This is a genomic window from Corynebacterium riegelii (assembly GCF_016728505.1).
In the GTDB taxonomy this organism is placed as follows: Bacteria; Actinomycetota; Actinomycetes; order Mycobacteriales; family Mycobacteriaceae; genus Corynebacterium; species Corynebacterium riegelii.
Genome location: NZ_CP068159.1, coordinates 402,962 through 518,304 on the forward strand (window position 1 = coordinate 402,962; position 115,343 = coordinate 518,304).

A 115,343-nucleotide genomic window follows, 5' to 3' on the forward strand; every position below is an offset into this window, starting at 1 on the left:
TTCGGGGGCATCCATGACCTTGTCGACGTGGTTCATCTGCTGGCGGCGTTCTTCCAGCCCGGTCATGCAGCCACCGATGTCTTGGAGCATGGTGGTGAACCGCAGGCACATGCCGATTGTGACCACGGCGTTCAGCGCATTCATTTGCCCGCCGAGGGCGAGTTGGGCGGTCAGCCAGATCATTATCACGACAAGGGCTTGGACGAACATTCCATTAATCAGGTTCGCTAATGTTTCGATCCACAATGCTTTGCGGCTTTTGCGGTCAGCCTGTTTGAATGCCCGATCAAGGGCCGGGTAGTCGTCGGCGACATGGCAGGAGCGCAGCGCGCCTTGGCAGGTGGCGAATTCGACCATGCGAGCCGCCAATTCTGACTCAGCTGGTTCGGAAACCTGCTTACCTTTATCAAGAAGCACGCGGGAGATATGGAGGAAGGCGAGCATGATCGGGAACGCGATCGTCAAGGTCAGTCCCAGCCGCCAATCCCAGAACCAGGTTCCCACAGTGATCACCAGCACGGCTGAGAGTTTTTGGACGAGGGAGAAAATGAAGTGCGCCGCCGACTCGCCCAAGTTCATCATTTCCTGGGTGACCATGCGCGACAGTCGGCCAGAGCTACCCGAATCGAACACTCCCAACGGTAGGCGGGCTACTTTGTTACCTATTGCGTGGTGGACGTCGTGAATGAACCCGAGCGCGCCAATATAGCCGGTGCGCATACCATAAAACTCGGTGCCTACACCCGCTACCGAGATCACCGCCAAGGCGATGAGCCAGCCCCAAAACGATAACCCCCACACCGGCATTCCGGTCGCTAGGGCACTTGCTGCGGGAAGCAGAATCAGCAGGGCAAAGCCGTGACACAGTCCTGAGACCGCACCCCACGCTTGACCGACCGAGAGGTCACGCCACGAGGCGGGTTCCATCAAACGCTTAAAGCGTGGCAGCAATAGTTGATTCATCGTGTCATCTCCTCACATGCACCTTGGGCAAGAAGTGCCTGATAGTGCGCATTACCCAACAGCTCGTCGTGTTTACCGACCACAGCAATGCGCCCGCGTTCCATGACGACAATCTGATCCGCGCCCCTGATCGAGGCCAACCGGTGGGCGATCACAATCACGGTTCTGCCTTTGGCAAGAGTCGAGAGAGCTTGTTGAATTTTCGATTCCGATTCCGGGTCCGCCATCGCCGTCGCCTCGTCCAGCACCAACACTGGGGCATCAACCATGAGCGCCCGGGCGATCGCGATACGGGCTGCCTGCCCGCCCGAAACGTGGGTGTCCTCCCCCAACACGGTGTCGTAACCATCTGGCAGGCTCATGATGAACTCGTCGATCTGCGCGGCTCTCGCCGCCTGTCGCACCTGATCCAAGGTTGCGTCTGGCGCGCCCAGGGCAATGTTGTTGTGGATGGTGTCGCGAATAAGCTGTGCATCTTGCAAGACGAACGCGACCGTCGAATACAACACATCCTGGGAAATGCTCTTTAGATCAACCCCGCCGATAGTGATCGTGCCAGCGTCCGGGTCATCGAAGCGGGCAATTAAACTCGCCAACGTCGACTTCCCCGCACCCGACGGGCCAACCAGCGCGGTCACCGTGCCTGCCGGAATGCTCAGGCTCACCTCGTCTAATGCCTGGGTGTCGTCATAGGCATACGACACACCCCGAATCTCGATATCATGACCGTGTGGTGTCTGTGGCGCATCGGGCTGACTCAACGCTGGTAGCTCCATGACGTTCACCAGCCTCACTGCCGCAGACCCTGCGAGCTGGTACGACCAGGCGATGGTTGCGACTGCCATCAACGCTCCCGGCAGCACCAAGGCGATCAACGTCGTCGTTATCACCTCGTAGATGCTCACCCAACCGGCGTTCATCATCAACGCGCCACCGCCAAGGTTCACGATCAACAACACCGGGATCGACACCCACGAAAATGAGGCGACCGACATCGACACCAGCGGCATACACCACGCCCGGTAGAACTTAGAAAACTCGTTAGCTGCATCTAAATAGGCTTTATGTGCTTGGCCGACCTTGCCGAATGCTTTCACCACTGAGATACCGGCAACGAACTCGGCCATCGTTGCCGAAACCTGAGCGAGCTTGGTGTCCATTTGTGCGGTCTTCTCATTCATCCCACGCATCGACATGCCATACATGCCCACATAAATCGGAATCGTCGCAATCGACAGCAGAGCGAGCCGCCAATCCACCACAAACGCATATATCAACAAGGCGAGCGGGGATACGATCGCGTTCAGTTTCTCGATCGGCCCGTGCGCGATCACTGTATGCACCGTGGCCGTATCATCCTGAATGGTCTTGCGGATCTTCCCCTCACCCTCGCGGGTAAACCACGACAGCGGAGCAGTCGACATTCGGGCGGCAATTTGCCGACGCATCTGATTACGCAACGACAGGTCAATAAAATGCGTCACGCCCAATGCAACAAAATATAAGGTCAACCGGGTCATGTATGCGCTGACGAGAAGCATGACAATCCAGTTCACCCGCGCCGGGTCCATCTGGTCTTGCATAAGTTCTCTGCCAAGCTCCACCAGAGCCACATACGGGGCAATAGCCAACACACCAGAGAGAAAAGCCAAAACCTGCGCGACGAACAGCTTGCCTTTCACCGGCTGCGATAGCTGACGGATTGCGTTCTGGCCAGCGACAGATTTTTCCTTCGCGGACCCATACTCACCGTCAACAACCTGATCCATTGCACTATCGTCCATGCAAACACCATCCTTCTTAGGCAAGGCTAACCTTATCTAAATTCTGGGAGGTGTACCTAACCGTGCACGTCAACCGCTACAACATCATCCTTGCAGGGCCATGCTCACCTGTTCACCGTTACGGAATACGAACCGGATCCCGTCCTCGTCTACGATGGCGTGATCGATGAGTGCGCTCCACTGCGCGGGGCGAAAATCGCTCACAGGTTCGCCCGCCAGATCGCCTAGGGCTGTGGTGACGGCGGCATGCTTGGCAGTGTTCGCTGCAATATCTGCCTCTAGGCTCGCTTTGTATGCGAGCGTCTTACGGTAGATAGTATCGAATTCGGTGTAGCGGGCTTGGTAGGCGTCCTGGTCGAGCGCGCGTTGCTGGTTTTCCGCAATCAGCGCTTCGATCTGCTCGGTGAGTTCCACAAGTTTCGCCTGGCACGCGGCAGCTTGTTCTTCCAAACGGCTCGTACCGAACATGTCGCCAAGCACCTGCGGTAGCTGGCTTTGCTGCGGACGGCGGGCGATCAGTTGATTGAGCGCTTGCACGAAAGAATCCTTGATCTGCTCGTCTTTCACCGTCGCGCTGCTGCAGGGATGTTCGTCTGTGTATTTGTGGTTGCATTGCCAGACTGTGTACTTGTATTTCGTGTTCGACGCCCACGTCTTACGCCCATACCACACCCCACACCGAGCACATTTGAGCCGGGTGGAGAACAAGCCGACTTTCGCTGACGATATGTTGCCATGCCTGGTGGCGAGCTCGTATTGCACTTGATCCCAGATGCGTGGAGCAATAATCGGCTCGTGGTTGCCTGTTACGTAGTATTGGGGTACTTCGTTGGACTGGATCCGTGAAAGGCGTGAGGTGCACCTAATGACCATCAGCATCAAAGCGATCATCCCCTTCTTTATGGGGGCGTTCTTCTCACTCATGCTAACCGAGAGATACGACTCTTTGATTCTTGGAGTTGGTTTCCTCACTGTAGTGACCATCGCTTGCTACGTGTCGAATCGCGTAATCACAAAGTCGGACTCGACCAAATCTTAAGCGCCACCGAACAGGCAACCCTCATACCCACGCAGAGCCCTTCTATTTGAAAGGGCTCTGCGTTTGTTTTGTACCACCCCAACAACCGGCCTCAAACTACTCCGCGACCGTGCAGGGGGTCGGCGGTTCCATCGACACTAAGATCGCCTTGTAGGAGCTGCCGCCACCGGTGGTGTAGCGCAGGACTTTCCAATCCGGGTTGTACTCCGTTGCACGCGCAAGCTCTTCAGGGTTGTGGTTGTAGGCGCAGACCGTTTCGGTCCCGTTCGGGCTAGTAAACGCGAAGGTGATCTTGGTGCCGTCGTGCTCAAGCACCTCGATGGGGAACCACATGTACTTCTGGTTCATGGCGCGTAGCACCGGAATGTAGTGCTGGTTATGGCCGACAGCCACAAGGTCACACTCCTTATACATGCAGGCGCGACGGGCTTTTGGTTGCTTGGGCAGGGGAACCACGGCGCCACCAACACGCACGGCACCGGAGATTCGTGAGTACTCGAACTTCATACCGGTATTAGCAATGAACATCATCGCCTCGGCAGGGTTGTTGAATTCTGCAACGATGGCCTCATCAGTCTCGTCCAACGTGAAGGTGAACGAAGCTCCGGCCAGGTTGGATACGGTTGCGGGGGTCCAGTCTGTAGGAAAGCCAGTAGGCATGAGAAAACACTCCTGAAGAATCGCACTTCCGGCGCGGCGATTGCTCGTGCCGGCGGATCTTCTCCCGGGGGCACCGTGCGCGATGTGCGCGGTTGCCAGCCGACGAGCCGGGAGGCTTTGAAATACGTCGGACTTCGTGATCCACGTGAAACCCTACTAGACAGAGCTGTCTGGTGCAAGTGGGCGTCGAAAAGCAATAAGCTCTTGGGGGTGAAATGGTTTGTAACACTGGCACTTGGGTACGGCGCGGCGCTGGGGTTGCAGGAGCGACCCAGGCTGCCGTTTAACAACCCGGATTTCGTGCCAACGCACCCGACGCCGGTGCTGTATATCCATGGGATTAACTCGCGGACGGCCTCCTTCAAGGAGAACGCGAATTACCTGGCTGCCCAAGGTTTTTGGGTGTGGGGATACGACTATGGCGACATGATCGCCCCCGGGTTTTTCGGCGTGGGCGACCTGGATGCGATTGTGGAGGACGTCGCGCAAAACGTGGACCGTGTGCTGCGCGAAACCGGCGCTACACAGGTGGATATTGTGGCGCACTCCCAAGGCGCGCTGATGACCAAGCTGTTCATCGCTCGCGGTGGGGCGCCCAAAGTGCGGCGCGTGGTGGCCATGGGCGGCAACTTCCACGGCACGGACATGCGGGGCTGGGCTGGCCGCCTAGGGAAGGTGGCCGCTCGCTATCCGCGCCTGACGGCACTGCTTGCTTCCGGCGCGTCGCAGCAACTCGTGGGCTCGGCGTGGCTGAAGCGCTTCGCGGACGTGCCGGATACGGACCCGTCGATCGTGTACACCTCGATCTACTCCCCCAGGGATCATGTGGTGACGCCGAATTCGGCGTCGCAACTGAACGCGGTCGGTGGCGCCGACGTGGTCAACATTGACTCCGGTGCGATTTACGACGGCTACGCGCCCCTCCACTCACTCATGCCACGAAACCCACTCTACGCTGCACTAACCGCGTGGGGGCTCACCCGTAAAGTGGGCGAGCACACGCCGCCGGCGCTGGAGATCCACTGAGCAACTGAGAAGAACTAGCCACACTTCACAATCGGCACCGGGGTGTACACCGTGGTCTGGGTTTCGCGGGAAAGCTCGTTGCCCGCAAGGTCATAGATCACTCGCGTGTCAGAAGTGGTGAAGCCCGGCGCGCCCGAGGACGGGATACAGCTGCCGCCGGTAACGCGCTGCTCCTGCGGCTGCGTTGTCGCCCAACGTCCACCGTTGAAGGATTCCACGGTGGTGGTTTTCACGCCCATGAGACTGACGGTGACGCTGCCACCGCCAACGTTGGTGACAATCTTGACCGGGTGCGGGGAGTCGTTGCGGAACTGCAGGTCAATGGCACCTTCGTACACGGTTGCCTCGCGCCCGGCCGGGTAGCGGGAGATGTAGTAGGAGTGCGGGGTGTGCGCCACATCCGTCATCGCCGCGAAGTATGCGGCGTTGTACAAGGTGGTGGCGAACTGGGAGATACCGCCGCCCACCGCGGTATCCGCGCGGCCGTTCAAAATGATGCCCGATTCCACGTACCCCTGCGCCGTGCCGCGTGGGCCGGTGTAGCCGTTCAAGGAGAACGTCTCACCCGGGTTGACCACAGCACCGGAGACGGTCTGCGCCACCAGGGCGATGTTTTGGCCGGATGCGGCGGAGTATCCGCTGGTGGTGAAGCTGCCAACCACTTGGTCGAACGTAGCGTTGGCGGCGTCCTCAGTAGTAAATGTCGCCGGTTCTGGTTTGTAGGTTGCGTCCCATTCACGTGGGGCGCTATCAAGCAACCTGCCCTCAAAACCGTCTAAGGTTTGCTCCCAATCCACCACCAGTCCGTCGATGGATTCCTGCACGCCGCCGCCGGTGAGTACGCGCGCGTTTTGCGCCTCAACCTCCGTCGGCGCGAGCTGCTCACCCAAAATCCCCTGCGCGGCCTCCACGTTGACCTGCGGCTGGATCTTGCCGTCCACCACCGGGAACTGGATGATCTCACCCAGTCGCTCCTGCGGCACCGTCGCCGCCACCTCCGGATCATTACTGCGCACCGTCAGCGGCCCGTTCAACGCCGCGCGCACCGGCCCTTGCTCCGCTGCACGCACCGCCGCCTCATTCACGACAGGCTCCACGGTCACCGGCTCAACCTCCACCCCTTCCGGTTGCAGCCACTGGGCCTTGACCGCTTCGCTCAGCTTGTTTGCGGCGACGTCCTGCCCCAACACCGGCTCATCCACATTGGCACGCCCACCTTCAATATGGATCGCACCATCAACGGGATCCCGGTGCAGCTCAGCGCTTAAGGTTTCCATGGCGGGGTTGAACTTCGCGTCATCCACCTTCGCCACTGCATCAACCTCACGCTGCGTAAACAAGCCGCGCAGCCTGCTGATCGGGTTGGCGGACTCAACGCCAACGGCGTCAATGGTTGCGTCCCAATCCATCACCAGACCGGCCTCCGCCGGAACGAACTGCGCGGTGGCCTGGTCAGCGCGTACGGAAACGGGGTTCGTTTCAATGTTGCCCAGCTCGTCTTGGAGCTTCCCTTTGGCGCTCTCAGGCTTCATACCCCCAATTGCCACTCCACCAACGGTGGTGCCGCGCGGGACGTTGCCGCGGTTCATCGCCAGGTCCGCCAGATAGATCGCCAGCAAGACAGCCAGCACGCCGACGAAAATGCCAACGGCAATCTTGCCGCCACGGCCTTTGCCACGCGACTCGGATTGTGCTTGCACAGTACTCACCCCGTTAAGCGTAGCCAGATACTCGCCGGCTGGAAAAAGTTGACATAACGCTTATCTGCTAGAGGCGGCTTCGCGTTACTAGCACACAACGCAAAAAGAGCCGAAAGTCTGAACATTCCACCTGGGGTTTTAGAAGGGCATTTTCATTGTCTGCTAGGAGCACGCCGCGCGCCGCTAGCAGACAAATACAAAACCCAGTTACAACCCCCTAATGCAAACGCTCCACGCGCGCGGCTGCCTCGTCCACACGCGCCAGGGGCACTTCGCCGCTTTCCACGGCAGCGACAACCAGATCAATCGTCGCCGGCAGGTCAGCGCCCGTAGACCATAACGCCTGGTCAGCACCCGCGGCAATGGCCATCTTCACGGCCTGCGGGGTCGGTGCGAAGTCTAAAAGCCCACGCATGCCGGAGAGGTCATCAGTAACAATCACGCCGTCAAAGGGCACACCACCCGGGTAGTCGCCTTCGCGCAGGATGCGATACGCCTCCGGGTTCAGCGAACTTGGCACACCTACCGGCCCCATGCCGGGGACGATCATGTGTCCCATCATCACGCTGGCATCAGGAAAACGTGCAAGCAGCGGCCCATACGGAAGCATGTCGAGGGCCTTCAACTCCTCCACGGGTGGGGTCACGGCCAGCTGGTGGTGGGTATCCCCAGAGGCCCGGCCGTGGCCCGGGAAGTGCTTAAACGTCGGCGTCACGCCCGCGTCCACCAACCCCTGGGAGAACAACCCGCCAACGCGCACTACCTCCTCCGGCACGGAGTTGAAGGAGCGGTCCCCCACAATGTCCAGGTCAATCACATCAAGGTCCAAAAGCGGGGCGTAATCCACATTGATGCCGTGGTTGCGCAGGGAAACGCCAATGTCATAGCCGGTTCCCTGGATCACCTCCGGCGGGTTGCCGGCCAGCGCGCGCGGCGGCATGAAGCTACCCAGCACCTGCGTGTGGCGCTGGACGCGGCCGCCTTCAAAATCAATCGCTACGGAAAAGGCCCGCGGGTACTGCTCCCGCAGCGCGTTAATGTTACGGCCCGGCTCCGTCAGCAGCGCCGGATCCGCCCAGCTCGGGATGATCAACCCGCCCACGCCCTGGTCCAGTGCCCACCGCGCCTGGTCGTAATTAGTCACCCCCACCACCATCAAGGAGGCCACCTTCGCCCGCAGGTCTTGCTCGGGCTCTTGCTTATCGACGGGGGCGGGTGCTGGGGTGGGCGTTTGGGCGTCGTCAAGCGAAGGCCCCGAACATGCAGCAAGGCAGCACGCAGTGAGCACAGACGTAAGCCGTGCGCGCATGAAACACCTCCCTGGGAACGAAACGTCATTCACTCTACGCAGCCCGCACACTGGTAGGGTTCAACGCATGCCGCAACCTGCTGAAAACCGCACCATGTCATCCATCTTGGCCAGTGCTGTCATCGGCGTTGTCCTCGGTCTTGTGGGGGTGCTGGGGCTGGCGGGGTTTTCTGGGCAGACGGTGCCAACCGGCCAGGCCGTGCCGGCGGATGACGCGGTGCTCGGCGGCCCGGAGTACGGCTCCCGACAGTAGTGCGCGCCCATATCCTCGGCTGGATCGGGGCGTTTAGCCTCGCATTTTTACAGCCGCCCGGGCAGGTTGCCGCGGACACCAAGCTGGATTTGGTGGTTAACCCGGCGCGTTTCTTGGCGCGCGCCACGCATATATATACAGACGAGTTCCCGCTGGGCCAGCTGCAGAACCAGGCGTACGGGTACCTGTTTCCGCAGGGTGCGTTCTTTCTGCTGGCGGATTTGGCGCAAGTGCCCGCGTGGGTGACGCAGCGTTTGTGGTGGGCGCTGATTATGGGGTTGGCGTTTTCGGGGACGTTGGTGCTGGCGCGCCGAATAGGCTTGCCCGCTGGTCTGCCTTCGGTGTTGGCGGCGGTGTTGTACGCGTTATCCCCGCGCATCCTGACCACGCTGACAGCGATCTCTTCGGAGGCTTGGCCGGTGGCACTCGTGCCGTGGACACTGGTGCCGTTGGTGCAGCGGCGGCCGAACGTGGCGGCGTCTGTAGTCGTGGTGGCGTGCATGGGCGCGGTCAACGCCACCGCCACCATCGCCGCGTGCCTGCCTGCGTTTATTTATCTTCTGTGGCGGGGGCATGTCCGGCGGGCCGCCGGGTTCACGCTCGGGGCGGTGGCGGTGTCTGCATGGTGGCTGGGACCGCTGCTCATCCTGGGGCGCTACGCACCGCCGTTTACAGATTTCATTGAATCGGCCACCGTCACCACCGCGTGGCTCAACCCGGTGGAGATCCTGCGCGGCACCACCTCCTGGGCGCCGTTTGTGGATGCGGAGCGTACCGCCGGCCACCTGCTGGTCACTGAACCAACGTTTGTGCTGGCTACCTGCGCCATCGCCGCCGTCGGGCTGGTGGGGCTGCGCCGACTTCCGCGTGAGTTTGTCGCCATGTTCGCCATCGGTTTCGCGTTGCTTGCCGGTGCGCATTGGGGCATTTCGCTTCTCGACGCCCAACTCGCCCCCTTCCGCAACCTCCACAAATTCGACCCCCTGATCCGTTTGCCGATGGCGCTCGCGGTGGGTGCTGCACTCACAAACAGGCGCACAAGAGTCAACCGCGCGCAGGTGGCGTGCGTGGCGTTGGCGGCGGTGGTGGCCACCTCACCGGCGTGGTCCCTGCGCCTGTTGCCGGTTGGCACGTGGGCCTCTGGTCCTGCGGCCGGGGTGTCGCAGGATTGGGTGGAGGCCTGCGAGTACATCGATAAGCACGCCGCGGGGACGCGGACGTTGGTGGTGCCAGCGGCGTCGTTCGCCCGCCAGGAGTGGGGGTGGACGCGCGATGAACCGATCCAGGCGCTGTGCAACTCCCCGTTCGTCTTCCGCGACGCAATCCCGCTGGTAGAACCGGAAGCCATTCGCGGCCTGGACGGCCAGACTGCGGTGGTGGATGAAGTGGCGCTGCGCGCGATCGGCGTGGGCGCAGTCGTGGTGCGTCGCGACCTTGAGCACCAAACCCCCACCCCGTCTTTGGGCGTGCCCACTGCGAACTTTGGTGATGTGGACGTGTTCCTGCTTGACCCTGCGCGCGACATGATGATCACCGCCGATGCGCCTTTGCCTATTAGCGCCGGCGGGGAAGCCCTCCCCCTTATCTGGCGCGAGCTCGGCTACTTCCCCACCGTGCTGACCCAGGGCGATGTTGATCATCGCCCCGAAATCTCCACGGACACCCCCGCGCTCGCCGTGCGTAACTACGGCAGCTTGGACGGCCAGTCGGCACATCTGACCAGTCTGGATGAGGATGGCTCTGTGTACAACCGCGTGAAGGATTATCCCAGCGCGGGCACGCCAGTCGGTGTGACTATGCAGGGCGGCAGGGTGGAGGCGTCTTCAAGCGCCAGCGCGGCGCGCTCCGTGACCTCGGCGTTTGACGGGCTGGACGATACCGCCTGGTGGCCGGCCCCGGGCGATCCGACCCCACATTTGCGCATTCGCAGCGACGCCACCACCGCGACTATTACTGCCACCGCCAACACCCAGGTGCTTGTAGACGGCCGAACGGTCTCCCTTGTTGGCGGTGAACCCCGCGAGGTAACCAAACACGACACGGTCATGGAGCTCGAACTGACCGAACCGGTGGGCATTACGCAGGTAGACGCCGGTATCACGCGCATTGTGGAGCTCGATGCAACCAAAGCCCGTGCGCTTGTCTTCCAACGCCACTTCCCCGCCGCCAACGTGATCCAGCGCCGCTTCACCACCACCGTGGATGCCACGTGGCAGCTCACCGCGCGCGCCACCATCGACGGCGCCGAGCACGCCCCCGGCCCAGTCCACCTGCCCGCCGGCACACACGAGCTGACCAGCCGCGCGAAGGTGGTCATGCTCACCCAACCCTTGACGCTGCCCACCTGGTCGCCCTTCGACGGCACGATTGATGCGGCCGATACCGAACGCATCATTATCACGACTCGCGGGTTTAACCCGGGCTTGCGCGCAACCGCAGGCAACCATGAGCTCGAGCCCTTGCTTATCGACGCCTCCACGCAAGCCTTTATCGTCCCACCCGGCGCATCCGGCGATTTCCGCATGTGGCACGCGGGGGATGCGGCCTACCGTGCAAGTTTGGGCATCGGCGGAGCGTTGTCCCTGCTGACGGTGGCCGCGTGCCTGTGGGTGCCGTGGCGCCGCTCGGGGCCAGCGCCGCGTGCGCTGGCGCGCCCAATTGCCGGCGCGGCGGTGCTGGCTGCGAACCCGCTAGTCGGTGCGGCGGCGTTGGCAACCGCCTGGGTGGTTGAGCGCTTCACCTTGATCCGCGGCAGCTGGCTAGCGTTTGGCGCGATGTTGGTCGCCGGACTGTGGCTGGCGCGCGCACCGTGGCCTGCGGACAACTACGCGGGCGACAGCCTCTTGCTCACCTTCGCCGGGTGCTTGGCCATCGCGGCCGCCGCGGGACGCTCCACCAGCTCGTACGAGGCGTACGACACCACCAGCGACGCCACGGTAGTAAACACCCACACCGGTACGAAGTGGCCGCTGAACCAGGGCACGCCGAGCGTCGGAAAGGCGAAGTAAAGCACCGCCACGTGCCACAAAAACAACGAGTACGACCAGCGTCCAAGCGTGCGCATGGGGCGGCTGGCGAGCACACTGTTCGCCCCTTTTTCAGCGCCGGTTAGCGCGTACGGGCCGACGACGAACGCCGCGAAGAAAGTCCCCAAGATCACGCGGACGTTGAACTCCGCAGGGGTCGGGTGCGTCAGTCCCGCAGGACCCGCAAGGCCCGCCAGGTACGCAATGGCCGCAGCAGCCAGCAACCAGGGCCAGCGCGGCCCGCGCCAGCGCACGCCGAGGCGCTCCAGCTCCGCCAAGATAAGGCCCACGGCAAACCACGGGGCGTACGAGGGTGGCCACGTCTGCTGGTCCACCAGCCACGGCCACGCCAACCCGAACGGCACGGCGATCAGCAGCGCGAGCTGCCGGCCGCGATCCCCCAGCGCCATGTACGCGGGCAGCACCAGGTAGAACGCCACCTCCACGCACAGGGACCACAGTTGCGTCAGCCCCTCGATAAGCCCGTCGGGCACGTAGACCTGCAGCAAAAAAACATTGGCCAGCACCTGTTGGAGGCTCACGTGGGTCAGCGGCGGCAGGGCGACAAGGACCACGGCCACGCAGGTGAGGTAGGCCGGGGCGAGACGGACGAGCCGTCGATAGTAATAGCCCTTTGCCACCCACTGACCGCGAGAGAGCAGGAAAGCCGAAAGTGCGAAAAACACCGCGACGAAGTAATCAAAGCGCTCCACAAACGTGGACGTCAGCCCGGTCTGGAAGGCCACATGCGTGGTCAAAATGCCAAGGGCAGCGAGGCCGCGCAGGCCATCAAGCTGGGGCAGCACTGGAGATACGTTAGGGTTTGCGATGTGGCCATTGTAGGAAACGCCCGCCACTTCAACCCCGTAGTGGCCTACGGTGCCGCCCTTGTTGTTGCGGTGACGTGGCCGTTTCTCATGCCCGGCCAGGCGTTTGCGCTGCGCGACATGCTGGTCTTCGACGGTATGTATCTCACTCGCGCCTCCCTCGGCTACGGCGATCTGCCGGCGCGCAACGTGCCGCAGGATGCGCTACTAGCCATCGTGCCGTATCCGGTGTTGGCGCTGCGCGTGATCATGGTTGCCGCGGCCTGTTGTGCTGCGGTGAGTGCGTACCGGCTGGGCCGTAGTCCGTTTGGCAAGGCCGCGGCGATGACGGTGCTGCTGTGGAACCCGTTTGTGGTGGAGCGCCTCTTGCAGGGCCAGTGGTCCTTGGTTGTCGCGGCGTGGCTGTTGCCGGCGGTGTTTTGCGCGCCGGTGCCGCTGCGGGTGCTTGCGCATTGGTTGGCGTCGTTAACGCCTACGGGTGCGCTTGCGGCGGCAGCGTTTTCGCGCGGGTGGCGCGGTGTGTTGGTTTCTGTGGTGACATGCGCGCCGTGGGTTGTGGCCAGCGTTGCGGCAGGTAGCGGTGGCACATCTTCGGCTGCGGCGGTGCAGGCCTTCGCCCCGCGTGCAGAGGCGTTTGTGGGCACGCTGGGCTCTGTGGCCGGCCTTGGCGGGATCTGGAACTCTGCGGCGGTGCCGTGGTCGCGCGAGGTTGGCTTTGCGCTGTTTGGCCTGTTGCTTTTGCCGCTGTTGGCGCTCGGCTGGCGTGGCGTGCCGCGCCGCTGGCTATGGCTTGGCGCCCTTGGCCTAGCTATCCCCCTGGCTGCCTGGGCCGGTCTCACCGCACCGCTTGTCCAGCACCTGCCCGGGGGCGGGTTGCTTCGCGACGCCACCAAGTTCCTCCTCCTCACCCTCCCCGCCTGCACCGCCGCCGCAGGCCACCTCACCAGCCGGTGCGCAGCCGCCGCTGTTGGCGTTGCGTTCTTGCAGGTCCCAGACGCCTCGCTCGCCTTGTCCGCACTGACCCCCACCACGGTCGCCGTACCCACGGTGGAGCACCGGGGCCGCGATGTTTTCTTCGAAAACGCCCCAACGCTTCTGCTTCACGACGCCCACACGCCCACCCTCAACCCCACCCCCAAAGCCATGAACGTGGTCGAGTCTGGGGCACTTTCGGTTGACGGCGTGGAAGTGGACCCGCCGTCCGAACGTTGGTTGGCTGCCTCCGGTGCTGTTGGTGCTGGTGCTGTTGGTGCTGGTGCTGCTGGTGCTGGTGCTGGTGCTGCTGGTGCTGTTGGTGCTGTGGATGTGGATTTGCTTCGGAACCTCGGCGTTGGCCTCGTGGTCTTTCAGGATGGATCCGTGCTGGACACGGGGGCTCCTGCGCGTGGTCTCCCACCGTTTGGCACAGCACTTTTCGCGTTGTGGTGTGCCGCTCCATTGCTCGGAATCACAAAACGTGACTAGAATCACATTTCTTGACAGAACCGCCCGTGACCTGTCATTTTGCCAACATTAGTTGAGCTTTACCCATTAATGGCGACCGCCAATCGTGGACATCCTTGCATGACTTGCGCCACACGTTTAATGTGAACGCCAGGTAAACAAATGGTTACGAGAGGAGGCCCCGGGATGCCACATAGGCACCACGCAACATCTGCAATCACAACAGACAACTTTTCCAACTTTTCGGCCTCACAAACACGAGCCCCACACATACGAGCCGCGTAACCACGCAACTCATTTGAAAGGAACCAGAACAATGCGTAGCCCCAAGGACATCAACAACATCGACTTCTCCATCGTTCGCGAGCGCGCCCTGCGCAACATCCGCGAAGACCTGATCGCTGAGTGGTCCGACCGTTTCGACGCCATCGAGATCGGCGACGCCTTCGATGCAGTACTTCGCAGCCGCCGCGCAGGCGCCAAGGTTGAAGACTTCCTGCCGATCCTGGTGGAGAAGGAAATGAAGAACCGCCTGTACGCAGGCGAGCTCTTCCCGGCTTCCGCGTAAGACTGTGCAAGATTGCGCATTACTGTGCAAGATTGCGCATTACTGTGCAAGACTTCATAGCTTGAAATCCATAACTGCATTTGTCTGCTAGTGAGACGCCGCGTCTCACTAGCAGACATTTTTTATCGCCCCCTATTTCTGCAGGTCGGTTGTTGAGACAAATCGTCGAAAATGCGTTGTGTGCTAGTAACCCGCAAGCTCCTCTAGCAGACAAACGTTATGTCAAGTAAAGGCCAAAAACGGGCGCATAGCCGGGTCTGATAACGGGCGCACAGTCGGCAACGAACCAGGGCGGAGCCAGGGCCGGCTCCGCGCAGACCACAATCTGCTAGGCTTTGGACCATGTCGGTAGCCTGCACGGGCTGCCTGCAAAAAACTCAGCGAACGCCAAGAACCCCTCCACTGCCTGGGTTATGGCAGCTCTGTGGCGCCCTGTGGCTACACATTAGGGCCGGGCAGTTCGACTCTGCCCACAGCACAGTTTTGTAGCCTGCATAACGCACACGGGCATTGACCCACACCAGGGTTAGCATTGATTACCAGTTATTACCGCGGCGTTGGGAGTTTGAAGCAGCAGTTACGTGCAGGTGAGGGTTGGGAACGGGGACATAAACACAGAAGGAGAACCAGCATGTTGCTTGCAGAAGCACTCGCCCGCCGCGCTGAGGCACAGGACCGTCTCAACGCTCTGACGCAGCGTCTGACGGAAGGCGCGCTGATCCAGGAAGGCGACACGCCTGCTGAGGACCCGACTGCCTTGCTCAACGAGGCCGCGGAGCTTCTGCAAGAGATTGAGACGCTGGTGCGTCGCATTAACCACACCAACTCGCAGACCTCGTTTGAGGGGGCGACGCTGACGGATGCGATTGCGCGTCGAGATGCACTGCTGCGCGCCCGCCGCCTGTACACGCATGTTGCGGACGCCGGCTCTGCACGCCAGAACCGCTACTCCCGTTCAGAGGTGCGCTTCATCCCTACCGTGGATGTGGCCCAGCTGCGCACCATGGCCGATACCGCATCGGCTGAGTACCGCCAGCTAGACACCAAGATTCAGCAGCTGAACTGGTCCACCCAGCTCATCTAGCCAGCTCATCTAGCCAGCTCATCTAGCCGGTCCCTCGGCATCACAGCCCTCGACAACTTCTTCAAGTATTTGCTCGAACCGGCGCCCCGTCTCCTCCCAGGAGAACTGCGCGGCCCATGCGCGAGCAGCCTGGTCATAATCGCCGCGCATGGTTTCAATGACGGCGTCGGTAAAGGACTCGCCGTCAGCAACAAGGCGGCCGGTCACGCCGTCCACGATGGAGTCGCGCACGCCGCCGGCGGAGGAAAACGCAACCGTTGGCACGCCGTGTTGCGCAGCCTCAATCACCGCAATCCCCCACCCCTCCTTGCGCGAAGGTAGCAGGTGCACCGCGGCACGCTGCAGAAGCGCGTGCTTGTGTTCCTCGGAGACGTGCCCGTGGAACACCACTTTGTCCGGCCCCAGACCACGGTTGTGCGCGTATTCGCGCAGCTTGTCGTCCCACCAGCCGGAGCCGACCACATCCAGCACCGCCCCCTCAATCGCGGCGACGGCATCAATCGCAAGCTCAATACGCTTGTGCGGGACGAGGCGGGAGACGGTGATGAGGTGGACGTGGGCGTCGTCAAGCAAAGAGATGCCCCTCGCCACCGGGTCTACCCCGTTTTCCACAATGTCGATCGGCTCAGTCACACCGAGGGAGAGCAGTTCGCTTTTCGACGCCTCCGACACCGTCACATACCTCGCCCCGCGATATATCCGTGGCGCGATCTTGGACTCCAAAAACCAGCCGAAGCGGCCAATGATCGGACCCGCCACCGGCCATTGTTCACGGTGGCAATGGTGCGTGAGCAGCACTGTTGGACGGAAAAACAGGCGGGCGAAAAACGGGATGCCGTTTTGCGTATCCACCACCACGTCCGGCCGGTTACGCAGAATCGACAGCGGTGCCAGCACGTAGACGCCGTATTTGCCGCCGGCGCGCTCATAACGCACCCCATTTTTAGTGCTGCGCCGCGGCGCATCCGTATGCTTTGCGGTGCGGTAAATCACCTCATGGCCCTGCGCCGCCAGGTACTCGCCGACACGCTCAAGGTAGCGCTCCGAGCCACCGCCTTGCGGGTGGGTTGAATCGCGCCAGCACATCAGCAGTATCTTCATCGGTATGTACCGTACCCGCAGACTAGCCACGCTTCGACGTTCGCTGCGCCTGCTGCGCTCCTTCACTTACGAACAATTCCGCCCGCGGATCTTCTACGAAGGGTTGGCGCGCGATACGCATATGCTTATTAGCGCCCTCACGCACGACCTGACCAACCGCAGTTTGGCCGGCCAACGCGTGCTGGATGTAGGTGGCGGACCGGGGTATTTCGCCGACGTATTTTCGGATACCCAGTACGTAAGCCTTGAGCCGGACGTATCTGAAATGAGCGCCGCTGGCATCAGCGGCTACGGCGCCGTGCGTGGCGACGCGCTTGCACTGCCCTTTGCGGACAACACCTTCGACATCACGTTTTCCTCCAACGTGGCCGAACACATCCCCGACTGGCAGGCCATGGCGCGTGAGATGCAGCGCGTGACCCGCCCCGGCGGCCTTGTCGTTGTGAGCTACACGGTGTGGCTCGGGCCGTTCGGCGGCCACGAGACCGGCGTGTGGCCGCATTACGTGGGCGGGGAGTTTGCGCGGCGCAGGTACACGAGGGTGCATGGGCACGAGCCGAAGAATCGCTTTGGCGAAACCCTCTTCGCCGTCTCCGCCGCTGAGGGCCTGCGCTGGGCCGAGTCCACCGGCCAGCTTGCCTTCGCGTTTCCCCGCTACCACCCGTGGTGGGCGTGGTGGCTCACTCGCGTGCCGCTGCTTCGCGAGTTCGCCGTTTCCAACCTCGTCCTTGTGTTGCAGAAGGGTTAAAGAGACTGACCGAAATATAAAAACCCTCGGATGTTTCCGAGGGATTGTCGACTCAAGGGGCCCCGCGACTAGCGAAAAAACATCAACCAGAGGCGAGTAAAAACTCAAGGTCAGAGCAATTTCATCCATAAGCCATTCCGCCTTTCCTCGTACAACGATCCATAAACAAATACTTAATAAAATCGTGATCGAGACCGAGACAGGGATCAGGTCTATGAAAGTAGCCGCCTGTTTGGACCCACAAGGCACAAGGCCACTTCAACCGACAATGTACATTACATTACATCACAGTAAGATGTTGTGCAACTTTCTGCGTTGTGCGAACTAAACCTAGTCCAAACAAAAGGGTCATGCCCTGAAACATTCCTCACACTTCACAGATAATGACGCTAGACCGGTGCCAGCGCGGTCGTATCAATTAGTCGATCGCCCCACCTTTAGTCCCCGAATAAGACCATAAGGCTAGAAAATAACAAAATGCCCGCCTCACGGCGGGCATCCTGCAAAATTAACAACAGATCTTGTCTGAAGTTTTCCGCTACTAAAGCTACATGACTAAATCTGCTCTAGTCAAGCATTTTCAGCAGCTCCTGACACGAAACCACTACGCCTGGCCGGTGGACTCCAGCCACTCGCGGGTCGCCTTGTTGGCGGCCTTCACGCGGTCGCCCAGGCGGCCGAGCTCGTCGAAGATCTCCTTCGGCACGCGGGCGCCGAGCTCCTCGAAGTACTCGTGAGCCTCCTCGACGTCGTTCTTCCACAGGTCAGGACCTGCGTAGAGGGCCTCCTGCACATCCTCGAACGGGATGTCCAGGCCGGTGAGGTCGATGTCCTCTGCACGAGCGGTCAGGCCAGCGACGGTCTCGTTGCCACCAACGCGGCCCTCGATGCGGTCCACGATCCACTTGAGCACGCGGGAGTTGTCGCCGAAGCCCGGCCAGAGGAAGCGGCCGTCATCACCACGGCGGAACCAGTTGACCAGGAAGACGGCCGGCATGCGGTCGCCGCCCTTGGCACCCATGTCAATCCAGTGCTGCAGGTAGTCGCCCACGTTGTAGCCAATGAACGGCAGCATTGCCATCGGGTCGTGGCGCAGGGAGCCAACCTTGGCCTCAGCAGATGCTGCGGTCTGGCCGGAGGAGAGCATCGCACCGATCAGGGTGCCGTGGTTCCAGTTGTGTGCCTGGGTAACCAGCGGGACGGTGTCTGGGCGGCGGCCGCCGAAGAGGATCGCGTCAATCTTCACACCAGCCGGGTCGTTGTACTCCGGTGCAGCGGTCGGGCACTGCTCAATTGCCACGCAGTAGCGGGAGTTCGGGTGCGCGGCCTTGCGCTCATCGTCCGGCGTCCAGTCGTTGCCGCGCCAGTCAATGAGGTGCTCCGGTACGTCGCCGTCCATGCCTTCCCACCACACGTCACCGTCATCAGTCAGGGCGACGTTGGTGAACAGGGTGTTGCCCGGCTCCATGGTGCGCATGGCGATCGGGTTGGAAGCGTAGTTGGTGCCCGGCGCAACGCCGAAGAAGCCGTTCTCCGGGTTGACGGCGTACAGGCCGTCCTCGCGCAGGTGCAGCCACGCAATATCGTCGCCCACAACCTCGGACTTCCAGCCTTCCAGGGTCGGGGTGATCATGGCCAGGTTGGTCTTGCCACATGCGGACGGGAATGCGCCGGTGACGTGGTAAACCTTGCCCTCTGGGGAGGTCAGCTTCAGGATGAGCATGTGCTCCGCCATCCAGCCTTCTTCCTTGCCCATGACGGATGCGATACGCAGCGCGTAGCACTTCTTGGCCAGGATGGCGTTGCCGCCGTAGCCGGAGCCGTAGGACCAGATTTCCTTGGTCTCCGGGAACTGGGAGATGTACTTCGTCTCGTTGCACGGCCATGCAACGTCTTCCTCGCCCGGCTCCAGCGGTGCGCCCACGGAGTGCAGGCAGGGCACGAAGTTGTCGCCCTGGATCTTGTCCAGTGCCTCGGTGCCCATGCGGGTCATGATGCGCATAGACATCACCACGTAGGCAGAGTCAGTCAGCTGCACGCCCAGCTTCGGGTCCGGGTCCGTGATCGGACCCATGCAGAACGGCACGACGTACATCGTGCGGCCCTTCATGGAGCCCTTGAAGTGCTCAAGCATCTCTTCCTTGAGCGCTTCCGGCTTCATCCAGTTGTTGGTTGGGCCCGCGCCTTCCTGCTTCTCGGTGGAGATGAAGGTGCGGGATTCCACACGTGCCACATCCGACGGGTTGGAGCGAGCGAGGAAGGAATTCGGTCGCTTTTCCTCGTTCAGTTTGATCAGCGTGCCTTTTTCAACCAGCTCGGCGGCGAGGCGGTCCCATTCTTCCTGGGAGCCATCCGCGAACACCACGCGGTCTGGGTTGAACAGTTCTACTGCGTCGTTGATCCAGGCGATCAGTGCCTGGTTGTCCGTAGGTTGCGTGCCTTCCAATCGCTGCACTGCAGTCATGGTTACTCCTTGGCCTTAGTAAGTACAGTCCCTACCTCCCAACACTACAGAGCTTTTGCTTATAGACGCAGACTTTTTCTCTCCCGGCGCGCTTACTTGCACCGATGCACGTCATGTGGACAATTGAGGCAATGAATAAAGAGGCACAAAACATTTCCGAGCTGCCCTCCGGCAGGCCGATGCAAACCCAGTTTGATACCGGGTTGGATTACCCCCGTTTGGGTTCCGTGACGTTTCGCCGCGGCACGCTGACGGATAACCAAGAGGCGTTGTTTGAACAGCACTGGCCGCGGCTGGGCCGCATTTTGGCTGATGAGCTGATTGATGTAGACGCCTGGTTTGGCCGCTCTGGCCACCCCACGGTTGTGGAGATCGGCTCCGGCACCGGCACGTCTACCGCGGCGATGGCACCGCTGGAGGCGGACACCAACGTTATTGCGGTTGAGCTGTACAAGCCGGGTTTGGCCAAGCTCTTGGGCTCGGTTGTGCGTGGTGAGATTGACAACATTCGCATGGTGCGTGGCGACGGCGTTGAGGTCCTTGCCCGCATGATCGCCCCGGAGTCTTTGGACGGCGTGCGTATTTTCTTCCCGGACCCGTGGCCGAAGGCGCGTCACCACAAGCGTCGGATCATCCAGTCGGGGACGTTGAATTTGATAGCTAGCCGTCTTAAAGCAGGAGGCGTGCTGCACGTAGCTACTGACCACGCGGATTACGCGGAGTGGATCGATGAGCTGGTGAACGTGGAGCCGAGCCTGGAGTACAAGGGCTGGCCGTGGGAGGATGCCCCGCTGTTGACGGATCGCCAGGTGATCACCAAATTTGAGGGCAAGGGCCTGGATAAGGATCACGTGATCCGCGAGTACCTCTGGCAAAAGCGCGATGAGCGCGAAGAGAAGACTGGGGAGAAGTAACCCTACATGGACCTGCACGACAAAATCCACCCGTACACCCCAGGCGCAGCACCGGGGCCTGCAAGCTACCTGCTGGTTTGGGACGCGCCGAACCTAGACATGGGCTTGGGCGCAATCCTGGGTGGCCGCCCAACAGCGTCGCACCGCCCGCGTTTTGACGCTGTTGGTCGTTGGCTGGTTGGTGAGGCCACGCGTTACGGCGCAGAGCCAGAGGCGACCTTGTTTACCAACGTCTCCCCGGCAAGTGCGGATTCGGTCCGCCCCTGGGTTGAGGCGCTGCGCAACGTGGGTTTTGCCGTGTTTGCCAAGCCGAAGGACGGCGAGGATTCTGATGTGGACCAGGACATGCTGGATCACATTCAACGCCGTGTAGACGAGGGCGTGCTGCGTGGCCTGGTGGTGGCGTCCGCAGACGGCCAGAACTTCCAAGAAGAGATCGAGCGGCTTGCGCAGACCATCCCGGTGACCGTGATCGGGTTCCACGAACACGCCGCGTGGGCGGTGAACTCCGAGCACCTGAAGTTTGTGGACTTGGAGGACATCCCGGGCGTGTTCCGTGAGCCGCTGCCGCGCGTGAACCTGGACAACCTGCCGGTTGGTGGCGCGTGGCTGCAGCCGTTCAGACCTCTGGCGGCACTGCTTACCGGCCATGGTGCTTCGGGGGCCGGGCAGTGAATGAGGGCATGAGTAACGGTGCATTCGCCCAGTGGGGGCGCGTTGCGTACCGCGGTCGGCGCATCATCCCGGTGATTCTGATCGCGCTGATCGCGTTGGGGCATCTGCTGTTCGGTGTCCATTTGGGCGACCGCCTTTCCCAGGAGGGTTGGGAAGATCCGCGGGCGGATTCCACTACTGCTGCGGTGATTGAGCAGGAGACGTTTGGCCGCGACAATTCCGGCGACGTGATTGTGCTTGTCAGCGCTGCTGATGTGAATGAGCCTGCGGTATTTACTTCAGCAAACGAGCAGATCAGCGCACTGAAGGATCGTCCTGAGGTTGCTGGTATCCGCAGCTACTTTGCCACCCCGAATGCGGCGTTGATGACGCCGGATGGGACGAAAGCGTTTGCCTCAATTGGCTTGAGTGGTGACGGTGAGCAGACGCTGAAGGATTTCCGCTCCCTTTTGCCTGCGCTTGAGGCCATCGAGATCCCAGGCGCAAAGGTGCAGATCGCCGGTGCAACCGCGGTGGCTGACGCCTTGGATAAAGGCATGGCCAACGACATCGCGCGTGCAGAAAAAGTCGGCCTGATTTTTGTGGCGATCATTTTGCTGTTCGTCTTCGGCGGCGTGATCGCGGCGGCGATGCCTTTGATTGTGGGCATTTTGTCCATCATCGGATCCCTGTCCCTGTTGGCCGTGCTTGCACAGTTCCAGCAGGTCAACATCTTCTCCCAGTCCATTATCACGCTGCTGGGCCTGGGCCTGGCCATTGATTACGGCCTGTTTATGGTCTCCCGCTTCCGCGAGGAGCTGGATAAGGGACGCACCACCGAAGAAGCCGTGATTGAAACCACCGCCACGGCTGGCAAGACGGTGTTCTTCTCCGCGCTGATGGTGGGTGTGGCGCTGTCGGGTCTGTTCATGTTCCCGCAGGCCTTTTTGAAGTCGGTGGCATACGGTGCGATCAGCGCGGTGCTGCTCGCCGCGATCATTTCCGTGACGGTGCTTCCGGCCATGTTCGGCATGCTGGGGCCAAAGATTGATAAGTGGGCGGTGCGCCGCAGCAACACCAAGCCGCATCGTTTGTGGACGTCTATGCCGTCCTGGGCCATGCGCCACGCCAAATCCACCACCACCGGTGTCACGGCGTTGCTGCTGCTGGTCACGGTGCCGATTGTCACCATCACGTTCGGTGGCATCAATGAGTCGTATTTGCCGCCGCAGCAGGAGACCCGCCAAGCACAGGACGCGTTCAACGAGGTGTTCCCGGCGTACCGCACCGACCCGGTCAAGCTGGTGATCTCCGGTGCTGACAACCAGCAGCTGGGCGCGATCATGCAGCAGGCTCGCCAGGTTGAGGGCTTTGCCACCCCGCTGGCACCTTCGCGCCCGACGACGGACGGCGTGAACGTACTTTCCGCTCCCCTGGCAGACCGCAACGGCGGCCAAGAGGTCATCGACCAGCTGCGCGCCATTGACACCCCGGAGGGCGTAGACGTCTACATTGCGGGTACCCCGGCCATGGAGGTCGAATCCATCGAGGCGCTGCTGGAACGCCTGCCATGGATGGCGCTCTACATGATCCTGGCCACGTTCCTGTTGATGGCTATCGTGTTCCGTTCAATGATCCTGCCGGCGAAGGCCGTGATCATGAACGTGCTCGGCATCGGCGCAACGCTTGGCTTCCTCACCCTGGTCTTTGTCCAAGGCGTGGGCTCCGGCCTGCTCAACTTCACACCCGGCCCGCTGATGAGCCCGGTGCTGGTGCTGATCATCTCCATCCTGTACGGCCTATCCACGGACTATGAGGTGTTCTTGGTCTCCCGCATGGTGGAGGCACGCCACAAGGGAGCGGATACGGACACGGCGATTAAGGACGGCACCGCCCATACCGGCGGCATCATCACCGCAGCAGCCGCCATCATGATCGTGGTTGCCGCGGCGTTTGCGGCCAGCGACATCGTGATGATGAAGTACATCGCCTACGGCATGATCTTCTCGCTGGCGCTCGACGCCACAATCATCCGACTGTTACTTGTGCCTGCTGTGATGCATTTGCTTGGAGAGGACAATTGGTGGATGTTCGGTAGGGCGTCGGCAAGCAATAGCTCCCGCCCGGAGGGCGAAATCCCGATTGAAGACACGGTGGTGGACACGCAGCCCTACCGCAGCGGGGTGAGCGTGGATGAAGATTCCCAGCTCGTGCCGTTTTCGCAGCTGATGCGTGATCTTAAAGAGCGTGAACGCTAAAGCCTGGCTGCGCTGGCTCGCACCACTTGCGGTGTTGGTGCTGGTCCTGGTGGTGTTCCGGGACCGGATGCCGTTTCTGGGCCAGGCGTGGGAGCTGGCCCGGCACGCGGACACCGGGTTTTTGTTTGGCGCGGCGCTGACCGCGAACCTGGCCATGTTTGCCATGTCAGCGGTCATGCAGATTTTGGTGAACGCGGACCGGCGCGTGACCAACCCGGTAAACACCAACGCGATTGTGTACGCCTCAAACGCCTGGTCCACGTCGGTGCCGGGAGGCCCGGCAATCTCAGCGTGGCTGACGTATCGGGTGCATCGCTCCTGGGGTGCATCCACGGGCGTGTGCGGCTGGTTTTTCGTGGTCTCGGGTGCGCTGAGCACCGTGTGGATGGCGCTGATCGGCGTAGCCGCGGTGGTGTTTCTGGGCGCTGAGCTCTCCCCCGTCACGCTCGCTGTGAGCCTCGGCGGTGCGGTGGCGATCATGGCGGCGGTGTTCTGGGCGATCATGCATCCTGCGGCGTTGAAACGCTGGACGCCGACGCGTGTGCATTCACTGATCGACCAGGTTGCGGCGATTCGCATCTCCCCCGGCTCTTTCGCACTCGCTGCGCTGTTTTCTCTGCTCAATCGGCTTTTGGACGTACTGACGCTCCTCCTGTGCGCCGCCGCCGTCACCGATTCACGCCTCAGCGTCTCCGCGATCTGCCTGGCGTTCATCATGACCAAACTCGCCGGCGCCGCCCAGATCACTCCAGGTGGTGTAGGCACGGTTGAGCCGGTTGCGGTTGCCATGCTGGTTGCCGGGGGCTTTTCGCTTAGCGACGCCACCGCCACCACCCTCATCTACCGCCTCATCTCATTCGCACTGATCACAGCCTTCGGCTGGGTGGTATATGCCACGACCTACGCGCGGATGGGGCTAGGCTTACGGTCATGAAGAACGCCTCCGTCAAGACCCCCACCGCTATTGCTGCTGACTACGTTGCGATTGCCGTTTTCGCGCTCGCCGCGCGTGCCGCGCACCAGTCCGAAACCATGCCGTTTACCTTCACCGGCTGGCTGTCCACCCTCTGGCCCTTCGCGCTTGGCGTGACGCTGGGCTGGCTGATCGTGCGCGACAACAAGGGTGGCGCCATCTGGGGCATCACCGTGATCACCGGCCTGGTCATCTGGGGGATTCGAAACCAGGCGATTCCGCACTGGTCCTTCGTCATTGTGGCCACCATCATGTCAGCGCTGTTGATGCTGGGGTGGCGCTTTGTGGCGTCGAAAGTAAAGTAGGGCTCCCGGGCTTAGAACGAAGAACCCCAGTTGTACAGCGGGTTGCCGGATGCCAAGCCGTTGAAGAACCAAACGAGGCCGTTGATCAGGTCACCGAGGATATCTACAGCGCTGGAGAGCATAGGAAAAACCTTTCTTACTGGGGTTTCTAGAGTTTTACAGTGGCGAAATTGTGTGCTTCTTAGGCAGGTCGAACTCCTGCTTGGTTGCCAGTTGGCGCAGGGCACGCCGCAAAGCAAGGCGAGTCTCAGACGGCTCGATCATTGAATCGATGAAACCACGCTCAGCGGCAACATACGGAGAGGTCATGTTCTCGTCGTAGAAGTCCATGAACATCTTCTTCATTGCCTCGCGCTGCTCCGGGTCCTCAATCGCATTGAGTTGCTTGCCCTGCAATGTAATCGCTGCAGCGGCCGCGCCCATTACAGCGATCTGCGCCGTCGGCCACGCCAGGTTCAAATCGCCCGACAGGTTCTTCGAGCCCATCACCGCATACGCGCCGCCGTAGGCCTTGCGCACAATCAGCGTCACCTTCGGCACGGTTGCCTCCACACCGGCGAACGCGAACTTCGCGCCGCGGTGAATCAGGCCTTGACGCTCCTGCTCCACGCCCGGCATGTAGCCAGGCGTATCAACGACGTAAACGATGGGGATGTTGTAGGCGTCGCACGTACGGATAAAACGCGCGCCCTTATCGGCGGCATCCGCGTCGATACACCCCGCGAGGTACATCGGGTTGTTGGCTACGAAGCCGACGGGTTTGCCGTCAATACGGCCGAAGGCACAAATGAGGTTCTCTGCGTAGTTGGATTGGATTTCAACGAGCTCTTCATCATCACCAAGCTGGACCAGAAGGTCCATCATGTCGTAACCAGCGTTGGTGTCATCCGGCAAAAACTCGTTCAGGTGGGCATCATCCAGCTCATCGTCCGCGGGCGCCGGGAAGGTTGGCACCGCATCAAACGCGGAAGTAGGCAGGTGATCTAGCAGGTCACGCACGAAATCGAAGGCCTCTTCCTCCGAATCCACAACGGCAGAAATGTTGCCGGCCTGCTCCTGCTGGCGCGCGCCACCCAGCTCAGCGGACGTGATGTCCTCGCCCGTGACCTCACGGATCACGTTCGGGCCGGTGACGTACATTTCCGTCTGCCCATCCACCGCAATGACAAAGTCCGTGGTCACCGGCGCATACACCGCGCCACCGGCGGACTTGCCCAGCATGATGGAAATCTGCGGGCACCGGCCAGACAACGGCAGCTGACGGCGCGCAATCTCCGAATACATGGCCAGAGACGTCACCGCGTCCTGAATACGCGCGCCACCAGAATCCTGGATGCCAATCACCGGGCAGCCGATCTTGATGGCAAACTCCATCACTTCGACCACCTTGCGGCCAAAGGTCACGCCAACGGAACCGCCATAGACGGTCTTGTCGTGGGCGTAGATGGCAACGGGGCGGCCGTCGATACGCCCGTAGCCCGTCACAACACCGTCGGAATACACCGCGTTTTCATCGCCTGGGGTGCGGGCCAGGGCGCCGATCTCGACGAAGGAGCCTTCGTCCAAAAGCGCCGCAATGCGTTGGCGCGGCGTGGTAATGCCTGCGTCATCGCGCTTTTTGCGGGAGCGCTCAGAGCCCGGGTCCTGCGCCTTGTCTAGGCGCTCGCGCAAATCGGCGAGTTTTTCAGCGGTTGTCATCGCTTGCCTTCGATCCAATCGTTCATGTGCTTGCCAACGATGCCTACCGCCGGCTCATCCACTACCGCTAGATGGTCACCCGGCAAGTGCACAATGGTCAAATCCTGGACGATTTTGCCCCAGCCGCCGTCCTCATCAATGTGGGCGTAATTGGGCTCCAACCGGATCGCACCGTCATGCATCCGCTGCGCACGGAACAACAGCACCGGCACTGTCACATCCGCCCAGCGGGTGAAGTCGAGGTGGTTCAGGATCTGGTTATCCACAAATGACGCCCGCTGGTGTTCCAACACACCGGAGGCCAGACCGTGCTCGGAAGCGTCCGTGTTGGTGAGGAACTCCCGCAGCATCTCCATCAGCGCCTCTTCGCCTGCGGTTTCCAGCAGCTCATACGGCACCTCGAAGTCCAGGCCGTAGGTCTCCTTTGCAAACTCGGCGTAGCGGCCCCAACGTGCCTTGGTTTCCTCCATCGTGCGCGGGATCGGCACCGACGGTTGCGTGGTGTCCAGCAGCGCAATGAAATCAATACGCTCGTTGCCCAGCTGGTGTGCAACCTCGTACGCCAACGCGCCGCCGAAGGACCAGCCGGCCAGGATCACCTTCCGCTCACCCGCGATGCGCTCGATGTCACGCACGTACTCTGCCGCGCGCTCTTCGAGCGATCCTTCTCTGCGCTCAACGCCATACACCGGCACGTCATCGCCCAAGCGTCGCGCAAGCGGCGCATACACGGAGCTCGAACCACCGGCCGGGTGGAACACAAACACCGGATTCTTATCCGGTGCACCGTCGCGGAACACGCGGATGTTGCCATCCACCGGGGTCTCAAGGCCCTCACGCACCTTGTTGGCCAACGGCTCCAAGGTTTCCGCAGCCAGCACTTCCTCGGCACTGACCTCAATGCCGGAACGCTCCGTCAGATGCGCGGCAATCTCTTCCGCCTGCTCGTTGGTGATCTGCGGCAGCTGGCTGGTCACGCCAGCTGCCGCCGCGCCCGCGTACTTCGCCCAGGTGCCAAACACCATGCGTTCCGACGCATCACGCGGCGCCACACCAACACCAGCAGCGCCAGCACCGCCAGCAGCTGGTTTCTCTGCAGCCGGTTTCTCTGCGGCAGGCTCAGCTGGCGCAGGCTCAGCATCAGCCTCAGGTGCCTCCGCCCTACCAGCAACGGCGTCCTCGACCATGGCAATGACGTCGGCCACGGAAGCGTCGCGAAGCGCCTGCACCTGCAGCGGAGGAATCTGGAAGTCATTCTCAATGCGGTTCTTAATGCGCATGCCCATGAGCGAATCCAGGCCAAGGTCAATCAGCGGCAACTCATCCGGCAGATCCTCTGCCTCAAAGCCCATGGAGTCAGACACGATGGCGCGCAGGCGCTCCTCCACCGTCTCCTCTGCCGGGTTCCAGCGGAACGCCTCGATGCCGTCGGCGTCATCGGAGCCAGCGACGGAGGCGGAAAGGGCGTCTGCGTCAGAAGCCGCGACCTCGGTCACACCGGCCAGCGGTGCCGCGCCCGTGCCCAGGGTGGTGGCAAAACCTTCCGCGATCAGGGTGTCACCGTCGTACACGCGGATGCTCGCACCGCCAAGGGTGGTGGTGACCATGGTGGTCACGTCTCCGTCCGCGGGCAGGTACCCATGCTCCTCGGTGGCAACCACGCGCGAGCCCGGAAGCACCTCCGCCGCAGCGGACTCGATGAGCTGGTACGGGCTGAACACCGAATCCGCAGGTGCGGAGAACGCCGTCACGCCATTCGGCAGCTTCACGGAAGCCGCGCCCGACTGCGGACGCGACGTAGTCCACAGGTGGTTGCGCTGGAAGGTGGTCCGCGGGGCGTCGATACGCTTGCCCTCACCGTAAAAACCGGTGAAGTCGACCTTCTGGCCCTGCACGTACAGCTTGGCGGCGAGATCCAGGAGGGTCTCGGCCTCATCCAGCTTGCGCTTGGTGGTAAACAGCAGCTGCGCATCCGGCTTGCCCGCAGCAAACGCGGTGTTCATCATGCCCATCAACGCAACCGGGTTCGGGGTGATCTCCACCAGCGTGGAATGCCCTGCATCAAACGCCGCCTGGGTGGCGTCCTGGAAGTACACCGGCTGGCGCGTCATGCGCAAGAAGTACTCATCCGTGTGCACCACAGATCCAACCGGGTAGGTCACGCCCTGGTCCACGGAGGAAAACAGCGGCACCGTGATCGGGCGGGCGTGAATGCCAGCAATCTGGCCGGCGAGATCACCCATGATGGAATCCAACATGGAGGTGTGTCCCGCGCCGCGCACGTTGAGCTTGCGGGCGAACTTCTCCTCAGCGGTGAGTTTCTCCACCAGGGCGTCGACGGCCTTGCTCGGGCCACCAACCGTGGTCATGCCCGGGCCCGCGTACACGGCGGGCTCTACGCCCTCGATGTCGACGAGCTGGTCCGCGGCCAGCTCCACCACAGCCATCGCGCCTTCCTGATCAGTGCCGGCGATCAGGGCTTCGCCCTCGCCCATCAGGCGGGCACGCTGGCAGGCAATCATCATCGCATCCGTATCAGTGATGCCACCTGCGGCATAGGCAGCGGCGATCTCGCCCATGGACATGCCCATCACGCCAGCGGGTCGGATCCCCATGCTTGCCAGCAGGTCCGTCTGGGCGATCTGGATGGCGGTGATGGTCACCTGGCCGGTTTGGGTGTCGTACGTCTGTGCGTCGTCCTCAACCAGCTCGACCATGGACCAGCCGGATTCGAACTTCACCACCTCATCCAGCTCACGCATGCGGGTGGCAAACAGCTCGCTGGCCTCCATCAAACGCTTTGCCATCTTGCGGTGCTGCGAGCCAAAACCGGAGTACACAAACACCGGCCCCAGTGCTTCCGGGGAATCCGCAACGGCGATACCTGCGCCCTTGCCCTCAGCAATCAGGCGCAATCGGCTGACCGCCTCATCCACCGTGCTAGCGGTAACCACTGCGGAGGAACGGCCGTGGTTTCGCTTGGCCAACGAGCGCGCGACCGGAATCAGATCACTATCCGGGCGGCCTTCCAAGAAATCAGCCAGCGTTGCTGCTGCAGCCTTCCTGCGGCTCGGCAGCATGCCGGACACCGGCAACGCGGCCACGTCTAGGCCAGCAAAGCCGGTGCTTGCAGTACCGGAAGCACCGGAAGCACCAGAAACAGCCGGATCGTCTTCGTAGTCCGCCGGATCAAAGTCCGTGACCACCACGTGTGCGTTGGTGCCGCCGAAGCCGAAGCCGGACACGCCAGCAATCCTGCGGCCGGAGTAGCAAGGCCACTCGCGCGGATCAGCCACCACCTCAATGTGCTCAGCGTCAAAGTCCACGTAGCGGTTCGGGCCGTTGAAGTTGGCGGTTGCCGGAATCGTGTCGTGCTTGAACGCCTCCAGCACCTTGATCAGCGCCACCACACCCGCGGCGGATTCGGAGTGGCCGATGTTGGACTTCGCAGACCCCAACAGCACCGGGTTAGCAGCCGTGCGGTCGCGTCCCAAAACACGGCCCAAAGCCGTCGCCTCAATCGGGTCACCCAGGATGGTGCCGGTGCCGTGGGCCTCAACCAGGTCCACGTCAGCCGGGTCAATGTCCGCGTCCAGGTAGGCGCGCTCCAGCACGTCCACCTGCGCATCCGGGTTCGGCGCGGTCAGGCCGTTGGAGTGGCCGTCCGAGTTGGTGGCGGAGCCCTTGATCACGGCGATGATATTGTCACCGTCCGCAATCGCGTCCGCCACGCGCTTGAGCACCACAAAACCTGCGGCCTCGGAGCGCACGATACCGTCTGCGTCATCAGAAAACGCCTTGATCGAACCGGTCGGCGAAATCACGCCGAGCTCAGAGAACATCAACGACGCAAACGGGTTGGCCAGCACGTTCACGCCACCAGCCAGCGCCACATCGCACTCGTGCTCACGCAGCGCGCGCACCGCGTGGTGGGTAGACACCAGCGAAGACGAGCACGCGGTGTCCACGTTCATGCTGGGCCCACGGAAGTCGAAAGCATAAGAAATGCGGTTCGGGATAATCGCACTGGACGCACCGGTCAGCGCATAGGGGTGTGCCTGCGCCGGGTCCGCACCCATCAACATCCCGTAATCATTCGCGCTGGAACCCACGAACACACCGACAGGCGTGCCGCGCAGGCTGTCGGCCGGAATGTGCGCATCCTCCAGCGCCTCCCATGCCGTTTCCAGCATGATGCGCTGCTGCGGGTCCATGTGCTGTGCCTCCAGCGGCGACAGCCCGAAGAACTCGTTGTCAAAGCTGGCGATGTCGTCCAAGTACCCGCCGTCGGTGGATTCCTCCGCCATCTTGGTTTTCAGGTACGCATCGCCTGAGTACTCGCTCCAGCGCCCGGGGGGCAGTGGGGAGGTGCTCACGCGACCGTCGATAAGCAACTGCCAAAACTCGCTCGTGTTGGCAGCGCCCGGGAAGCGGCCGGCCGCACCCACAATCGCAATGTCGCGCTCCGCGGGGGAGCTTATGTTTGCTTGCTTGCGGCCACGTGACGCCCTTTCCGGCACCACCGTCAACGCACGCGCAAGCTCCGCGATCGTGGGGTATTGGTACGCAATCGTCGGGTCCAGGCGGCGGCCTAGGAGGGTCTCCAGCTCACCGGACAAGATGACAGCGTCCCGAGACGAAAGTCCGTAGGACTCAAGCGGCTTGACGGGGTCAACGGTATCCTCCCCCGTTGTTTTCTTTACCCACTGCTCGAGCCATTGGATCAATTCGTGTTCAGTCATACACACAGACCTTATTACCGCTCCATGAATTTCTTAGCGTTTACGCGGCGAGCGATCTTGCCAGAAGAGGAACGCGCAATGCCATTCGGGGGATAGAACTCAATAACAGACGGCGCAATACCGTGCTTAGTGGTCACCGCGAGACGGATCGCATCCTCTGCGGCAGCGTCGCCATCCTCGGAAGCCGTGTCAGCGCGCTCCACCAAAAGGACCAGACGCTCCACGTCCTCACCCGGCACGGCGAACGCCGCGACGGAATCCGGACGCACGTGCTCGCTGGCCTCCTGCACGGTGGCCTCAATGTCCTGCGGGTAGTGGTTACGGCCAGCCACAACCACCAGGTCCTTCACGCGGCCAGTGATGTAGAGGTGTCCGTTCAGGAGCACGCCCAGGTCACCGGTGTTGAGCCAGCCGTCCTTCGGCAGGTTCTCCTGCAGCGTCTCACCGATGGTGTTGCCGAAGGTCTCCGCAGTCTCCTCATCACGGTCCTGGTAGCCCTTGGCCACGTTCGCGCCGTGGATCCAGATCTCGCCCACGTTGCCTTCCGTCAGCTCATTGCGGCTCTCCGTGTCCACAATGGCGAACTTCATCAGCGGCACCGGCTGGCCGTTGGACGCGAACGGCACGCCGTCTGCGGACTCCTCCGCACGGCCCTGCGCAAGCGCCTCACGATCGAAGTAGGCGAACTTCGGACGCTCATCCGTCTGCGGGGTAGACACAATCAAGGTGGCCTCCGCCAGACCGTAGGAAGGACGCAGCGCCTTGCGTTCCAGGCCCTTCGGGGTGAAGGTGTCCAAGAAGGCATCAACGCTGGTCTTGGTCACCGGCTCAGAGCCACAGATCACAGCCTCAACCTGGGAGAGGTCATAATCCTTCTCACCCGCGTAGCGGGCCGCAAGTTCAAGGGCGAAGTTCGGTGCCACCGTGTAGATGTGCATGTCTTCCGGATCCTCGGCACGGCGGTCCAGGCGGTCCATCCAACGCTCCGGGCGCTGGATGAAATCGCGCGGGCTGAAGATCTCAAACTCATCACCCAACACCATGGCCAGCGTTGCCAGGATAATGCCCATGTCATGGTGCATTGGCAGCCAGGACACAATGCGCATCGGCTCCTTGATCTGCGCCGCGGTGTAGATCTGGATGACGTTGGTGACAATGGACTCATTGGTCAGCATCACGCCCGCCGGGTTCCTGGTGGAGCCAGAGGTGTACTGCAGAAACGCCGTGTTGTGTGCGGTGTCCATTGCGGTAGCCGGGTCTACTGCCGGCGGTTGGAAGGACTCAGCGAGCGTATCCGGCAACGCATCCACAGTGATCACGCGTGGGCGCTCAGCGGCCGGCAGCACGGAGAAGTACTCACGCACCGCAGGCGCTCCCTGCTTGTTGGTCAGCACCGTCTGCGCGTGCGAGTCATGCAGCACAGCCTTCAGGTGCTGCTCATGGCCCGGCTCATTCGGGTCATACAGCGGGATCGGCACCTGGCCGGCGTAGAGCACGCCCATGAACGCGAAAATATACTCCGGCGAGTTGCTTGCCAGGATGGCCACGCGGTCTCCCGGCTGGCCCACCTGCATCAGACGGGCAGCAACTGCCTTGATGCGCGTGTTTGCCTCGCGGCGAGTGTAGGCAACATCTTCACCATCAGGGTTTTGCGAGTAGTCCCAGAAGCGAACGTTGACGTTATCTTTTTCGCCTGCTTGGTACAGCATTTCGGTCATGGCTGGCAGCGTGAATCCCGGCGGGATGCTCACCTGGCCCTTGTCATCGAGGAAGCGTTGGATGATGCTGCTGATATCCATAGGACTCCTTAAACGCGAGATAGTTTTGTACTACAAAGTATCTATCGTAGACGTCGCCCACGCGAGCGTCCACTGCGGCACGGTTGTACCCGGAATTACATCCGGATTGGACGCATAAAGCGCATGGTTACCGTTTGCAAGCAATAAATCGGCCGCACGGTCAATCGCGTTACCCACAGCGAACGGTGCGTCACACACCGTGTCGTTCGGCGCGCAGATCTCAAACGCCCTGTCCGCAACCTCACCAAACTTGCCCTCACGTGGACCCGTCATGGTTGCACCCGGCGTAGCCAGGTTCACCACAGCCTGCAGCGGCTGCATCGTAATTTCCGCACCCTGACCGGCAAGATCCACGCCAGGGTTCACACCCACGCCATTCTCACGACGCCCATCCGCAATCATCACAGCACCCAGCAGACGCTCCGGCTCAATCGCGCCGGTACGCGTACCAATGGCATCCGCGGCATCGCCCACAATCACCGCGCCCTGCGAGAAGCCCGCGATGATGAACTTGGTGCTCGGGCACTGCTCCGCCACAAAGCTCAGCTCACCGTTTAGCTTGGCCAGGCCTTCCGCGCGGGACTCGTCATAGGTCATCTCCCGGCGCCCATGGTCCGTCTGAATGTTCCTAAACTGCGCCGTGTACGGCACGGTGAACACACGGACATGCCCAATGTCGTAGCGTTCCTGCAGCGGCTGCGTAATAGACAGCATGAAGCTCGCCGGGTTCGCCTGCGGGTTAAACGGATCATCATCCGCCGCCGACTCCCAGGTCCCCGGCACGGAAACAAACTCCACCGCTGGGCACCACTCGGGCTCAGGCGGTGCGGCCTGCGTCGTTTCGCTCGTATCGGTATCGGGGCCTTCGCCTGGCGACGGCACGTCACCCGGCTTCTGCCACTGGAAAATTCCAAGGGCAATCACCGCCAGCACAACAAGGACGGCGGCAACAGTAAACACATTGCGCGATTTGCGCATGGGCGCTCCTAGCAGAGGTTGGCGCGAGCGGCGTCCACAATCAGCTGGCCAAGCGCATCCGGAGCCATATCCGTACGTCGCTGCTCAACCAGCTGGCCGGCCACCGCGTCGCGAGTGATCAAATCATCCGCGCACACATTAAGCCCCGTAGCTGTGAGTTGATCCTCAACTCCCGCAACGTTCAGCCCGTTTTCGCTTAAGTAATCCAGGTAAGCCTGCTCCTCCGCAGAGAAGTGGCTCGCCTGCTCAGGCAAAGTCTCAATAGCGCTTGCAGGCTTATCAACAGGCCCCGCCGACTGCGCCGGCGCCGGATTCACCGTGCTCGTGGCACGTGCAGTTTCCGTCACAGAAGTAGCAGCACTTGATTCGGTGCTGGTCACTGGCGCGGTTGGGGTCACGGTCTCGTCAGTTTTCGACACCGTCGCCGAGCCGCCGCAGGCGGCCAGCGGGAGGGCGAGGATGAGGGTGCACGTGAGCGTCGTTAAGCGAAAAGCTCTCATCGCTTCCTCGCAATCACTACACCATTGACCTGATCCAGCGAACCGTGCTGGAAATCAATGGTCAAGCCGCCAGCAGGGATGTCCTTCATATCCGAAGTCGGCCAGCCCAGCTCACCCTGCTCGTAGCCGCGCTTGCCCCACTCGTTGAAAATATCACCGTAGAAGATGGCATGTGCGCCAGACTCCGGGCTCCAGTAAATGTTGCCCTTCTCAAACTGCTGGAAGAAACCACCCTTGATGGCAATCTCATTGCCAGTTGGGAAACCAAGCGCGCTGGTAGCAGCACCCATCTCGCCGTACTTCTCGCCGATCTTGCCAAAGACCAGGAAGTTCTTGCCATCCGGGTTGCGGGTCAGGAAACCGCCCTGGAACTTCTGCACGTAGCCCTCGCCAACCTTGGTTGCCTCAGCCACTGGGTAGCCCAACGTGGAAGTCTCGTAGCCCTTCTCACCCCAAGCCTTGAACATGTCGCTCGGGATTGCGTACGCGCCAGTCTCAGCCGTCCAGTAGATCGAACCGTTCTGGAAGTGCACGAAGCGGCCCTTGCCGTCCGGCGTCTTCAGCTCACCCGTGGTTGGGAAGCCCAACCAGCCCGTGGCGCCGCCCAGGCCGTTGTACTTCGCCAAAATCGCGCCGAACAACGCATGCGCACCAGTCTCTGGCGACCAGAACGCCGTACCACCACGGAAGTCCTGCGCACGACCATGCTCCGCCACCACGTACTCATCATTCACACAGTTACCGATGACACCGGACTGGGTCGCCTCCGCAATCGCACCAATCGGCGCACACTGCGCACCGCGATCACCCTCCGGCAAGTTCAACGCATTCGCAATGTACGGCCACGCCTGCGCCATCTCGAACTGCCAGTACTCCCACGAGTGCACACCCGACGGACGGAACTTCACGACCGGCTTGACGTTGGTGCGGTTGGCGTAGTCCACAAACGTCTGCGTAGACAGGCGGGAAATAACCTCAAGGCCCTTACCCGCCGGGTTTGCCGCGCCCTTAGCCACTGACTCCGCGGAACCGAAATCATCACGGCCCGAGCCAGCCGAAACGTAGACAACCTTGCCCTCAAGAGCTTCAATGCCCAGCTTCGGATCGTGGTCCACCCACGCCTGCGAGCCCGCCGGGCCCCACATCGCGTCCGTGTTGTAGCCACCAGCATCCATCTGCGCAGCCCTGATCGCGCTCGGCATGCCCGTGGTCGTGGTATCCAAGTAGCCAGAGAAAGATCCAACGAAGTCGAACAAGTGCGGGTTGCGCTCCGCCAAGTTCATCGCAGCAGTGCCGCCCATGGAGATACCCACAACAGCGCGCTTGTGGTTGGAGCGGAACTCATTGTTCAAAATCGGGACGAGCTCCTTGGTCAGGAACGACTCCCACTTGTAGTTCTTGCCGTTATCCGGACGCAGCCAGTCTGCATAGAAGGAAGACTCACCGCCCACCGGCAGGATCACGTTGACGTTCTTGTCAGCGTAAAACTGCTCGATGTTGGTCTCAATGGTCCAACCGTTTTCATCATCACGCGCGCGCAGACCATCGAGCGCCCACACCTCAGGGAACTTCGCGCCCGGGTTGGAGTGCCAATCACGCGCCAGCAGGATCTGCACCTGCATCAGCTGCTCCGGCATAGCAGCGGACTTGATGAACACTGCTACACGACGCTGCGTCAACCACTCAATACGATCCACCGACACACCCTCCGGCAGATTCGGGATCTGCGGGTTCTTGTCAACCTCAATCGGTGTGCGCTTTGGCGGGTCCGACGGACGCAGTCCGTCACTGATGCCGTTGGAAGAACCAATGGCGCTGGACAGGTCCGAAGACTGCGCCGCCGCATTCGGCGCCATCATCAGCGGGGTAACTACGGCCGTTGCAGCAAGGGCTGCGAAGATACGGCGGGGGCGGAAGTCGCGCATGGGAATCAGCCTCTCGTCAGGGGTCAGTCCCTCAAAGGTTAAGTTTCACTTGAGACTTGAGGAGGGTGACACGCCGGAGACTGGTGATATTTCTTGTTATTTTGTGTTGCGTTTGTGAATTTTGGTACCTCGGCCTGACCCCACCGGGCTTTGACCCCACCGGGTTCTGACCAGTGGGGGACCTTTTTTCAATTGCGGCAGCATGTTGCCAAACCGGGGATAGTTGCATTGCTTGACAGGCAATTGCCAGGTTTGAGGCTTGGCAAGGTGCCCCCTCGCCCCCCCTACCCAACAGATTGGGTGACGTAACAAATGTCGTCTAGCAGGGAAAGTTTCCTGCTAGACGACTTTAAATTTCAAGCCCCAAATGCCCATGTCGAATATGGAGACATTTGGCGAGATTCTCGTTATCGTCTAGCAGCGGACGAGGAGCGCTAGACGATAACGAAAAAGCGCAGGTCACTGAAAACACAGCTCACTGAAGAACGCAGCTCACGATTCCGGCGGGACAGCTGGCAATTGCGGCAGATATCCCCGGTTTGGCAACATGCTGCCGCAATACAAAAAAGGACCCTCAGCACCCGGGCGGGGTGGGGAGGGCCACGAAGCCGGCAGGCGTGCGGAGGGCCACGAAGAAAGCCGGCTGTCGGCCAGGCGGGCAAGCCAACCAGGCGGGGGTTACCAGGCGTTCATCACGTTGAGGATGCGCGACTTGTTTGCCTCAAGCTGCGAGCCAAACTGATCCCAGTTGTGCAGGCCAGTCGGCGTGAACACTACAGTGTGCTGGACACCGGTGGCGGTTGCCTTCGCGCTCCACATGCGGGTGGTGAAGTTCGCCACCGTCTCAAGTGCGATACCTGCGGCCTGGTGCTCAGGCTTGTACTTCGCGTCCGCCGGGCCAGGGGCCGCAGAACCAGCGGAGACGTAGACATCCTTGCCGCGCAGGTTGCCCATGTTGAGGAACGGGTCATTCTCGTAACGACGCGGGTTCAGCACGGAGCCCCACATGGCGTTGAGGTTGTAGAGGCCGCCGTCGAGAAGCGCAATGCGAAGACCAGTCTGCGCACCCGGGATGGTGGTGGTGAGGTAGCCGGAGAAGCTCAGCACCTGGCGGAACATGTCTGGGTGCAGCGCCGCAAGGTTCACCGCGGCGGTACCGCCCATGGACAGACCCAGGATGGAGTTGTTGGTCGGCGACACACCGAAGTGCTGCTGCAGGTACGGCGGGAGCTCCTTAGTCAGGAACGTGTCCCACTTGTACGTCACCGGGTTGTTGAAGTCATAGGTGGCCGGCGCGTTCCAGTCCGTGTAGAAGGAGGACTGCCCACCAACCGGCATGACCAGCGTGATGTTGCTGTCCACGAAGGTGCGGGCCGCGTTGACGTCCACAACCCACGCGTTCGAGGTTTCCTGAGCGCGCAGACCGTCAAGCATGTACAGGCCCGCGTTGCCGCCACGCGTTGCCGGCTGGATCTGCACCGTGATGTGGCGGTTCATCGCCGGCGACCAGACCGTGCAACGCTGCACCCAAAAACCAACGCCGTCCCACTCACAGTGGCCCGTGGAATCCGGGCGCAACCAATCACGGTTCGCGGCCGACGCCTGCGGCGGCGCAGCGACGGTGACAACAAACGTCAACAGGACAGTAAGCAGAGCAGTGAGAAGCGCCAGCGGTCCGCGGCGGGTCTGAGATCGCAGCATTCTCGGGAGATTACCAAAAAATAGGTCACCAGGCGATCTGATTGCCGTTTGTCTTCAATCCCATATCGGCACCACGGCGTAGTTGCCTCAGGGTGGTGGGGTCGAGGTAGTGCGTGGGGTCGTCGTCAAGCATAAGGCTCCTACCTGGGCCAAGGCTGTAGCGAATGTTGGCCAGGAAGCGCTCGCGGCTCATCGGTTCACGCGAACTGGCGAGCAGTTCCGCGATTTCCGGGGTGCGCAGCGCGGCGCGGGCCTGGCGTGCCTTTTCCCCGTCAATCCAATCCGGGAGTTTGTGCAGGTCAACCGCGGTATCAGCAACCTGCCATTCGGCGGAAAGCTGCTTGTCATGGCCCACACGGCCGTCTGGGTCGCGCGGCATGCGCGCAGCCAACGGTGTTGCCAGACCGACCGTATCTAGAATGCGCGCGTCCAAAGAAGCGTTCATACTGGTCATGCCCAGGTTGATCCAGTAGACGGTGGTGCCCAAATTCTGCAGATCCGTATCCAAGTGGACACGCTCGCGCGGGTACCACTCATACGTCAGCGGATCTTGCGAGGTGCGCACCAACGCGATCTGTGCCGCGTCATCCTTCACTGCCTGGCGCAGCACCGGCTCATAGCTCACCATCAGCGGTGAGGTGAGGAAGTCCTCGGCGTACATGGGGGCGTTGCCTTGCTCGCGGCCGAGGGCGGCGGTCCAGAAACTGCGCTCGTCCACAATCCCCAGCTCAGCGTTGGGACGGTTGAACGTCTCCAGATCCGCCTCATGCCCACGGAACACGATCACGGTTGCCCACACGGCGACAATGGTGGCACCGACGGCTACTTTGCGGGAATAGGGCACGGTCATCAGGGGCAAAAGCAACGCGAACAGGGGAAGCAGCAGCATGCGGCCATGCATGAAATCGCCACCGACGCGGTTGACGTACAGCAGGTGCACGAGCGCGCAGCCCACGATGAGCAGGACGATTGCCTGACGACGCCCCCGGGCCACTCCCCTAGCGGCCACCAGGCCTGCAGCGGTGATCAGCGCGACGAGCAGAGGCAGCCACAACACGTACGGGTCAACGAAGTCACGCACATAACCCCAGCCTTCGGCCCACTGGCTATCCGACGCCGACTTCGCCACCGCCGTGTGCGGCGTGAGCAGACCGTAGTAGCCCATGCGGAAGATCTGATACGCAGCCGGGACAGGCAATGCAGCGGCCAAAATGCCCAGCGCTTTGCGGGGAGAAAACACGAGCAGCACGATGCCGGTCAGACCACCGTAAAGCGCAAGCTCCGGACGCACCAGCCAGGACAGCCCAGCCCAAAAAGCCAGCAGGTAGCCCGCCTCGGGCTTCGCACGGCGGGCTGGCGTTGCCCAATCCACAAGCAACGCAAACCACACAGCCAGCCAAAACAGCGATAGCCCCCACTCCAGACCAGAGGTGGCAAAGTCACGAGCCGGCGGCAGCGCTACATAGATGACAATGCCAAACGGCACGACGGGAAGCGGATGCAACGCGCTGCGCTGCCACAACCTTCCCGACGCATACGTTGCAATGCCCGCAGCCAGAATGGTCAAGGTCAGCGCGAGGGAGGTTGCAACGTCTTCCAAACGCCCGCCGGTCACCCACGCGAATGCGGTAATCAGGTACTGCCAAAGGGTTGAAGTGTTGGCCTCCACCCGCTCGCCAATGTTGAATACCGGGCCGTTGCCCGCCAACAAGTTGCGGACAGTGCGCAGAACAATCAGCCCATCATCAGACATCCAGCGGCGAGTCCAACCACCCCAAAACGCCAACACCGCCGCAATGGCGGTGGCAACGTACAGCGAAATCCTTTCGTGAGACCGCATCGATTCAGACCGCATTATTACAGTGCAGTCCCACCCAACGCAGGCGCCACGTACACAGCCATAGCGATGCACACCAGCCACGCCACAGCCAGCAGCTGCAGCACGCGGTCCTCCAAAGCGATCTCATCAGGCGCGCCACCACGGCCACCGTCAACCTCAGCGGCGTAGCGCAGAATCGCAATCACAAACGGCACCATGGAGATCTGGTACCACAACGCCGGCGCACCACCCACGGCGGCGGACAGTTCAAAACCCCACAGGGCGTAGAAGATCACCACGGCGGCCGCGGACAAGGTCCACACGAAACGCAGATACGTCGGCGTATAGCCCTCCAGCGCCTTGCGGATCTTCGCGCCAGTCTCCTGCGCCAAAATCAGCTCCGCGTAACGCTTGCCCGAAGCCATAAACAACGAACCAAACGCCGCAACCAGCAGGAACCACTGCGAAAGCACAATGCCAGCGGCCACACCACCGGCCATCGTGCGCAGCATGAAGCCAGAAGACACCAGGGCGATATCAATCACCGGAATATGCTTCCAACCAAAGCAATAACCCAGCTGGAGCGCAATGTAGACGGAGATGACGGTGGCGAGGGAAGCGCCGTCCGTCGCAAAGAAAGACAGCCCCACCGCCAGCACAATCAGGATCACCGCCATGGCATACGCCAAATTGATTGGCAGCATGCCCGAGGCAATCGGGCGGAAACGCTTCGTTGGGTGCTGACGATCCGACTCCACATCACGCGCGTCATTGATCAGGTAAATCGAGGAGGCGCCGAAGCAGAACACCACAAACGCCAACGCGATATCCACAAAGGTGCGCGCATGCAACGCGTCCAAACCAGCCGCAAGCGGAGCGGCCAGCACCAGGACGTTCTTCACCCACTGCTTGGGACGAAGCCCCTTGATCATCGCATCCGGAAGGTTCTTCGGCGGCGTCTTAGACACCACCACATCCACCCCGGCCGTGTGCGGCTCAGGCCTGAGCAGTGGCTCTGGGGGCAAAGTCATCGCGTTCGCCTTTCTCCCTCAATCACAACCTTTGCTGACAGCGCACCCAACGCGGCACCCGCGAGCGTATCAGTTGGGTAATGCACGCCGAGCACGTTACGCGACAACATCATCACCGGAACCAAAAGCCACGGCCACTTCTTTCCGGTGATGTTGGCCAGGTGCGCAGCGGCGGCACCCGTGTTTGCGGCGTGGGAGGAAGGAAACGACAGCTGCGAAGGCGTCTTCACGCCAATCTTCACCCGCGAATCGTTCGGCCGCGGGCGACGCACGATGCGCTTGAGCACCACGGTTGCAGCATGCGCCGCAAACGTACCCACGCCCAACGCAACCCACTTCCTACTCTTCGCCTTTTCCCCAGCCGCGGCACTGGCAACAGCGCCCGTCGCCGCAAGCGCCAACCACCCAAGGTCGTGCTCGCCGAAGTGGCTCAGCACACGTGCGCCCTTGACGGTGGATGGGCAGTACAACGCGTCCTGGATGGCAACCAACAGGTCGGATTCTTTACTGGCGTTCTTGGATTTACTGCGCATCAAAAATCTTCCCCCAGTTCTCATGACTGCTCAGCTCCGGGCGAGCGTCACGATACGTGCGCTTCAGCTCAGCCCAACGCTCCTTGATCTCAGCGCGCAGCTGCTTCTGCTCCTCCACCAGCTGATCTGCCAACTTCTTGTTGCGCTTGCGGAAGGCCACGCCGGTACCACCAGCGGTGGACACGGTTGCGGAATCCACACGTGCCAGCGTGTACCAGCGAGCCTCCTCCGCTGTCAGGTTCAGCTGTGGTGCGTCCCAGTGGGAACGGTCTTCGTCCTTACGCAAGTGCAGCAACGCCTTCGCCGCCCACGGGATCTTCTTCACCTTGGCCAGGCGCCCGCCAAGCTTGTTGGTGGGCACGCCCGGCGCGCCGGTGGGCGCCGGCAGTTCGGTTGCAGACGGCAGAACCTGCGCATCCGAGTACTCCTTACGGATCTCTTGAATCCGAGGTAACGAGGATTCAAGGATGTCGAAGAGCTGGTCCGGGCCCTTGAGGAAGTCCCGCATCGCCTCGTTTTGAATAGCGATGGTGGAGTACTCCATGCAGAAGTAGTGCTTCGCGGTGGATTTCTGCATGTTCTTCAGCATCGCCTCTGGGTTGTCGGGCCCGTAGATGGAGGCGACGATGAGGCGGTTACGCATGTGGAAGTACGCCTGCCAGTCAATCGCGTCATCCTTATCCGCCCAGGCCATGTGCCAGATGGCAACGCCCGGCCAGGTAACCGTCGGAAAGCCTGCTTCCTTGGCTCGCAGGGCGTATTCGTTGTCGTCCCACTTGATAAACAGCGGCAGCGGCAGGCCCATCTTCTCCGCGACGACGCGCGGGAAGAGGTTCATCCACCAGCCGTTGTAGTCCACGTCGATGCGGCGATGCAGCGGGCGCGAGGTGGTCTTTTTCGGATCCAGGTCCTCTTCGTCCGTGCCCACGTAGCCGAGCGGGTACTTGGCAAAGTCGTGGTCGTACACGGCGTGCTTGGCGGCGGAGAACATGAAGATGTTCGGGTCCACGGTCTCACCCGTGGTGCGCAGCTGCGAGCGATCCTGCAGGTTCAGCATCTGCCCGCCCACCAGGATCGGTTGCTTGCCATAACGGGCCGCCTGCACCGCGCGCACGATCGAGTCCGGCTCAATCGCAATGTCATCATCCATGTACAGGATGAACGGCGCGTCGGTGCTGTTCAGCGCCTCGTACATGATGCGGCTGTAGCCGCCCGAGCCTCCCAGGTTGCCCTGGTGGAAAATTTTCAGCTTGCCCTGGAGTTTGGCTTCGGCTTCCTTGAAATCAGGCTCGTCCGCCGGGTGCTGGTTGCCCTGGTCCGGCATGAGCACATGGCTTATCGACGCCTCCACGTACGAGTCCTCACCCAACGCATGCAACGCGTTGACGGCGTCGCGGGGGCGGTTAAACGTAGGGATGCCCACCGCCACTTGTTTGGGTTGGGGTGGGACCACGGTGCCGTCGGCAAGCAACTGCTCCTGCGGAGCCTGCGGGGAGCACCACGCCGCATCGCTGATGCGCGTGTCCTCCTCGGCGGTGATGTCGAACCACAGCCAGCCGCCGTCCTCGAAGTTGCTGAGCTTTAGCGGGATTTCGGTGTACCCGGTGGCCTCGACGTTGGTGACGCTGACGCGCGTGCCGTCATGCTTCGAACGGTACACCGAAATCGTCGCGCGGCCCTGAACCGTCATCGCCAAGACGACGGTGTCCAGCTGCGACCAGCGACGCCAGTAGCTCGCCGGGAACGCGTTGAAGTAGGTCTGGAAGCTGACCTCGTTGCCAGCCGGGATGCTGAAGCTCGTACGGTCCGACCAGGTCAGACGCTGCTTGTTCTGCTCCTGCTCGATCAGGTACAGCATGCGCACATCGTGCGGCTCGCCCTTCTTCGGCATGAGCACACGCGCAAGCGTGTCTACCGCGAGGTTGTTGCTCGTTTCCACAGCTCTCACTTTCTATTGTGGGCAGTCGGAGTTAAGCGTAATCGCTCCAATGGTGATTCCTTGGTGTGGCTCGCGGTTCGGTGCGGGGCTAGCTGGAGAAGAGGAGTCGCAGGCCTTCGCGGAGGTCGGCCACGATGCGACCAGCTTCCGATTCAGGAACCCGCAGGTTGTCCAGCGTGAGGCCGTTGATCAGCGCGGTCACGAGGCGCGCCTTGGGCTTTGCGTCCTCCTCACCGCCCAGCGCAGCGACAACGCTGCCCTGAAAGTCTTCAAGCACCTCGGTGTAGAGCTTCGCAATCCAGCCCCGGGTTGCAGAGGCGGAGCCGTACGTGACCCAGATCGCGGCGTCTTCGGAACGCACCCCTCCGATCGGGAGGAGCTCGGCAAGCCTCGCCACCCAGGTTTCGAGCTCGCCTTCCCTTTCAGGAACTGCCGCCACCCGCTCGCTCTGGCGCTGGATGGAGCGGATGAACGCGTGAGCCAGCAGGGTGTCCCTGTTCGGGGCGTGGTACTGCACAGAGCCGGCGGCGAACCCGGATTCCTTCGCCACCTCCCGCACGCTCACGGCATCGAGGCCGCGCGTCGCGATGATGCGGATAGTGGCGTCGGCAATTGTCGCGGCCGATTCTGAAAACTGATGGTCCAGGGAAAAGTCATTCATGGTTGCACACCAGTCTAGATTCTCGTACATTCGTAAGGCGTAATACGTTCGTACGAGAGATCCGGAGATCCTCATGGGTTCAGTCATCCCCGTTGTTGGCTTGGCGCTGCTCGACAGCCTGAGCCTGGGCACCCTTGTTATTCCCCTCGCGCTCATCGTCCACTGGCGCGCCGTTAAAGTTCCGGCACTGACCACCTACCTGTTCACCGTTGCGGCGGTGTACTTCCTCCTCGGGCTGGGGATCCTCCTCGGATTCGCCGGTCTGGGCTCAATTGCCGAACGGGTCACGCAGACCGAGGTCTTTCCCTGGATCACGTTGATACTGGGCGCGGTCCTCGCGCTTTTCGGCATCTTCGGCCCCAACCCCAAGAAGCCCGAACCCGGGCAGTTGCCGAAACGCGCAGCCGGAGCCACAAGCAGTGTTCCGAGCATGGTCGCCCTGGGCCTCGGCGCATCTCTCACCGAGGCGGCGACGATGCTGCCGTACATCGCAGCGATGGGCATCATCGGCAGCTGGGATATCCCATCCGTGGCAAAGGCTGGAGCCGTGGGCATCTACTGCCTCATTATGATCGTGCCAACAGTTGCCCTCGCCACCTTGGCACTGCTCTTCGGCCAGAAGTTCTTCCCGCGACTCGAACGCCTCATCCCCCGCCTCGAGTACGAGGCAAAAGTGACGCTTTTATGGATCGCCGCCATCGTCGGCATCTACATGGTGACTCAGAGCGTTCCGGCGATCCGGGGTTAACCGGTCGCCCTTCCACCCTCGCCGGGATTTAGCCGCTGGGTTTGGCCGTAGGGTTTGGCCGTAGGGTTTGGCCGCAGGTCTTGGCAGTAGGGTTTGGCTGCAGGGTTTGGCTGCAAGCCCGTGTTTCCCACAGATCCGTCCAACCCGCCCGGGCGAGGCCAAAAACGCTCACTCTTTGGCGGGAAAACCACCCCCTCCCACCTGCACACTTTGCGTTTTGAAACGGTTTTACTTTGCATTTCGAAACGGTTTCACTTTGCGTTTTGAAATTTCGGAGGCAGCCGCAGACCCAGCCCCGCTCCAGCCCTGGCCCCGCCGAACTACGCCCTGGAAGTAACTCCGATTGAAGGAACCCGTTTGGAGGATCCCGTTTTCGCCGTCTTTTCGGGGTCTAAACGGGGTCCCGGAAACGGGATCTAGCCCACGAGGCACATTTAGGCACTCGCCCCACGCTCTCGCAAACCCCGAACGGAAGAGTACGGGTAGGCCGGGTTTTAGGGGTCTATCCGTAGTGTTCCGTTCGGGGTTTAGCTACAAGTCCGCGGGCTGTAGGCGCACGACAGCACAAGACGCGCGGCAGCTCACCTTAGAAACATGGCGTTGTTATGTCCTGGGCGGTAGGCGTCGTAAACTAGCGAGTATGCCCAAGATCACAGAGCCGACTGTCGCCGAGCACCGCGCCATGCAACACCGCGCGGTGCTTGAGGCTGCGGAAAGGTTGATCGTTGAGGGCCGCGGCAAGGTGCCGTCACTTGCGGAGGTCGCCGCTGAGGTTGGGCTGGCGCGCCCGAGCATCTACCGCTACGCGTCCTCGCAGCACGACCTGCTGGTGCAGCTTCTCATCACAGCAACTGAGGAGTGGAACGCGGAGCTTGAGGCGAAGATTCAACAGGCGCCGCCAGCCCCCAAGGAGCGCATCTGCGCCTACGTCGATGCAACGCTTGAGCTGTTTACGAAGAGCTCGCACGGCCAGCTCATGACGGCGGTGCAGCATATTCCGGAGGCCTTTGCGGACCCGGAGGTGCAGCGCGCGCATGCCGGATTCCAAACAATTGTGGCCAAATTTTGTCCTGGGGTGTCGGCGGTGGACATCTCGCTACTCAACGCCGCGATCCTGCGGGCGGCGGATTTTGCCAAGCACCCACGCAAACTCGCGGAGGCAAGAACAACGCTGCATACGATGGCAGTGGGCATTGTTGCTGGGTAGTCTTTGTTCATGACGGTTTTGCACTACGTGGATTTTGGCCCGACAAGCCCAACAGAACCCGAAAAAACGGTTGTTTTTCTTGGCTCCATTGCATCGACGGTGGACATGTGGCTGCCGCAGCTGAACGCGCTGGCGGCAGAGAACCGGGTTATTGCGATTGACCATCGCGGCCACGGCCTCTCCCCTGACCCAACCGTGGCACCGGGCGAGACCACCGTTGGGGACTTGGCGCAGGACGTGCTGGACACGCTGGATTGCGCTGGCGTGACTGAGCTCATTGTGGTTGGGCTTTCGCTTGGTGGGGCGGTTGCGCAATACCTCGCTGCAAACTCGGATCGCGTGAAAAAGGCCGCGTTTTTGTGCACCGCTTCCTATTTCGGTGGCCCGGAGAAGTGGAACCCGCGTGCGGAGCTCACTCGCGCCGAGGGCATTGCGCCGATGGCAGATGCGGTGGTTGGGCTTTGGCTTAGTAGCGCTTTCGCGACATCCCACCCCGCCACCAACGACGCGTTGCGCCGCATGATTTTAACCACGCGCGGTATCGGCTACGCCTCCTGCTCGGATGCGTTGGCAAAGTGGGATTTCACTGAGGACCTAGCAAAGGTGCAGGTCCCGGTGTTGACCATCGCGGGACCGGATGATGCCTCCACCCCACCGGAGGTGGTCCACGCGATTGGTCAGGCAACGGCAGGGCCTGCGACGGCGGTGACGCTGAGCGCCGGCGCTCACGTTCCTACCGTCGAGGTGCCTGAGGAAGTCACCCAGGCCCTGCGCGAGTTCATCGCCGCATAACGCGGGGAGTTACTTCCGCGTAAAGAAGTTGACCTTGTCCCAGTCCGGTTCCAGGCCCAAGCCCGGGCCGGTGGGCAGGCGGACTTCGCCGTTTTCGTACACCAGGTCTTCGGTGGTGTAGGACTCCTTCAGCAGAAGCGGGCCGAAGAGTTCGGAACCGAAGTTGATCGCAGGCGTTGCGCACGCGAAGTGCAGCGACGCTGCGGTACCGAACGGGCCTTCCAGCGAGGTTGCGCCGTGGCATGCAAGCCCTGCGGCCTCGGCAATCGCAGCGGTTTTCTTCGATTCGATCAGGCCGCCAAGCTTCGTCGTTTTGATCGCCACCACGTCAGCAGCCTTGTGCTGCACCACGGCCAGGGCGTCTGCCGGTGAGCACACCGACTCATCCGCCATGACGGGTACGCCGATGCGGGTGGTCAGTTCGCGCAGGGTGTCCAGGTCGTGGGCTGGGGTGGGTTGTTCGAAGAGTTCTACGCCGGCGTCGGCAAGCCTGGGCAAAAAGCGCAGGGAGGTGAGGCGGTCCCAGCGGGCGTTGACGTCGATACGCAAGCCCACCTCGCCATTGAGTGCGGCCGCAAGCTCGGCGATGCGCTTGGTGTCACGATCCGGGTCGCCCGCCCCCATCTTGAGCTTGAAGGAACGGGTGCCGAGTGTCTCGCGGCGCTCCTGGATCTCAGCCAGCGCATCCTCCAGCGGGAGCACGCCAAGCGCCCAGGTCACATCCACCGCATCCCGCGCGCGACCGCCAAGCAGGTCGCGTACCTGCACGTTCAGCGCCCGTGCCCACGCATCATGCATAGCAACATCGCATGCCGCCTTGGCAAAACGCATGTTGGCCACGGACCCCTCGAAGTCACGCAGGATGCCAACCAGGTCATGCACCTCACGGCCGATCATGATTGGGGCAAGATACTTTTCGACGATCACCTGCATCGTCTCAACCGACTCCCCACCCCACCACGGGCCGCCCGGCACCACGCCTTCACCAAAACCGGTGACGCCGCCCTCCAACGTGACACTCACCAGCAGGATCGGCTGCGCCGTTGCCGTGTACGTTGCAAAACCGTGGGGCCTAAACAGCGGGACATCTAGAATCCGCGTTTCAACTTTCTCAATGCGTAGATCACTCATCGTTTGTTCCTCACTGTTCTCACCGCTTCATTCATAGGAAAAGGCCCGCAACATAAGCGCGGGCCTTCATCTTTGAGGGATTACTCCTTGTCCAGGGCGAAGTTGTAGGTAACCTCATCCAGACCAGAATCACCCGGCTGCGGATCCAGAATCAGCTCCGGCTTCACAGCAGTAGCCACGTCATTATCCACGTACTCACCACCACGGAAGTACAGCTGCGTGGTGATCTCACGGAAGCCCGGCTGCTTCACGCGCAGGTGCAGGTGAGCCGGACGCCACGGGTGACCACCGTAGGACGCGATGAACCAGCCAGTCGGGCCATCGTGCGGAATCATGTACGGAGCCGGCTTGACGGTGGTGATCTCGTACTCACCGTTCTCATTGGTTACGATCGTGCCGCGCAGGTTCCACTCCGGAATACCCGGTGCGTACTGGGAGTAGTAGCCCTCCTCATCAGCGTGCCACAGCTCCACGGTTGCGCCACCCAGACCCTTACCGTCATTATCGGTGACTTGGCCCTTGAAGATCAGCTGCTCGGACTCGCGATCCGAATCACGCATCGGCATCTCAGTCTTCCACGGCAACTCCGGCGCATTCGGCACGTAGTACGGGCCCTCGATCGAACCTTTGGTGCCGGTGTAGTTGTGGCGGTTGTAGTTGATCTCTTCGATCTCGTGCTCGACGAACACATCCAGCCACAGCGGCCACTCACCGTACTCACCGACCTTGATCATCCAGTCCTTGAGCACGCGGTACTCGTCATAGGTCACCTGGTGCTTGTGCGCAACATCAGCAATCGCCTTCAGCAGGTCGGTGTAGATCTCGTTCGCGCGCTCCTTGGAGGTATCAGACTTGTAGATCTGATTCTTAAAGGCAGCAGTAGCGGCGTTACCAGAGCCGGCAGCGGTCGGATCCTCGTGAACCTGGTTGTTCTCAGTCATGGTCACTCCTTCGTGATCAAGAAAAGCGTTTCGGGCGGTTAGTAGTGGCGCGGACCACTTCCTGCAAGCAAGTGTTGCCCACCACACAGTGGAATACAAGGACTCCTCGCCCGAACCCTTGGCCCTAAACTCAGGCAAATGGGCGATAAGCTGCGGATTTACAACCCCTACCCCTAACCACTATTAGGCAGACCCCTAGGGGTAAGGGGTATCCAAACCGGAGCGGAAGAGGCCAAAGGCTGGCTAGTGTGAATGCATGTCCGATTCGATGTGGGACGCGTCCCAGGTAAGCCGCACCTTGGCGGATTATCTTGCGTCCCTTACCGCGGGCGAGGTGGTCACGGTGGTGCTTTCCGGGCACCGTGGCGCTGGCAAACGCTCGACCGTGCGCAAGGCACTGGTGCTTCTCCCGGAGTGGCAGTTGGTGCATCGCACGGCAGTGGCAGGTCAGGCGGTTGAGAGCTTTCTGTTTGATCACGCCACGCCGACCACCCTCTGCGTCCACAACGCCCACCTCCTAGACAAGGGTTGTGTGCAGGAGCTGCTCCGTATCCTCAGTGCCGATCCGAAACAGCCGCGTGCACTGATCTTGACTGTGGACGCCGTGGCCGACTGCGCCGATATCCGCTCCGCGGCAGACATGGCTTTTGACATTCCACCACTGGATACCGAACAGATCCAGCGTCTGGTGTCCAACCGTTTAGGCGCGGAAATCTCTTCACGCACTGCAACGGAGATCCGTCGCACCACTGACGGTATCCCCCACCTTGTGCAGCAGGTGTTGAGCGTGTACCCCGCGGACCACTGGCGCCAACCGGACCCAATGATTCGCATCCCGGAGCAGTGGCGTGAATCGCTGAACAAGCGTACCGAAGGCCTAGATATTCAGCCCTTCCTCCTTGCGGCCTGCTTGACCTCGTACGCGGACGCACCTCACTCGTTGGCCCTGCTTGAGTACCTTGTTCCCAACGCGCTGGAGCAGTTCTCTACTGCGGTCAACGCCGGCATCATCGAAGCGCATCTTGTAGACGCACAACGCTTTGTCTATTTCCGGAACATCACGGACCTTGCGGCAATGCGAGCGTCTGCAGATATCCCGTATATGCGAAAACTACATCAGCATGCTGCAGAGTTCTACGAGCAGCGCGGTGACATGGACGCCGCAACATTCCACTGGGCGATGGGGCGAACAGCCACGAGGTCTGAAGCATGCGAGGCGCTGTTGCAACGTGCTACTGGGCTTGCCAACGCGGGTCAATGGGAGGCCGCAGCGCGCTTCCACCTCCTTTCGGCTTCCATTGCATCGACTGTGGAAGAGGAGCAGCAGAGCAACCTTCGCGCAGTTGAGTCGCTTATCTCTGCTTCTGACATCAGGCAGGCGAAGCTCCATGCCTCGAACTTGGCGTCCTCGCTCAGTAACCCGCGCATCGATTCCATGCGTGCGTACCTGGCAATCCATGAGGGCAGGCAAAGCACCGCCGATCAGCTTCTTCATCGCGCTTGGGCAACGGAAGCAGATCCAAAGGCACGAACCGATGTAGCTGTCCGACGCGCCATGTTTCATCTGCATGAGTGGCAGCTAGATGACGTCCTTGCGTGGGATGCGCGAGCGCGCAAAGAAAACGGTGGTGCACCTGCAGCGGAAAGCTACTACCAAGCGCAGCTTGCAGAGAGCGCGCTCAGCGGTCGCGTCGCCCCCTTTGATCCTTTGCCCGATGAGCACCATGTCCTGGCATTTCGGCGGGAAATGATGCTGGGCTGGCTTTCCCTAGTTCATGACAACCCCTCGGAGACACGCCAGCGCCTCCAGTTCACCACCCGCATTGAGGGCTCCCACCGGATTTCACTGTGGATGGACGTCTGGCTCGCACGGGCGATCCTGCTGTTAGGGGAACCATTAGCTGCGCTTCGCGTGGTGGAGCGCGGCCTAAACCGCGTCGAGCAGTTCGGCCTGACCTTTCTTACCGGTCCACTGGTGTGGACGGGCTGCGCCGCTGCATCTATCTTGGGAGACCAAGCTCTGGCGCGAAACTACAGTCAGCGAGCAGGGCTGATTTACGACGTTTCGACGATCCAACGCATCACCTCCCTCATGGCCCAAATGGACACCGCCGTGTTATTGGGAGACGTCAGCGCTGGCGTGCGCGCCGGCAAACAGCTGACGAAGCTGCAGGACACCATCGATTTTTCACAGCCAGGGTTCTGGCCGTGGGAGGACACGTACGCCCGGCTCCTGCTTGCATCGGGCCACATCAAGACCGCTGAGAAGGTTGTGGAGGTAGCTGAGGAGCGAAGCGCGTCCAGCAGTATCGCTTCGGCCCGTGCACGCATCGCTGGGCCGAAGGCGCACCTGCTCATCCAGCGCGGCGATGTCAACGCGGGACTCACCGTGCTTGATAACGCCGTGGAGATGCTGCGGCCATTGCAACTGCCCTATTACGAGGCTCGATTGTTGTTGAGCATGGGGCAGGTGCTGCGTCGCGTCGGTAAGCGGAAGCACGCCGACGATGTGCTTGCGCAGGCTGGTGAACTGTTTTCTGCGATGGGTGCCGGCGACTTCCTGGCCATGGCGAACCGTGAGCGGCGTGCCAGTGGCCTGGGTCAGCAAACGCCGCAGTTCGCAGGCCTGACCCCGCAAGAGGAGGAGATCGCGCAGGCGGTGGCAGCCGGGGCAACCAACCGCGAGGTTGCAGATGAGTTCTACCTGTCTACAAAGACGGTGGAGTATCACCTGACCCGCGTATACAGGAAGTTAGGCATTCGCTCCCGAAGCGAGTTGCCACGTGCCTTGGCCAACAAGTAGTTCTCAAGCAATCAACCGAAAGGAAAACACCATGTTGTTTCTTGCCCGTATGGACGTGACGTTCCCCGAGTCACTCACCCCTGAGCAGGTCGCTGACTTCCAGGCAGCGGAAAAGCAGTACTCCGGGGACCTGCAGCGCAAGGGAACCATGAAGGGCATCTGGCGCGTGGTTGGCGAGTACGCCAACTACTCCATTTATGACGTTGCTGATAACGACGAGCTGCACCGCGTCCTGTCTGGCTTCCCCATGTACCCGTACATGAAGATCAAGGTGACCCCGCTTGCGGATCACCCCAACGTGACGGACGCAGTGGCGTACTAAACCGGCGTACTAAACCGGCGTACTAAACCGCTACCTCAAACGGTGCCTCGGTTGCTTCGCGGACAGACTCAACGGTCTCGCCCGGGGCAACCTCTACAAGGGTTAGGCCCTTCTTCTGATCAACCGTAAACACCGCCAGGTTGGTAATGATCACATCGACGCACTTTGCGCCAGTGAGCGGCAAGCGGCACTCATTGAGCACCTTGGAGTTGCCGTGCTTGTTCACGTGCTCCATGAGTAGGATGACCTTCTTTGCACCGTGAACCAGGTCCATGGCGCCGCCCATGCCCTTGACCATCTTGCCGGGGATCATCCAGTTGGCAAGATCACCAAACTGGGACACTTCCATCGCGCCGAGCACTGCAACGTCGATTGCGCGGGAGCGGATCATGCCGAAGGACGCCGAGGAGCTGAAGAAGGAACCGCCCGGCGCAACCGTAATGGTCTCCTTGCCGGCGTTGATCAGCTCCGGGTCAACGGCGTCTTCCTTCGGGTACGGACCAACGCCAAGGATGCCGTTTTCGGAGTGCAGCACTACCTCAATGTCCTTGGGCAAGTAGCCCGGGATCAACGTTGGCATGCCAATGCCAAGGTTGACGTACTGGCCGTTTTCCAGTTCTTGTGCAGCGCGTGCTGCCATTTCCTGCCTAGACCAAGCCATTATTCGCTCACCGTCCTGAACTCAATACCAGTCTCCTGCGGGCCAACGTTGACCACACGGTCCACGTAGATACCGGGCAGGTTGACTTCTGCTGCGGGGATTTCGTCTACAACTTCTTCTGCCTGCACGATCGTGATCTTGGCGCTCACGGCTGCATCCGGGTTGAAGTTCTGCGCAGTCTTGGAAAACACCAGGTTGCCGTAACGGTCCGCCTTTGCCGCGTGGACGAATGCGAAGTCCGGAGTCAGGGCGGTCTCCATCACGTACTGCTCACCGTTGAACTCGCGAAGCTCCTTCGGCTTGGAGTACTCGGCGATGGTGCCGTCCGGGTTGTAGCGGGTAGGGATTTCACCGGCGGCCAGCGGGGTGCCTACGCCTGCCTTGGTGTAGAACGCCGGGATGCCAGCGCCGCCGGCGCGCATGCGCTCAGCCAGGGTGCCCTGCGGGGTGAACTCCACGGTCAGCTCGCCCTCCAGGTACTGGCGTGCGTATTCCTTGTTGGTGCCCAGGTAGGAACCAATGGAACGCGAGATGCGCTTGTCTGCCAGAAGGAGGCCGAGGCCGAAGCTGTCGGTACCCAGGTTGTTGGAAATGATTGTGAGGTCGCGGGCGCCTTGGGCACGTAATGCGTCGATAAGCCGGGCGGGGATGCCCACCAGCCCGAAGCCACCGACTGCAATCGATGCACCGTCTTGAATATCAGCGACCGCTTCCTCCGCTGAAGAAACCACCTTGTTGATCATGTGGCCATCCTAACGCCAGTTCGCGTGTTGCACAAGGGTTCACAATGTGAACTTTATGAGGTAGGCTCACAATCATGACAGAGAGTGACGTACAACTCGTCCAAAGCTTAAGCCGCGGACTTGCGGTTATCCGCGCGTTCGACGGCACTCGCCCACGCCAAACACTCGCCCAAGTTGCGGAGGTCACCGGTCTGCCGCGCGCTACCACGCGCCGCTTCCTGCACACACTGGTTGCAGAGGGCTTCGCGCGTACCGACGGCACCGTGTTCTGGCTCACCCCCAAAACCCTGGAGCTGGGCTACTCCTACCTGTCCAGCCTGGGACTTCCCACAATCGCCCAACCGCACCTGGAAGCGCTGTCGCACCAGTTGAACGAATCGTGCTCCACGTCCGTTTTGGATGGCACAGACGTGGTGTACGTGGCGCGTGCGGCGGCGAACCGGATCATGAGCGTGAACATCACCATCGGCACGCGCTTCCCGGCGCACGCCACGTCCATGGGTCGGATGCTGCTGTCCGGCTTAAGCGAGCAGGAGCTGGATGCGTACTTGGCTGGTGTGACGCTGAAACACCTCACGCCGCGCACCATCACCAACAAGCACGAGCTTCAAGCAGCAATCCAGAAGGCTGCCGAGCAGGGCTACTGCATCGTGGACGAGGAGCTAGAGCTTGGCCTTCGCTCGGTGGCCTGCCCAGTAACCAACGCCCACGGTGAGGTGGTTGCGGCGGTCAACGTTTCGGCACACGCTGCAGCGTATTCGGTTGACCAGTTGCGGGAAACGCTGTTGCCGCCGCTCAAGGAAGCAGCGAGTGCCATTTCCAACGACATTATTACGACCAAGAAATGAGGAAGAACATGTCTGACATTGTGATCTGCAACCCGAAGCGCACCGCTGTGGGCCGCTACGGCGGCGCATTCGTAGGCGTCCCGGTGCAGGAGTTGGCCTCCACCGTGGTCAAGGCAGTGATCGAAGAAGCCGGTATCTCCGGTGCCGATATTGATGACATTATCTTTGGCCAAGCATCCCCCAACGGCGCTGCACCCGCACTGGGCCGCATCGTTGCGCTGGACGCCGAGCTGGGTATTGAGGTGCCGGGCATGCAGCTGGACCGCCGTTGCGGCTCCGGCCTGCAGGCGATTACCACCGCGGCTGCGCACATCGCATCTGGTGCGGCAGACCTGATCATTGCCGGTGGTGCTGAGTCCATGTCGAACACTGAGTACACCGTTGACGGCAAGATCCGTTGGGGCGCCAAGGGCGGCTCGATGGAGCTAACGGACCGCCTGCAGGAAGGTCGCGAAAAGGCCGGCGGTAAGCACCACCCAATCGCCGGCGGCATGATCGAAACCGCTGAGAACCTGCGCAAGGAGTACACGATCACTCGTGAGCGCCAAGACAAGGTTGCTGCGGAATCCCACCGTCGTGCAGCAGCAGCCCAGGAGGCTGGTGACTTTGACGCTGAGATCGTGCCGGTGTCCGTCCCGCAGCGCAAGGGCGACCCGATCATTGTGGACAAGGATGAACACATCCGCCCTAACACCACCGTGGAGTCCCTGGCCAAGCTGCCTCCGGTAATGGGCAAGAAGATTGAGAGCGCCACTGTGACCGCTGGCAACGCCTCCGGCCAGAACGACGGCGCGGCAGCCATGATCGTGACCACGCGCGAAAAGGCCGAGGAGCTTGGCTTGACCCCGGTAGCGGTGCTGCGCGGCTGGGCTGTCGCAGGCGTGGCACCTGAGACCATGGGCATCGGCCCTGTTGCCGCAACCAAGAAGGTCTTCGACCGCGAGGGCCTGACGTTTGATGACATTGATCTCATCGAGCTCAACGAGGCCTTCGCCGCCCAGGCGCTGGCCGTGCTGGACGCATGGGGCATTTCCGAAGATGACCCCCGCGTCAACCCGGTCGGCTCCGGCATCTCCCTTGGCCACCCGGTTGGCGCCACCGGTGCCCGCATGCTGGTCACCGCAGCGCACCGCATGCAGCGCACTGACGCCAAGCGTGCTCTGATCACAATGTGCATCGGCGGCGGGCAGGGCTTGGCCGCGGTGATTGAAAAGGCGTAATCTCGCCACCATGCAGAATTCTGGGAGGGACTACGCCATCGGCGTCGCGTTGATCGTGCTGTGCGCTGCGGCGGTTGTGTTTTTGAGTGGCTCCACCGCCGTGTTCACCGCGATCGCCGGCGCTATCGGCGGTGCGCTGTTCATCATCAAAGGTGTGCAGGCCAGCAACCAGGCCGGCGACCAGCCTGACATTCAGCCCGGCATTCAGCCCGGCGGCTACGACCCGCTAAGCACCGACATTCCGGATTCCGGCGTGGATTGGGACGCCGAGTACAAGCGCAACTGGGGCTAGCGCTGCTCGCGCTCCATTTTGATGACCTGGCTGGGGCACGCCAGCACGCTTCGCTTCGTACCAAGGATCACGCGATCCAGATCCGCTTGGACCGCATCAACATCTGCCGGGTCGTACCGGCGCTCCCTGCGTGCCTTGTGCAGCTCACGACTTGCGGCTTTGAGCGCAACTCTCTGCATCTCAAGGGCACTTTCGCGGGCACGCTCAAAGGTGGCCATGCGCTCGTCGGTGGTCTCAGAATCCAGCAGGCGTTTGTCCGCGATGGATTCCAGCCAGTCCTGCACCATGGCGTAAGCCTCCGGCGCGTGCTCCTGCCCGTGCTCACGCACTGCCCGGCGCGCCGCGGCGTAGGCCCGTTGGTTCAGCTCCTCGTACACCCGGTCTGCATCGGGCGCTTTTCGCAGGTCAAGCCTTCCGACGAGCCACGGCAACAGCAAGCCGGGTACCACCATCGTGCACGTCAATACTGTCAACGCGATAACTGAAAGCTCGTGGTGGTACTCGGTGGCTGAGGGCGGAATAGCCAGCACCAGCGCCAGGGTGACCAAGCCGCGCATGCCGGACCACGCCATCAGCAGTACTTCCTGTAGTCGAAGCGGGGCAATGCGGGTGCGCCCTTTGCGTTGATTGAGTTTGTACAGCACCCACATCCAAACCAGCCGCACTGCAAACGCAACGATGGAGAGCACCACGCCAACCTGCACGGCGGCCCAGATGGACGTACCTGCGTCATCAATAGCGTCGCGAACACTCATGCCGATCAGGCCGAAGGCAACACCGGTGAACAGCAATTCCACAGTGGCCCAGAAGGAGTGACCGGTCAGGCGATCCTCCGCGGTCATGGTGGAGCGGGATGACAATTCCACCGCTGCAATCACAATCGCAATCACGCCTGAAGCGTGGATTGCTTCGCACCCTGCGTAGATGGCAAACGGCAGCACCCAGGTAAACGCCGTACGGATCACCGAATCGGGAACGGAGTTAGCAAACAGGGCAGCTAGTCTGCCCACGATCAAGCCCACCACCACGGCAACCGCCGCGGCGTAGAGGAACTCAAAGAAGCCTTTGGTGAAGTCCACCTCGCCATGCGCAACCACTGCGGCCATGGCCATGTTGAAGGTGACGATGGAGGCGGCGTCATTAAACAAGCCCTCCGTCTGCAGCGTTCCGGTAATACGTTTCGGGATACCGGCGGGACCTGCGACCGCTTCCACGGCCACCGGGTCTGGCGGGGCGATCGCTGCAGCGATCACCATTGCAGCGGCCAGGCTCAGTCCCGGCAGGATCCACATCGCCGTAGCGGTCAGTGCCGCGATGGTGAGGAACACCAAGATCACGCTCATGGTCAGCACCACATTCAGCTGTGAGGCGATCTGGCCCCAACTCGTGCGCCTCGCCAGCGACCACAACAAGGGCGGCAGGAAGATCGGCAAGATCAGGTGCGGGGGAATAGACACCGTGTCAATGCCCGGGATGAAAATAAACGGCACCACGACAATGGTCAGGAGCGCTGGCCAGGGGATGCCGGTGCGCTCACCAATCGCAGCAACGAAAACGGTGGCTAGCAGCAGCCCGATCAGCGCGATAAATGTTCCCACACCGGAATATTTTAGAACCCGCGTTGACACAATAAGCTATAGTCTTTGCTCGGCCTGGAATACGAGACATGTTGTGTGCCCCCGGTTTGCCGGGAAGAGCTGCACGTAAATCTGATTACGCCACCGAAGCCTGTTGGCGGTGTTCGCGTTGGCGCCGTCAAGAGCCATGGCCCAAGACACACTATGGCTGATCACCGTGCTGTACATGCCGACAATTCTGGGCTCGGCGCAGTCCTGTTCGTGCTCGCCGCAATCGCCACGGTACTGGGGTGGACGGGAACTCGCGCGAAAACCACTACCGAGCCAAGCCCACAGGAGGCCGTCTACTCCCTGTCACCAAACGACACAATCCGCCAGGCGCTGCACATGTTCGTAGACAAGCGGATTTCTGGCGCGCCGCTGCTTAGCGACGACCGCACGCTGGCCGGTTTCGTCTCAGACGGCGACGTACTCGACGTTTGTGCCGGTCGCTGGGTAGCTCAACCGGCCGGAGCCGGAGAGTTGTTGGAGAGTTGTTTGAAACAACTCCAAACAACTCTGAAACAACTTCACCTCAAAACACCCCAGTAAATGCACTATTTTCGCAGTTCACCATAGTTGTTTGGAGTTGTTCAGAGTTGTTTATTACTCACCGCTTTACTCTCGCAACTCACGCCGCCCGCGATTCCTGAGCCCCGCGCCACGTGATCACCGCACCGGCGGCTGCGATCAGAACAATGCCTGTAACCATGGACCAGGTCAGGTGGTCGCCGGAAAACGCCCAGCCCAAGATCGCGCCAATCACCGGATCTAGGGCAAAGAGCGTACCGACGACCGCCGCCGAGACAATCCCCGCCGCAATGGTGTCCATCACATACGGAATCACCGCACCGATGAACCCGGAGATGACGATGGTGACCCACACGGGGGCGTCGATAAGCGGAACTGCTCGAACTGAGAAAGGAGCAAGGATCAGCGCGGCAACAACCACAGACAAGGCAAGGTCCGACATGCTGCCGTTTTCGGTGCTCCCCATACGCTCGGCGAACACCGTGTAACCAGCGAAGAAACAGGCGCCGACCACAGCAAAGCCAACACCGAGCGGATCCAGATCATTCGATGGATTCGCAATCAACGCCACACCCACGAACGCGGCGATGGCCCACAAGCGGGAGCGCCACATCTTCAGCCCCAGGAAAGACACAACGCAGGGGCCGAGGAAATCGATGGTGACGGCAACGCCTAGGGGCAGGCGGGCGATAGCCGCATAAATCATCACGCTCATCATGCCCATGGTCACGCCGTAGACCGCGATGTTGATCGCCCGGGCGCGGGTCATGCCGCTCAGCTTCGGACGGAACAACAACACCATGATCACGGCCGCGGCCGTCATGCGCAGGCCGGACACACCCGGCGCGCCAATAGGCTCGAGCAGGTCTCTTACCAAAACGGCAGCGGCCTGCGTGCCTAGCGAGCCGATCACAACCATCAAAACAGGAGCCGCTGGCAGGGCAAGAAACGCGTTCATGCCCTGGCGGCTCATGCGGAATTGATTACGTTCACGCGCCACGCGCGCCAGATTAGTGCAAACGGGGTGGCAGTGAGCTCCTAGTGGCCGCGCGGCTGGTCGATCGGCTTGCCGTCCTCAAAGTAGGCACGTACGTGGTTATCAAACACAGACAGCGCTGCGCTAACAGTCATCCCACCGCTCGTACCCAACGACTCGATGTGTGTTGCTCCCGTTCCAAGCACGTAGAAGGAGATTGCTCACGAGCTGAGGCATACCGTAGAATGCTTTCGTTAGGCTAGGCAGCCCTAACTTGAGTTTCTTTTTACCTACGAAAGGCGTAATCTTGGCACTCTTTGGCTCTCGTCCCTTCAAGGCAGCCGCAGCCACTCTCACCGCGGCGTTCATGCTTGCCAGCTGCTCCAGCGGCGCAGGCGCCCCGACAGCTGCTCCAGAAGCTTCCGATGCCAACGGGGCAGACGAGCGCATCGTCACAATAGGCCTCGGCGACGTCGATACGATCCTTGCCCTGGGCGAACAACCGGTCGGTTACGCCACCTGGGAACAGGAAGGTTCGGGCGATCCCTCCGGACTTGGGCCGTGGGCCAAGGACAAGCTCACTGTCGAGCCAAACCCAATCCGTGGTACCACCACCGAATTCAGCACCGACACTGCCGAACAAGTGGCTTCGCTGAACCCGACAAAGATTATCGCGGTCAACAGCGGTCTCGAAGCAGACAAGAAGGCGCTGCTCGAGCAGATCGCACCGACGACTTTCCACTCGGATGAGTACCCGGATTGGCAAGTACCTTGGGATGTACAGATCAAGGAAATCTCCAAAGCGTTGAATAAGGAAGACGAAGGCGAAAAACTCATCGCCGATTCCGAGCAGGCTTTCAAAGACTTCCGCGAAGCGCACCCAGAATTGCAGGGCAAAACAGCAGTAATCGGCATGCCCTACGACGGGAAGCTCGGCGTGTACACCTCAGGCGATGGCCGCGGTGCTTTCATCGAAAAGCTTGGTTTCAAGATCCCAGAGAAGTTCAACGGCGATGGCTCCAGCTTCTTCCTCGATTGGTCCCCCGAGAACTACGCTGACTTCAATGACGTGGACTACCTCTTCGTGTTGGACTACTACGGCGCGATCGATGCGCTGAAGAACAACGAGGCTTTCATGGATCTTGATGTCAACAAGCGTGGCGGGGTCTACTGGCTAGACACCGATACTGCCAACGCAATGAGCATGCCAAACCCCCTCACGATCCCGTACGCAATCGAGCAGATCAAGAAACAGCTCTAGGCATTTCAGGGGGCGGGTGCCTACCGGGGGACGACCAGTGGGCCGCCGCTCACTGGGTCTGACGCCACGACCGCGGGGAGATCAAAAACGCGGCTCAGCAAAGACTCCGTGACCACCTCGGCAGGCGCACCGACCGCACGAACCTCGCCGCGCTGCATCACGATCAGCTGATCTGAGTAGCGTGCCGCGAGGTTCAAATCATGCAACACCATAAGCACAGTTCGCCCCTCCTGATCAGCGAGGCGACGTACGAGCGACAAGACCTCGACGGAGTGGGACAAGTCGAGGTATGTCGTTGGCTCGTCCAAAAACACAAGCGGAGTGTCCTGCGCTAAGACCATCGCGATCCAGGCGCGCTGGCGCTGTCCGCCAGAAAGCCGCTCGAGCGGACGATCTGCAAACTCCGCAATATTGGTCAGCTCCATCACTGCATCGACCGCACGCGCGTCCTCAGCAGAGGCTTGCCTTAGCCAGGACTGGTGCGGGTGGCGTCCGCGGCTCACCAGATCGCGGACCGTCAGCCCCTCGGGGGCAACAGGTGTCTGTGGCAGTACTGCAAGCTGGCGCGCAATCTCGCGGCGCTTCAGTTTCGCCGTGTCCACGCCGTTCAGTGTGACCGTGCCGCGATCGCATGCAATAAGCCCAGCGGCAGCTCGCAACAGCGTTGACTTGCCGCAACCATTCGGACCGATGAGTGTGGTGACGCCGCCTTGAGGCACGTCGAGATCAATGCCATCAACGATGACGGTAGCGCCATAACTCACCTTGAGATTTCGAACTTGAAGCATCATACGGACACCTTTCGTGTTGCGCGCAGCAGCGTGTAGAGCAGTACTGTGCCACCAATCGCGGTTGTGGCTATCCCCACCGGCAGGTTCCCGGGCACCAAGATGCGTACCGCTACGTCAGCGCCGGACACGATCGCCGCGCCAGCGAGCATTGCTGTTCCTAAAGGCGGCGTCGCTGCTTGCGTGATCTTGCGTCCGATCTGTGGCGCAACAAACGCCACGAATGCTATCGGACCAGAGGCTGCGACAGCCATCGATGCCAGTACTACAGCCATGAGCATGAGGATGAGTTGCATATGCCGGGGCTCCACCCCGAGGCCAGCAGCCGTATCCTCGCCTAAAGAGAGCGCCTGAAGGTTGAAGGCTGCCCACCGCAAGAGTGGAATAACAACTGCCAGAGCAATAAGCACAGCGAGGGCATCGCGCCAGTTCGAAGAACCCACCGAACCGGTGATCCACGCCTGCGCTTTGCCCACATCGCGATAGTCGGCGCGAACGAGCAGGAACGAGTTGTAGGCCATCGCTAACGCGTTGATGATGATCCCGGCGAAGACAAGCTGGAAAGACCCGAGCCCCGCGCCACGGCTCAGCCACCAGATTGCCGCGGACACCACTAATCCACCGAGAAACGCACTGAGCGGGACCCCCAGTACATGCAGCAGCATTCCGGAGCTTCCACCAGCAAGTAACGCAGTCAATGCGAAAGCGGAGGCACCCGAGGTGACGCCCAAGATGTCTGGGCTTGCCAAAGGATTCCTCGTGATGGTCTGGAAGATCGCCCCCGCAAAACCCAGCGCAGCTCCTACTCCCAAAGCTGTCACTACCCGCGGCAGACGCCACTCAAGAATCACCGTACGAGCCAATTCCGTGGTTTGGCCCATGAGCGCAGAAACAATATCCCGGACCGTAAGCTCGAAGTCTCCGACCATGACACCCCCAAGGGCCGCGGCGAGAGCCAACACCGCAAGGACACCATTCGTCACGAAAACCCGCATCACAGTTTCGCCCCTTTCCGCAAGATGTACAGGGCGAATGGGGCGCCAACGAAGGCGAGCGTGATGCCCACCTGCAATTCGCCGGGCCGTGCGATGATGCGTCCGATAACGTCGGCAAGCAACAGCAGCGAGGCCCCAGCCAGCGCGGAACACGGCAGCACCCAGCGGTAATCTGGCCCCGTAACGGCGCGCACGAGGTGCGGAACGACCAGGCCGACGAACCCGATCGGGCCCGCGCCAGCCACCGCGGCACCAGTGAGCAATGCAACCACGATGATGCCCACGGCCCGCGCGATGTTCACTCTCACGCCAAGTGCACTGGCCACGTCGTCTCCCAAGTTCAGGAGGTTCACCTGATGTGCCGTGCCAAAGGCGAGCACAAGCCCGAGGAGTATCACCGGGGCAAGCACCGCGACCACTTGCATGTCGCGCCCAGCTATAGCGCCCGCTGTCCAAAACCGCATCTCATTGAGGCTTTGCGTATTCGTCAGCACAATGCCGCTAGTAAGCGCACTACAAACCGCACCCAGCGCAGAACCTCCGAGCACGACCATGATCGGCGTAGATCCCAGGCTCCTCATACTGAGCACGAACACGAGCGCCACCGCAAGTATTGCACCGAGGAATCCCACCCCAACAGTGCCCAATACTGACATTGAGCCGTGAAAGGAAATGGCTGCTGCCACTGCAAGAGCCGCGCCGGGACCGACGCCCAGCAGGTTTGTGTCCGCAAGCGGATTTCTGGTGTGACCCTGCAGCAGCGCGCCCGCCGTACCCAACGCTGCCCCCACCAACAGGCCGAGCAGGGTGCGCGGAACTCGAAGTTGCGCGATGATCTTCGCCTCGTCGCTGGACGCCTCAAGTCGTTCGGATCCTCCTGGGAATGCCAGCACGATTCCATCACGAACCGCGCTCAGCGTTGCCCCGAATCCCATTTCGCGCGCCCCGAACAACAAAGACAGCAGTGCTGCACACACGGTAGAAGCCGCAAGGAAAACAACAAACCCTACGTGTCTATTCACGCTGTACCCCCGTTAACGCCAGTACCCCATGAACGACACGTGGTGGCGAGGTACACCCACCTCGCTCACCAGCAGTCGCCGCATCGCTTTCACGGCCGTATTCTTCCCTGCGATCCAGTAATAGGTATGCCCTGCAGCATCCAAAGCGGAAGCTATGGATTCACCACTGCTGGAGTACGTGGGTGTCTCCCAGACCTCGTCATGCGAGACTTCATCTACGAGATCAGGTTTCCCAGCTCCCATAGGTACAGCAGCGCTGCGGGAATCAACCTCGTCTTTCAGTTGCGTAAGAAGCAAGTCCCCGTAATCGACGTCATCGTGTTCGCGGAAGTGCCAGCGGACGTCGACCTGTGCAGGGGCGTCGATGGGCAAGTGGTTGCCGGCCGGTACCTCAATGTCAGCAGACCCGGCGAGGCCCTCGGGCCAATCTTCCAAAATGCGGGCTATTGCGGGAAGCGCGGTTTCGTCACCATAGAGGCAGGCCCTTGCTGCAGACCCCGGATTGAATTCGATGCCAACCCCGGAGTCATCATCGCGAGTTGGTCCAATTATCAGGAGCTGCTGCCCAGGTTGCGCGTCTTGCGCCCACGCCGAGGCTGGACCGGGATTGTCATTGTGCAGAACAAAGTCCACATCCACTTCATCCGGGCCATCGGCATACCGCCGGAGCTTTCGAATCGAGTAGGTACGGAGGTGCCCGCGCGTGTGCTCCGGCATCGCACGCCACGCGTCCCACCACCCTTCCTCCGGGAGGCTCAGCACTCCACTGGCGGGCGGGATCAGCAGTTTGATACGCAAATCCCTGATGGGTACGGCAGGCCCCATAGCGTCGATCCCGGTGAACGTCACCCGTTGGAAGTTCGGTGCGACGCGTTCACTGCGGACGACGGTTGCAAGGAAAGGCCTGAAACTCACGCCGCAAACTATATAGGGTTGCCTAGCCTAAGGAAAATGTTGAGGTACGTAGTCCCCTAACGTAGTCCCCTAACGCCCGCGTAGCTGGAGTCGGCCAGGATGCGGCTACACCTCGCCGGGGAACTCGACCGTCGTGCCGTCGATCACATTGGACGGCACACCAATCTTGCCGGTGGCGCGGACGTCGGCGAACCCGTCGAGTGAATCGCGCAGGGTGAGGAAGCGTTTGAGGTTGCGCAGGTCGGTGACGTCGAGAAGTTCGGCGTCACCGAACACCTGCGGATCTGCCTTGAACCGCGCGATGACATCCGTGCAGTCAGGACAGTCGGGGTGGACGAAAATCTCAATGCTCACTCGTTGCTCCTAGTGGCCGCGCGGCTGGTCGATCGGCTTGCCGTCCTCAAAGTAGGCACGTACATGGTTATCAAACACAGACAGCGCTGCGCCGATGGCCATGTGCATGTCCAGGTACTGGTAGGTGCCAAGACGTCCACCGAACAGCACCTTGTTTTCGCGGGACTCGGCTGCGGCGAGGCGTCGATAAGCCTCCAGCTTCGAGCGGTCTTCCGGGGTGTTGATTGGGTAGTACACCTCATCGTCGCCCTCAGCGAAGCGGGAGTATTCCTTCACAATGACGGTCTTGTCGGCAGGATAACTATCCTGCCGCTCCGGATGGAAGTGGCGGAACTCGTGGATGCGGGTGTACGGCACGTCCGCGTCGTTGTAGTTCATCACAGAGGTGCCCTGGAAGTCGCCGGTGTCCAGTACTTCCTGCTCGAAGTCGAGGGTGCGCCAGCCGAGGTGGCCTTCGGCGTAGTCAAAGTAGCGGTCCAGCGGGCCGGTGTAGACGACCGGGGCGTCGGGAGATTCGGCGCGGATGGCGTCGCGGACGTCGAACCAGTCGGTGTCTAGGCGGACGTCGATAAGCTCGTGTGCAGCCATCTTCTCCAGCCAGGCGGCGTAGCCGTCCACCGGCAGGCCTTCGTACTTGTCGTTGAAGTAGCGGTTGTTAAACGTGTAGCGAACCGGTAGGCGGGAGATGATCTCCGGCGGCAGGTCAGTCGGGTCTGTCTGCCACTGCTTTGCGGTGTAGTGCTTCACAAAAGCGTCGTAAAGCGGCTTACCAATCAGCGCAATGCCGCGCTCCTCCAGGTTGGTTGCGGCCGCCGGGTCGAGGCCTTCGCGCTGCTGTTCAATCAGTTCGCGAGCCTCGTCCGGCGAGTAGTACTTGCCAAAGAACTGGTTGATCAGACCCAGGCCCATGGGGAATTGGTAGGCGGTGCCGTCGTGCATGGCAAACACGCGGTGCTGGTAGTCGGTGAACTCGGTGAAGCGGTTGACGTACTCCCACACGCGCTCGTTCGAGGTATGGAACAGGTGCGCACCGTATTTGTGCACCTCAATGCCGGTTTCTGGTTCCTTTTCGCTGTATGCGTTTCCGCCGATGTGGTTGCGCTTTTCCACCACCAGCACACGTTTGCCCAGCTCGCTCGCGGCCTGCTCCGCCACGGTCAGGCCGAAAAACCCGGATCCAACAACAATGAGGTCATATGTCATAGGTGCCATTTTCGCACAGTTGCTTTTCGACGCCACGCTTCACGACACGCCGCAAAGTCTCAAGGTTCACGTGAAGGTTGAGGTTGCGGTAGCCTGCAATTAACTATTGTCACATCAGCCACAGGAGTGAAACCGTGCAACATCGTCGACAGTGGGCCAACCCCATGTTCGCCGTCCTTTTGGCGGTGGCCATGGTCGCCTCCGCTGCATTTGGTGGCCAACACATTCTGCAAGTACAAAACGTCGCGCCGGCAGCCACTGGCGTCTACGCAGACGAAGCCAGCTTTGACACCGGCGCAAACATCACGGTTGATGACGCCGCGGTGCGCACCCAATCCGGTGAGGAAGACACCGTCCGCCGCGTAGTCAAAGAGTTCACGCGCGAGCGCGAGTTCTCGGTTGTTGCGCTGACCTGGAAGGGCCCACGCGACATCGTCGCTTACGTGCGCTCCCAGCGTGCCGACGGCTCCTGGAGCCCCTGGTTCGAAATGGACCCCGACGACTCCCCCACCGGTGTGGAAACCAGCGGCACCGAACCGATCTTCGTTGAGCGCACCAAGCGCATCCAGGTTTCCACCGGCAACGTGGACCTGCTCGAAGACGGCCGCGCCGCCTCCGAAGCACCGACCACGGCCCGGGACATCCAAGCCGTGTTCCTTGACGGCGGCGTGGACGAAAACGTGATCACCCCGGCCGCGGATTCCTACTCCCGCGCCATGCCGAAGGTAATCACCCGCGCACAGTGGGGCGCAACAAGCAGGAACACCCCGTACTACTCCGAGCCCGTCAAGGCCGTGACCGTGCACCACACCGCAGGTTCCAACAACTACTCCCGCGCTGAGTCCGCCGGCATTGTCCGCTCCATCGAGCACTACCACGCGCACGTCCGTGGCTGGGGCGACATCGGCTACAACGCGCTGGTAGACAAGTACGGCAACATCTACGAAGGCCGCGCCGGCGGCCTGGACCGCGCAGTCCAAGGCGCACACGTGGGCGGCTTCAACACCAACACCTGGGGCGTGTCCATGATGGGCGACTACTCCAAGACCGCACCCACCACCGCGTCCCTGCAGGCAATGGGTGAACTGATTGGTTGGAAGGCTGCCGTCGCAGGCTTCGACCCGATGGGCACCAGCTACCTGTCTGCAGACTTCAGCTTCGCAGGCGCCCGCTACGGCGCGGGCAAGGGCGCATACTTCCCCAATGTAAACGCCCACCGTGACTTCCACTTCAGCGACTGCCCGGGTGACAGGTTGTACAACAGACTGCCCGACATTCGTCGAGTAGCAAAGGTGAAATACACCGCAACCAAGGCGTCGCGCTCGTTCGTCAGCCCGGCCATCCCGAACAGGGACGGCACCAACACCACGGTGACCAGCCCGTCGAACGGCACTGGAACTAAGGTTGCCAACACACTGACCAAGCTTGCCGACGGCGACACCGCCACCATCGCAACCGTCGTAGGCACCATCGCCGGCGTGGCCCTGATCTACGCACTACAGAACGGCCAGCTGGGCGACCAGGTCAAAAACGTCGGCGGCACCGAGATCATCTCCGGCATCACCGTCCAGGACGTCACCCCCATGATTGGCCCAGCCCTTGAGATTGTTGGCAGCTCCGAAGCATCCACCGTGTGGAAGTCCTTCGAACCTGTCCTGGGCAAACTCGCGGGCACCGTATCCGGCGTTGGCGGCCAGCAGATGGCGCTCTACGCAAACGGCCTCGCCGTGAAGGACACCGACGGCGAGATCTACACCCTAGTCGGCCAGATCGCCAACGCCTGGCTGCAGCAAGGCCTCGACGCAGGCCCGCTGGGCATGCCGATCACGCCGCAGCGCAACGCCAACCACGATGAAATCCGCATGGACTTCCAGGGTGGCGCGATCGTCTACTCCATCTCCCAGCGCAACATCAACATCATCACGAACTAAACGCTGGTTCCAGGCGGCGGGTTACGCCTGGTCTACGCCTGGCCTACGCCTGGTTGTAGGAACGCAGCACGGCGTCCTCCCACTTCGCAATGAGCCGGTCCCGATCGGGGTCGGCCATTTCGTTTTGGAAGGTGGTGGGCGTGCCGAGGGTAAACGGGGCGTCGATAAGCGAAATGCCCATAGCAGCAGCCGAGGCTGCCCCCATCACTGTGGTTTCGATGTTGGCCGGGCGCACAACGTCAAAGCCGAGGATGTCCGCCTGCATCTGCATCAGCAGATCATTGCTGGTCATGCCGCCATCAACCTTCAGCTGGGTGGGCTCACCACCCATCGCGCGGACCACCTCAAGCGTTTGCAAACACGTTGCCTCAAGCGCCGCACGCGCAATGTGCCTGCGATCCACAAAACGCGTCAGACCAGTAATAATGCCCCTCGCATCCGGACGCCAACGCGGCGCAAACAACCCCGAAAACGCTGGCACAATAGTCACCCCGCCGCTATCCGGCACCTGGCCAGCCAACGTCTCCGTCTCCGCGGCGGTGCGAATAATGCCCAGCTGATCACGCAGCCACTGCACCAACGAACCGCCCACCGCAACCGACCCCTCAAGCGCATACACCGGCGGCTGGCCTGCAACCTGGTACGCCACCGTGGTTAACAGGCCAGTGTCGCTGATGTTGAGCTGCGTACCCGTATTGAGCACCATAAACAGCCCCGTGCCGTACGTCATCTTCGCACTGTTTTCCTCCAGGCACCCCTGCCCAAACAGCGCCGCCTGCTGATCTCCCAGCACCCCAGTAATCGGCGTGTTTGCTAACGGTCCCCTTGCGCGCACCGAGCCAATCTTGCCTATCGACGCCCCAATCTCCGGCAACACCCCCACCGGCACCCCAACCGCCTCACATAATTCCTCGTCCCAGTTAAGCGTCTGCAAATCCATCAGCAACGTACGGCTTGCATTGGTTACGTCTGTGACGTGCAACGCCCCGTCCGTAAGATTCCAGATCAGCCAGGTATCAATCGTGCCAACTAGGAGCTCGCCCCGCTCCGCCCGCTCGCGCGCATTGGGGACGTTGTCCAGGATCCACGCCCACTTCGGCCCCGCCGGATAGGAATTATGCAACAAGCCCGTCTTGCGCTGGTACGCATACGGATCCCCGTCATGGTTCGTCCTTGTGTCTTGCCACACAATCGCGTTATAAATCGGCTTGCCGGTGGCCTTCTCCCACACCACCGCCGTCTCCCGCTGATTAGTAATCCCCAGCGCTACAACATCACGCTCATCAATATCCTTGCTTGCCAAGGCCTCTACAATCGCCCGGCGAGTATTACGCCAAATCTCCTCCGGGTCATGCTCCACCCACCCCTGCCTGGGCAAATACTGCTTATGCTCAAACTGCGCTTGGGAGACAACCTGGCCGTGGTCATCCGTAATAAACACGCGCGTGGACGTCGTTCCCTGATCAATGGCAGCAACAAGCGGCATGATTGGAGATCATACTGCGAACATTGCCTCCATTTGCCTCGACCACTCCCGGAACCCAATATCCAGCCGCCCATCCATCGGCCTAACCCCCGGATACTGATTGAGCAAGGCCTGCAACTGCTGGATCATCCCTGGATTGAACACATCGTCCCAGCCCACGCGGAAAAACACGCCACCTTTGTTCTGCAGCTGTTTCTCCCTATGACGCTCACTGCGCAACGCGCTTAGCGCATCCCCCATCGCGCCGCTGGTCTTCTCCGCGCCGTCAGCTTCCACCACGATGAACTCATTGATAATGCAGTCCACCCACGCGGCTGTGATGCCACCCAGCTCATCAGCAATTTGATACCCCACCTGGAACTCAATGGTCTCCACTCCCGTCAGGCGGCCATGCTTGATCGCCCACAGCAGCGTGTCACGCACCAAGGTCTCGAGCACGCTTGCCGACGTCTCCCCCGCCCCCTCAATCAACCTCCTAAACGGTTTAATGCCTCTGGCCTGCGGCAATACTTCCGTTTTCTCCAGCAACGTCTCCACCGTGAGATGCGCGTGCTGCCACCTGGCAGACTCAATCTGCACCAACGCGTCCAACCTGCCGTAATAACGGAACGTGTCAAACATCGCCCGGACCCCGATTGTGCTTTTGACCCCCTTGACGGTGCAGGTCTCCGCGTCCCGGAGGATTCCACCGTGATAGACCTTGTCCCTGTATTTAGCTCCCCAGGTTCTCGAGTTCCCTGGCAGAACCAAGTCCACTTTCTCTACCCACTTGAGCGTTGAGAGTCCCATCCAGCGTGCTGCTGCCGGCCCCGTGATCACTGCTGTTTTACATTGCCCCGCCACTTTCGCAATCAGTGCGAGTTCGGCTTCTCTTTTCTTTGTGTAATCCCCCATGCGGTTATTTCTACCGCATCTTTGTGAGTTTCACACGCGCTTTTCATTATCTGCTAGGAGCGCGCGACGTTCCCCTAGCAGACAATGAAAACGCCCCTCCATTTCCGCTGGTCAAATATAGAGACTTTCGGCCTATTTTGCGTTGTATGCTAGTGCCGCACCTCCGCCCCTAGCAGACAAACGTTATGTCAAGTAGCCGGGCTGGGGCGGCGGGGGTTTGCGGCGGGGTTTGGGCCAGTGCAGGCTGAGGCCCAGGGGCCAAGCAGGGTGGAATCCAGGGCCAGGGCCAAGCAGGGCCGGAGTTAGGCAGGGCAGCGCAACCAGCGCAGGGCCCGGAAGGTTAGAACCAGCGCTCGAGGATTTTGGCCACGCCGTCGTTGTCGTTGGTGTCCGCAACTTCATCCGCGGCTGACGTGAGCACTGGCGAGGCGTTGCCCATGGCAATGCCTCGCCCGGCCCACGTCAGCATCTCCAGGTCATTAGGCATGTCGCCAAACGCGATCACATCTGCAGCGTCAACACCGTAGCGCTCTGCAAGAAGTGCAACGGAAGACGCTTTGTTCACGCCGGGGCATGAGACCTCAATGAGGCCTTCGTCCATGGAGTAGGTGACGTGGGCCTCGGCGGCGTTGACTACCGGGGCGATGCGCTCGAACATTTCGGCAGACGTTAAGTATCCGCAGCGTATGAGCAGTTTGGTGGCGGGTTGGGCGATGAGCTCGTCCACGTCGACTACGCCGAAGCGATCGTCCCACGCGTCGGGGTTGTACTCGCGTGTGATCAAGAATTCCTCGCCACGCCCGACACGCTCCACGCCAAATCCATGGATAACGTCCGACATGACGGGCGCCACTGCCTCGATGACCTCCGCCATTGTGCTGGAGGCCAGCTCGAAGGCATGCACGATCTCATCTCGCGCGGGGTCGAAGATCACTGCCCCGTTTGCACAGATTGAGACTGGGGCAAAAGGTAGCTGGTCTGTGATGGGGGGCAGCCAGCGGTGGGGGCGTCCCGTCGCTAAGCAAAAAAATGCTCCCGCTTCAACCGCTCTGGCAACGACGGCTCGCAGGCGCGGGGTGACGCGACCTGCGGAGTTGATGAATGTGCCGTCAATGTCGGAGGCGATCATGCGGGGTGTCACTTCTGCCTGCGCTCCTTCTCCGCGCGGTAGAGCTCCTCGGCCTCCTCGATCGTGGGGGCGGTGCCACCCATGGACTTCGGCAGCCACGGCTCCGCACCGAACGGGCCGTAACGCTCGGAGTATTCGGCCTGCGAAAGATCCAGAAGCTGCTGCATGCGGCGCTTCAGCTCGGCGGTGTCGGCTTCCGCGTCGCCGGTCAGGGGCACGGGCTCCCCATAACGAATGATCACCGGCACGCCCCGCAGCTGCTTCGGCAGGTCCTTGGTCCAAATGCGCTGCGAACCCCAGATCACGGTGGGGATCAGCGGCACGTCGGCCTCGCGCGCGATGCGCACCGCACCGGTCTTGAAATGCGCCAGCTCAAAGGACCGGGAGATCGTCGCCTCGGGGAAGATCCCCACCAGGTTGCCGTTGCGCAGGTTCTCCACAGCACTGCTAATGGACGCCGCACCCTTCGCACGATCCACCGGCACATGGTGCATCTTTCGCAAAATGCGGCCCAAAAGCGGAACCTCAAAGACGGACTTCTTGGCCATGAACCGCACGAGGCGGTTGCTGCGCACGTGCGGGCCAGTGCCCATGAGCGCGAAATCCATGTAGCCAGTGTGGTTGCCGGCCAGAAGCGCCCCGCCGGTTGCCGGGATGTTTTCAGCGCCAACCACCGTGACCTCAATGCGCATCAGCCCCAAGATGCGGCGGATGGCGGACACGGCGCCTTGGTAGAAACGCTCGGCCGCCTCATCGCTGTGAGCGCTGGCGTCGTTGAACAGGCGCGGAACCAAAAAGCCGCGGTATCGGCGCATATTCATCAGGGCTTCAGCACGTCCTTGCCCACCCACGGGCGCAGGGCTTCCGGAACCACTACGGAGCCGTCTGCTTGCTGGTGGTTTTCCAGGATGGCAACCAGCCAGCGCGTGGTGGCCAGGGTGCCGTTGAGGGTGGCGGCGATCTGCGTCTTGCCGTCCTCATCGCGGTAACGGGTGGCCAGGCGGCGGGCCTGGAACGTGGTGCAGTTGGAGGTGGACGTCAGCTCGCGGTACGTGCCCTGGGACGGCACCCATGCCTCAGTGTCAAACTTGCGCGCGGCGGAAGAGCCGAGGTCACCTGCGGCAACGTCGATGATGCGGTACGGCACCTCAACGGCTGCAAGCATCTCGCGCTCGAGGCGGAGCAGCTTCTGGTGCATCTCTTCAGCGTCTTCCGGCTTGCAGTAGGCAAACATTTCGAGTTTGTCGAACTGGTGGACGCGCAGAATGCCCTTGGTGTCCTTGCCGTAGGACCCGGCTTCACGGCGGAAGCAGGAGGACCAGCCGGCGTAGAGCAGCGGGCCGTCGGACAGGTCGATGATCTCGTCTTTGTGCAGGCCGGCAAGCGCAACCTCGGAGGTGCCAACCAGGTACATGTCATCGCGCTCGAGGTAGTAGATCTCCTCATCGTGCTCATCCAGGAACCCGGTGCCCTGCATGATGTCCGGGCGCACAAGCACCGGCGGGATCATCAGCTTGAAGCCGGCCTCGCGGGCTTTCTGGGCGGCCAGCATGAGCATGCCCAGCTGCATCCATGCGCCGTCACCCGTCAGGTAGTAGAAGCGTGCGCCACCGATCTTGGTGCCGCGCTTCATGTCAATGAGCCCAAGTGGCTCTGCAAGATCCAGGTGGTCCTTGACCTCAAAGTCAAACTCCGGGATTTCACCGACGTGCTCCAGCACGATGAAGTCCTCTTCACCACCGGCGGGCGCACCCTCGATGGGGTTGGGGATGGCGGTTTGCAAACGCGTCACCTCTGCGGCGGCTTCAGCCTCGCAGGCTTCTGCTTCCTTTACGCGTGCTTTGAGCTCGTTGGAGCCTTCCAGAAGCGCGGGGCGCTCTTCTGGGGAGGCCTGGCCAATCTTTTTGCCAAAGGCTTTCTGCTCACCGCGCAGCTCATCGGCGGCTTGGATGGCGGCTCTGCGTGCCTCGTCGGCTGCGAGCAGCTGGTCGACCAGGGCCGGGTCTTCACCGCGGGCTACCTGGGAGTTGCGGACGTGGTCCGGGTTTTCGCGCACTAGCTTGAGATCGATCACACCTTGCAACTCTACCGTTTTGCTCGTTTAATCTACTGCCATGGTTTCCTCTACTGCTTCCGGCAGCTCTTCTCGCACCGCTTTGAGGCGCGCTTTTACTATTGCGACGCTGGCGGGTGCGGTTGCTGCAGGCGCGTTTTCGTGGGAGAGCTCGAGCGTGCCAATGCCGGGTGAGCAGGCGAACCAGGCCATGTCTTTTACGTCCGCTGACGCTGGCTCCTGCTTGACGTGGGACGTTGCCGAGGACGGTTCGGTGGCCAACTTCCAACAGGCTGATTGCGCTGGTCCGCACCGTTTTGAGGTGGCGCTTCGGGAGGATTTGGGCACCTACCCTACCTCTGAGTTTGGCCCGGATGCGCCGATGCCAAGCACCACCCGCCAGGCGCAGTTGCGTGAGGAGCTCTGCGGCGCCGCTGCACTGCGTTACCTGGAGGGTCGTTTTGACCCGGCGGGGCGTTTCTCCGTCGCGCCGATCCTTCCACCTGCGAGTGCGTGGGCGCAGGGCGATCGCACCATGTTGTGCGGTTTGCAGGAGACGGACCGCGCGGGCGGGGTGGTGATGACCAGCGGAAAGGTGGCTGATCAGGACCAGGCGCGTGTGTTTTCCCCGGGCCAGTGCGTGGCGGTGGATGCGTCGAGTTCGCTGACTGCCGTTGATTGCGCGCAGCCGCACCAGGTGGAGGTGACGTCCACGGAGAACCTGGCAAATGTGTTCCCGGATCATACGCCAAGTGTTGAGGAGCAGGATCGCCACTTGGCGGATGTGTGTACCACGGCCGCGCAGGATTATTTGGGCGGTGAGGAGAACCTGTACCGCATCACCTTGCAGCCGTTCTGGACCACGCTGAACCCGATTTCCTGGGATGGCGGTTCGCGCAGCGTGAACTGTGCGCTGGTGTTTTCGCGCCCGGAGGGTGGTTTCGCTGAGCTGACTGGTTCAGCTACGCAGGGCAGGGAGCATTTGCTTATCGACGCCGCGCCGCCCGCCGAACGCCCCGACCGCCGACCCCTGCGCGAGGCGCAGTAGCACTTGCAGGCAAGCTGATGATGGAACCGGTAAGCCAGCAAGAGTTTGAGGAAATGATCAACGACGCGCTGGATACGATCCCCGAGGAGTTTGCCCGGCACATGACCAACATGGTGGTCTTGGCCAGGGATTTCAACGAGGACGAGCCAACCCTGCTGGGTTTGTTTGAGGGCGTGCCGCTAACGGAGCAGTACGCGAACCACACGGGCTTTTTGCCGGATGCGGTATTTGTGTACAAGGACGCGTTGGAGGCAATGTGCAATGATGCCGAAGAGCTACGCCATGAGGTGAAGGTGACCGTTTTACATGAGGTCGGCCACTACTTCGGGTTAGAGGAGCACGAGCTTCATGAGTTGGGGTGGGGGTAGTGGCCCCATTCCACAACGTCCCAGTCGCCGAAGGGGCGTGAGGGGTCGCCGGGGTTGAGAACGACCCACTGGCAGTTGTTCAGGTGGGATTGTTCGGCGTATTCGGCGCTGACTCCGCGTTCAAAAGCGGCGTTGGCGGCAAAGGCGCGGATCGCCCCGCCGTGGGAGACGGCAACCGTGGTTCCACCCAGTTCCAGGTAAGGCGCAAGACCTGCTTTGTAGCGGGTGAGGAAGGTATCTAGCGTGTCGCCACCCTCAATAGCGGCTTGGAGATTGCGCTGGTAGAAGCCCCGGAACGCAGTCAAGTACGCGGTATGCGCTTCGCGGGAGTTGAGCATCTCCCAACGCCCAGCGTTGACTTCCTGCAGGCCGGCAACCGCCGGGATCTCACCGAACGCTTCACCGAAGCCGAGGGCGGCGGTTTGGCGGGCTCGCAACGCTTCGGACGAGATCACGCGGGAGACGTTGAAACGTTCCATGATCGCCTGACCAGCCTCGCGGGCTTGGTTTTGGCCCAGTTCCGTCAGTGCGGCACCCGGCAGCTGGGTGTCTAGTTTGCGCTCAACGTTGGAAAACGTCTGTCCGTGTCGCAGCAGAATCAGCATCGCGGCCACGCTCCCAAAAAGCGCGACCACGTTGCGCGCTGCTCTACGGCGGCAACGGCGTCGGCCACTTCGGCATCCTCAATATGCCCGACCAGCTCCACGAAGAAGTTGTAGGTGTTAGCCACGGTGCGGGTTGGGCGCGACTCAATGCGCGACATGTCCACGCCGCGGGAAGCGAATTCCTGCAGCATTGCCACCAGCGTTCCTGGCTGGTTGGGCGTTTGGAAGACCAGAGAGGTGCGGTCGCGGCCAGTGCGCGCGGGAAGTGGTATGCCCTCGGGTCCGACGAGGACGAAGCGGGTGCGCGCGGTGTCCATGTCCGCCACGCCACGGGCGTGCACCTCCAGGTCAAACAAGTCGGCGGCACGCTCGGGGGCGGCGGCTACGTCAGCTTCCCCGTCCGCAACCATGCGCGCGGCCGCAGCATTGGACGTTGCCGGCACAAAGTGCACGCCCGGGAGGTGTTCGGCTACCCAAGAGCTCACTTGGCTGTGGGCGACGGGGTGGGTGGACAGCGTTGTGGCGTCGCTAAGCAAAAAGCCCTTGCGGGTCATGATGGCAAACGAGATAGCCAGCTCGGTTTCGCCGAGAATACGCACGCCGGGAGCAACAAGCGCGTCAGAGGTGCTGGTCACAGCGCCGTCGACGGAGTTTTCAATGGCAACAACGGCCCTGTCGGCAGCACCGGTGCGCACCGCATCCAGCGCGGCGGCGGGCGAATCCACCGGCACATACTGCGGGTCGGGTAGATCGAAGGCACGCGCGGCCTGCTCCGTGAAAGTACCCGCGGGGCCCAGATAGGCAATTGAGGTCATGCGCCTAAGCCTAACTGCAGTTCATGGGCGTTAGCATTGCCGCATGCGCCAGCGCGTAAAAGTGGAGATTCTCATTGTCCTTGCCGTCACCTTCGGCACCGCAGGGCTAAGGGCGGGGCTTCGGCTTATCGACGCCCTCCTCAACGCCCCCTTAAACCAACAAACCACCGTGCTTGTAGACGCCCAGTCGTCCATCACCTGGATGGACCTAGCGCTGCAGGTAACCTCCGCGCTGGTGTTGGTGTCGTGGGGCGCGCTCGCGTGGTACCTGCTGTGGGTTGATGATCCTGCACGGTTCCGCTGGCGCTGGCCCCGCTGGCGCGACTGGGGTTGGGGCGCGGGCTTGGCTGCGCTAATCGGGCTTCCTGGCCTGGCGTTTTATGTGACGGCGGTGCACTTGGGTTTGAGCAAAGTAGTCGTGCCCGCCACAGATGCGGTGCAGATCCCGACCTCACTTGTGTGGGCGTTTGCCAACGGTTTCGGCGAGGAAGTTGTGGTGGTGATGTACCTAATGACGCGCCTGGGCCACCTCGGCTGGCGGCCGTGGCAGATCATCGCCGCCTCGTCCGTACTGCGCGGCTCGTACCACCTCTACCAGGGGATTTCCGCAGGCTTGGGCAATATCGTGATGGGCGTGGTGTTCTGCGCGTGGTTTATCCGCACCGGCCGGGTGTGGCCGCTGATCATCGCCCATTTTCTTATCGACGCCACCGCCTTCTCCCTCTACCCCCTCCTCGATTTGAGCTGGCTCGGGATCTAGCCGCGTCTTCGGCGTCTCGCGTCGCCTCGCGTCTCGCGTCGCGTCTCGTGTCCCGCGTCCTCGCGCTCCCGGCCCGCGTCGCGTCGCGTCCCGCGTCGTCGATTCCCTGCCTCGCGCCACCGATTCCCTGCCCCGCGCCTCGCGCCCCAGCCCGCACCACCGATTCCCCGTGTCCCCGCACCCCCGATTCCCTGCCCCGCGCCTCGCGCCCCAGCCCGCACCACCGATTCCCCGTGTCCCCGCACCCTCAGCCCGCCCAAAAACACAAATATGCATATGCATATATGCATGAGTAATGGTCAGCGCGTTTTTTCAATAAGGCACTCGTTAATGAAAATTAGCCGCGACCTGCAAACATGCATATATGCATATGCATATTTGTTGAAACGAGGGGCCAGACACCGTCAACGAAGGGGCGCCGTCAGCGAGGGGCACTACTTCAGCGAGTCGAACAGTGCTTGGGCGCCGGCGTCGTCCCAGACGGCGACATTGCCTACGTCCGTATCCATGAAGTCATAAATCGGGATCGTTTCCGTGCGCACCCCGCCGCGCATGGCCAGCGCCACTCGCGCCAGGCTCCACACGTGGTCGCCTTGATCCACGGTGAACATCGCTGGCGTAGTCCACATCAAGGGGATCATGCGGAAAGGATTGAGCAGCGTTGCAGGTGACGTCACCTTGCTCATCACCGCAGCGAGGAACTCACGCTGGCGAACCACACGGTCCAAATCACCCAGCGCGGTGGCGCGCGTACGTACGTAGCCCAGGCCGGTCGCGCCGTCCATCTTCTGGCAACCCGGCGCGAGGCTGATATTTGCCAGCGGGTCCGTGATCGGTTCCGCCACGCAGATCTCTACCCCGCCGACGGCGTCCACAACGTTGGCCAGACCGCCCATGCCGATCTCTGCGTAGTGGTCAATGCGCAGGCCCGTGGACTGTTCCACCGTCTGCACCAGAAGCGGCGCACCGCCGTAGGCGAACGCGGCGTTGATCTTGTCGTAGCCGTAGCCCGGCACCTCAACGTAGCTATCGCGCGGAATGGACATCAGCGTCGCTCGCCCAGCGCGGGGGAGATGCATCAGCATGATCGTGTCCGTGCGGGTGGAGCCGATATCGCCACCCGTGCCTAGGCGGTCAATCTCGTCCTGGCTCATGCCAGTCCGCGAGTCAGAACCGACGAACAGCCAGTTCGTCCCAGCCGTGTTCGCTACCTGTTGCGTGGGCATGGCTTGGGTGCGGTTTAGGCGGGCGTCGGCAAGCAGCATGCCCACGATGGAGAGCACTAGGACGGTGAGGATGACCAGGCTGCCGCAGCCGACGCAGCCGGGACGTTTGCGCCTGGGCCGCGGGCGGGGTTTCGGTTTGGGCCGCGGGCGCTCGTGGATCTGCATAGGGACCGGCTCACGACGCTGCTGAACGGGGCGCTGCTGAACGGGGCGCTGCGGCAGCTCGTCGGGCATGATCTGGCGCGCACGCTGCTCGTGCGGTGTGCGTCGCGGCTGGTACTCCGAAGATCGGTATTCCGAGGTCCGCCGGGAGGAATCGCCGCTAGCATCACGACGACGCACTGGCCTGCCGTAGCGGTCCAGCAGCGGCTTGCCATCTTTGCCGTAGACGTACTGGCTACGGTCCTCCCGGTTATCCATGGCCTAGAAGTCTAGACCGCGGAACGTATCCCCCGCGAGAGGCGACTAGCTACTAGCGCTGCTCACCAGCGGAACCAGCGGCACCAGCGGAGCCAGCGGCACCAGCGGAGACCGTGGAGACTGCGTTAGGCCAGGTGCCCTCTGCAACCATCTTCGCCTTGCGCTCCTCCCAGAAGTTGGCGTTCTGGATGCCCAAGGCCTGTGGGTCGAACTGCGGGTCCAGGCCGGCCTTCTTCTGGCGACGGTAGTCCCACAGGCACTTCATGGCCGGGACCTGCAGGAAGAGGATGGCCACGATGTTGAGCCATGCGGTGGCGCCCACACCGATGTCGCCTAGCGCCCACGCCGTGCCTGGGGTGGTGGTTGCGCCGACGAACACGGCGACAATGATCAGGACACGCAGCAGCCAGATGATGGCGGTACGAGCGTTCTCGTTCTTTACCCAGCGGTTGAGGTAGGTGAAGTTCACCTCTGCCATGTAGTAGTACGCAAGCACGGTGGTGAAGGCGAAGAACATAATTGCCAGCGCCACAAAGGTCGGACCGAAGCCACCAGCCAGCGTGTTCAGACCTTCCTGGACAAAGCCGGGGCCGACGGGGACGTCGGTGGGCAGGGAGCCCTCGTAACGCGGGGTGCCCTCCTCAGTCTGGTTCTCAAACACGCGGTACATGTCGGTGGAGATGATGATGAACGCGGTAGCGGAGCAGACGAACAGGGTGTCAATGTACACCGCGAAGGACTGTACGAAGCCCTGCTTTGCCGGGTGGGAAACCTCAGCGGCAGCAGCGGACTGCGGGCCGGTGCCCTGGCCGGCCTCGTTGGAGTAGATGCCGCGCTTCACGCCCCATGCGATGGCGGCGCCGAGCATGCCGGAGAAGATTGCCTCCTGGTCAAAGGCGGAGCGGAAGATCAGGCCGAAGACCTGCGGGATCTCAGACGCGTTCACGAACAAGATCACGATTGCCAGGATGATGTAGATCGCCGCCATGAACGGCACGACCATGGATGCGAAGTTAGCAATGCGCTTCACGCCACCGATGATGATGAAGCCCAGCAGGATCGCCATGATCGCTGCAGAGATCCACACGTTGATTCCCCACGCGTTCTCCACGGCGGCGGCCACACCGTTGGCCTGGATGCCGGGCAGGAAGTAGGAGGTTGCCAGAATCATGGAGATGGCGAAGATGATGGCGTAGACCAGCGCGAACGGCGCTGCCTTGGTGTGGGAGTAGGCCTTCTCAATGTAGTAGGCCGGACCACCGCGGTACTCACCAGTATCGCGGTCTTTTTCCTTGTAGATCTGCGCCAGGGTGCACTCCACGAAGGAGGTTGCGGAACCCAAGAACGCCACGATCCACATCCAGAACACGGCACCCGGACCGCCGAATGCGATCGCGGTGGCCACACCGGCAATGTTGCCCACGCCGACACGGCCGGCAAGGGAGATCATCAGGGATTGGAAGGAGGAAATGCCAGCCTCTGAGCTTTCGCCGTGGCGAAGTTGCTTGAGCATGTCAGGGATGCAGCGCAGCTGCATGAACAGGGTCACTGCAGTGAAGTACACACCTGCGCCAAGACAGAGGTACACCAGCCATTGGGACCAGATGATCCCGTTGAGGGTATTGATAAATGCTTCCACGGACGCTCCTTAAGTATCCAGGCGTTACGTATCGGGGAATACGTATTTAGAGAATGTAGGCCATAACTGTGTGCCGCGGGTCACATTGGGGAAAATTTCTTTGTCTCGGTCACCAGACTGATGCATTTCACAACCCATTACATTCGTGACCTACTTCACGAGACAATCGGGAAACCCTGTGAAAGGAGTCCGTCCGTGGAAAACCACCACCAGCAAATTCACCGCAGCAAACTGCGCCCGGCCTATAACGTGAAAAACATCCCCGCGATGCCGGAAGCGCAGATAGACGCCGAAACAAACCCAACAGCAACTGACTCTGGTCCCGTCCATGCGCCGCATCTGTGGCGTTTATTCCTCTACTCGGGCATTGGCATTTTCGCCTTCTTCATCCCATTTACCGTTGGGGAAAAGAAGACGATTCTGTTGGACCACATTGTCAGCTGGATTATTGCCACGCTTGGCCCTGGTACCGGCTATCTCGCCCTTGCGGCCATCGTTGCGGGCACGATTTACCAGTTCGTTTCCGGCCGCTGGAGGGAAGATTACGCACGCACAATCTTCGCTTTCCTCTCCATACTTGCGGTCGTGCTGTGCGCGATGTTGGTCTTTGATTTCGGCCCGGCGTTTCTGCACAACCCGGACATTGGCCCGTTCATTCTGAACAAGCTTGTGATCTCTGTTGGCCTGTTGATTCCTGTTGGCGCGATCTTCCTTGGCCTGCTGGTTGGCTTCGGACTCATGGAATTCATTGGCGTGATGGTGCAGCCGATTATGCGCCCGGTGTTTAAGACGCCGGGTAAATCCGCCGTTGATGCCGTCGCCTCGTTCCTCGGCTCCTATTCCTTGGGCTTGTTGATTACGGACCGCATGTATAAGTCCGGCAACTACAACGGCAAGGAAGCCTCCATCGTCGCCGCGGGGTTTTCTACGGTTTCTGCAACGTTCATGGTCATTGTTGCCAAGACGCTTGACCTGATGGATTACTGGCTGACGTATTTCTGGCTGACCTTTATTATTACGTTCATTGTCACCGCGATTATGGTGCGCATTCCTCCCATTAGCCGGATGTCTGAGGACTACTATCCTGGCGCGCAGCCGCACCCAGAGCAGCAAATCAGCGGCAACCGTGTAAGCGCTGCGTGGAATGAGGCGAAGCGTGAGCTGGCGCGCGCGGAGTCCCTGCCGAAGGTGCTGTGGGTGAACTTCCGCGACGGCTTAACCATGGCGGTGCAGGTGATCCCGGGCATCATGTCCGTGGGTGTGATCGGTCTGACGCTTGCCACCTACACGCCGGTATTTAAGGCGCTTGGCGTGGTGTTTTACCCGGTGGTGTGGCTGCTTCGCCTGCCTGACCCGTGGGCGACTTCCGGCGTGCTTGCCTCCGGCCTTGCAGAGATGTTCCTGCCCGCCACGCTGGTCGCCGGCACCGACAACATGGTGCTCAAATTCACCGTTGCGGTGGTGTGCGTGAGTCAGATCTTCTTTTTCTCAGCGATGGTGCCGGCGGTGCTGGCCACCGACATTCCGCTGAATGTGACCAAGATAGTCGTGATCTGGTTCATCCGGGTGGTGCTCACGGTGGTCATTACCGTGCCGGTTGCGCACTTAGTGTTCTAGGGGCTTTTGCTTGTCGACGCCACGTGGCAAGCCCCCACAATCGCCTCTATAAGCCGCGCCGCCACCTTGGCGGTGCACCCATCAATGTCGTAGGTGGGGTTGAGTTCAACCACGTCCACCAAACGAACGCGTCCGGTGGACGCGACGGCTTTCACCATGGCGTAGACCTGCTCCAGCGCAACGCCCAGGCCAGCGGGGGCGGATACGCCTGGTGCCACCCACGCTGGCAGGAGGTCTAGATCAATGCTCAGGTGTATCGGCTTGTCACCGGCCACGGACTCAAGCGCCTGATCGGCGGCCTGCTGCGGGGAAAGGCCAAGCAGCTCCTCATCTAAAACAACGCGCACATCGAGTTCCTCGGCGGTATCGAAGAGCACCTTCGTGTTGTTCGGCTTGGAAATGCCGATGACTGAGTAGTCGAAGGCTTCTTTGCCCACGAGATCAGCAATTTGTAGAAATGGCGTGCCCGAAGTCGGCTGGTCTGCTTGGCGCAGGTCAAAGTGCGCATCAAAGTTCACAATCTGCAGGTCCCCTAGCGCCTCGTAGGCACCGCGGTGGGAGGCAAATGACGTCTCGTGGCCACCGCCCAGCACAACGACAAGGTTGCCTGCGGCGATGAGGTCGCGAACGGTATCGCTGAGTTCGCGCTGGGCGGATTCGAGGTCGGTGCCGTGGGTGGAGATATCGCCGGCGTCGGCAAGCAAAAAGGGCTCTTGGACCGCAAAACCACTCAGCGCGGCGCGAAGGGCGGCCGGGCCAGCGGCAGCGCCAACGCGGCCTTCGTTGCGACGAACCCCCTCGTCAGAGCAAAAACCAACCAAGGCGACCCCACCAGTGGGAATGTCTGTAGTGACAATGTGGTGCCATCGCGGACCGTCTGCGCGGCCCTGCCACACCGAACCTGTGCTTGCTGCATTCATGCGGCACAGCTTATACACGCAGATATACTTGCGCGCTATGACGGAAAAGCCTCAGGTACCCGCCGCACGCAACGTGCTGCGCATCCTGACGCTGCTAGCAAGCACGGACACACCGATTTCCGCGCGGCGCATTATGCATGAACTCGACCTGCCGCGTTCAACCACCTACCACCTGCTGCGTGAACTGGAAGATTCCGGATATGTGGTTCATCTTGACCACCCCAGCACCTACGGCTTGGGGTTGGCGGCGTACCAGATGAGCCAGGCGTACACCACGCAGCAGCCCTTGGTGCGCATGGCGGCAAAGTCCCTGGAAAAGATCGCTGCGATGGCAGGCGGGTCCACCCACTTATCCCGTCTAGCAGGCACGGAAGTGCTCTACCTCCACGAAGCACGCGCGCCCGGCGCGGTCTCCCTTGTCACCGTGAAGGGGGTGCGGCTGCCGGCACTGCGTACCGCCTCCGGGCGTGCAATGTTGGCACACCTGCCGGAGTCTGAGCTGCGCGCCATTTTTGCCACCTCTGAAAACCGGCCGCTCTACAAAGACCTGCAGGAACAGCTGGAACAGGTGCGTGAGCGCGGCTGGTCCACCGAGATCGAAGAGGTTGCCCGCGGCCAAGAAAGCATTGCCGTTGCCGTGCTTGATCACCTCCAGCGGCCGGCCGCTGCGGTTGCTGTCACATTCCCTCTTTGCAACGATGACGCGAAGAAACAGCAGCTTGTGGACGCTTTGAAAGAAACTGCAGAAATTTTGAAGCAGAAGTTCTTTGATAAACGCTAGAGTTTGGCGCATGAACCAGACCACCACTGTGCAGGTAGGCATCGGCGCACTCAGCATCGCAGATGTTGTCGCCGTCGCCCGTGAAAACGCCAAGGTTTCCATTGACCCTGAGGCCATTGCAGCAATCGCAGAAACGCGTGCGCGCGTTGAAGAACTCGCGGAAGACCCCACTCCGGTCTACGGCATCTCCACCGGCTTCGGTGCGCTTGCCCGCCGCCACATCCCGCACGAACTGCGCGAGCAGCTGCAGGTGTCACTCGTGCGCTCCCATGCTGCGGGCTCTGGCCCTGAGGTAGAGCAGGAAGTGGTGCGCGCCACCATGCTGCTTCGTTTGTCCACGCTGTGTACCGGGCGTACCGGTGTGCGTCCCGTCGTGGCGGAAACCTACGCTGCAGTCCTGAACGCTGGCATCACTCCGGTGGTGCACGAGTACGGCTCGCTCGGCTGCTCGGGTGACCTGGCGCCGCTCGCGCACTGCGCGCTCGCGCTGCTTGGTGAGGGCGACGTGCGTGTCGGCGGCGGCCCAATCGTCAGCGCCGCCGAAGCCCTGGCAGAGGCGGGTATTGAGCCGCTGGTGCTCCAGGAGAAGGAAGGCCTGGCGCTGATCAACGGCACCGATGGCATGCTGGGCATGCTGTGCCTGGCCATTACGGATCTGCGCGAAGCAGCGAAGGTTGCCGATATTGCGACCGCAATGACGGTGGAAGGTCTTACGGGCACGCTCACCGTGTTCGCCGATGACTTGCAGCAGCTGCGCCCCCACCCGGGCCAGGCGGATGCGGCGTACAACATTCGCACCGTTGCGGATGGCTCCGAAATCCTGGCGCGTGCCGCCGAGGAGTTTCGCCAGAAGCAGGTGCAGGACGCCTACTCGGTGCGCTGCGCACCCCAGGTCGCGGGCGGTTTCCGCGACACCGTCGACCACGCCGCACTGGTGGCTTCGCGCGAGCTGGCCTCCGCCATTGACAACCCGGTCGTAGCCCTCGACGGGCGCGTGACCTCCAACGGCAACTTCCACGGCGCACCCGTTGCGTACGTGTTGGACTTTTTGGCGGTGGTGGTGGCGGATTTGGCGTCCATTAGCGAAAGGCGCACCGACCGCTTCCTGGACACCGCACGAAACCGTGGTCTGAACGCGTTTCTTGCGGATGACCCGGGTGTGGATTCCGGCCACATGATCGCGCAGTACACCGCCGCGGGCATTGTCAGCGAGCTGAAGCGCTGCGCCATGCCGGCCTCGGCCGATTCGATCCCCTCGTCCGCGATGCAGGAGGACCACGTGTCCATGGGCTGGGCGGCAGGCCGCAAGCTGCGCCGCGCCGTCGACGGGCTGCAGCGCGTGCTGGCAATTGAGATCCTCACCGCTGCGCGCGCGTTGGACATGCGCGACGGCGCCTGCGCGCCGGGCACGCAGGCCGCGGTTGACCTGCTTCGCACCCGCGTGGAGGGCCCGGGCACGGACCGCTTCCTCGCACCCGAGATCACCCACGCCGTGGAGCTGGTGCAAAGCGGCAAGTTTGTCACCGCCGTCGAGGCCGCGGTGGGCGAACTGCGCTAGCTGTTCGCGCACTAGCCACCAGCGCTAGCCACCACGCGCGGGCGTCTCGCATGCCAGACTAATCGACGCCACGACCCCTGTCGGTTCCCACGTAAGGGCACTAATCTGCCCTCATAGTGACCCAAACCACAGTCCCAACCACAGTCTCAACGTTGGGACCTAGAGAACCGAAGGAGTCGTCCATGTCGAAGAACTGGTCCGAAGGCGCACGCGAAGTCCGCTCACCGCGCGGCACCGAACTGACAGCAAAGTCCTGGCAAACCGAGGCTCCGCTTCGCATGTTGCACAACAACCTCGACCCTGAGGTTGCGGAGCACCCGGATGAGCTGGTGGTCTACGGCGGCACCGGGCGTGCGGTGCGCAGTTGGGAGGCGTTTGACGCGATCGTCGATACGCTGAAGGACCTGGAGAAGGACGAAACCCTGCTGGTCCAGTCCGGCAAGCCGGTCGGTGTGTGGAAGACCAATGAGTGGGCACCGCGTGTGCTCATTGCCAACTCCAACCTGGTGGGCGACTGGGCGAACTGGGAGCACTTCCGCAAGCTCGAAGACGAGGGTCTGATGATGTACGGCCAGATGACGGCCGGCTCCTGGATTTACATCGCCACCCAAGGCATTCTGCAGGGCACGTTCGAGACTTTCGCCGCTGTGGCGAAGAAGCGTTTCAACGGCACACTCGCCGGCACTTTGACGCTGACCGGAGGCTGCGGCGGCATGGGTGGCGCACAGCCGCTGTCCGTCACCCTCAACGGTGGTGCGTGCTTGATTGTGGATGTGGATGAGACGCGCTTGAAGCGCAGGCAAGCAAAGCGCTACCTGGATGAGGTAACCACCGACATTGAGGAAGCAATCAAGCTGGTCACCGAAGCGAAGGACGAGAAGCGTGCGCTGTCCGTCGGCCTGGTAGGCAACGCCGCTGAGGTGTTCCCGGAGATGCTGCGCCGCCACCGCGCAGGCGAGCTGACCGTGGACATTGTCACCGACCAGACCTCTGCGCATGACCCGCTGTCTTACCTGCCCACCGAGCACACCGTGGCGGAATGGCACACCGAGGCTGCTGCTGACCCGGTGACCTTTACCAAGAAGGCCCGCGAGGCGATGGCCGTGCAGGTCCAGGCGATGGTGGAGTTCCAGGACGAGGGCGCCGAGGTATTTGATTACGGCAACTCCATTCGTGATGAGGCCCGCAAGGCCGGCTACAACCGCGCCTTCGAGTTCCCCGGCTTCGTCCCGGCCTACATCCGCCCGCTGTTCTGCGAGGGTCTTGGGCCCTTCCGTTGGGTTGCGCTGTCCGGCGACCCGGAGGACATCAAGGTCACTGACCAGGCCATCAAGGAAGCGTTCCCGGACAACGAGCACCTGCACCGCTGGCTGGATGCGGCCGATGAGTTCGTGGAGTTCGAAGGCCTGCCGGCACGTATTTGCTGGCTGGGCTACGGCGAGCGCGCCAAGGCCGGTGTGATCTTCAACAACCTGGTCAAGGAAGGCAAGGTCAAGGCACCGATTGTTATCGGCCGCGACCACCTGGACTCCGGTTCCGTGGCCTCTCCTTACCGCGAGACCGAGTCCATGCTGGACGGCACCGATGCGGTGGCGGACTGGCCGCTGCTCAACGCCATGACGGCTGTTGCGGGTGGCGCAACGTGGGTGTCCATCCACCACGGCGGCGGCGTGGGCATGGGCCGCTCCATCCACACTGGCCAGGTCACGGTTGCAGACGGCACCGAGCTCGCGGAGGCTAAGCTTCGCGCCGTGCTGACCAATGACCCGGGCATGGGCGTGATCCGCCACGTTGATGCTGGTTACACTCGCGCCAACGAGGTGGCCAAGGAGCGCGGCGTGCGCATCCCGATGCAGTTCAACGCCCGCGACTAGCCCCCACCCCACCCAACGAAAGGTATCCATGCGCACCTTCATTACCGGTATTTCTGAGCTGCGGACCGTCTCTGAGCTGGGCACGATCAAGGGAGCTTCCTTGCTTATCGACGCCGACGTGATCACCTGGGTCGGCCCCACCTCCGAAGCCCCCGCGGAGGCCAAGGACGCGGATGAAACCGTGGATGTTGGCGGGCGCGCGGTGTTGCCGGGTTGGGTGGATTCGCACACCCACATGGTGTTTGACGGCAACCGTGCTGAGGAATTCGAGGCGCGCATGGCCGGCGAGTCCTACGCCGCCGGAGGCATCGCGGTGACCATGGAGGCCACCCGTTCTGCCGGTGAGGAGCGCCTAGACAAACTGGTGGCGCAGCGTGTGGCCGCAGGTCATGCGGGAGGCACCACTACCTTTGAGACGAAAACCGGCTACGGCCTCAACGTTGAATCTGAAGCGGAAGCAGCACGTGTGGCCGCCCGCCACGTAGATGAGGTGACGTTCCTGGGCGCACACCTGGTGCCGCCGGGAGCGGATGCTGAAGAATACATCGATGAGGTTGTCGGACCGATGCTGGACGCGGTGAAGGACCACGTGCAGTGGATTGACGTGTTCTGCGAGCGCGGCGCGTTCAATGAGGAGCAGTCCCGCCGCGTGCTTGAGGCCGGTAAGGCTCTTGGCCTTGGCGTGCGCGTGCACGGCAACCAGCTGGGCCAAGGCCCGGGCGTCAAACTTGCCGTAGAGATGGGCGCGGCCAGCGTGGACCATGTCAACTACATCTCTGATGAGGATGTGGCGCTGTTGGCTGGTTCGGATACCGTGGCCACGCTGCTGCCAGCCTGCGACCTGTCCACGCGCGAGGACCTCGCACCGGCACGGCGCTTGGTGGATGCGGGCGTGACCATCGCGATTGCATCCAACCTGAACCCGGGTACGTCCTTTACGTCTTCGATGAACTTCTGCGTAACCACCGCGGTGCTGCAGCAGTACCTCACCCTCGACGAAGCGATCGAGGCCGCAACCACTGGAGGGGCTAAGGCGTTGCTGCGCCACAACGTAGGCAACGGCAAAGACCCCCAGGGCCGTCCGGCAAAGGGCACGTTGGTGCCCGGCGCGGCAGCGGACCTGCACATCCTGGATGCGGAAAACGCCATCAACCTGGCCTACCGCCCGGGCATGCCAATCACGTGGCAGACCTGGGTGGCAGGCACGAAGGTCTACGGCTAGATAGTCACCTGGCGGGACTTGATGTTGTCCAGCTGCTTGCGCTCATCGGCGTTGAGCTGGGCATCGGATGCGTACTCTGTTTCGATCGCCTTGTTCAGCGTCACCAACGCATCAACGTAGGAGGCTGCGTCTACAGACGGGTCCAGGTCCCACACCGGCACAACCACGCCGTGGGTGCGGAACGCGCCTGCGAACTTGGTGCCCTCGCCCAGGTTCAGCTCACCGCGAGCCGCGATGCGTGCCAGGGCGTTGAGCATCTGGTTTTCGTTCTCCTCCGGGCGCACCCAGCGGATATGCGCCTTGCCGCCGCCCGGGTTGACCCACCATGCAGTACCCGGAACATCCGCCTTGACCTGTGTGGACGGCAAGACAGCGTCGTTCGCGCGGGCCATTGCCTGGCGGATTTCCGGGCTGACATCGGTGCCCTCTGCAAACCACCAGCCGAAGTCCTGGTGTTCGGTGATGGAAAGGGTCGCGTCCGCGCTGATAAGTGAGGAAAGCTCCGGCTGCGAACCATCCGCAACCGTCGAGCCCAGCGTGGAACCCGGCTCAGCATCAAGCACCCAGTTCAGCGCGTACGCCAAGTCGCGGTGCGGGTTCTGGGAATGGGACTGGACCTGCAGCGCCACGAAACGCTCACTACCCTGGTCTTCTGGGCGGACCATGGCCGCGCCAGCGCCCGGCAGCACCGTCACAATGTTGACCGGGGTGCCCTTGACCTCTACCTTTGCCACGGCGGACGGGACGAACTCCTGCAGTGCAATCAGGTCCGTCTCCATTGCCAACCCGCCGTACGGGCGCGGGTCCTTTGCAAACTGTGCGCGCTCAGCGGCGCGTGCCGCAAGCTTCGCCTCGCGGCGGCTCATGCCCTCGGGCAGAACCTCTTTCTTCTTGGACTTCTTTGGTTTCCTAGGTGCCATGCTTGGAAATCGTACCTAGTGTTCCTCGCGCGGTGACGCAAGCGTCTCCAACGCGAGGTCTGGCAGGTCCGTCGCTAAAACATCCACGCCGTGTTCGGCGCACCACAGCATCTGCCGCGGCGTGTTCACCGTCCAGGTGTAGGTGCGTACTCCGAGGCGCCCTATCAGGGCAGGTTTTGCGTTGAGCCTGATTATGGACGGCCCAAGCCCCACCGGCGCCGCCGGCAACCACCACGTGCGCGGACCTAGAAGAAAATAGGTATCTAGAAGCGGCGCCCTCTTACGGAAGTAGCGCACCGCGTTGCGGGAAAACGAGATGATGTGCACGCGGTCTGATTCGTGGAGACCGTGGCGACGAAGCTCCTGCAGCGTGCGCTCCTGCACTCTGGCATTGAAGCGGTTGTGTTTGATCTCCACGTAAAGGTGGTGTTCCGGGTAGTTGGCAAACATGGCCAACAGGTCACTAAACGGCATGAGCCCGTCGCCGCTGCTTACTGGGTCATGCGCTACTACGAGCTCCCCGTCCCGTGTCAGGCGTACGTCACACTCCACGCCGTGGATGGGTAGCTCGAAGGCAGCCTTGAAGGCTTCAGGAGAGTTGTCATCAAAACGGCCCGAGAACCCACGGTGCGCAACAATCAGTGGCCGCGTCGTTTCCATCACCTCACCCAGGGTACGGATATTTGAAACAATAAGGGTCATGCTTGAAAAGCTCACCGCATCACTGCGAAACGCACGACGCAGGTACTCCGTCAGCCGCGACGGCCTGCTGGCCGTGCCGATTGCGGGGTTGCAAACGTTTGCGGATCTTTCGCCGGTACTGCGCGTGTACGGATTACAGCGCCTGCCTAGCAGTTTCCGCGCCGGCGCGGTGGGTGCGGAGGTGGCCACGTGGGGTGCGATCGCGCCGTCGCTTTTGCCGCACAAGTTGACGTTCACCGCCGCTAATGTGGCGTTTTTGCAGGGTATCGGTCATGCGGTGGCGACCGGTGTAGCGCGTGCGGCAGCCCCTGGCACGAAGCGTCGCCTGCCGGACCCGTTGCCGCTGCCGGTGCGCGTGGGCATGACCGCGGTGACCACGGGTGCGATTGGGATGGCGATTTCCCGGCGCGCCCGCCAGGAGAAGCTGGTGGAGGTTGAAGGCACCTACTCGGCCTGGGACACCATCGGCGGGCTACTGCTTGGTACCGCAGGCTACGGCGCGATCCTGGCTGTGGGCGAGGTGGTGCAGACGTTTATTGACGCGCTCAACGCGCTGTTTGGCCGCCGCCTGCCGCCGGTGACGTCCTGGCCGCTGGCCATTGTGGGTGGCGGCGCCATCATTGTCCTGTTTGCGGACAAGGTTGTGGTGCGCCGATTCTTCTCCCGCGCCTCGCGCCAAGCGTTGGAGCTGGACCGCGCGTTTATGCGCGGGGCGGATCGCCCTTTGGAGCCTGAGCGTTCCGGCTCCCCCGCGTCCCGGGTGAGCTGGCAGTCTTTGGGGCGCCAAGGCCGCGCCACCGTCGCCGGCGGTCCCCGCGCCGAGCACCTGCGCCGCGTGCTGGGTGAGGATCAGGTGCGTGAACCGATCCGCGTGGTGGTTGGCTTGCACGACACGGACCCGGATTCCACCCCCGATTTCGAGGCCATGGCCGAAGAGGCCGTCGCGGAGATGCACCGCACCGGCGCGTTTGCACGCAGCCACATCGCGATCATGTCCGGTGCGGGCACGGGTTGGATCAATGATTTCCACACTTCGGGCTTTGAGTTTGTCACCCGCGGCGACAGCGCGATTGTGTCCATGCAGTATTCATTCCTGCCGTCCGCCTACTCCTACGTGGCGGACCACATCTCCCCGGTGCGCTCCACCCGTATTTTGGCCAAGGCGGTGCTGCGTGAGCTGGAGAAGCTCGATCCCGAAAACCGCCCGAAGCTCTACCTCGGCGGCGAATCCCTCGGCGCCTATGCGGTTAGTGACGTCTTCGAGTCCGTCGACGAATTCCTCCACGGCACCTCCGGCGGCGTGTTCACCGGTGTGCCCGGCTTCGCCCACAACCACTCGGAGCTCACCCGTGCGCGGGAGAAGGGAAGCCCGCAGCGCTTGCCGCTTGTCGACGGCGGACGCCACACCCGCTTCACCGCCCACCCCGACCACCTGCACCACGATTTCAAAGGCGATGCCTACGAGCACGAGTGGGCAGAACCGCGCTACGTGTTTGCCCAACATGCCTCCGACCCCGTGACGTGGTGGCAACCCAGTCTGTTGTGGCGCGCCCCGGACTGGCTGCGCGAACCCGGCTCGCGTGGCGTGCCCGCACCCGAGGCGCAAAAACTGGATGTGCTGCACACGCTGCGCTGGCTGCCACTGGTCACGTTCTGGCAGGTGGGCATGGACCAGCTGGCCTCCCAGGACGTGCCTTCACCGCACGGGCACAACTACCACGATGAGACGGTGGCCTACTGGAACGCCGTGGTCCACGGCGTCGACGGCGATCGTGCATTGAGCAAGGGCCAGCTGGCGCGCGCCTCACAGTGGATCCACAACGATGCGGTCAAGCTGCGCAAGCCTGCAGACGGCTTCCCTTCAAAGTACGGCTACTAACTGCCCCGCTTAGATGCCGCAGGCAACGCCTGTGGAGTGGTGCGGGCAGTAGCCGTTGGGCACCTTGTGCAGGTACTGCTGGTGCTCATCCTCTGCCAAGAAATACTGCACGCCGTCGGTCTCAACAGACTTGACCTCAGTGGTGATGTCGCCGTAGCCGGCGTCTTTTAAGTCCGCGCCGTACTGAGTGATCCACTCGCGGATCTGCTCGGCTTCTTGTTCCGTGTCGGTGTAAAACGCGGAGCGATACTGCGTGCCCACGTCATTGCCCTGGCGGAAGCCCTGCGTTGGGTCGTGCGCTTCAAGCGCCACCTTGACCAGCTCTTTCAGAGTGACCTTCTTAGGGTCATAGATAACCTCGACCAGCTCCACGTGGTTGGTCTGACCCGAGCACACCTCCCGGTACGTCGGGTTCGGGGTCTGCCCGCCGCCGTAGCCCACGCTGGTGGACTCCACACCACCTAGCTGCCAGTACATTTTCTCCGCACCCCAGAAACACCCGATACCGATCAGCAGGCGCTTCTGGCCTTCACGCCAAGGGCCGGTAAGAGGCGTGTCCAACACCGCGTGCGGACGCGGTTGCGTAAGTACGGGGTCGGGGCGGCCGGGGAGGGTCACGGTAGCGTCGACAAGCTGAGGCTCAGGAGCAAAAAGGAATCCCATATCTCCTATAACGACTTCGGTCACAACACTGTTCCCAAATTTTCTCTACGATGGTTGCCGTACACGAAACCGAATGAAAGGAAATGATCATGGCTGTTTACGAGCTTCCTGATCTCCCGTACGCATACGACGCACTTGAGCCGCACATCTGCGAAGAGATTATGACCCTGCACCACGACAAGCACCACGCTAACTACGTCGCTGGCGCAAACGCAGCACTCGAGGCACTTGAGGCAGAGCGCAACGGTGAGGCAAACGCCGACCGTATCCGCGCACTGTCCAAGAACCTTGCGTTCAACCTGGGTGGCCACACCAACCACTCCATCTTCTGGAAGAACATGGCACCGAACGCTGGCGGCAACCCGACCGGCGCAATCGCTGAGGCTATTGACCGTGACTTTGGCTCCTTCGAGGGCTTTAAGAAGCAGTTCACTGCAGTTGCTAACGGTCTGCAGGGCTCCGGCTGGGCAGTTGCTGGCTACGACCACGTCGCTGGCCGCCTGATCATCCAGCAGATGACTGACCAGCAGGGCAACATCTCCGTAGACTTCACTCCGGTTCTCATGCTGGACATGTGGGAGCACGCGTTCTACCTGCAGTACAAGAACGTCAAGGCTGACTACGTTGAGGCTTGGTGGAACGTTGTGAACTGGGACGACGTAAACGAGCGTTACGCAAAGGCTTCCGCATAAGTTTTTAGCGCACACGCTTGCGTTTTGGCTCAGGGAGGTCCACCATAGTGACCTATGAGAAAAGGCACCCCTGAATACAGGCGCGCGACAGTGGCCATGCTCTTTGTGGGCTTGGCCATTTTTTCGTCTCTGTACCTGACTCAGGCGCTGCTTCCCATCCTCACCCGCGAGCTGCACACCACGCCATCAACCGCCGCGTGGACTGTCTCCGCCGCAACGGGTGCGTTGGCACTGTGCGTTGTGCCGGCGTCCATCCTGAGCGAGAAGTTTGGCCGCGGACGGGTCATGACCGTCTCCGCCGTCACCGCCACCGCGCTGGGGTTTTCCGTGGCCCTGTCACAAAACATCGAGCAGATGATCGTGCTGCGCGCACTCCAAGGCATGCTGCTGGCAGGCACACCTGCGGTGGCCATGGCGTGGCTGTCCGAAGAGCTTGACCAGCGCGACCTGCCCGGAGCGATGGGCCTCTACATCGCCGGCAACACCATCGGCGGGCTCATGGGACGCCTCATCCCCTCCTTTGTGCTGGAAGTAGCCTCGTGGCGTTGGGCCCTTGCCGCCACCGCCACCATCAGCCTCTCGCTGGCACTTGCCGCCTGGTGGCTATTGCCTGAGCAGCGCAACTTCCACGCCAAGACAAGCATCCGGCCGGGTGCGGAGTTCCGCGCGATTGCAGGCCACCTGACCAACCCGCGCATTGTGGCACTGGCCAGCACGGCCTTTTTAGGCATGGGCGTATTTGTGTCCATGTACAACTTCTTCGGCTTCCGCGCCATCAATGACTTTGGTCTGCCGCCGTCGCTAGCCGGCCTGACCTTCCTGTTGTACTTGTCCGGCACATGGTCAAGCGCCAGGGCCGGCACGTTTGTGGGTCGCTTCGGCCGGGGTCGTGTGGTTGCTGCCGGTGCTGCCATGATGCTGGTCGGCGCCCTGATCGGTGCAAGCGCAAACCTGTGGATCACGTTGATCGGCCTGCTGATCTTCACCGCCAGCTTCTTCGCTATGCACTCCACGGCAACCGGCTGGGTGGGCCAGATCGCTGAGCGCGACCGTGCGGAAGCCTCCAGTCTGTACGTGTTCTCCTACTACATGGGCTCTTCAATCCTCGGCGCGGCAACGGGTCGCGCGTTTGAGGCGCTACCGTGGGCAGGCTTCATGGGCGTGCTAGCCCTGCTGCTGGCGGTACTGACGGCGATTGCGGTGTGGTTGGCGCTGCGGGAGCGCCGCTAACCGCGCACCTGGCCTATTTCATCTGATCAATGAGCGGCACGCCCGGCGCGCCGCTAGTTAAGAAGTCACGCACGGCGCGGGTGGCGCGGCAGTCGTCCTCGTTGTAGCGCAGCAGCATGTCGCGGGCGGCCTGGTTTCCAAGGCGCGCTGCGCGCCGTAAAGCAATGGAGCGCTCGCCGTCCACGTCCTCGTCTTCCCAGGTGTACCCGGCTGCCGGGGCGAGCACTTTCAGGCCCAGCCCGTCGGTTCCCACCAGGTGTTTGCGTGCGTAGGCGAACACGTCGACCCACTCATCGCTGCTCAGAAACGCCGCGACCTCTGCTGCATCCACGGAGCCGAACCGCTTCGCTGAGCTGCGCATCCAGTAGTTCTCGCCTCCCGCGGCAAAGCAGTATGCCCGGAAGGTTTTGCCCGCAGAGCTTGCTGCTTGTTTGCGCTGACGCAACCACCCCCAAAACTGCCCAAAGTTTCGCTCCTCCGCCGCCGAATCAGCACCGCCAACCTCGTCCCACGTGACAAAGGAGTAGTAGCGCTGCCCATCAAAGGCGCCCCACAGGTAGGCACCTTGGTCCAGGTAGGCCTCCATGTCGATATCAATCTCCACATCAGCACGCGGGATGGTGATCTCGCCGGGGCGGCGAAGCAGCGGAATGTCCTTACGCCAGGCGCGGGCGATGGCGGAGGGTTCGCCCACGTTGGCGTCGATTAGCATCTGCACCGTGGTGATCCCCTCATCGCGCAACACGTCGCCGCGGCCGCCGGGAAGAACCAGCGAAATATCGTCCAGCTCCTCCAGGCGCGGGCGGCACAACTCCCAGAACCGGCAGGTCGCGCACTGTTTCAAGCGCTTCGGCTCAGCGGGGATCGGGGCAGTGAGCGCCTCAATCAGTGGCGGGATGAACCGCTCCACATCCCCGATGTAGGCGCGTGTGCGGTCCTGGCCAATCACGCCACCGCGGCCGGTGGCCTTGCCGTAATCGCGCAACAGCATCTCCGCGATGGCCAGGCGGTAGCCGTCCACGGTGTGGTGGCGCGGCTTCGCCGGCACCTCAAGCGGTGCGGACAACCCAAGCCGGCCAACCGGGATCATCGCCATACGCGAGGTCTCATGCGCACGCGCCACCCGGTGATTCGAGATGATCACCGGCAGGTAATCGTGGCCGTCGCGCACCAGCACGTCCACGTCCGCAACCACGCGCACGCCCTCAATCTGGCCCGTCAACCTAGCGTTTGTAATCACGTGTGCGCCGGCGCGTATCGCAGCGATCGTGTGCGCTGCCTGCTCGTCGTCCCCATCCGCCGGGTCCACATCAACCCGGATGAACAGCTTCCTGCGGCCATCACCCACCGCACGCTTGGTGGGAAGTGCGTTGAGAACAAGGGCGCGTGCGGCGTCTATACGCGGCTGGCGCTCCAGCGACTCCGGCAACGGCGGGATATTCGGGTGCACCGCGCGCTGGTGGAGCCTATAGCGGCAACCCACCAGATCATTCGCACGCACTTGGGCCGGGAACATCACAATGCCCCAAATGCTACCCGTCGCGCGCGCCGTACATGGACCGTACATGGGTAAGGTGGACGCCATGGGAATTCTCAAGTCCATCCGCAAGAACAGCAAAAAGCAGCTGAAGAAGGTTGAAGCGGAAGTAAAAAAGGCCGAGGCAACCGCCCGCAAGTACTCCCGCGACGAGGCCAAGGCTGACCTGCGCATCGCACAACTGCTGGACAAGGCAGAAAAGCGCCTGCTTAAGGAAGAGCAGAAGGGGCTGAAGCGCAAGCGCAAGCACGAAAAGGACCTGGCCAAGGCGCACCTGAAGCGTATCGACGAAGCCGGCCTGACCAAGAAGAAAGCCAAAAACCTCGCCGGCGCACTGCGCGTTCTGGTTCCGGTGCTGCTGCCGCTGATCTACAAGGGTCTGACCGCTTACCAGCAGCGCGAACTGGACAACCGCGCCGCCAGCCAGCGCTAGAACCTACAGCACGCCCATCTCGCGGGCGGACGCCACCGCGGAGGTGCGGGAGCGCACACCCAACTTGTCGTAGATATGCACAAGGTGGCTTTTCACCGTGGCCTCCGACAACATGAGCTCCGCGCCGATCTCGCGGTTGGATGAGCCGGCGGCCACCAGCTGCAGTACCTCCAGCTCACGCGGGGTGAGTGAGGAGCGCGGGGTGCGCTCACGCGTAGCCAGCTTGTCGCGCACGGTTGGTGACATCGGCACCGCCTCACCGGCGGCGCCATCCGCAACGCTTTCATCCATGCCCGCCACGGATCGGACGGCGGCGAGGAGTTCTTCCGGCGGGGCGTCTTTCAGCATGTAGCCCACCGCACCGGCCTCGATGGCGCCGAGGATGTCAGCGTCCGTGTCGTAATTGGTCACCACCAGCACCTTTGGCGGGTTGGTCATGGAGCTGCGGATGGCGGCGGTGGCTTGCGCCCCCGTCATCACGCGGGTGCCCTGGGGGCCAGCGCCGAAACGCAGGTCCATCAGGATTACGTCAATGCCCCCGGCCTGAGCCGTGGCAATTGCGCCTTCCGCGGTGGCTACCTCACCAACCACCATGATGTCGTCTGCCTGCTCCAACACAGAGCGCAGGCCAAGGCGCACAATCTCATGATCATCAGCCAGTAACACGCGAATCATGCCATCATCCTAACTGTCTAGTCCGAACTATCTACAGCACCGTCCACAGGCACCGCCACGGAGATTGCCGTCGGCCCGCCCGGCGCGGACTCAATGGTCAGCTCCCCGCCAAGCTCCGCGGCGCGCGAACGCATCGCATCCAACCCCAGGTGGCCAAGACCTGCGGGTTTGCCGGCTTGCGCTGCAACGTCAAAGCCCACGCCGTTATCCACAACGTCCAGGCGGATCTCCTCAGGCTCGTGCGTAAGTGTTACCCGCACGCGGCTCGCCCCCGAATGCTGCACGGCATTCGACACCGCGCCTTGGGCGATGCGCAGCAGCCCAGCCTCCACACGCATGGGCAGTTTCTGCGGCTCACCGTGGGTTTCCACCTGGATATCCATGTCGCTGGCATGCGCAAAGTCCGCGGCAATCCGCTCCAGAGCTTCGCTTATCGACGCTTCGCGCAACCCCGCCGGCGTCAACGCCGCAATCATCGCGCGAGTCTCCGCCAAGTTGTTAGACGCCGCCCGGCGTGCCGCCTCCATCCGGCGCAGCGGCTGTTCAAGCTCTTCTTCAGCCACGTCAAGGTTGCCCAAGTCCCGCTCGGCGGCGTGCAGCAACATTTGGATAGAGGACAAGTTCTGCGCCACCGTGTCATGAATCTCGTGCGCCAAGCGTTCGCGCTCCTGCGCCACACCTGCTTCGCGTTCGGACTCGGCGAGTTGTTCGCGGGTGGACAGTAGCTCGTCGATAAGCAGAAGCCTCTCGCGGCTCACCCTGCCGATGGTGGTGAATGCATAGTTGATTGCCACCACCACAACGGCGGACAGGGCCGGGCCCATAATGCCGCCGAGGGTGAGCCCGGTGGGGATCTGGAAGATGATGGCAATGGCCAGGTCAATGGCCACAAACAGCAAACCCCGCCAATCATTAAACGCACGCAGGGAAACAAAGAACAGCAGAAACACCCAGTAGATGGCCACCGGCGAGATGGTCATGTCTGAAATCCACACCGCCGTGACCGCACTGAGCCACACCAGCTTGCCCAACGTGCCCCACCGCGGCATCTCCACCATGCCGTAGAACAACAGGAACGAAAACGCGGTGACCAGCACAATGTGCAGCAACGCCTCATTCAGCGGCATCCGAGCAAGCGCGAGCAGGGACACCAGCACCAAACTCACAGCCAAGACGGTCACGCCGGAGTCAATAGCTTTGTTGTCTGGGATGTCTGCGGGGTCCCGCTCCAACATCACTAGTCTGGAGCTCATGCGTTTGAGACTACCCACCCTGCTCCTGTGCGCGGCCCTGGCGGGGTGCGCGGGCGCATCGGACAACCCCGGTGCGCCGGGTGCTTCGGACAACACCGACGCACCGGAAGGAGCTGAAGCCGCTGAGGCCCCCGCCGGCGACGGCCTGCCGTTAGACGCACTGCCGGGCACAGACCGCAACGGCTGGGTCGACTGCCCCTACCTGGACACGCAATGGGTGGCAGACACCAACGGCCAACGCGTCACAGGCGTAGGCATCGACGAACGCTTCAACCCACCCGCCTGCCAATACTGGTCCTATCCTCCAGAGCCGCAACTGACCGTGTTTGTGCGCCACATGCCCAGCCCACCAGAAGCGATGGCAGTAGTGGACTGGGCCATGCCTATCGACACCACCGCGCCGGCCGACCAGCCCGAAGGGTGGAACGGCGGACGCCACGGCGGCGGCGACGTCCCCGGCCGCCTCGGCGCCGGCTACGCGGTAGCGCACGGCGACACGGCCGTGGTGGTGTTTACCAACCAAAACGAATCCGTTAAAGCACAGCTTGTTGCGGAGCAAGTTATCGCTAACCTAGGACTGTGACTCAACCAGGGACCCAACCAGAAATCCGCGTCGCCGCCGTAGTGATCCGCAACCCCCAGGGCGCGGTGCTGTGCGTGCGCAAAAAGTCCAGCCCCCGCTTCCAACTACCGGGCGGCAAGCTTGAGGCCGGCGAATCGCCGCTGGACGCGGCCCTGCGCGAAACGTTAGAAGAGATCGGTCTCAACCTGGATCGGCACCAACTTGGGCTCCTCGGCCAGTTTTCTGCCGAGGCATCCAACGAGCCCGGCCACACGGTGACCTCGACCGTGTTCGCCGCCCCAGCCGACGTGCTGGAGCGGGTGGGCGCCCAGCCGCAGCCGGCCGCTGAAATCGCTGAGGTGGACTGGATCCACCCGGCGGATACCGCTGGTTATGAGCTTGCTCCGCTGCTTGCCACCCGTATCTTCCCGGCGCTTCGCCCACGCGCGCTCAAGGCGGTCGCCGTCTTCGCCGGCGCTCGCGACGCCACCGACCCCGCCACGAGCGAACTTGCCTACGCGCTCGGCCAGGCACTTGCCAAGGCCGGCATCACCCTGGTCTACGGCGGCTCCAAGCTGGGCCTTATGGGCCAGGTCGCCTCCGGCGCGCATGACGCGGGCGGTCGCACCCACGGCGTGCTCACCACACACCTGGCCAACTATGAGCTGAAGTATGACGAGCTAGATGAACTTGAACTGGTTGGCACCATGGCGGAGCGTAAAATCCGCATGAGCGAGCTTGCGGACGGCATCATCGCACTCCCCGGCGGCGTGGGCACGCTTGATGAGCTCTTTGATGCCTGGACGTCCCAACAACTCGGCCTCAACCCCATCCCCATCGGGCTGCTGGGCTCCGAGTTCTGGCGCCCGCTTACCACCATGGTGGATCATATGGTTGCCCAGGGCTTCGTGCGGGCTACGGACCGGGAGCATTTACTGCTTGACGACGCCCCCGCCAGCCTCCTCACCCGCTTCCAAACCTGGATTCCGCCAGTACCCCGCTGGATCTAAACAGCGCTTAAACAGCGACTTAAACAGCGACGTCGTTGTACGGCATGAATGAGGACACCCAGGGAAACACCACGTTCATAAGCAGCAGGAACACCGCCACCAGAATCACGATGGTGATCAGCCATTTCACCGGCGGGGTACCGGGCAGTTTGTTCCACAGGTATGAGTACATGTCCTAGGGCCTTCCGTTAGCTTTGCGTCATCTTTCAGTCATGGCGGCGGGCAGCGCACCCTCGCCGTCTGGGGTTTTCGGCACCGCCTCCGTCTTCACCGCGTGGATGATCATGCGCTCCTTGTTGGAGAACTGCGGGTGGCACGTGGTCAGCGTCAAGATGGACTCCATGCCCGGCATAACTTCCGTCGACGGGGTTTCCGGCATGGGGTTGACCACGTTGATGTCGTTCGGCAGCGTGATGTGCCGTCCAAGCACTGAGGCATAGTCGCCGGTTGCTATGCGTTCGTTGAGGTCGGGTGGGAGGCACGTGGACGTCGATAAGCGACGAAGCTCCGCATCCCCCTCCATCGGCAGCACCCGGTAGGTGACCCACTGAGTCTGGGTCTCAACCACAATTGCGTCGCAGGCATTGAGCTGGCCCAAGTCATTGAACGGCGCGCCTTTGCCCACGCGGTGGCCGGCCACGGCGAAGTTGCCGGGCTCACCAGGCATCTGCGTGCCGGGGTAGCGGCCAGGGCCGGCGAGCAGCGCTGTCGGGTCCACACCCTCAATGATGGCGAAGCGGTAATCCGGGCCAAAGGAGGGAATGTACATGCGGGCAAAGGCGTCACCCTCCGCAGGCGCGTGGACGGAGCGGGGGTTAACCCAGTTTTCCTCCCATACCTCTTCAAGCCGTGACTGCGCCTCATTCTGCATCTTGCCGGAGGCGATGTTGGTCCAAAACGACTCATAGAACGCAAAGAGCAACAGCACCGCGCCAATGGTCAGCAGCACCTCACCAATAATCTGGCCAGGGGTGACGCGCGCAGGTTTGCGTGCCTTGTTACCGGAGTTCTTCCCCAGGTTCTCGCTCAAGTTCTCACCCGGCCAAAACGGTTGGGGTGCCCCGCCCATTGCCGCTCCCGTGGTTGCCGATTGCATGGCCTAACATTAACGCACATGCTGGAAATGCTCGTGTACCCGGTGTCTGCCGTGATGAAGTTCTGGCACTGGCTGCTGGCCGGATTGCTTGGCGCGGACTCCAACGCCGCCTGGGTTGCCTCGGTGTTTCTGCTAGTGATCTCCGTACGCTCGCTGATTTTGCCGTTTGCGTGGCAGACAATTGCCAGCACGCGGCGCGCCTTCCTCATGCGTGCACACTTGGAGGAGGTGCAGCGCAAGTACGGCGAGTCCACCGATGTGGAGGACCTGCGTGCGGAGCAAGACGCGCGCAAGCAGATCCAAAAAGACCACGGCTATAACCCGCTCGCCGGGTGTGTGCCGGTGTTTGTCCAGGTGCCGGTGTTTCTTGGCCTGTATCGGCTGCTGCAGTGGATGTCCGTTCCGGATGCGTCCGCGGGCCGTAAGATCGGCGTGCTTTCAGACGCGGAAATCGCCTCCTTCCGCGACACCACCTTCTTCCACGTGCCCTTGTCTGCCTATGTGTCTATGGATGAGGCACAGTTCGCCTTCCTTGGCACCACCCAAGAGGCCACGCTGAAGGTGGCGTTGCCGTTTGTCATCATGGCCGCGGTGTTTACCTCCGGAAACCTGCTGATCAACCAGGCACGCAACCGCACGATGTTGGAGTGGGCGAACACCTTCACGCGCCGCAGCTACTACTTTTTGTACTGGTTCGTGCCGTTCGTCGCCGTGATGCTGCTGCTCTCCGGCTTGACTGGCCCGGTGCCGATCGCGCTGCTGATGTACTGGGTGGGCAACAACCTGTTCACCACCGTGCAGACGGTCGCGCTGTGGGCGTTGGCCGTTCGCACAATGCCGGCCTCCGACATTCACTTTGAGGCCCAGGCCGCGGCGCGTGAGAAGTACCGCACGCAGCGCGCCGAGGTCAAGGAGCATAAGTCTGCTTTATTGCGCCTCCGCGCATCCACCCTCACCACCCCCACCCAAGCCGGCCGCATCCACCGCGAAATTCGCGACGCTAAACGGGCGCGCAAGCAAGAAAAACGCGAGGAGAAACAGCGGAAGAAAACGCTGGAGAGCGAGCGCTCAGCGGCCAGGCGCGAACTTGCGCTGCTGCGTAAGAAGGAACGCGAAGAGCAAAAAGCCAGCGAGCAGGACTAGATCGAGTAGTCCGCAGGCGGCGCGCCGAGTTCGTTCTTGGCCAGTTCGCGGGCCTTCTCCAATGGGGTCACGCTCTGGGTGAACCTTGCCCCCGCCAAGCCACCGTCTAAGTAGATCAGCAGTTCATCTGCTTGCGCAGCAGAGTCGTAGCCGTTCTTCTCCGTGAGCAAGCGAGTGAGCGTGGAGTGCATCCAACGCCTGTGGTCCAGGCTGGTTTCCACAATGCGCTTCTCGGATTCTGTCTCCGGGCGCGGGTATTCCGTTGCCGCGTTGAAGAAGGGTGAGCCGCGGAAGTTCTTCTCCGGCTCCTCATCAATCGCCATGTCAAAAAAGACAAGGATTTTTCCATCCAGGTCCGCCGCCTGGTCGGCGCGTTCCTGCCAGCGCTGGCGGTACTGCTCATCCATGCGCTCAAGGTACGCAACCACCAGGTTGTCCTTGGAGCCGAGCAGGGAGTACAGGGAGGCTTTGGCCACGTCTGCTTCGCGCAGCACGCGGTCGATGCCGATGACGCGGATGCCTTCCTCGTTGAAAAGCTTCGTCGCCGCATCTAGAAGGCGCTGCCTCGGGCTCGGCCGATTACGACGCCGCGGGGCAGGCTTCTTCTTTGCCGCGTCTGAGGATGCCACCTACGTCTCCCTTTCATATAGACAAACCGGTACGTTCATACTACCCCGGGTGGCAAATCGCGCAATGGGCGCCAACAAATAAATTCCCCCGAGCTACTTTTTCAAGCAGCCCGGGGGAATTCCTAAATAGGTGAAGCGCTATTTCTTGTGGCTATTTCTTGTGGCCGGAAACCTTATTCACAATCCACAGCAACACCACCGCACCCAACAGGCAGGTGAGGAAGCTAAAGATAGAGCCTCGGTCCGAGACCTGGATACCAGCCAGGGTAAGCAGCCAGCCGCCGATCAGGCCGCCGACAATACCAACGAGGATGTTCAAACCAATGCCCATCTGGGCATCACGGTTTTGAATCCTCGAGGCTACCCAGCCGGCCAAGCCGCCGATAATAATCCAGCCAAGAAATCCAAGAGTGGGGGTCATAGTTTTGAGGTCCTTTCACAGATAAACGTTGTGTTTACTTTTCCAGGACCCCATTATGCCCTTCTATGCGTTATATCGCACGACCATCATCGGGCACGGCGCCGACTGCAGCAGCGCACGCGAGGTGGAACCAAGCAGCATTCCCTTGAAGCCACCGCGTCCGTGCGAGCCCGTGACCAGCAGCTGCGCGTTCTCTGCGGCTTCCGTCAGGGCACGTACTGGGCGGTCGCGGGTGATCACGCGCTTGACTTCAACGTCCGGGAACTTTTCGCCAACTTCACGCAGATAGTTGTCCAAAAGCTCCGCCTGCTCGTCGTGAACCTCCTGCCAACGGTCCTCTGTAATGGCGAAGCCAGCACCCGGGGCCGGCACGTGTGTATCAATCCACGTGTGCACCGCAACAAGCTCCGCACCGCGGGCCTGCGCCTCTTCAAACGCAACCTCAGCGGCACGTTGGGAGACTTCAGAGCCGTCAATACCAACAACAACCGGGCCGTACTTGTTCGCCTCGGTCACCGCGTTATCTTCACGCACCACCACAACTGGGCAGTATGCGTGGGAGACCACAGCACCGGAGACGGAACCAAGCATCACGCCAGACAGGCCGCCGAGGCCACGCGAGCCCATGGCGATCATGCCGGCTTCACGAGACATCTCCAACAGCATGTCAATCGGCGAGCTTTCCGCCACAGCATGACCAATGCGCAACTCAGGCGCAACCTCAAGTGCGAGCGCACGAGCGTCATCGATCTTCTGCATGGTTTCACGCTGCAGGTCATCATAAAGCTCCTGCGGCGGGACCATGCCCTCTGCGTACAGGAACCGCGGCATGGTGTAGCTGGACGCAAGGCGCAGCGCCACATTGCGCTTGGCCGCCGCGTTAGCTGCCCAACGAACTGCGTTGTTTGATGCCGGGCTGCCGTCTACTGCAACAACAATGTCGGTGCCGCGTACTTCTTCTTCCTCGGACATGATCCGATCCTTTCCCTCTCTACGCTGTTACTTCCAGCTTACTTCGGCAGCTCCACGGGGTGCGCGGGTTCCGCGTTGGCCGGGTAGAACAGGTCATAGAGTGCCGCGAGGATGTCGGCGATGCCTTTGCCCACACCTTCGCGGAAGAATGCCAGTACTGGTTCAAGTATTGCTGCTAGATCCATGGCCGATAATGTACTACAACATGGCACGCGCGAAACGGAGAACTGAACCCCCGTTGCCTCCTCAGGGCGGCTTGGGGGCTTCGCGCGCCCGCGTCCCCGAGGGCCCGGGGGTGCGCGCGATTGATTTTGTGTGGCATTTGGTTTCCACCCAGCGCCACCGTCACCCGGAGGATGACTTTTCTGCTGTTGAGGAGCGCTTTCGGGAAGGTTTGGTGGTGCGTAGTGGCGCAACTGCAATTAGCCCCGATGAGTGGCTGACCCCTGGCACTGACGTCTTTTTCTATCGACGTCCCGCCCCCGAAACCCCCGTGCCCTACGAAATCCGAACGGTTTTTGAGGACGACACCATCCTGGTTGTGGACAAGCCGCCCTTCTTAGCGACGATGCCCCGCGCCTCCCACATCACCGAAACCGCCACCGTGCGCCTTCGCCGCGCCACGGGCAATGAGGAACTCACTCCAGCTCACCGGCTGGATCGCGGCACGTCGGGGCTTTTGCTTTTTACTAAACGACGCCACGCCCGCGGCCCCTACCAAGAACTCTTCGCCCGCCGCGAAGTAGACAAAATGTATGAGGCGATCGCACCCTATGTGGATGTAGCGGCACCCACCGAGTGGTCACACCACCTGGTGAAGGTTGCCGGCGAGCCAGCTGGTTCCATCGTTGACGAACTTGAGCCGAACTCACATACTGAGGTTGCTTCGGTGACCCGGCTTGGAGCTTCTGAGGAGCGGGAGCTGCAGCGGCTGTACGGGGTGGATGCGCCGCTTGCCCGCTACGTGCTACACCCGATTACTGGGCGCACACACCAGCTCCGACTGCAAATGATGGCAGAAGCCGCCCCCATTCTTGGCGACACCATCTACCCCACCCTCCTCCCAGCCGACGCCGAAGACTTCTCCACCCCAATGCTCCTGCGCTGCACGGGACTTGCCTTCATTGATCCCCTAACCGGCGAGCCTCGCTCCTTCAGCGTGTAGGTCTCGGGGCCAGCTTCCCTACCGACTCTCCCGGGTGACACTCCCCGGGCAACCGATTCGCTGCTAGTCGTTATCTGCTAGTCGATACGTTGTTTCCGGCCGTGTGTGTACACATTCGACCTGGGGTTTTGTGGGTGTCTTTTCGTTATCGTCTAGCAGGATTCGGGGGGGCACAAACACACAAAAAGCAGCCCGTCTACCACGTGTGTGGCAGGCGGGCTGCTTGATCATGTTTTGAAGTTGTTGGGTCGGCGGTAACCTACTCTCCCACACCCTCCCGAGTGCAGTACCATCAGCGCGGGCAGGCTTAGCTTCCGGGTTCGGAATGGGACCGGGCGTTTCCCTGCCGCTATCAACCACCGACACACTTATAGGGCCAATGCTTGGCGTTCCACTACCTGTTATGTACAAGGGGTGGTGTGTCAGATACCGGAAAGTGGACGCGACAGTCACTGTTACATTCAGTGTTTGTGTTGTGTTGTTGTTTGTGTTGGTGGATTAGTACCAGTCACCTCATCACATTGCTGTGTTTCCAGTTCTGGCCTATCAACCCCATAGTCTATAGGGCACCTATAATGAAACCTCATCTTAAAACAGGCTTCCCGCTTAGATGCTTTCAGCGGTTATCCCTTCCGTACGTAGCCAACCAGCGATGCTCCTGGCGGAACAACTGGCACACTAGAGGTACGTCCGTCCCGGTCCTCTCGTACTAGGGACAGCCTTCTTCAAGTTTCAACGCGCGCGGCGGATAGAGACCGAACTGTCTCACGACGTTCTGAACCCAGCTCGCGTGCCGCTTTAATGGGCGAACAGCCCAACCCTTGGGACCTACTCCAGCCCCAGGATGCGACGAGCCGACATCGAGGTGCCAAACCATCCCGTCGATATGGACTCTTGGGGAAGATCAGCCTGTTATCCCCGGGGTACCTTTTATCCGTTGAGCGACACCACATCCACAAGTAGGTGCCGGATCACTAGTCCCGACTTTCGTCCCTGCTCGACTTGTAAGTCTCGCAGTCAAGCTCCCTTGTGCACTTACACTCTAAACACCTGATTGCCAACCAGGCTGAGGGAACCTTTGGGCGCCTCCGTTACATTTTGGGAGGCAACCGCCCCAGTTAAACTACCCACCAGGCACTGTCCCCAACCCAGATCATGGGCCAAGGTTCAGGTATCCACTACGGTCAGAGTGGTATTTCAACAACGACTCCACAACCACTGGCGTGGCTGTATCAACGTCTCCCACCTATCCTACACAAACCGCACCGAACACCAATACCAAGCTGTAGTGAAGGTCCCGGGGTCTTTTCGTCCTGCCGCGCGAAACGAGCATCTTTACTCGTACTGCAATTTCACCGGGCCTGTGGTTGAGACAGCAGGGGAGTCGTTACGCCATTCGTGCAGGTCGGAACTTACCCGACAAGGAATTTCGCTACCTTAGGATGGTTATAGTTACCACCGCCGTTTACTGGGGCTTAAATTCTCCGCTTCGACCCAAAAGGGTCTAACAGGTCCTCTTAACCTTCCAGCACCGGGCAGGCGTCAGTCCGTATACATCAACTTAACCGTCTTCGCACGGACCTGTGTTTTTGATAAACAGTCGCTCCCCTCTCTTCTCTGCGACCCACACCAGCAACCACAACGCAAGATTGTGTCACCGGTTTGGGTCCCCCTTCTCCCGAAGTTACGGGGGCATTTTGCCGAGTTCCTTAACCACAGTTCACCCGCTCGCCTTAGTATGCTCTACCTGACTACCTGTGTCGGTTTCGGGTACGGGCCGTCTACACACATCGCTAGAGGCTTTTCTCGGCAGCACAGGATCACCACCATCACCCATATATGGGCTACGCATCACGCCTTGCACATATAACAACCGGATTTGCCATGTTGTCGTGCTGCACGCTTGCACCAGAATCCAATAACTGGCGTGGCTACCACTCTGCGTCACCCCATCACTTACCTACAACAAATCAGGCCCCACGCATCACCACCAACCACACACCACAAGGGTGCGTATATCAGTAGCTTTGGGTGGTTAGTATCATTGCTTCAGCATTGGTCGCGTGTAGGCGGGTACGGGAATATCAACCCGTTGACCATCGACTACGCCTGTCGGCCTCGCCTTAGGACCCGACTCACCCTGGGAAGACGAACTTGACCCAGGAACCCTTCGTCATTCGGCGGATACGATTCTCACGTATCATTCGTTACTCATGCCTGCATTCTCACTCGCGTGCAGTCCACACCCCCTTACGGTAATGCTTCACCCCACACACGACGCTCCCCTACCCATAGTAAAAACTATGCCGCGGCTTCGGCGGTGTACTTGAGCCCCACTGAATTGTCGGCGCGGAACCACTCGACCAGTGAGCTATTACGCACTCTTTCAAGGGTGGCTGCTTCTAAGCCAACCTCCTGGCTGTCTTCGCGATCCTACATCCTTTTCCACTTAGTACACCCTTAGGGGCCTTAACCGGCGATCTGGGCTGTTTCCCTCTCGACTATGAAGCTTATCCCCCACAGTCTCACTGCTATACACCACTTTTAACCGGCATTCGGAGTTTGGCTGACATTGCTAAGATGATAGTCCCGCTCAACCAACCAGTAGCTCTACCTCCAGCAAGCTTGTATAACGCTGCACCTAAATGCATTTCGGGGAGAACCAGCTATCACGGAGTTTGATTGGCCTTTCACCCCTACCCACAACTCATCCCCTCAGTTTTCAACCTAAGTGGGTTCGCGCCTCCACAACCTCTTACAGCTGCTTCACACTGGCCATGGGTAGATCACCCCGCTTCGGGTCCAGGACATGCCACTAACAACACCCATTTCGGATTCGCTTTCGCTACGACTACCCCACAGACTGGGTTAACCTCGCGACATGCCGCTGACTCGCAGGCTCATTCTTCAAAAGGCACGCCATCACACACATTGAGGTGCTCTGACGGATTGTAAGCGCACGGTTTCAGGAACTCTTTCACTCCCCTCCCGGGGTACTTTTCACCATTCCCTCACGGTACTATCCACTATCGGTCACACTGAGTATTTAGGCTTACCGGGTGGTCCCGGCAGATTCACAGCAGATTTCACGGGCCCGCTGCTACTCGGGGAAAAACACATACACCCAACACAGCTATGTCTTCGCGTACAGGACTCATCACCTTCTTCGGTGCACCATCCCAGGCGCTTCCGCTGACACAACCACATCAAGCAAGTCACTAGCAGATAACTTACGATGCGCCCCACAACCCCACATGCGCAACCCCTGCCAGGTATCACACACACATGGTTTAGCCTCATCCGCGTTCGCTCGCCACTACTAACGGAATCACAATTGTTTTCTTCTCCTGCGGGTACTGAGATGTTTCACTTCCCCGCGTTCACCCCCATACAGGCTATAGATTCACCTGCAGGTAACACCACATAACTGGTGCCAGGTTTCCCCATTCGGACATCCTCGGATCAACGCTTAGTTGGCAACTCCCCGAGGCTTAACGCAGCCTCACACGTCCTTCATCGGCTCAGCATGCCAAGGCATCCACCGTACGCCCTTGACCACAAACGAAATACACATACTAAGAACAAACAAAAAACAGAAAAAACAGAAAAACAAACACACACCCAAACACCAACCTAAAAGGCCAGCATCCAGATGCATGATGCTCGCGTCCACTCTCCAGTTCTCACACACCACACCCACACACCAACACACCACCCAAACCAGGTGACACATCAGCATGAGGCAGTTAGGAACACACACATTCGTGTTGCCCCAGACACCCAACAGCATGCCAACACATACAAACGCTTGTAGAAAATGATTACTGTGCGATACCCCGATATTGCGTTCCACACCACCTTCTGGTGTGGGGTATGCATCCACCCGGATTCTTTTTAAAAAACAACTAGTGGCAGTCACACACTCGGCGACATCAACCACCAACACCCACAACTGTGGGTTAAACATAAAGCTCCTTAGAAAGGAGGTGATCCAGCCGCACCTTCCGGTACGGCTACCTTGTTACGACTTCGTCCCAATCGCCGATCCCACCTTCGACAGCTCCTTTTGACAGGCCACTGGCTTCGGGTGTTACCAACTTTCATGACGTGACGGGCGGTGTGTACAAGGCCCGGGAACGTATTCACCGCAGCGTTGCTGATCTGCGATTACTAGCGACTCCGACTTCATGGGGTCGAGTTGCAGACCCCAATCCGAACTAAGGCCGGCTTTCAGCGATTCGCGTCCCCTCACGAGGTAGCTGCGCGTTGTACCGACCATTGTAGCATGTGTGAAGCCCTGGACATAAGGGGCATGATGATTTGACGTCATCCCCACCTTCCTCCGAGTTAACCCCGGCAGTTTCTCATAAGTCCCCACCATCACGTGCTGGCAACATAAGACAAGGGTTGCGCTCGTTGCGGGACTTAACCCAACATCTCACGACACGAGCTGACGACAACCATGCACCACCTGTACACCAGCCACAAGGGAAACTACATCTCTGCAGCGATCCGGTGTATGTCAAGCCCAGGTAAGGTTCTTCGCGTTGCATCGAATTAATCCACATGCTCCGCCGCTTGTGCGGGCCCCCGTCAATTCCTTTGAGTTTTAGCCTTGCGGCCGTACTCCCCAGGCGGGGCGCTTAATGCGTTAGCTACGGCACGAACCCCGTGGAAGGGACTCACACCTAGCGCCCACCGTTTACGGCATGGACTACCAGGGTATCTAATCCTGTTCGCTCCCCATGCTTTCGCTCCTCAGCGTCAGTTACTGCCCAGAGACCTGCCTTCGCCATCGGTGTTCCTCCTGATATCTGCGCATTTCACCGCTACACCAGGAATTCCAGTCTCCCCTACAGCACTCAAGTTATGCCCGTATCGCCTGCAGTCCCACAGTTAAGCCGTGGACTTCCACAAACGACGCGACAAACCACCTACGAGCTCTTTACGCCCAGTAATTCCGGACAACGCTCGCACCCTACGTATTACCGCGGCTGCTGGCACGTAGTTAGCCGGTGCTTCTTCTCCAAATACCGTCAAAATTCGTCTTTGGCGAAAGGAGTTTACAACCCGAAGGCCGTCATCCCCCACGCGGCGTCGCTGCATCAGGCTTCCGCCCATTGTGCAATATTCCCCACTGCTGCCTCCCGTAGGAGTCTGGGCCGTATCTCAGTCCCAATGTGGCCGTACACCCTCTCAGGCCGGCTACCCGTCGACGCCTTGGTAGGCCATTACCCCACCAACAAGCTGATAGGCCGCGAGCTCATCCCACACCGAAAAAACTTTCCACCACAACACCTACGAAGTGGTCCTATCCGGTATTAGACCCAGTTTCCCAGGCTTATCCCGAAGTGCAGGGCAGATCACCCACGTGTTACTCACCCGTTCGCCACTCGAGTACCCAAGCAAGCTTGGGCCTTTCCGTTCGACTTGCATGTGTTAAGCACGCCGCCAGCGTTCATCCTGAGCCAGGATCAAACTCTCCACAAAAACGTTTCAGCAGAAACAGGCCGTGAAAAGCCCAATACCTAACCAAAAACAAACCAACCAACACAACACAACACAACACCTGCATCATGTCAGCCTGGCTTAAAAAATCCTTGAATTACTATCCGTTTCTTGACCATCCGACGAGGAAAAACACCAAGAAACAACATTTTCAGCAAAACATCACCATGTGACGCACCGAAACAGACAATGCCACCATCCAAGATTCATGACACCACCAACCGGCACACACCACAACACGTGGCACACACAACAACATTCCACAAACAAAATGCATTGGCACACTATCGAGTTCTCAAACAACACACGCACACCCATCAACCCACCACAACAGTGAGCATCAAAAGAAGCGGAGTCCCAGCGATCGTTTTCCTGCCCGCCACACAAACCAGAGAACCAATCTGCTCTCCAGCGGGGCGTTGTCGGTCTCGCTGACTGGAACTAAGTTACACACACCCACAACACAACACAAATCCGCAGGTCAGATGCTGCTTTCTTGATCGCATAACCTAACGTTTAATGCCCAGTTTGCACGTTCTTAGTTCGCGCCCACTACGGCAGAGAATCGCTCGCTGCGTGGGGCGAGTGAAACGCGGCCTGTGAGGTACAACCCCATGGACACCAGCGCGACCACCAGCACCACGCCGCCCAATCCGATCACCGCCATACCCTCTTCAGCGATAGCTCCTTGATCCACAACATCCAGCATCAGCCGGGTTGGGAAGAAGAAGATGAAGGGCACGACCATCGCGAAGAACTCGGAGCTCGGCATGATCGCGTGGGACGCCAAACAAACGAAGGCGGTGATCGCGGTGGTGGTGAGGATTGGGGTTAGCGGGGCGTCGATAAGCAAGGAAATGCTCCCGGCAACCAGGCCGAAAACGGCGCTCGTGCCCAACGACACCAACACCACCTGGCCCGCCCATACTTTTCTGGTTAAGCCCAGACCACGGGCGGTCGCGGGCAGGAGGCCGGCCTCCTGGAAGAGTGCAAACCAGAGCGCGATGACGGGTGCGGCGGCGACGAGCTCACGCATCGTCTCGTTGCCTATATACCCGCCCAGCGGATACAGCAGGCCAACAAGTGCGCCGGCACCTGCGGCCCACAGAAGCGGGCGCGCCCAAAACAGGCTGAGCGTGAGTGAATTTCCCCAAACGCGAAGGCCAGCACCGCGCTGATTTCGCGCCCTCGGCTCGCCGTTTGGCAGTGCGTTTTCAAAAAAGGCGACAACAGTGAGTATCCCGAGGCCGGCACCGAGGATCCCTATTGCGTCCTGACGCGAGATGAGCGCCGACACCACTGTTAGCAACACCGCCGGAACCGCGCCGAACATAAACGTGCGACGTGCCTGCTGGCGTGTTAGCCCGAATGCCTGCACGAAATCCCCATCAGGCAAAAACACCAACCACCAAATCACCGCGGCGATCACCGGCTGGGTGAGCGCAACCAGTTGACTGTCTGTGATGTTGAGGAAAAATGTGCCAAAAATCGGCAGCATCACGAAAAACCGCCACCATGGGCCAGCCTTGAACTGATGCCAGAAGAGCCTGAACATTTAGCTCGCCTCCAAGTGGGTTGCAATCAGGTCATCAAAACCAGCCACGCGCGTGCGGGTACCGGCTGGCGCGGGCTCCCCAAAAGGAATCAGCGTCCGCGTCTCACCGAGAACCACCTGGTAAGCATCAGCATCCTCGGGGGTGAGGTGCGCGGCAATGCGCCCGTCGCGCCCCAAGATCAGGGCGGAGTCAAGAATGCGAGCGGCGTCCTCAATATGGTGGGTTGCCATGATGATGGTCCGGCCGGAGTCGGCCTGCTCGAGCAAATGGCGGTAAAACACCTGCGTGTTGTGGGTGTCTAGGCCGACGTATGGCTCGTCTAAAAGCAGCAGCGGCGCCGCCGAGGCCAACCCCACCACAATGCCCGTCATCGCGCGCTGCCCGCGCGAGAGGTTGCCGTAGCGCTCCCGCAGCGTCCCCTCAAGGCCGAAATCTTCCACCAGCTCATCGGCAAGCCGCTGGTCCCACCCCGAGTACCGCAGTGCGGCCGCCGCCAACACGTCTCGCAGCCTCCACGTCGACGGGTACTCCACATCGACACCCGTCAGCGCAGTCCGGTCCATCACCTTGGGGTTGTCATAGGGCTTTTGCTTATCGACGCCCACGTCACCCCCACCCGACCTCAACTGCCCCGCAATCACGCTCAGTAGGGTCGATTTGCCCACACCATTGCGGCCGAGCAGGCCATGGATACCGGGGCCTAAGTCAAAATCAACGCCATTGAGCACCACCTTTTTGCCAAAGGAGCGCTGAAGATTTCGTGCGGTAACCCTTGTCATTGATACATGCCTCTACTTTCTGCAACACGGTCAATCAGGTCGTGCAGGTCGGTGCGGGAGTAGCCCAGGCGAACCGCCTCATCAATCAGCGGGGCAATGAACTCGCCAGCAAAGACGTCGCGGCGCAGCTGGATGATGCGCGCGCGGGCACCCTCGTTGACAAACATGCCGAGGCCGCGGCGCTTGTGGAGCACGTCAGCGTCCACAAGCAAGGAGAGCCCCTTACGAGCCGTGGCCGGGTTGATCTCATGGAACTGGGCGAGCTGGTTTGTTGAAGGGGCTTGGGCGCCGGGCTGCAACGAGCCATCCACAATCAAGTCCTCCACAAAGCGCGCCACTTGCACAAAGAGCGGCTCACTCTCCGAATTCATGCGACCCTCCGCCGGGGTAGTTGGTTAGTTACTGCAGTAACTAACTATCTAACAGTTTTTCGCCCAAGGCGCAAGCATGAAACAACATTTTCAGGCAGACTGGTGGGGCAATTCATAGTTAGTAACGAAAAGAATCGGAATTTAGGAGCCATGCTTGAACGCACACTGGTGTTCGTCGACACGTCTTACCTGCTTGCGAGCTTTTACAACTCGTGGGAAATCGGCGCCCGCGCACAGTTAGAAATCGACCTCCCCGAGGTAGTAGCAACCCTCGGGACCATGATCACCCAACAACTCAACCAACCCGTCCACCGCCAATACTGGTACGACGGCATCCCCGACTCTGGGCCACACCGCTACCAACGGTCCCTGCGCTCCTGCGCCGGCGTGCAACTGCGCACCGGCCAACTCATCGAATGGGGCGAACGCCGCACCCAAAAAGGCGTGGACACCCGCCTCGTCGCAGACCTAGTACTCAACGCCACGCGCGAACAGTTCAGCGACTTCGTGCTCGTGTCTGGCGACGCTGACATGATCCCCGGCGTCCAAGAAGCCAGCGACATGGGCGTCCGCGTCCACCTCTACGGCTTCGGCTGGGACTCCATGTCCTCTGCCCTGCGCCACGCCTGCGACACCACCACCATCATCGACCCCCGCGAGGACTTCGCCGACTCCATGCAGCTGCAAGTCCTCGAAGGCCCGCTCCCCCCATGCATCAGGGAGCGCCCGCTTAACGACGCTGAACCGGTCGACCAAGACAACGGCCCCACCCCAGTGCCCGGCCTGGGCCCCGACCCGCTGCGTGCGCCGGACGAGGAAGAGGCGGCGCCTGAGCCTTCGCCGGCGATCGTCGCCGAGGCAGCCCGCAGGCAGGCCGAGCAGGATGAGCCGGCACAGACTGAGCCAGCACAGGCCGAGCCGGCACAAGCCGAGTGCGCGGATGACTCCGAGCGCGCCACGGATTGCGACGACGAGCCAACCGAAGCCGAAGTCGAAGCCATCAACCAGGCCAACAAGCCTGGCAACCAGACTTTGAGCAACCCAGAGGCCTCCGACGTGCCGACGCCGGCCCCAAAGCCCACGCCGAAGCCGTCCATGATGGCGCCGCGCCGGAAGCTGCGCTCGCGCTACGTACCGCTCCCGGAGGAAGTCTGGTCCTCCGCAGGCTTCCAAACCCCCTACGACGTGGGCCAACAGTACGCGGCGTGGTGGTTCGAAAACGCCGCCACCATGGAGCAGCGCGACAAGGCACACATGCTCTCCGGCGGTGGTCTGCCGCCCGAGATCGATCGCCCGCTGCTGCAGTTCGCGTGCGAGACGCTGCACGAATACACGCTGAGTGAAACCCAGCGCGTGAATCTTCGCGACGGTTTCCATTCCGGCATCCGCGGCGTCCTCATCAACATCCGCCGCGACTAGCCGCGAATAGCCGCGGCTAGAAAAGCCGTGAATAGCAAAAGCGCCGCGGGTGGGTTTTCGTGCCCACCCGCGGCGCTTGTAATTTTTAGCGGTTAACTTTGGCGCCTAGTTCTTGACCTAGTTCTTGTCGGGGTCGGCGCTGAGGTACGCCTCCGCGTCGGACACGTCGGCGTCTGCCACGTCGGCGTCCTCCGGCGCCTCGATAGCCTCCGGCGCTGCGTTCCCGGAAGCGCCCTCGGAACCGGAGCCGGCCTCAAGCTCGCCCGCCATGGACGCGCGGATCTGCTCCAAACGGCTCGACGCCGCCAGATCAGTGCCGGCGGACTCGATCTCCGCCATGCGGTCCGTCATCGAATCCTTCGCCAACTCCTGCGCACCCAGCGCGTTGGCGTAGCGGCGCTCGATCTTGTCGCGCACGCCGTCGAGGGTGGGAACGCTATCGTCCGCACCGAACTGCTGCATGGAGTCCATCGTCTTGGCGGTTTGCTCCTGCATCTTCGCCTGGTTCAACTGGCTCTCCAGCTGCGACACCTGCGCCAGCTGCTCCTGGAGGCGCGCCTCCGACTGCTTCTGGTGCGCCTGCGCCTC

At 61.3% G+C, this 115,343-nt stretch carries 98 protein-coding genes, 3 rRNA genes, 1 pseudogene and 1 riboswitch (2 of these 103 running past the window's edge); of the genes and pseudogenes, 40 read left to right on the plus strand and 62 right to left on the minus strand.

Features of this window, described 5'->3' with window-relative positions; translation table 11 throughout:
* From I6I71_RS01860 to I6I71_RS01875, 4 genes are all read right to left on the minus strand, one after another.
* Positions 1-963 carry the 5' portion of an ABC transporter ATP-binding protein gene (locus I6I71_RS01860; RefSeq protein ID WP_201821854.1) on the minus strand. It extends 786 nt beyond the left edge of the window, so 963 of the gene's 1,749 nt are visible here — the first part of the coding sequence; it begins with the start codon at positions 961-963; its stop codon lies beyond the left edge, outside the window.
* Positions 960-2,747 (minus strand): ABC transporter ATP-binding protein, encoded by a 1,788-nt coding sequence (locus tag I6I71_RS01865; RefSeq protein WP_052205871.1) that lies wholly within the window; start codon positions 2,745-2,747, stop codon positions 960-962. Before I6I71_RS01865 ends, I6I71_RS01860 begins: the two co-directional genes overlap by 4 nt.
* An 84-nt stretch (positions 2,748-2,831) precedes the next feature.
* A complete protein-coding gene (locus I6I71_RS01870; RefSeq protein WP_236587344.1) occupies positions 2,832-3,671 on the minus strand; it encodes a recombinase zinc beta ribbon domain-containing protein in 840 nt (279 codons plus the stop codon).
* Between the two features lie 211 nt (positions 3,672-3,882).
* Positions 3,883-4,446, minus strand: coding sequence for a hypothetical protein (locus I6I71_RS01875; RefSeq protein WP_201821856.1), 564 nt, complete (start codon positions 4,444-4,446; stop codon positions 3,883-3,885).
* 17 nt (positions 4,447-4,463) lie between these two features.
* Positions 4,464-4,588: riboswitch (SAM riboswitch) on the minus strand.
* 68 nt (positions 4,589-4,656) lie between these two features.
* Between I6I71_RS01875 and I6I71_RS01880 the strand changes: the two genes are divergently transcribed.
* Positions 4,657-5,472, plus strand: a complete 816-nt coding sequence (locus tag I6I71_RS01880; protein ID WP_236587345.1) for an esterase/lipase family protein — start codon at positions 4,657-4,659, stop codon at positions 5,470-5,472.
* A gap of 14 nt (positions 5,473-5,486) precedes the next feature.
* Here I6I71_RS01880 and I6I71_RS01885 read toward each other — a convergent pair whose 3' ends face one another.
* A complete protein-coding gene (locus tag I6I71_RS01885) occupies positions 5,487-7,061 on the minus strand; it encodes a VanW family protein (protein ID WP_201823142.1) in 1,575 nt (524 codons plus the stop codon).
* A gap of 328 nt (positions 7,062-7,389) precedes the next feature.
* A complete protein-coding gene (locus I6I71_RS01890) occupies positions 7,390-8,481 on the minus strand; it encodes a glycoside hydrolase family 3 N-terminal domain-containing protein (protein ID WP_201821858.1) in 1,092 nt (363 codons plus the stop codon).
* A 67-nt stretch (positions 8,482-8,548) separates the two neighbouring features.
* Between I6I71_RS01890 and I6I71_RS01895 the strand changes: the two genes are divergently transcribed.
* Positions 8,549-8,734 carry a DUF2613 domain-containing protein gene (locus I6I71_RS01895; protein ID WP_052205860.1) on the plus strand — a complete coding sequence of 62 codons (186 nt, stop codon included), beginning with the start codon at positions 8,549-8,551 and terminating at the stop codon, positions 8,732-8,734.
* Positions 8,734-11,742: an alpha-(1->3)-arabinofuranosyltransferase domain-containing protein gene (locus I6I71_RS12190; RefSeq protein ID WP_201821860.1), complete on the plus strand. Its 3,009-nt coding sequence runs from the start codon at positions 8,734-8,736 to the stop codon at positions 11,740-11,742. Before I6I71_RS01895 ends, I6I71_RS12190 begins: the two co-directional genes overlap by 1 nt.
* On the opposite strand, the pseudogene I6I71_RS11990 reads toward I6I71_RS12190, so the two are convergent.
* Positions 11,697-12,617, minus strand: a pseudogene (locus I6I71_RS11990) (acyltransferase family protein); the annotation flags it as partial. The gene I6I71_RS12190 and the pseudogene I6I71_RS11990 overlap by 46 nt on opposite strands.
* Here I6I71_RS11990 and I6I71_RS01905 point away from each other — a divergent pair.
* The 3 genes from I6I71_RS01905 (at position 12,591) to I6I71_RS01915 (ending at position 15,682) form a co-directional block, all read left to right on the plus strand.
* Complete coding sequence (locus I6I71_RS01905; RefSeq protein ID WP_236587346.1) at positions 12,591-14,051, plus strand: hypothetical protein; 1,461 nt, start codon at positions 12,591-12,593, stop codon at positions 14,049-14,051. The pseudogene I6I71_RS11990 and the gene I6I71_RS01905 overlap by 27 nt on opposite strands.
* Before the next feature lie 295 nt (positions 14,052-14,346).
* Positions 14,347-14,598: a three-helix bundle dimerization domain-containing protein gene (locus I6I71_RS01910; RefSeq protein ID WP_070464932.1), complete on the plus strand. Its 252-nt coding sequence runs from the start codon at positions 14,347-14,349 to the stop codon at positions 14,596-14,598.
* A gap of 631 nt (positions 14,599-15,229) precedes the next feature.
* Positions 15,230-15,682 (plus strand): DIP1984 family protein, encoded by a 453-nt coding sequence (locus tag I6I71_RS01915; RefSeq protein WP_201821863.1) that lies wholly within the window; start codon positions 15,230-15,232, stop codon positions 15,680-15,682.
* A gap of 18 nt (positions 15,683-15,700) precedes the next feature.
* On the opposite strand, the gene I6I71_RS01920 is transcribed toward I6I71_RS01915, so the two are convergent.
* Complete coding sequence (locus I6I71_RS01920) at positions 15,701-16,783, minus strand: glycosyltransferase family 4 protein (RefSeq protein ID WP_201821865.1); 1,083 nt, start codon at positions 16,781-16,783, stop codon at positions 15,701-15,703.
* Positions 16,784-16,787: 4 nt separating this feature from the next.
* Between I6I71_RS01920 and I6I71_RS01925 the strand changes: the two genes are divergently transcribed.
* Positions 16,788-17,531 (plus strand): class I SAM-dependent methyltransferase, encoded by a 744-nt coding sequence (locus I6I71_RS01925; protein WP_201821867.1) that lies wholly within the window; start codon positions 16,788-16,790, stop codon positions 17,529-17,531.
* Positions 17,532-18,135: 604 nt separating this feature from the next.
* On the opposite strand, the gene I6I71_RS01930 is transcribed toward I6I71_RS01925, so the two are convergent.
* On the minus strand, positions 18,136-19,995 hold the full coding sequence (locus I6I71_RS01930) for a phosphoenolpyruvate carboxykinase (GTP) (RefSeq protein ID WP_201821869.1): 1,860 nt from the start codon (positions 19,993-19,995) through the stop codon (positions 18,136-18,138).
* Between the two features lie 131 nt (positions 19,996-20,126).
* Between I6I71_RS01930 and trmB the strand changes: the two genes are divergently transcribed.
* The 5 genes from trmB to I6I71_RS01955 are packed head-to-tail and all read left to right on the plus strand — an operon-like array spanning position 20,127 to position 25,099.
* The gene (gene trmB / locus I6I71_RS01935) at positions 20,127-20,909 is read left to right on the plus strand and encodes a tRNA (guanosine(46)-N7)-methyltransferase TrmB (protein WP_236587347.1); all 783 of its coding nucleotides are present in this window, start codon (positions 20,127-20,129) and stop codon (positions 20,907-20,909) included.
* Positions 20,910-20,915: 6 nt separating this feature from the next.
* The gene (locus tag I6I71_RS01940; protein WP_201821874.1) at positions 20,916-21,584 is read left to right on the plus strand and encodes an NYN domain-containing protein; all 669 of its coding nucleotides are present in this window, start codon (positions 20,916-20,918) and stop codon (positions 21,582-21,584) included.
* 8 nt (positions 21,585-21,592) lie between these two features.
* A complete protein-coding gene (locus I6I71_RS01945; RefSeq protein WP_201821876.1) occupies positions 21,593-23,821 on the plus strand; it encodes an MMPL family transporter in 2,229 nt (742 codons plus the stop codon).
* Positions 23,811-24,755 (plus strand): lysylphosphatidylglycerol synthase transmembrane domain-containing protein, encoded by a 945-nt coding sequence (locus I6I71_RS01950; RefSeq protein WP_201821878.1) that lies wholly within the window; start codon positions 23,811-23,813, stop codon positions 24,753-24,755. Before I6I71_RS01945 ends, I6I71_RS01950 begins: the two co-directional genes overlap by 11 nt.
* Positions 24,752-25,099: a DUF3054 domain-containing protein gene (locus tag I6I71_RS01955; protein WP_201821880.1), complete on the plus strand. Its 348-nt coding sequence runs from the start codon at positions 24,752-24,754 to the stop codon at positions 25,097-25,099. The genes I6I71_RS01950 and I6I71_RS01955 overlap by 4 nt, the downstream gene beginning before the upstream one ends.
* A 156-nt stretch (positions 25,100-25,255) precedes the next feature.
* Here I6I71_RS01955 and I6I71_RS01960 read toward each other — a convergent pair whose 3' ends face one another.
* The 12 genes from I6I71_RS01960 to I6I71_RS02015 all read right to left on the minus strand — a co-directional run bounded on the left by I6I71_RS01960 (position 25,256) and on the right by I6I71_RS02015 (position 44,425).
* Entirely contained in the window at positions 25,256-26,797 is a 1,542-nt protein-coding gene (locus I6I71_RS01960; RefSeq protein WP_070494567.1) for an acyl-CoA carboxylase subunit beta, read from the minus strand.
* Complete coding sequence (pks13, locus tag I6I71_RS01965) at positions 26,794-31,539, minus strand: polyketide synthase Pks13 (protein ID WP_201821882.1); 4,746 nt, start codon at positions 31,537-31,539, stop codon at positions 26,794-26,796. Before pks13 ends, I6I71_RS01960 begins: the two co-directional genes overlap by 4 nt.
* Positions 31,540-31,553: 14 nt before the next feature.
* Positions 31,554-33,338 (minus strand): FadD32-like long-chain-fatty-acid--AMP ligase, encoded by a 1,785-nt coding sequence (locus tag I6I71_RS01970; protein WP_201821884.1) that lies wholly within the window; start codon positions 33,336-33,338, stop codon positions 31,554-31,556.
* Positions 33,339-33,368: 30 nt separating this feature from the next.
* Positions 33,369-34,316, minus strand: coding sequence for a cutinase family protein (locus tag I6I71_RS01975; protein WP_201821887.1), 948 nt, complete (start codon positions 34,314-34,316; stop codon positions 33,369-33,371).
* Between the two features lie 8 nt (positions 34,317-34,324).
* A complete protein-coding gene (locus I6I71_RS01980; protein ID WP_201821889.1) occupies positions 34,325-34,816 on the minus strand; it encodes a DUF732 domain-containing protein in 492 nt (163 codons plus the stop codon).
* Positions 34,813-36,741 (minus strand): alpha/beta hydrolase-fold protein, encoded by a 1,929-nt coding sequence (locus I6I71_RS01985; RefSeq protein ID WP_201821891.1) that lies wholly within the window; start codon positions 36,739-36,741, stop codon positions 34,813-34,815. Before I6I71_RS01985 ends, I6I71_RS01980 begins: the two co-directional genes overlap by 4 nt.
* Before the next feature lie 678 nt (positions 36,742-37,419).
* Positions 37,420-38,442, minus strand: coding sequence for an alpha/beta hydrolase (locus tag I6I71_RS01990; RefSeq protein ID WP_201821893.1), 1,023 nt, complete (start codon positions 38,440-38,442; stop codon positions 37,420-37,422).
* Positions 38,443-38,467: 25 nt separating this feature from the next.
* The gene (gene zomB / locus I6I71_RS01995) at positions 38,468-40,282 is read right to left on the minus strand and encodes a flagellar motor control protein ZomB (protein WP_201821895.1); all 1,815 of its coding nucleotides are present in this window, start codon (positions 40,280-40,282) and stop codon (positions 38,468-38,470) included.
* A gap of 17 nt (positions 40,283-40,299) precedes the next feature.
* On the minus strand, positions 40,300-41,292 hold the full coding sequence (locus I6I71_RS02000) for a decaprenyl-phosphate phosphoribosyltransferase (protein ID WP_201821897.1): 993 nt from the start codon (positions 41,290-41,292) through the stop codon (positions 40,300-40,302).
* The gene (locus tag I6I71_RS02005) at positions 41,289-41,825 is read right to left on the minus strand and encodes a phosphatase PAP2 family protein (protein ID WP_201821899.1); all 537 of its coding nucleotides are present in this window, start codon (positions 41,823-41,825) and stop codon (positions 41,289-41,291) included. Before I6I71_RS02005 ends, I6I71_RS02000 begins: the two co-directional genes overlap by 4 nt.
* Entirely contained in the window at positions 41,815-43,764 is a 1,950-nt protein-coding gene (locus tag I6I71_RS02010) for a glycosyltransferase (protein ID WP_330910984.1), read from the minus strand. The genes I6I71_RS02005 and I6I71_RS02010 overlap by 11 nt, the downstream gene beginning before the upstream one ends.
* A gap of 88 nt (positions 43,765-43,852) precedes the next feature.
* Entirely contained in the window at positions 43,853-44,425 is a 573-nt protein-coding gene (locus I6I71_RS02015) for a TetR/AcrR family transcriptional regulator (RefSeq protein ID WP_201821901.1), read from the minus strand.
* A 73-nt stretch (positions 44,426-44,498) separates the two neighbouring features.
* On the opposite strand from I6I71_RS02015, the gene I6I71_RS02020 reads away from it, so the two are divergent.
* The 3 genes from I6I71_RS02020 (at position 44,499) to I6I71_RS02030 (ending at position 47,172) form a co-directional block, all read left to right on the plus strand.
* Positions 44,499-45,173 carry a GAP family protein gene (locus I6I71_RS02020; protein ID WP_052205831.1) on the plus strand — a complete coding sequence of 225 codons (675 nt, stop codon included), beginning with the start codon at positions 44,499-44,501 and terminating at the stop codon, positions 45,171-45,173.
* A gap of 640 nt (positions 45,174-45,813) precedes the next feature.
* A complete protein-coding gene (locus I6I71_RS02025) occupies positions 45,814-46,380 on the plus strand; it encodes a TetR/AcrR family transcriptional regulator (RefSeq protein ID WP_201821903.1) in 567 nt (188 codons plus the stop codon).
* Positions 46,381-46,389: 9 nt separating this feature from the next.
* On the plus strand, positions 46,390-47,172 hold the full coding sequence (locus I6I71_RS02030; protein ID WP_201821905.1) for an alpha/beta fold hydrolase: 783 nt from the start codon (positions 46,390-46,392) through the stop codon (positions 47,170-47,172).
* A gap of 9 nt (positions 47,173-47,181) precedes the next feature.
* Here the strand turns inward: I6I71_RS02030 and I6I71_RS02035 are convergent, their stop codons facing one another.
* Both I6I71_RS02035 and catA read right to left on the minus strand, forming a co-directional pair.
* Entirely contained in the window at positions 47,182-48,303 is a 1,122-nt protein-coding gene (locus tag I6I71_RS02035; protein WP_201821907.1) for a muconate/chloromuconate family cycloisomerase, read from the minus strand.
* 80 nt (positions 48,304-48,383) lie between these two features.
* Positions 48,384-49,244 (minus strand): catechol 1,2-dioxygenase, encoded by an 861-nt coding sequence (gene catA / locus I6I71_RS02040; RefSeq protein WP_201821909.1) that lies wholly within the window; start codon positions 49,242-49,244, stop codon positions 48,384-48,386.
* Between the two features lie 256 nt (positions 49,245-49,500).
* Between catA and I6I71_RS02045 the strand changes: the two genes are divergently transcribed.
* Both I6I71_RS02045 and catC read left to right on the plus strand, forming a co-directional pair.
* Positions 49,501-52,047 carry a helix-turn-helix transcriptional regulator gene (locus I6I71_RS02045; protein ID WP_201821911.1) on the plus strand — a complete coding sequence of 849 codons (2,547 nt, stop codon included), beginning with the start codon at positions 49,501-49,503 and terminating at the stop codon, positions 52,045-52,047.
* A 31-nt stretch (positions 52,048-52,078) separates the two neighbouring features.
* Positions 52,079-52,369: a muconolactone Delta-isomerase gene (catC, locus tag I6I71_RS02050; RefSeq protein WP_052205826.1), complete on the plus strand. Its 291-nt coding sequence runs from the start codon at positions 52,079-52,081 to the stop codon at positions 52,367-52,369.
* Positions 52,370-52,391: 22 nt separating this feature from the next.
* Here catC and I6I71_RS02055 read toward each other — a convergent pair whose 3' ends face one another.
* On the minus strand, positions 52,392-53,030 hold the full coding sequence (locus I6I71_RS02055) for a 3-oxoacid CoA-transferase subunit B (RefSeq protein ID WP_052205825.1): 639 nt from the start codon (positions 53,028-53,030) through the stop codon (positions 52,392-52,394).
* Entirely contained in the window at positions 53,030-53,773 is a 744-nt protein-coding gene (locus tag I6I71_RS02060; RefSeq protein WP_201821912.1) for a CoA transferase subunit A, read from the minus strand. Before I6I71_RS02060 ends, I6I71_RS02055 begins: the two co-directional genes overlap by 1 nt.
* A 74-nt stretch (positions 53,774-53,847) precedes the next feature.
* On the opposite strand from I6I71_RS02060, the gene I6I71_RS02065 reads away from it, so the two are divergent.
* The 3 genes from I6I71_RS02065 to I6I71_RS02075 are packed head-to-tail and all read left to right on the plus strand — an operon-like array spanning position 53,848 to position 56,133.
* Positions 53,848-54,621: an IclR family transcriptional regulator gene (locus I6I71_RS02065; RefSeq protein ID WP_201821914.1), complete on the plus strand. Its 774-nt coding sequence runs from the start codon at positions 53,848-53,850 to the stop codon at positions 54,619-54,621.
* A gap of 8 nt (positions 54,622-54,629) precedes the next feature.
* Positions 54,630-55,841: an acetyl-CoA C-acetyltransferase gene (locus I6I71_RS02070; RefSeq protein ID WP_236587348.1), complete on the plus strand. Its 1,212-nt coding sequence runs from the start codon at positions 54,630-54,632 to the stop codon at positions 55,839-55,841.
* Positions 55,842-55,851: 10 nt separating this feature from the next.
* On the plus strand, positions 55,852-56,133 hold the full coding sequence (locus I6I71_RS02075) for a hypothetical protein (RefSeq protein WP_201821919.1): 282 nt from the start codon (positions 55,852-55,854) through the stop codon (positions 56,131-56,133).
* On the opposite strand, the gene I6I71_RS02080 is transcribed toward I6I71_RS02075, so the two are convergent.
* Positions 56,130-57,731, minus strand: coding sequence for a cation:proton antiporter (locus I6I71_RS02080; protein ID WP_201821921.1), 1,602 nt, complete (start codon positions 57,729-57,731; stop codon positions 56,130-56,132). The genes I6I71_RS02075 and I6I71_RS02080 overlap by 4 nt on opposite strands.
* A gap of 183 nt (positions 57,732-57,914) precedes the next feature.
* On the opposite strand from I6I71_RS02080, the gene I6I71_RS02085 reads away from it, so the two are divergent.
* Entirely contained in the window at positions 57,915-58,301 is a 387-nt protein-coding gene (locus tag I6I71_RS02085) for a CBS domain-containing protein (protein ID WP_201821929.1), read from the plus strand.
* Between the two features lie 79 nt (positions 58,302-58,380).
* Here the strand turns inward: I6I71_RS02085 and I6I71_RS02090 are convergent, their stop codons facing one another.
* Positions 58,381-59,280, minus strand: coding sequence for an EamA family transporter (locus I6I71_RS02090; protein ID WP_236587349.1), 900 nt, complete (start codon positions 59,278-59,280; stop codon positions 58,381-58,383).
* A gap of 283 nt (positions 59,281-59,563) precedes the next feature.
* Here I6I71_RS02090 and I6I71_RS02095 point away from each other — a divergent pair, with 283 nt between their 5' ends.
* Complete coding sequence (locus tag I6I71_RS02095) at positions 59,564-60,517, plus strand: iron-siderophore ABC transporter substrate-binding protein (protein WP_236587350.1); 954 nt, start codon at positions 59,564-59,566, stop codon at positions 60,515-60,517.
* A gap of 20 nt (positions 60,518-60,537) precedes the next feature.
* Here the strand turns inward: I6I71_RS02095 and I6I71_RS02100 are convergent, their stop codons facing one another.
* The 6 genes from I6I71_RS02100 to glf all read right to left on the minus strand — a co-directional run bounded on the left by I6I71_RS02100 (position 60,538) and on the right by glf (position 65,794).
* Positions 60,538-61,308: an ABC transporter ATP-binding protein gene (locus tag I6I71_RS02100; protein ID WP_201821931.1), complete on the minus strand. Its 771-nt coding sequence runs from the start codon at positions 61,306-61,308 to the stop codon at positions 60,538-60,540.
* Entirely contained in the window at positions 61,305-62,300 is a 996-nt protein-coding gene (locus I6I71_RS02105) for a FecCD family ABC transporter permease (protein WP_201821934.1), read from the minus strand. The genes I6I71_RS02100 and I6I71_RS02105 overlap by 4 nt, the downstream gene beginning before the upstream one ends.
* Positions 62,300-63,322 carry a FecCD family ABC transporter permease gene (locus I6I71_RS02110; RefSeq protein ID WP_236587351.1) on the minus strand — a complete coding sequence of 341 codons (1,023 nt, stop codon included), beginning with the start codon at positions 63,320-63,322 and terminating at the stop codon, positions 62,300-62,302. Before I6I71_RS02110 ends, I6I71_RS02105 begins: the two co-directional genes overlap by 1 nt.
* A 12-nt stretch (positions 63,323-63,334) precedes the next feature.
* Complete coding sequence (locus I6I71_RS02115) at positions 63,335-64,237, minus strand: siderophore-interacting protein (protein ID WP_201821935.1); 903 nt, start codon at positions 64,235-64,237, stop codon at positions 63,335-63,337.
* Between the two features lie 105 nt (positions 64,238-64,342).
* A complete protein-coding gene (locus I6I71_RS02120; RefSeq protein WP_083278932.1) occupies positions 64,343-64,591 on the minus strand; it encodes a hypothetical protein in 249 nt (82 codons plus the stop codon).
* Positions 64,592-64,600: 9 nt separating this feature from the next.
* Positions 64,601-65,794: a UDP-galactopyranose mutase gene (gene glf, locus I6I71_RS02125; RefSeq protein WP_052205812.1), complete on the minus strand. Its 1,194-nt coding sequence runs from the start codon at positions 65,792-65,794 to the stop codon at positions 64,601-64,603.
* Positions 65,795-65,928: 134 nt separating this feature from the next.
* Here glf and I6I71_RS02130 point away from each other — a divergent pair, with 134 nt between their 5' ends.
* Complete coding sequence (locus I6I71_RS02130) at positions 65,929-67,725, plus strand: N-acetylmuramoyl-L-alanine amidase (RefSeq protein ID WP_236587352.1); 1,797 nt, start codon at positions 65,929-65,931, stop codon at positions 67,723-67,725.
* A gap of 43 nt (positions 67,726-67,768) precedes the next feature.
* Here the strand turns inward: I6I71_RS02130 and glpK are convergent, their stop codons facing one another.
* From glpK to serS, 5 genes are all read right to left on the minus strand, one after another.
* On the minus strand, positions 67,769-69,211 hold the full coding sequence (gene glpK / locus I6I71_RS02135) for a glycerol kinase GlpK (protein ID WP_201821937.1): 1,443 nt from the start codon (positions 69,209-69,211) through the stop codon (positions 67,769-67,771).
* 9 nt (positions 69,212-69,220) lie between these two features.
* Positions 69,221-69,832, minus strand: a complete 612-nt coding sequence (locus tag I6I71_RS02140) for a hypothetical protein (protein ID WP_145989947.1) — start codon at positions 69,830-69,832, stop codon at positions 69,221-69,223.
* A gap of 613 nt (positions 69,833-70,445) precedes the next feature.
* Positions 70,446-71,246 (minus strand): HAD family hydrolase, encoded by an 801-nt coding sequence (locus I6I71_RS02145; RefSeq protein WP_201821939.1) that lies wholly within the window; start codon positions 71,244-71,246, stop codon positions 70,446-70,448.
* Complete coding sequence (locus I6I71_RS02150) at positions 71,243-72,055, minus strand: lysophospholipid acyltransferase family protein (protein WP_236587353.1); 813 nt, start codon at positions 72,053-72,055, stop codon at positions 71,243-71,245. The genes I6I71_RS02145 and I6I71_RS02150 overlap by 4 nt, the downstream gene beginning before the upstream one ends.
* Positions 72,055-73,308 carry a serine--tRNA ligase gene (serS, locus tag I6I71_RS02155; RefSeq protein ID WP_201821941.1) on the minus strand — a complete coding sequence of 418 codons (1,254 nt, stop codon included), beginning with the start codon at positions 73,306-73,308 and terminating at the stop codon, positions 72,055-72,057. The genes I6I71_RS02150 and serS overlap by 1 nt, the downstream gene beginning before the upstream one ends.
* A 40-nt stretch (positions 73,309-73,348) precedes the next feature.
* Between serS and I6I71_RS02160 the strand changes: the two genes are divergently transcribed.
* Positions 73,349-74,335 (plus strand): septum formation family protein, encoded by a 987-nt coding sequence (locus I6I71_RS02160; RefSeq protein ID WP_201821943.1) that lies wholly within the window; start codon positions 73,349-73,351, stop codon positions 74,333-74,335.
* A gap of 20 nt (positions 74,336-74,355) precedes the next feature.
* The gene (locus tag I6I71_RS02165) at positions 74,356-74,703 is read left to right on the plus strand and encodes a metallopeptidase family protein (RefSeq protein ID WP_201823193.1); all 348 of its coding nucleotides are present in this window, start codon (positions 74,356-74,358) and stop codon (positions 74,701-74,703) included.
* On the opposite strand, the gene I6I71_RS02170 is transcribed toward I6I71_RS02165, so the two are convergent.
* Together I6I71_RS02170 and pheA are read right to left on the minus strand one after the other, a co-directional pair.
* On the minus strand, positions 74,682-75,308 hold the full coding sequence (locus I6I71_RS02170; RefSeq protein ID WP_201821945.1) for a histidine phosphatase family protein: 627 nt from the start codon (positions 75,306-75,308) through the stop codon (positions 74,682-74,684). The genes I6I71_RS02165 and I6I71_RS02170 overlap by 22 nt on opposite strands.
* Positions 75,302-76,123, minus strand: a complete 822-nt coding sequence (pheA, locus tag I6I71_RS02175; RefSeq protein ID WP_201821947.1) for a prephenate dehydratase — start codon at positions 76,121-76,123, stop codon at positions 75,302-75,304. Before pheA ends, I6I71_RS02170 begins: the two co-directional genes overlap by 7 nt.
* A 43-nt stretch (positions 76,124-76,166) precedes the next feature.
* On the opposite strand from pheA, the gene I6I71_RS02180 reads away from it, so the two are divergent.
* Entirely contained in the window at positions 76,167-76,883 is a 717-nt protein-coding gene (locus I6I71_RS02180) for a CPBP family intramembrane glutamic endopeptidase (RefSeq protein ID WP_201821948.1), read from the plus strand.
* Between the two features lie 434 nt (positions 76,884-77,317).
* On the opposite strand, the gene I6I71_RS02185 is transcribed toward I6I71_RS02180, so the two are convergent.
* Complete coding sequence (locus I6I71_RS02185) at positions 77,318-78,529, minus strand: LCP family protein (protein ID WP_201821950.1); 1,212 nt, start codon at positions 78,527-78,529, stop codon at positions 77,318-77,320.
* Between the two features lie 52 nt (positions 78,530-78,581).
* The gene (locus I6I71_RS02190; protein ID WP_201821952.1) at positions 78,582-80,168 is read right to left on the minus strand and encodes an alanine/glycine:cation symporter family protein; all 1,587 of its coding nucleotides are present in this window, start codon (positions 80,166-80,168) and stop codon (positions 78,582-78,584) included.
* A gap of 195 nt (positions 80,169-80,363) precedes the next feature.
* Here I6I71_RS02190 and I6I71_RS02195 point away from each other — a divergent pair, with 195 nt between their 5' ends.
* Positions 80,364-81,785: a YjiH family protein gene (locus I6I71_RS02195; protein ID WP_236587354.1), complete on the plus strand. Its 1,422-nt coding sequence runs from the start codon at positions 80,364-80,366 to the stop codon at positions 81,783-81,785.
* On the opposite strand, the gene hutG is transcribed toward I6I71_RS02195, so the two are convergent.
* Complete coding sequence (gene hutG, locus I6I71_RS02200; protein ID WP_201821954.1) at positions 81,782-82,705, minus strand: formimidoylglutamase; 924 nt, start codon at positions 82,703-82,705, stop codon at positions 81,782-81,784. The genes I6I71_RS02195 and hutG overlap by 4 nt on opposite strands.
* 37 nt (positions 82,706-82,742) lie before the next feature.
* Between hutG and I6I71_RS02205 the strand changes: the two genes are divergently transcribed.
* From I6I71_RS02205 to hutI, 4 genes are all read left to right on the plus strand, one after another.
* Positions 82,743-83,486, plus strand: coding sequence for an IclR family transcriptional regulator (locus I6I71_RS02205; RefSeq protein WP_201821956.1), 744 nt, complete (start codon positions 82,743-82,745; stop codon positions 83,484-83,486).
* A gap of 10 nt (positions 83,487-83,496) precedes the next feature.
* Positions 83,497-85,044, plus strand: coding sequence for a histidine ammonia-lyase (gene hutH / locus I6I71_RS02210; RefSeq protein WP_201821958.1), 1,548 nt, complete (start codon positions 83,497-83,499; stop codon positions 85,042-85,044).
* Between the two features lie 182 nt (positions 85,045-85,226).
* Positions 85,227-86,918: a urocanate hydratase gene (gene hutU / locus I6I71_RS02215; RefSeq protein ID WP_201821961.1), complete on the plus strand. Its 1,692-nt coding sequence runs from the start codon at positions 85,227-85,229 to the stop codon at positions 86,916-86,918.
* A 28-nt stretch (positions 86,919-86,946) separates the two neighbouring features.
* The gene (gene hutI, locus I6I71_RS02220) at positions 86,947-88,140 is read left to right on the plus strand and encodes an imidazolonepropionase (protein ID WP_201821963.1); all 1,194 of its coding nucleotides are present in this window, start codon (positions 86,947-86,949) and stop codon (positions 88,138-88,140) included.
* On the opposite strand, the gene I6I71_RS02225 is transcribed toward hutI, so the two are convergent.
* Entirely contained in the window at positions 88,137-89,060 is a 924-nt protein-coding gene (locus tag I6I71_RS02225) for a DUF5926 family protein (RefSeq protein WP_201821965.1), read from the minus strand. The two genes, hutI and I6I71_RS02225, sit on opposite strands and share 4 nt — an antisense overlap.
* A 15-nt stretch (positions 89,061-89,075) precedes the next feature.
* Positions 89,076-89,762, minus strand: coding sequence for a glycerophosphodiester phosphodiesterase (locus tag I6I71_RS02230; protein WP_236587355.1), 687 nt, complete (start codon positions 89,760-89,762; stop codon positions 89,076-89,078).
* Here I6I71_RS02230 and I6I71_RS02235 point away from each other — a divergent pair.
* Complete coding sequence (locus I6I71_RS02235; protein WP_201821967.1) at positions 89,761-91,641, plus strand: alpha/beta-hydrolase family protein; 1,881 nt, start codon at positions 89,761-89,763, stop codon at positions 91,639-91,641. The two genes, I6I71_RS02230 and I6I71_RS02235, sit on opposite strands and share 2 nt — an antisense overlap.
* Positions 91,642-91,650: 9 nt before the next feature.
* Here the strand turns inward: I6I71_RS02235 and msrA are convergent, their stop codons facing one another.
* Positions 91,651-92,304, minus strand: coding sequence for a peptide-methionine (S)-S-oxide reductase MsrA (gene msrA / locus I6I71_RS02240; RefSeq protein ID WP_201821969.1), 654 nt, complete (start codon positions 92,302-92,304; stop codon positions 91,651-91,653).
* Between the two features lie 89 nt (positions 92,305-92,393).
* On the opposite strand from msrA, the gene I6I71_RS02245 reads away from it, so the two are divergent.
* The gene (locus tag I6I71_RS02245; protein ID WP_052205796.1) at positions 92,394-92,996 is read left to right on the plus strand and encodes a superoxide dismutase; all 603 of its coding nucleotides are present in this window, start codon (positions 92,394-92,396) and stop codon (positions 92,994-92,996) included.
* 54 nt (positions 92,997-93,050) lie between these two features.
* The gene (locus I6I71_RS02250; RefSeq protein ID WP_236587356.1) at positions 93,051-94,226 is read left to right on the plus strand and encodes an MFS transporter; all 1,176 of its coding nucleotides are present in this window, start codon (positions 93,051-93,053) and stop codon (positions 94,224-94,226) included.
* A 13-nt stretch (positions 94,227-94,239) separates the two neighbouring features.
* On the opposite strand, the gene I6I71_RS02255 is transcribed toward I6I71_RS02250, so the two are convergent.
* The gene (locus I6I71_RS02255; RefSeq protein ID WP_201821971.1) at positions 94,240-95,742 is read right to left on the minus strand and encodes a TM0106 family RecB-like putative nuclease; all 1,503 of its coding nucleotides are present in this window, start codon (positions 95,740-95,742) and stop codon (positions 94,240-94,242) included.
* Between the two features lie 67 nt (positions 95,743-95,809).
* Here I6I71_RS02255 and I6I71_RS02260 point away from each other — a divergent pair, with 67 nt between their 5' ends.
* Positions 95,810-96,196, plus strand: coding sequence for a DUF6474 family protein (locus tag I6I71_RS02260; protein ID WP_201821973.1), 387 nt, complete (start codon positions 95,810-95,812; stop codon positions 96,194-96,196).
* Between the two features lie 3 nt (positions 96,197-96,199).
* Here I6I71_RS02260 and I6I71_RS02265 read toward each other — a convergent pair whose 3' ends face one another.
* Both I6I71_RS02265 and I6I71_RS02270 read right to left on the minus strand, forming a co-directional pair.
* Positions 96,200-96,871 carry a LuxR C-terminal-related transcriptional regulator gene (locus I6I71_RS02265; RefSeq protein WP_070495128.1) on the minus strand — a complete coding sequence of 224 codons (672 nt, stop codon included), beginning with the start codon at positions 96,869-96,871 and terminating at the stop codon, positions 96,200-96,202.
* A 17-nt stretch (positions 96,872-96,888) separates the two neighbouring features.
* On the minus strand, positions 96,889-98,124 hold the full coding sequence (locus tag I6I71_RS02270; RefSeq protein ID WP_070495129.1) for a sensor histidine kinase: 1,236 nt from the start codon (positions 98,122-98,124) through the stop codon (positions 96,889-96,891).
* On the opposite strand from I6I71_RS02270, the gene I6I71_RS02275 reads away from it, so the two are divergent.
* Positions 98,123-98,707, plus strand: coding sequence for a DUF2020 domain-containing protein (locus tag I6I71_RS02275; RefSeq protein ID WP_201821975.1), 585 nt, complete (start codon positions 98,123-98,125; stop codon positions 98,705-98,707). The two genes, I6I71_RS02270 and I6I71_RS02275, sit on opposite strands and share 2 nt — an antisense overlap.
* On the plus strand, positions 98,704-99,696 hold the full coding sequence (locus I6I71_RS11995) for a TIGR00730 family Rossman fold protein (protein WP_236587357.1): 993 nt from the start codon (positions 98,704-98,706) through the stop codon (positions 99,694-99,696). Before I6I71_RS02275 ends, I6I71_RS11995 begins: the two co-directional genes overlap by 4 nt.
* A gap of 19 nt (positions 99,697-99,715) precedes the next feature.
* On the opposite strand, the gene I6I71_RS02290 is transcribed toward I6I71_RS11995, so the two are convergent.
* A complete protein-coding gene (locus I6I71_RS02290; RefSeq protein ID WP_198147764.1) occupies positions 99,716-99,868 on the minus strand; it encodes a hypothetical protein in 153 nt (50 codons plus the stop codon).
* Positions 99,869-99,895: 27 nt separating this feature from the next.
* Positions 99,896-100,792 (minus strand): class E sortase, encoded by an 897-nt coding sequence (locus I6I71_RS02295; protein ID WP_201821977.1) that lies wholly within the window; start codon positions 100,790-100,792, stop codon positions 99,896-99,898.
* A gap of 18 nt (positions 100,793-100,810) precedes the next feature.
* On the opposite strand from I6I71_RS02295, the gene yidC reads away from it, so the two are divergent.
* The gene (yidC, locus tag I6I71_RS02300; RefSeq protein WP_201821979.1) at positions 100,811-101,935 is read left to right on the plus strand and encodes a membrane protein insertase YidC; all 1,125 of its coding nucleotides are present in this window, start codon (positions 100,811-100,813) and stop codon (positions 101,933-101,935) included.
* Here the strand turns inward: yidC and I6I71_RS02305 are convergent.
* The 4 genes from I6I71_RS02305 to I6I71_RS02320 form a co-directional block, all read right to left on the minus strand.
* On the minus strand, positions 101,932-102,564 hold the full coding sequence (locus I6I71_RS02305; protein ID WP_052205787.1) for a TetR/AcrR family transcriptional regulator: 633 nt from the start codon (positions 102,562-102,564) through the stop codon (positions 101,932-101,934). The genes yidC and I6I71_RS02305 overlap by 4 nt on opposite strands.
* A 151-nt stretch (positions 102,565-102,715) precedes the next feature.
* Positions 102,716-102,985 carry a GlsB/YeaQ/YmgE family stress response membrane protein gene (locus I6I71_RS02310; protein WP_101734695.1) on the minus strand — a complete coding sequence of 90 codons (270 nt, stop codon included), beginning with the start codon at positions 102,983-102,985 and terminating at the stop codon, positions 102,716-102,718.
* 63 nt (positions 102,986-103,048) lie between these two features.
* Entirely contained in the window at positions 103,049-103,957 is a 909-nt protein-coding gene (locus tag I6I71_RS02315) for a universal stress protein (protein WP_201821981.1), read from the minus strand.
* Between the two features lie 38 nt (positions 103,958-103,995).
* The gene (locus I6I71_RS02320; protein ID WP_168160147.1) at positions 103,996-104,142 is read right to left on the minus strand and encodes a hypothetical protein; all 147 of its coding nucleotides are present in this window, start codon (positions 104,140-104,142) and stop codon (positions 103,996-103,998) included.
* A 20-nt stretch (positions 104,143-104,162) separates the two neighbouring features.
* Between I6I71_RS02320 and I6I71_RS02325 the strand changes: the two genes are divergently transcribed.
* Positions 104,163-105,122 carry a pseudouridine synthase gene (locus I6I71_RS02325; RefSeq protein ID WP_236587358.1) on the plus strand — a complete coding sequence of 320 codons (960 nt, stop codon included), beginning with the start codon at positions 104,163-104,165 and terminating at the stop codon, positions 105,120-105,122.
* Positions 105,123-105,368: 246 nt separating this feature from the next.
* On the opposite strand, the gene rrf is transcribed toward I6I71_RS02325, so the two are convergent.
* The 6 genes from rrf to I6I71_RS02355 form a co-directional block, all read right to left on the minus strand.
* Positions 105,369-105,486 (minus strand): 5S ribosomal RNA (gene rrf, locus I6I71_RS02330).
* Between the two features lie 115 nt (positions 105,487-105,601).
* A 23S ribosomal RNA gene (locus I6I71_RS02335) occupies positions 105,602-108,687 on the minus strand.
* A 414-nt stretch (positions 108,688-109,101) separates the two neighbouring features.
* Positions 109,102-110,612, minus strand: a 16S ribosomal RNA gene (locus tag I6I71_RS02340).
* The 16S, 23S and 5S rRNA genes sit together here, the layout of an rRNA operon.
* Positions 110,613-111,168: 556 nt before the next feature.
* On the minus strand, positions 111,169-112,185 hold the full coding sequence (locus tag I6I71_RS02345; protein ID WP_201821985.1) for a hypothetical protein: 1,017 nt from the start codon (positions 112,183-112,185) through the stop codon (positions 111,169-111,171).
* Positions 112,186-112,965 carry an ATP-binding cassette domain-containing protein gene (locus tag I6I71_RS02350; protein WP_201821987.1) on the minus strand — a complete coding sequence of 260 codons (780 nt, stop codon included), beginning with the start codon at positions 112,963-112,965 and terminating at the stop codon, positions 112,186-112,188.
* Positions 112,962-113,336, minus strand: a complete 375-nt coding sequence (locus tag I6I71_RS02355) for a GntR family transcriptional regulator (protein ID WP_101734129.1) — start codon at positions 113,334-113,336, stop codon at positions 112,962-112,964. Before I6I71_RS02355 ends, I6I71_RS02350 begins: the two co-directional genes overlap by 4 nt.
* Positions 113,337-113,486: 150 nt before the next feature.
* On the opposite strand from I6I71_RS02355, the gene I6I71_RS02360 reads away from it, so the two are divergent.
* Positions 113,487-114,755, plus strand: coding sequence for an NYN domain-containing protein (locus I6I71_RS02360; protein ID WP_201821989.1), 1,269 nt, complete (start codon positions 113,487-113,489; stop codon positions 114,753-114,755).
* Positions 114,756-114,872: 117 nt separating this feature from the next.
* On the opposite strand, the gene I6I71_RS02365 is transcribed toward I6I71_RS02360, so the two are convergent.
* Positions 114,873-115,343, minus strand: partial view of a PspA/IM30 family protein gene (locus tag I6I71_RS02365; protein WP_201821991.1) — the 3' portion only. The gene runs 393 nt beyond the window's last position; the window shows 471 of its 864 coding nt (coding positions 394-864); its start codon lies off the right edge, out of view; its stop codon occupies positions 114,873-114,875.

Coding starts and splice junctions, on each gene's coding strand:
- I6I71_RS02030 (WP_201821905.1), top strand. CDS start 46,390: ATGACGGTTTTGCACTACGTGGATTTTGGCCCGACAAGCCCAACAGAA.
- glf (WP_052205812.1), bottom strand. CDS start 65,794: ATGACATATGACCTCATTGTTGTTGGATCCGGGTTTTTCGGCCTGACC.
- I6I71_RS02355 (WP_101734129.1), bottom strand. CDS start 113,336: ATGAATTCGGAGAGTGAGCCGCTCTTTGTGCAAGTGGCGCGCTTTGTG.
- I6I71_RS02055 (WP_052205825.1), bottom strand. CDS start 53,030: ATGGCTTGGTCTAGGCAGGAAATGGCAGCACGCGCTGCACAAGAACTG.
- I6I71_RS02100 (WP_201821931.1), bottom strand. CDS start 61,308: ATGATGCTTCAAGTTCGAAATCTCAAGGTGAGTTATGGCGCTACCGTC.
- I6I71_RS02345 (WP_201821985.1), bottom strand. CDS start 112,185: ATGTTCAGGCTCTTCTGGCATCAGTTCAAGGCTGGCCCATGGTGGCGG.
- I6I71_RS01945 (WP_201821876.1), top strand. CDS start 21,593: ATGAGTAACGGTGCATTCGCCCAGTGGGGGCGCGTTGCGTACCGCGGT.
- glpK (WP_201821937.1), bottom strand. CDS start 69,211: ATGCCGCTTGTTGCTGCCATTGATCAGGGAACGACGTCCACGCGCGTG.
- I6I71_RS01865 (WP_052205871.1), bottom strand. CDS start 2,747: ATGGACGATAGTGCAATGGATCAGGTTGTTGACGGTGAGTATGGGTCC.
- pheA (WP_201821947.1), bottom strand. CDS start 76,123: ATGACCTCAATTGCCTATCTGGGCCCCGCGGGTACTTTCACGGAGCAG.
- I6I71_RS01915 (WP_201821863.1), top strand. CDS start 15,230: ATGTTGCTTGCAGAAGCACTCGCCCGCCGCGCTGAGGCACAGGACCGT.
- I6I71_RS02165 (WP_201823193.1), top strand. CDS start 74,356: ATGGAACCGGTAAGCCAGCAAGAGTTTGAGGAAATGATCAACGACGCG.
- I6I71_RS02015 (WP_201821901.1), bottom strand. CDS start 44,425: ATGAATGACTTTTCCCTGGACCATCAGTTTTCAGAATCGGCCGCGACA.
- I6I71_RS02105 (WP_201821934.1), bottom strand. CDS start 62,300: ATGCGGGTTTTCGTGACGAATGGTGTCCTTGCGGTGTTGGCTCTCGCC.
- msrA (WP_201821969.1), bottom strand. CDS start 92,304: ATGGGATTCCTTTTTGCTCCTGAGCCTCAGCTTGTCGACGCTACCGTG.
- yidC (WP_201821979.1), top strand. CDS start 100,811: ATGCTGGAAATGCTCGTGTACCCGGTGTCTGCCGTGATGAAGTTCTGG.
- I6I71_RS01875 (WP_201821856.1), bottom strand. CDS start 4,446: ATGCCTACTGGCTTTCCTACAGACTGGACCCCCGCAACCGTATCCAAC.
- I6I71_RS01955 (WP_201821880.1), top strand. CDS start 24,752: ATGAAGAACGCCTCCGTCAAGACCCCCACCGCTATTGCTGCTGACTAC.
- I6I71_RS01925 (WP_201821867.1), top strand. CDS start 16,788: ATGTACCGTACCCGCAGACTAGCCACGCTTCGACGTTCGCTGCGCCTG.
- I6I71_RS02025 (WP_201821903.1), top strand. CDS start 45,814: ATGCCCAAGATCACAGAGCCGACTGTCGCCGAGCACCGCGCCATGCAA.
- I6I71_RS02205 (WP_201821956.1), top strand. CDS start 82,743: ATGACGGAAAAGCCTCAGGTACCCGCCGCACGCAACGTGCTGCGCATC.
- hutG (WP_201821954.1), bottom strand. CDS start 82,705: ATGAATGCAGCAAGCACAGGTTCGGTGTGGCAGGGCCGCGCAGACGGT.
- I6I71_RS02000 (WP_201821897.1), bottom strand. CDS start 41,292: ATGACTTTGCCCCCAGAGCCACTGCTCAGGCCTGAGCCGCACACGGCC.
- I6I71_RS02270 (WP_070495129.1), bottom strand. CDS start 98,124: ATGAGCTCCAGACTAGTGATGTTGGAGCGGGACCCCGCAGACATCCCA.
- trmB (WP_236587347.1), top strand. CDS start 20,127: ATGAATAAAGAGGCACAAAACATTTCCGAGCTGCCCTCCGGCAGGCCG.
- I6I71_RS01890 (WP_201821858.1), bottom strand. CDS start 8,481: ATGCGCGCACGGCTTACGTCTGTGCTCACTGCGTGCTGCCTTGCTGCA.
- I6I71_RS02060 (WP_201821912.1), bottom strand. CDS start 53,773: ATGATCAACAAGGTGGTTTCTTCAGCGGAGGAAGCGGTCGCTGATATT.
- I6I71_RS02295 (WP_201821977.1), bottom strand. CDS start 100,792: ATGCAATCGGCAACCACGGGAGCGGCAATGGGCGGGGCACCCCAACCG.
- I6I71_RS01910 (WP_070464932.1), top strand. CDS start 14,347: ATGCGTAGCCCCAAGGACATCAACAACATCGACTTCTCCATCGTTCGC.
- I6I71_RS01885 (WP_201823142.1), bottom strand. CDS start 7,061: ATGAACCGCGGCAACGTCCCGCGCGGCACCACCGTTGGTGGAGTGGCA.
- I6I71_RS02360 (WP_201821989.1), top strand. CDS start 113,487: ATGCTTGAACGCACACTGGTGTTCGTCGACACGTCTTACCTGCTTGCG.
- I6I71_RS02085 (WP_201821929.1), top strand. CDS start 57,915: ATGGCTGATCACCGTGCTGTACATGCCGACAATTCTGGGCTCGGCGCA.
- I6I71_RS02045 (WP_201821911.1), top strand. CDS start 49,501: ATGTCCGATTCGATGTGGGACGCGTCCCAGGTAAGCCGCACCTTGGCG.
- I6I71_RS02065 (WP_201821914.1), top strand. CDS start 53,848: ATGACAGAGAGTGACGTACAACTCGTCCAAAGCTTAAGCCGCGGACTT.
- I6I71_RS02260 (WP_201821973.1), top strand. CDS start 95,810: ATGGGAATTCTCAAGTCCATCCGCAAGAACAGCAAAAAGCAGCTGAAG.
- I6I71_RS02035 (WP_201821907.1), bottom strand. CDS start 48,303: ATGAGTGATCTACGCATTGAGAAAGTTGAAACGCGGATTCTAGATGTC.
- zomB (WP_201821895.1), bottom strand. CDS start 40,282: ATGCGGTCTCACGAAAGGATTTCGCTGTACGTTGCCACCGCCATTGCG.
- I6I71_RS02230 (WP_236587355.1), bottom strand. CDS start 89,762: ATGACCCTTATTGTTTCAAATATCCGTACCCTGGGTGAGGTGATGGAA.
- I6I71_RS01990 (WP_201821893.1), bottom strand. CDS start 38,442: ATGCTGCGATCTCAGACCCGCCGCGGACCGCTGGCGCTTCTCACTGCT.
- I6I71_RS02140 (WP_145989947.1), bottom strand. CDS start 69,832: ATGTTTGACACGTTCCGTTATTACGGCAGGTTGGACGCGTTGGTGCAG.
- I6I71_RS02350 (WP_201821987.1), bottom strand. CDS start 112,965: ATGACAAGGGTTACCGCACGAAATCTTCAGCGCTCCTTTGGCAAAAAG.
- I6I71_RS01940 (WP_201821874.1), top strand. CDS start 20,916: ATGGACCTGCACGACAAAATCCACCCGTACACCCCAGGCGCAGCACCG.
- I6I71_RS02315 (WP_201821981.1), bottom strand. CDS start 103,957: ATGTCCGAGGAAGAAGAAGTACGCGGCACCGACATTGTTGTTGCAGTA.
- I6I71_RS02265 (WP_070495128.1), bottom strand. CDS start 96,871: ATGATTCGCGTGTTACTGGCTGATGATCATGAGATTGTGCGCCTTGGC.
- hutH (WP_201821958.1), top strand. CDS start 83,497: ATGAACCAGACCACCACTGTGCAGGTAGGCATCGGCGCACTCAGCATC.
- I6I71_RS02250 (WP_236587356.1), top strand. CDS start 93,051: ATGAGAAAAGGCACCCCTGAATACAGGCGCGCGACAGTGGCCATGCTC.
- I6I71_RS02180 (WP_201821948.1), top strand. CDS start 76,167: ATGCGCCAGCGCGTAAAAGTGGAGATTCTCATTGTCCTTGCCGTCACC.
- I6I71_RS01985 (WP_201821891.1), bottom strand. CDS start 36,741: ATGCGCGACTTCCGCCCCCGCCGTATCTTCGCAGCCCTTGCTGCAACG.
- I6I71_RS01870 (WP_236587344.1), bottom strand. CDS start 3,671: ATGAGTGAGAAGAACGCCCCCATAAAGAAGGGGATGATCGCTTTGATG.
- catA (WP_201821909.1), bottom strand. CDS start 49,244: ATGACTGAGAACAACCAGGTTCACGAGGATCCGACCGCTGCCGGCTCT.
- I6I71_RS02310 (WP_101734695.1), bottom strand. CDS start 102,985: ATGACCCCCACTCTTGGATTTCTTGGCTGGATTATTATCGGCGGCTTG.
- I6I71_RS01975 (WP_201821887.1), bottom strand. CDS start 34,316: ATGCGCAAATCGCGCAATGTGTTTACTGTTGCCGCCGTCCTTGTTGTG.
- catC (WP_052205826.1), top strand. CDS start 52,079: ATGTTGTTTCTTGCCCGTATGGACGTGACGTTCCCCGAGTCACTCACC.
- I6I71_RS02320 (WP_168160147.1), bottom strand. CDS start 104,142: ATGGATCTAGCAGCAATACTTGAACCAGTACTGGCATTCTTCCGCGAA.
- I6I71_RS01920 (WP_201821865.1), bottom strand. CDS start 16,783: ATGAAGATACTGCTGATGTGCTGGCGCGATTCAACCCACCCGCAAGGC.
- I6I71_RS02225 (WP_201821965.1), bottom strand. CDS start 89,060: ATGGCACCTAGGAAACCAAAGAAGTCCAAGAAGAAAGAGGTTCTGCCC.
- I6I71_RS02020 (WP_052205831.1), top strand. CDS start 44,499: ATGGGTTCAGTCATCCCCGTTGTTGGCTTGGCGCTGCTCGACAGCCTG.
- I6I71_RS02255 (WP_201821971.1), bottom strand. CDS start 95,742: ATGTTCCCGGCCCAAGTGCGTGCGAATGATCTGGTGGGTTGCCGCTAT.
- hutU (WP_201821961.1), top strand. CDS start 85,227: ATGTCGAAGAACTGGTCCGAAGGCGCACGCGAAGTCCGCTCACCGCGC.
- I6I71_RS02160 (WP_201821943.1), top strand. CDS start 73,349: ATGGTTTCCTCTACTGCTTCCGGCAGCTCTTCTCGCACCGCTTTGAGG.
- I6I71_RS02290 (WP_198147764.1), bottom strand. CDS start 99,868: ATGTACTCATACCTGTGGAACAAACTGCCCGGTACCCCGCCGGTGAAA.
- I6I71_RS02275 (WP_201821975.1), top strand. CDS start 98,123: ATGCGTTTGAGACTACCCACCCTGCTCCTGTGCGCGGCCCTGGCGGGG.
- I6I71_RS02245 (WP_052205796.1), top strand. CDS start 92,394: ATGGCTGTTTACGAGCTTCCTGATCTCCCGTACGCATACGACGCACTT.
- I6I71_RS02070 (WP_236587348.1), top strand. CDS start 54,630: ATGTCTGACATTGTGATCTGCAACCCGAAGCGCACCGCTGTGGGCCGC.
- I6I71_RS02170 (WP_201821945.1), bottom strand. CDS start 75,308: ATGCTGATTCTGCTGCGACACGGACAGACGTTTTCCAACGTTGAGCGC.
- I6I71_RS02005 (WP_201821899.1), bottom strand. CDS start 41,825: ATGCGCAGTAAATCCAAGAACGCCAGTAAAGAATCCGACCTGTTGGTT.
- I6I71_RS01895 (WP_052205860.1), top strand. CDS start 8,549: ATGCCGCAACCTGCTGAAAACCGCACCATGTCATCCATCTTGGCCAGT.
- I6I71_RS02325 (WP_236587358.1), top strand. CDS start 104,163: ATGGCACGCGCGAAACGGAGAACTGAACCCCCGTTGCCTCCTCAGGGC.
- I6I71_RS01960 (WP_070494567.1), bottom strand. CDS start 26,797: ATGACAACCGCTGAAAAACTCGCCGATTTGCGCGAGCGCCTAGACAAG.
- I6I71_RS02075 (WP_201821919.1), top strand. CDS start 55,852: ATGCAGAATTCTGGGAGGGACTACGCCATCGGCGTCGCGTTGATCGTG.
- I6I71_RS02185 (WP_201821950.1), bottom strand. CDS start 78,529: ATGGATAACCGGGAGGACCGTAGCCAGTACGTCTACGGCAAAGATGGC.
- hutI (WP_201821963.1), top strand. CDS start 86,947: ATGCGCACCTTCATTACCGGTATTTCTGAGCTGCGGACCGTCTCTGAG.
- I6I71_RS01970 (WP_201821884.1), bottom strand. CDS start 33,338: ATGGATATCAGCAGCATCATCCAACGCTTCCTCGATGACAAGGGCCAG.
- pks13 (WP_201821882.1), bottom strand. CDS start 31,539: ATGACTGAACACGAATTGATCCAATGGCTCGAGCAGTGGGTAAAGAAA.
- I6I71_RS01930 (WP_201821869.1), bottom strand. CDS start 19,995: ATGACTGCAGTGCAGCGATTGGAAGGCACGCAACCTACGGACAACCAG.
- I6I71_RS01980 (WP_201821889.1), bottom strand. CDS start 34,816: ATGAGAGCTTTTCGCTTAACGACGCTCACGTGCACCCTCATCCTCGCC.
- I6I71_RS02150 (WP_236587353.1), bottom strand. CDS start 72,055: ATGAATATGCGCCGATACCGCGGCTTTTTGGTTCCGCGCCTGTTCAAC.
- I6I71_RS02235 (WP_201821967.1), top strand. CDS start 89,761: ATGCTTGAAAAGCTCACCGCATCACTGCGAAACGCACGACGCAGGTAC.